Source organism: Ruegeria sp. YTSC230, from assembly GCF_059609665.1.
Window position 1 is genome coordinate 112,307 of sequence record NZ_JBXWMC010000003.1, and the last position, 112,324, is coordinate 224,630.

Annotated in this window: 109 protein-coding genes (2 of these 109 cut by a window edge); 41 read left to right on the top strand and 68 right to left on the bottom strand. The window is 57.1% G+C overall.

The window, feature by feature from the left end; genetic code table 11:
* The 3 genes in view from AC2FD9_RS07640 to AC2FD9_RS07650 are tightly spaced (at most 1 nt apart) and all read right to left on the bottom strand, a layout consistent with a single transcriptional unit that may run on beyond the window.
* Nucleotides 1-395, bottom strand: the 5' portion of a protein-coding gene (locus AC2FD9_RS07640) for an HAD family hydrolase (protein ID WP_496836188.1). 241 nt of this gene lie to the left of the window's left edge; only the first 395 of its 636 coding nucleotides appear in the window; it begins with the start codon at nucleotides 393-395; its stop codon lies beyond the left edge, outside the window.
* Nucleotide 396: 1 nt separating this feature from the next.
* Nucleotides 397-954, bottom strand: coding sequence for a 16S rRNA (guanine(966)-N(2))-methyltransferase RsmD (gene rsmD / locus AC2FD9_RS07645; RefSeq protein WP_496836189.1), 558 nt, complete (start codon nucleotides 952-954; stop codon nucleotides 397-399).
* The gene (locus AC2FD9_RS07650; protein WP_282170170.1) at nucleotides 951-2,162 is read right to left on the bottom strand and encodes an NAD(P)/FAD-dependent oxidoreductase; all 1,212 of its coding nucleotides are present in this window, start codon (nucleotides 2,160-2,162) and stop codon (nucleotides 951-953) included. The genes rsmD and AC2FD9_RS07650 overlap by 4 nt, the downstream gene beginning before the upstream one ends.
* Nucleotides 2,163-2,261: 99 nt before the next feature.
* Here AC2FD9_RS07650 and AC2FD9_RS07655 point away from each other — a divergent pair, with 99 nt between their 5' ends.
* From AC2FD9_RS07655 to AC2FD9_RS07670, 4 genes are all read left to right on the top strand, one after another.
* Nucleotides 2,262-2,747 carry a peroxiredoxin gene (locus AC2FD9_RS07655; RefSeq protein ID WP_282152277.1) on the top strand — a complete coding sequence of 162 codons (486 nt, stop codon included), beginning with the start codon at nucleotides 2,262-2,264 and terminating at the stop codon, nucleotides 2,745-2,747.
* A 104-nt stretch (nucleotides 2,748-2,851) separates the two neighbouring features.
* Nucleotides 2,852-3,097 carry a hypothetical protein gene (locus AC2FD9_RS07660; protein ID WP_282152276.1) on the top strand — a complete coding sequence of 82 codons (246 nt, stop codon included), beginning with the start codon at nucleotides 2,852-2,854 and terminating at the stop codon, nucleotides 3,095-3,097.
* A 10-nt stretch (nucleotides 3,098-3,107) separates the two neighbouring features.
* On the top strand, nucleotides 3,108-3,458 hold the full coding sequence (locus AC2FD9_RS07665; RefSeq protein ID WP_496760686.1) for an EF-hand domain-containing protein: 351 nt from the start codon (nucleotides 3,108-3,110) through the stop codon (nucleotides 3,456-3,458).
* Nucleotides 3,459-3,491: 33 nt separating this feature from the next.
* Nucleotides 3,492-3,800 (top strand): hypothetical protein, encoded by a 309-nt coding sequence (locus tag AC2FD9_RS07670; protein ID WP_058279069.1) that lies wholly within the window; start codon nucleotides 3,492-3,494, stop codon nucleotides 3,798-3,800.
* Here AC2FD9_RS07670 and AC2FD9_RS07675 read toward each other — a convergent pair.
* The 4 genes from AC2FD9_RS07675 to AC2FD9_RS07690 are packed head-to-tail and all read right to left on the bottom strand — an operon-like array spanning nucleotide 3,797 to nucleotide 6,539.
* Nucleotides 3,797-4,090, bottom strand: coding sequence for a 4a-hydroxytetrahydrobiopterin dehydratase (locus AC2FD9_RS07675; protein ID WP_058275007.1), 294 nt, complete (start codon nucleotides 4,088-4,090; stop codon nucleotides 3,797-3,799). The two genes, AC2FD9_RS07670 and AC2FD9_RS07675, sit on opposite strands and share 4 nt — an antisense overlap.
* On the bottom strand, nucleotides 4,087-5,274 hold the full coding sequence (locus AC2FD9_RS07680) for a GNAT family N-acetyltransferase (protein WP_496836193.1): 1,188 nt from the start codon (nucleotides 5,272-5,274) through the stop codon (nucleotides 4,087-4,089). The genes AC2FD9_RS07675 and AC2FD9_RS07680 overlap by 4 nt, the downstream gene beginning before the upstream one ends.
* Before the next feature lie 45 nt (nucleotides 5,275-5,319).
* Nucleotides 5,320-6,087, bottom strand: a complete 768-nt coding sequence (locus tag AC2FD9_RS07685) for a glycerophosphodiester phosphodiesterase family protein (protein WP_496697268.1) — start codon at nucleotides 6,085-6,087, stop codon at nucleotides 5,320-5,322.
* Nucleotides 6,084-6,539 carry a RidA family protein gene (locus tag AC2FD9_RS07690; protein WP_058275010.1) on the bottom strand — a complete coding sequence of 152 codons (456 nt, stop codon included), beginning with the start codon at nucleotides 6,537-6,539 and terminating at the stop codon, nucleotides 6,084-6,086. Before AC2FD9_RS07690 ends, AC2FD9_RS07685 begins: the two co-directional genes overlap by 4 nt.
* Before the next feature lie 291 nt (nucleotides 6,540-6,830).
* On the opposite strand from AC2FD9_RS07690, the gene AC2FD9_RS07695 reads away from it, so the two are divergent.
* Together AC2FD9_RS07695 and AC2FD9_RS07700 are read left to right on the top strand one after the other, a co-directional pair.
* A complete protein-coding gene (locus AC2FD9_RS07695; RefSeq protein WP_082649379.1) occupies nucleotides 6,831-7,658 on the top strand; it encodes an MlaA family lipoprotein in 828 nt (275 codons plus the stop codon).
* Complete coding sequence (locus AC2FD9_RS07700) at nucleotides 7,648-8,247, top strand: MlaC/ttg2D family ABC transporter substrate-binding protein (protein ID WP_058275011.1); 600 nt, start codon at nucleotides 7,648-7,650, stop codon at nucleotides 8,245-8,247. The genes AC2FD9_RS07695 and AC2FD9_RS07700 overlap by 11 nt, the downstream gene beginning before the upstream one ends.
* Before the next feature lie 72 nt (nucleotides 8,248-8,319).
* Here AC2FD9_RS07700 and AC2FD9_RS07705 read toward each other — a convergent pair whose 3' ends face one another.
* Genes AC2FD9_RS07705 through AC2FD9_RS07720 form a run of 4 tightly spaced genes read right to left on the bottom strand, consistent with a single transcriptional unit; the run spans nucleotide 8,320 to nucleotide 12,487 of the window.
* Nucleotides 8,320-9,417, bottom strand: coding sequence for an ABC transporter ATP-binding protein (locus tag AC2FD9_RS07705; protein ID WP_058275012.1), 1,098 nt, complete (start codon nucleotides 9,415-9,417; stop codon nucleotides 8,320-8,322).
* A 3-nt stretch (nucleotides 9,418-9,420) separates the two neighbouring features.
* Nucleotides 9,421-10,320, bottom strand: coding sequence for a carbohydrate ABC transporter permease (locus AC2FD9_RS07710; protein WP_058279072.1), 900 nt, complete (start codon nucleotides 10,318-10,320; stop codon nucleotides 9,421-9,423).
* On the bottom strand, nucleotides 10,313-11,185 hold the full coding sequence (locus tag AC2FD9_RS07715; protein WP_058275014.1) for a carbohydrate ABC transporter permease: 873 nt from the start codon (nucleotides 11,183-11,185) through the stop codon (nucleotides 10,313-10,315). Before AC2FD9_RS07715 ends, AC2FD9_RS07710 begins: the two co-directional genes overlap by 8 nt.
* Before the next feature lie 57 nt (nucleotides 11,186-11,242).
* Complete coding sequence (locus AC2FD9_RS07720; RefSeq protein ID WP_058279073.1) at nucleotides 11,243-12,487, bottom strand: ABC transporter substrate-binding protein; 1,245 nt, start codon at nucleotides 12,485-12,487, stop codon at nucleotides 11,243-11,245.
* 217 nt (nucleotides 12,488-12,704) lie between these two features.
* Here AC2FD9_RS07720 and AC2FD9_RS07725 point away from each other — a divergent pair, with 217 nt between their 5' ends.
* Together AC2FD9_RS07725 and AC2FD9_RS07730 are read left to right on the top strand one after the other, a co-directional pair.
* On the top strand, nucleotides 12,705-13,436 hold the full coding sequence (locus AC2FD9_RS07725) for a response regulator transcription factor (protein ID WP_058275016.1): 732 nt from the start codon (nucleotides 12,705-12,707) through the stop codon (nucleotides 13,434-13,436).
* Complete coding sequence (locus tag AC2FD9_RS07730; RefSeq protein ID WP_496836197.1) at nucleotides 13,433-14,875, top strand: sensor histidine kinase; 1,443 nt, start codon at nucleotides 13,433-13,435, stop codon at nucleotides 14,873-14,875. The genes AC2FD9_RS07725 and AC2FD9_RS07730 overlap by 4 nt, the downstream gene beginning before the upstream one ends.
* Nucleotides 14,876-14,878: 3 nt before the next feature.
* On the opposite strand, the gene fliP is transcribed toward AC2FD9_RS07730, so the two are convergent.
* From fliP to fliF, 4 genes are read right to left on the bottom strand one after another with little or no spacing between them, the layout of a single operon-like run.
* Complete coding sequence (gene fliP, locus AC2FD9_RS07735; RefSeq protein WP_282119612.1) at nucleotides 14,879-15,610, bottom strand: flagellar type III secretion system pore protein FliP; 732 nt, start codon at nucleotides 15,608-15,610, stop codon at nucleotides 14,879-14,881.
* Complete coding sequence (locus AC2FD9_RS07740; RefSeq protein WP_496760689.1) at nucleotides 15,610-15,897, bottom strand: FliM/FliN family flagellar motor switch protein; 288 nt, start codon at nucleotides 15,895-15,897, stop codon at nucleotides 15,610-15,612. Before AC2FD9_RS07740 ends, fliP begins: the two co-directional genes overlap by 1 nt.
* Nucleotides 15,890-16,486, bottom strand: coding sequence for a FliH/SctL family protein (locus tag AC2FD9_RS07745; protein ID WP_496760690.1), 597 nt, complete (start codon nucleotides 16,484-16,486; stop codon nucleotides 15,890-15,892). Before AC2FD9_RS07745 ends, AC2FD9_RS07740 begins: the two co-directional genes overlap by 8 nt.
* Entirely contained in the window at nucleotides 16,486-18,075 is a 1,590-nt protein-coding gene (fliF, locus tag AC2FD9_RS07750; RefSeq protein WP_496836200.1) for a flagellar basal-body MS-ring/collar protein FliF, read from the bottom strand. Before fliF ends, AC2FD9_RS07745 begins: the two co-directional genes overlap by 1 nt.
* Before the next feature lie 119 nt (nucleotides 18,076-18,194).
* Here fliF and AC2FD9_RS07755 point away from each other — a divergent pair, with 119 nt between their 5' ends.
* From AC2FD9_RS07755 to AC2FD9_RS07775, 5 genes are read left to right on the top strand one after another with little or no spacing between them, the layout of a single operon-like run.
* Nucleotides 18,195-18,692: a flagellar basal body-associated FliL family protein gene (locus AC2FD9_RS07755; protein WP_282119616.1), complete on the top strand. Its 498-nt coding sequence runs from the start codon at nucleotides 18,195-18,197 to the stop codon at nucleotides 18,690-18,692.
* A gap of 9 nt (nucleotides 18,693-18,701) precedes the next feature.
* Nucleotides 18,702-19,163, top strand: a complete 462-nt coding sequence (locus AC2FD9_RS07760) for a hypothetical protein (protein ID WP_496760693.1) — start codon at nucleotides 18,702-18,704, stop codon at nucleotides 19,161-19,163.
* Nucleotides 19,160-19,735: a MotE family protein gene (locus AC2FD9_RS07765; protein WP_496721143.1), complete on the top strand. Its 576-nt coding sequence runs from the start codon at nucleotides 19,160-19,162 to the stop codon at nucleotides 19,733-19,735. The genes AC2FD9_RS07760 and AC2FD9_RS07765 overlap by 4 nt, the downstream gene beginning before the upstream one ends.
* Nucleotides 19,736-19,781: 46 nt before the next feature.
* Entirely contained in the window at nucleotides 19,782-20,651 is an 870-nt protein-coding gene (gene motA, locus AC2FD9_RS07770; RefSeq protein WP_282119619.1) for a flagellar motor stator protein MotA, read from the top strand.
* Nucleotides 20,648-22,786, top strand: coding sequence for a hypothetical protein (locus AC2FD9_RS07775; RefSeq protein WP_496836203.1), 2,139 nt, complete (start codon nucleotides 20,648-20,650; stop codon nucleotides 22,784-22,786). Before motA ends, AC2FD9_RS07775 begins: the two co-directional genes overlap by 4 nt.
* Nucleotides 22,787-22,873: 87 nt before the next feature.
* Here AC2FD9_RS07775 and AC2FD9_RS07780 read toward each other — a convergent pair whose 3' ends face one another.
* The 3 genes from AC2FD9_RS07780 to betB all read right to left on the bottom strand — a co-directional run bounded on the left by AC2FD9_RS07780 (nucleotide 22,874) and on the right by betB (nucleotide 28,242).
* Complete coding sequence (locus AC2FD9_RS07780) at nucleotides 22,874-24,217, bottom strand: MmgE/PrpD family protein (RefSeq protein ID WP_496836205.1); 1,344 nt, start codon at nucleotides 24,215-24,217, stop codon at nucleotides 22,874-22,876.
* The gene (locus AC2FD9_RS07785) at nucleotides 24,214-26,658 is read right to left on the bottom strand and encodes a GcvT family protein (protein ID WP_496836207.1); all 2,445 of its coding nucleotides are present in this window, start codon (nucleotides 26,656-26,658) and stop codon (nucleotides 24,214-24,216) included. The genes AC2FD9_RS07780 and AC2FD9_RS07785 overlap by 4 nt, the downstream gene beginning before the upstream one ends.
* 129 nt (nucleotides 26,659-26,787) lie before the next feature.
* On the bottom strand, nucleotides 26,788-28,242 hold the full coding sequence (gene betB / locus AC2FD9_RS07790) for a betaine-aldehyde dehydrogenase (RefSeq protein WP_496836209.1): 1,455 nt from the start codon (nucleotides 28,240-28,242) through the stop codon (nucleotides 26,788-26,790).
* Between the two features lie 164 nt (nucleotides 28,243-28,406).
* On the opposite strand from betB, the gene AC2FD9_RS07795 reads away from it, so the two are divergent.
* The gene (locus AC2FD9_RS07795; RefSeq protein ID WP_496836211.1) at nucleotides 28,407-28,736 is read left to right on the top strand and encodes a hypothetical protein; all 330 of its coding nucleotides are present in this window, start codon (nucleotides 28,407-28,409) and stop codon (nucleotides 28,734-28,736) included.
* Between the two features lie 7 nt (nucleotides 28,737-28,743).
* Here AC2FD9_RS07795 and AC2FD9_RS07800 read toward each other — a convergent pair whose 3' ends face one another.
* A complete protein-coding gene (locus tag AC2FD9_RS07800; RefSeq protein ID WP_496836213.1) occupies nucleotides 28,744-29,244 on the bottom strand; it encodes a potassium channel family protein in 501 nt (166 codons plus the stop codon).
* A 76-nt stretch (nucleotides 29,245-29,320) separates the two neighbouring features.
* Nucleotides 29,321-30,226 carry an oxygen-dependent tRNA uridine(34) hydroxylase TrhO gene (trhO, locus tag AC2FD9_RS07805; protein ID WP_496836216.1) on the bottom strand — a complete coding sequence of 302 codons (906 nt, stop codon included), beginning with the start codon at nucleotides 30,224-30,226 and terminating at the stop codon, nucleotides 29,321-29,323.
* Between the two features lie 97 nt (nucleotides 30,227-30,323).
* On the opposite strand from trhO, the gene pncA reads away from it, so the two are divergent.
* Nucleotides 30,324-30,917 carry a bifunctional nicotinamidase/pyrazinamidase gene (gene pncA, locus AC2FD9_RS07810; RefSeq protein ID WP_058275024.1) on the top strand — a complete coding sequence of 198 codons (594 nt, stop codon included), beginning with the start codon at nucleotides 30,324-30,326 and terminating at the stop codon, nucleotides 30,915-30,917.
* Here pncA and AC2FD9_RS07815 read toward each other — a convergent pair.
* Entirely contained in the window at nucleotides 30,914-31,438 is a 525-nt protein-coding gene (locus AC2FD9_RS07815) for a hypothetical protein (protein WP_108860017.1), read from the bottom strand. The two genes, pncA and AC2FD9_RS07815, sit on opposite strands and share 4 nt — an antisense overlap.
* A gap of 165 nt (nucleotides 31,439-31,603) precedes the next feature.
* Between AC2FD9_RS07815 and pncB the strand changes: the two genes are divergently transcribed.
* Entirely contained in the window at nucleotides 31,604-32,896 is a 1,293-nt protein-coding gene (pncB, locus tag AC2FD9_RS07820; protein ID WP_058279083.1) for a nicotinate phosphoribosyltransferase, read from the top strand.
* Nucleotides 32,897-32,899: 3 nt separating this feature from the next.
* Here the strand turns inward: pncB and AC2FD9_RS07825 are convergent, their stop codons facing one another.
* From AC2FD9_RS07825 to AC2FD9_RS07850, 6 genes are read right to left on the bottom strand one after another with little or no spacing between them, the layout of a single operon-like run.
* The gene (locus tag AC2FD9_RS07825; protein WP_282170151.1) at nucleotides 32,900-34,351 is read right to left on the bottom strand and encodes an aldehyde dehydrogenase family protein; all 1,452 of its coding nucleotides are present in this window, start codon (nucleotides 34,349-34,351) and stop codon (nucleotides 32,900-32,902) included.
* A 33-nt stretch (nucleotides 34,352-34,384) separates the two neighbouring features.
* The gene (locus AC2FD9_RS07830) at nucleotides 34,385-35,983 is read right to left on the bottom strand and encodes an ABC transporter ATP-binding protein (protein WP_496836219.1); all 1,599 of its coding nucleotides are present in this window, start codon (nucleotides 35,981-35,983) and stop codon (nucleotides 34,385-34,387) included.
* Nucleotides 35,980-36,801, bottom strand: a complete 822-nt coding sequence (locus AC2FD9_RS07835) for an ABC transporter permease (RefSeq protein ID WP_496836221.1) — start codon at nucleotides 36,799-36,801, stop codon at nucleotides 35,980-35,982. Before AC2FD9_RS07835 ends, AC2FD9_RS07830 begins: the two co-directional genes overlap by 4 nt.
* Nucleotides 36,798-37,745: an ABC transporter permease gene (locus AC2FD9_RS07840; RefSeq protein ID WP_496836222.1), complete on the bottom strand. Its 948-nt coding sequence runs from the start codon at nucleotides 37,743-37,745 to the stop codon at nucleotides 36,798-36,800. Before AC2FD9_RS07840 ends, AC2FD9_RS07835 begins: the two co-directional genes overlap by 4 nt.
* Nucleotides 37,746-37,785: 40 nt before the next feature.
* Nucleotides 37,786-38,856 carry a ligand-gated ion channel gene (locus tag AC2FD9_RS07845; RefSeq protein ID WP_496735071.1) on the bottom strand — a complete coding sequence of 357 codons (1,071 nt, stop codon included), beginning with the start codon at nucleotides 38,854-38,856 and terminating at the stop codon, nucleotides 37,786-37,788.
* 60 nt (nucleotides 38,857-38,916) lie between these two features.
* A complete protein-coding gene (locus AC2FD9_RS07850; protein WP_496836224.1) occupies nucleotides 38,917-40,404 on the bottom strand; it encodes an ABC transporter substrate-binding protein in 1,488 nt (495 codons plus the stop codon).
* A 169-nt stretch (nucleotides 40,405-40,573) separates the two neighbouring features.
* Between AC2FD9_RS07850 and panB the strand changes: the two genes are divergently transcribed.
* The 3 genes from panB (at nucleotide 40,574) to glpK (ending at nucleotide 43,798) form a co-directional block, all read left to right on the top strand.
* A complete protein-coding gene (panB, locus tag AC2FD9_RS07855; protein ID WP_496836225.1) occupies nucleotides 40,574-41,413 on the top strand; it encodes a 3-methyl-2-oxobutanoate hydroxymethyltransferase in 840 nt (279 codons plus the stop codon).
* Nucleotides 41,410-42,252, top strand: coding sequence for a pantoate--beta-alanine ligase (panC, locus tag AC2FD9_RS07860; RefSeq protein WP_282170145.1), 843 nt, complete (start codon nucleotides 41,410-41,412; stop codon nucleotides 42,250-42,252). The genes panB and panC overlap by 4 nt, the downstream gene beginning before the upstream one ends.
* Before the next feature lie 67 nt (nucleotides 42,253-42,319).
* The gene (glpK, locus tag AC2FD9_RS07865; RefSeq protein ID WP_282170144.1) at nucleotides 42,320-43,798 is read left to right on the top strand and encodes a glycerol kinase GlpK; all 1,479 of its coding nucleotides are present in this window, start codon (nucleotides 42,320-42,322) and stop codon (nucleotides 43,796-43,798) included.
* A gap of 13 nt (nucleotides 43,799-43,811) precedes the next feature.
* On the opposite strand, the gene smpB is transcribed toward glpK, so the two are convergent.
* The 10 genes from smpB to AC2FD9_RS07915 all read right to left on the bottom strand — a co-directional run bounded on the left by smpB (nucleotide 43,812) and on the right by AC2FD9_RS07915 (nucleotide 52,019).
* The gene (smpB, locus tag AC2FD9_RS07870) at nucleotides 43,812-44,288 is read right to left on the bottom strand and encodes an SsrA-binding protein SmpB (RefSeq protein WP_058272887.1); all 477 of its coding nucleotides are present in this window, start codon (nucleotides 44,286-44,288) and stop codon (nucleotides 43,812-43,814) included.
* Nucleotides 44,289-44,335: 47 nt separating this feature from the next.
* Nucleotides 44,336-44,878: an isopentenyl-diphosphate Delta-isomerase gene (gene idi, locus AC2FD9_RS07875; RefSeq protein ID WP_058272886.1), complete on the bottom strand. Its 543-nt coding sequence runs from the start codon at nucleotides 44,876-44,878 to the stop codon at nucleotides 44,336-44,338.
* Nucleotides 44,879-45,086: 208 nt separating this feature from the next.
* Entirely contained in the window at nucleotides 45,087-45,500 is a 414-nt protein-coding gene (locus AC2FD9_RS07880) for a c-type cytochrome (protein ID WP_058272885.1), read from the bottom strand.
* A 113-nt stretch (nucleotides 45,501-45,613) separates the two neighbouring features.
* On the bottom strand, nucleotides 45,614-46,627 hold the full coding sequence (locus tag AC2FD9_RS07885; RefSeq protein ID WP_496836230.1) for a P1 family peptidase: 1,014 nt from the start codon (nucleotides 46,625-46,627) through the stop codon (nucleotides 45,614-45,616).
* An 81-nt stretch (nucleotides 46,628-46,708) separates the two neighbouring features.
* Nucleotides 46,709-47,455, bottom strand: coding sequence for an SDR family oxidoreductase (locus AC2FD9_RS07890; protein WP_109313665.1), 747 nt, complete (start codon nucleotides 47,453-47,455; stop codon nucleotides 46,709-46,711).
* Between the two features lie 60 nt (nucleotides 47,456-47,515).
* The gene (gene arfB, locus AC2FD9_RS07895) at nucleotides 47,516-47,935 is read right to left on the bottom strand and encodes an alternative ribosome rescue aminoacyl-tRNA hydrolase ArfB (protein WP_496836232.1); all 420 of its coding nucleotides are present in this window, start codon (nucleotides 47,933-47,935) and stop codon (nucleotides 47,516-47,518) included.
* Nucleotides 47,936-48,198: 263 nt separating this feature from the next.
* The gene (locus AC2FD9_RS07900; protein WP_058279096.1) at nucleotides 48,199-48,843 is read right to left on the bottom strand and encodes a queuosine precursor transporter; all 645 of its coding nucleotides are present in this window, start codon (nucleotides 48,841-48,843) and stop codon (nucleotides 48,199-48,201) included.
* 91 nt (nucleotides 48,844-48,934) lie between these two features.
* Entirely contained in the window at nucleotides 48,935-49,819 is an 885-nt protein-coding gene (locus AC2FD9_RS07905; protein WP_496836235.1) for an esterase-like activity of phytase family protein, read from the bottom strand.
* On the bottom strand, nucleotides 49,792-50,655 hold the full coding sequence (gene mepA / locus AC2FD9_RS07910) for a penicillin-insensitive murein endopeptidase (RefSeq protein WP_496836237.1): 864 nt from the start codon (nucleotides 50,653-50,655) through the stop codon (nucleotides 49,792-49,794). Before mepA ends, AC2FD9_RS07905 begins: the two co-directional genes overlap by 28 nt.
* Nucleotides 50,652-52,019 (bottom strand): MFS transporter, encoded by a 1,368-nt coding sequence (locus AC2FD9_RS07915; protein WP_282170140.1) that lies wholly within the window; start codon nucleotides 52,017-52,019, stop codon nucleotides 50,652-50,654. Before AC2FD9_RS07915 ends, mepA begins: the two co-directional genes overlap by 4 nt.
* 132 nt (nucleotides 52,020-52,151) lie before the next feature.
* Between AC2FD9_RS07915 and AC2FD9_RS07920 the strand changes: the two genes are divergently transcribed.
* The 3 genes from AC2FD9_RS07920 (at nucleotide 52,152) to yaaA (ending at nucleotide 55,374) form a co-directional block, all read left to right on the top strand.
* Nucleotides 52,152-52,442 (top strand): YggT family protein, encoded by a 291-nt coding sequence (locus tag AC2FD9_RS07920; RefSeq protein WP_496836239.1) that lies wholly within the window; start codon nucleotides 52,152-52,154, stop codon nucleotides 52,440-52,442.
* Between the two features lie 86 nt (nucleotides 52,443-52,528).
* Complete coding sequence (gene recQ, locus AC2FD9_RS07925) at nucleotides 52,529-54,568, top strand: DNA helicase RecQ (RefSeq protein WP_496836241.1); 2,040 nt, start codon at nucleotides 52,529-52,531, stop codon at nucleotides 54,566-54,568.
* Between the two features lie 35 nt (nucleotides 54,569-54,603).
* Nucleotides 54,604-55,374 (top strand): peroxide stress protein YaaA, encoded by a 771-nt coding sequence (yaaA, locus tag AC2FD9_RS07930; protein WP_496836242.1) that lies wholly within the window; start codon nucleotides 54,604-54,606, stop codon nucleotides 55,372-55,374.
* Here yaaA and AC2FD9_RS07935 read toward each other — a convergent pair.
* Nucleotides 55,365-55,826 (bottom strand): VOC family protein, encoded by a 462-nt coding sequence (locus AC2FD9_RS07935; protein WP_496836244.1) that lies wholly within the window; start codon nucleotides 55,824-55,826, stop codon nucleotides 55,365-55,367. The two genes, yaaA and AC2FD9_RS07935, sit on opposite strands and share 10 nt — an antisense overlap.
* A 9-nt stretch (nucleotides 55,827-55,835) precedes the next feature.
* Nucleotides 55,836-58,052: a response regulator gene (locus tag AC2FD9_RS07940; RefSeq protein WP_496836246.1), complete on the bottom strand. Its 2,217-nt coding sequence runs from the start codon at nucleotides 58,050-58,052 to the stop codon at nucleotides 55,836-55,838.
* 115 nt (nucleotides 58,053-58,167) lie between these two features.
* Between AC2FD9_RS07940 and AC2FD9_RS07945 the strand changes: the two genes are divergently transcribed.
* Nucleotides 58,168-59,013 (top strand): 2-keto-4-pentenoate hydratase, encoded by an 846-nt coding sequence (locus tag AC2FD9_RS07945; protein WP_496836247.1) that lies wholly within the window; start codon nucleotides 58,168-58,170, stop codon nucleotides 59,011-59,013.
* 4 nt (nucleotides 59,014-59,017) lie between these two features.
* On the opposite strand, the gene AC2FD9_RS07950 is transcribed toward AC2FD9_RS07945, so the two are convergent.
* The 4 genes from AC2FD9_RS07950 to AC2FD9_RS07965 are packed head-to-tail and all read right to left on the bottom strand — an operon-like array spanning nucleotide 59,018 to nucleotide 65,692.
* Complete coding sequence (locus AC2FD9_RS07950; protein ID WP_496836248.1) at nucleotides 59,018-61,057, bottom strand: hypothetical protein; 2,040 nt, start codon at nucleotides 61,055-61,057, stop codon at nucleotides 59,018-59,020.
* Nucleotides 61,054-63,816, bottom strand: a complete 2,763-nt coding sequence (locus AC2FD9_RS07955) for a DUF4159 domain-containing protein (RefSeq protein WP_496836250.1) — start codon at nucleotides 63,814-63,816, stop codon at nucleotides 61,054-61,056. Before AC2FD9_RS07955 ends, AC2FD9_RS07950 begins: the two co-directional genes overlap by 4 nt.
* Nucleotides 63,813-64,688 (bottom strand): DUF58 domain-containing protein, encoded by an 876-nt coding sequence (locus AC2FD9_RS07960; protein ID WP_496697334.1) that lies wholly within the window; start codon nucleotides 64,686-64,688, stop codon nucleotides 63,813-63,815. The genes AC2FD9_RS07955 and AC2FD9_RS07960 overlap by 4 nt, the downstream gene beginning before the upstream one ends.
* Complete coding sequence (locus tag AC2FD9_RS07965; protein ID WP_058272869.1) at nucleotides 64,685-65,692, bottom strand: AAA family ATPase; 1,008 nt, start codon at nucleotides 65,690-65,692, stop codon at nucleotides 64,685-64,687. Before AC2FD9_RS07965 ends, AC2FD9_RS07960 begins: the two co-directional genes overlap by 4 nt.
* Nucleotides 65,693-65,756: 64 nt before the next feature.
* Between AC2FD9_RS07965 and AC2FD9_RS07970 the strand changes: the two genes are divergently transcribed.
* Nucleotides 65,757-66,335, top strand: coding sequence for a DUF1285 domain-containing protein (locus AC2FD9_RS07970; RefSeq protein WP_496836253.1), 579 nt, complete (start codon nucleotides 65,757-65,759; stop codon nucleotides 66,333-66,335).
* On the opposite strand, the gene AC2FD9_RS07975 is transcribed toward AC2FD9_RS07970, so the two are convergent.
* On the bottom strand, nucleotides 66,332-67,276 hold the full coding sequence (locus AC2FD9_RS07975; RefSeq protein ID WP_496836255.1) for a DMT family transporter: 945 nt from the start codon (nucleotides 67,274-67,276) through the stop codon (nucleotides 66,332-66,334). The genes AC2FD9_RS07970 and AC2FD9_RS07975 overlap by 4 nt on opposite strands.
* 175 nt (nucleotides 67,277-67,451) lie before the next feature.
* Here AC2FD9_RS07975 and AC2FD9_RS07980 point away from each other — a divergent pair, with 175 nt between their 5' ends.
* Both AC2FD9_RS07980 and AC2FD9_RS07985 read left to right on the top strand, forming a co-directional pair.
* Nucleotides 67,452-68,201, top strand: a complete 750-nt coding sequence (locus AC2FD9_RS07980; RefSeq protein ID WP_496836256.1) for a hydroxypyruvate isomerase family protein — start codon at nucleotides 67,452-67,454, stop codon at nucleotides 68,199-68,201.
* Nucleotides 68,202-68,280: 79 nt separating this feature from the next.
* Nucleotides 68,281-68,511 (top strand): DUF2798 domain-containing protein, encoded by a 231-nt coding sequence (locus AC2FD9_RS07985; protein ID WP_496836258.1) that lies wholly within the window; start codon nucleotides 68,281-68,283, stop codon nucleotides 68,509-68,511.
* Nucleotides 68,512-68,552: 41 nt separating this feature from the next.
* Here AC2FD9_RS07985 and polA read toward each other — a convergent pair whose 3' ends face one another.
* The 3 genes from polA to AC2FD9_RS08000 form a co-directional block, all read right to left on the bottom strand.
* Nucleotides 68,553-71,351 (bottom strand): DNA polymerase I, encoded by a 2,799-nt coding sequence (gene polA / locus AC2FD9_RS07990; protein WP_496836260.1) that lies wholly within the window; start codon nucleotides 71,349-71,351, stop codon nucleotides 68,553-68,555.
* Between the two features lie 124 nt (nucleotides 71,352-71,475).
* Nucleotides 71,476-72,138, bottom strand: coding sequence for a YrbL family protein (locus AC2FD9_RS07995; protein ID WP_496836261.1), 663 nt, complete (start codon nucleotides 72,136-72,138; stop codon nucleotides 71,476-71,478).
* Nucleotides 72,139-72,151: 13 nt separating this feature from the next.
* Nucleotides 72,152-72,328 carry a zinc-finger domain-containing protein gene (locus AC2FD9_RS08000; RefSeq protein ID WP_082649241.1) on the bottom strand — a complete coding sequence of 59 codons (177 nt, stop codon included), beginning with the start codon at nucleotides 72,326-72,328 and terminating at the stop codon, nucleotides 72,152-72,154.
* A gap of 87 nt (nucleotides 72,329-72,415) precedes the next feature.
* On the opposite strand from AC2FD9_RS08000, the gene AC2FD9_RS08005 reads away from it, so the two are divergent.
* Nucleotides 72,416-73,408, top strand: a complete 993-nt coding sequence (locus AC2FD9_RS08005) for an ABC transporter ATP-binding protein (RefSeq protein WP_496836466.1) — start codon at nucleotides 72,416-72,418, stop codon at nucleotides 73,406-73,408.
* Here AC2FD9_RS08005 and AC2FD9_RS08010 read toward each other — a convergent pair.
* Nucleotides 73,405-73,869, bottom strand: a complete 465-nt coding sequence (locus tag AC2FD9_RS08010) for a DUF1203 domain-containing protein (RefSeq protein ID WP_496836262.1) — start codon at nucleotides 73,867-73,869, stop codon at nucleotides 73,405-73,407. The genes AC2FD9_RS08005 and AC2FD9_RS08010 overlap by 4 nt on opposite strands.
* A gap of 109 nt (nucleotides 73,870-73,978) precedes the next feature.
* Between AC2FD9_RS08010 and AC2FD9_RS08015 the strand changes: the two genes are divergently transcribed.
* The 3 genes from AC2FD9_RS08015 (at nucleotide 73,979) to AC2FD9_RS08025 (ending at nucleotide 78,448) form a co-directional block, all read left to right on the top strand.
* Complete coding sequence (locus AC2FD9_RS08015; RefSeq protein ID WP_496836264.1) at nucleotides 73,979-76,897, top strand: error-prone DNA polymerase; 2,919 nt, start codon at nucleotides 73,979-73,981, stop codon at nucleotides 76,895-76,897.
* Nucleotides 76,898-76,947: 50 nt separating this feature from the next.
* Nucleotides 76,948-77,361 (top strand): group III truncated hemoglobin, encoded by a 414-nt coding sequence (locus AC2FD9_RS08020; RefSeq protein ID WP_496836266.1) that lies wholly within the window; start codon nucleotides 76,948-76,950, stop codon nucleotides 77,359-77,361.
* 148 nt (nucleotides 77,362-77,509) lie between these two features.
* Nucleotides 77,510-78,448 (top strand): DMT family transporter, encoded by a 939-nt coding sequence (locus AC2FD9_RS08025; protein WP_496836268.1) that lies wholly within the window; start codon nucleotides 77,510-77,512, stop codon nucleotides 78,446-78,448.
* A gap of 79 nt (nucleotides 78,449-78,527) precedes the next feature.
* Here AC2FD9_RS08025 and AC2FD9_RS08030 read toward each other — a convergent pair whose 3' ends face one another.
* Nucleotides 78,528-79,640, bottom strand: a complete 1,113-nt coding sequence (locus tag AC2FD9_RS08030; RefSeq protein ID WP_058272862.1) for an S-(hydroxymethyl)glutathione dehydrogenase/class III alcohol dehydrogenase — start codon at nucleotides 79,638-79,640, stop codon at nucleotides 78,528-78,530.
* Between the two features lie 85 nt (nucleotides 79,641-79,725).
* Between AC2FD9_RS08030 and AC2FD9_RS08035 the strand changes: the two genes are divergently transcribed.
* Both AC2FD9_RS08035 and AC2FD9_RS08040 read left to right on the top strand, forming a co-directional pair.
* Nucleotides 79,726-80,055 (top strand): I78 family peptidase inhibitor, encoded by a 330-nt coding sequence (locus AC2FD9_RS08035; protein ID WP_261307832.1) that lies wholly within the window; start codon nucleotides 79,726-79,728, stop codon nucleotides 80,053-80,055.
* A 61-nt stretch (nucleotides 80,056-80,116) separates the two neighbouring features.
* Nucleotides 80,117-81,769, top strand: coding sequence for a DUF6504 family protein (locus AC2FD9_RS08040; protein WP_496836271.1), 1,653 nt, complete (start codon nucleotides 80,117-80,119; stop codon nucleotides 81,767-81,769).
* Nucleotides 81,770-81,785: 16 nt separating this feature from the next.
* On the opposite strand, the gene AC2FD9_RS08045 is transcribed toward AC2FD9_RS08040, so the two are convergent.
* Nucleotides 81,786-82,511 (bottom strand): SDR family NAD(P)-dependent oxidoreductase, encoded by a 726-nt coding sequence (locus tag AC2FD9_RS08045; RefSeq protein WP_496836272.1) that lies wholly within the window; start codon nucleotides 82,509-82,511, stop codon nucleotides 81,786-81,788.
* A 228-nt stretch (nucleotides 82,512-82,739) separates the two neighbouring features.
* On the opposite strand from AC2FD9_RS08045, the gene AC2FD9_RS08050 reads away from it, so the two are divergent.
* From AC2FD9_RS08050 to AC2FD9_RS08070, 5 genes are read left to right on the top strand one after another with little or no spacing between them, the layout of a single operon-like run.
* A complete protein-coding gene (locus AC2FD9_RS08050) occupies nucleotides 82,740-84,071 on the top strand; it encodes an NAD(P)/FAD-dependent oxidoreductase (RefSeq protein WP_496836274.1) in 1,332 nt (443 codons plus the stop codon).
* Entirely contained in the window at nucleotides 84,025-84,570 is a 546-nt protein-coding gene (locus tag AC2FD9_RS08055; protein WP_282119663.1) for a hypothetical protein, read from the top strand. The genes AC2FD9_RS08050 and AC2FD9_RS08055 overlap by 47 nt, the downstream gene beginning before the upstream one ends.
* Complete coding sequence (locus tag AC2FD9_RS08060; protein WP_496836276.1) at nucleotides 84,570-85,793, top strand: MFS transporter; 1,224 nt, start codon at nucleotides 84,570-84,572, stop codon at nucleotides 85,791-85,793. The genes AC2FD9_RS08055 and AC2FD9_RS08060 overlap by 1 nt, the downstream gene beginning before the upstream one ends.
* On the top strand, nucleotides 85,790-86,407 hold the full coding sequence (locus AC2FD9_RS08065) for a DUF3833 domain-containing protein (RefSeq protein WP_496836278.1): 618 nt from the start codon (nucleotides 85,790-85,792) through the stop codon (nucleotides 86,405-86,407). The genes AC2FD9_RS08060 and AC2FD9_RS08065 overlap by 4 nt, the downstream gene beginning before the upstream one ends.
* On the top strand, nucleotides 86,404-86,946 hold the full coding sequence (locus AC2FD9_RS08070) for a DUF3833 family protein (RefSeq protein WP_496836280.1): 543 nt from the start codon (nucleotides 86,404-86,406) through the stop codon (nucleotides 86,944-86,946). Before AC2FD9_RS08065 ends, AC2FD9_RS08070 begins: the two co-directional genes overlap by 4 nt.
* Nucleotides 86,947-87,010: 64 nt before the next feature.
* On the opposite strand, the gene AC2FD9_RS08075 is transcribed toward AC2FD9_RS08070, so the two are convergent.
* From AC2FD9_RS08075 to AC2FD9_RS08130, 12 genes are all read right to left on the bottom strand, one after another.
* Complete coding sequence (locus tag AC2FD9_RS08075) at nucleotides 87,011-88,036, bottom strand: porin (RefSeq protein ID WP_113791010.1); 1,026 nt, start codon at nucleotides 88,034-88,036, stop codon at nucleotides 87,011-87,013.
* A 379-nt stretch (nucleotides 88,037-88,415) separates the two neighbouring features.
* Nucleotides 88,416-89,552 (bottom strand): energy transducer TonB family protein, encoded by a 1,137-nt coding sequence (locus AC2FD9_RS08080; protein WP_496836282.1) that lies wholly within the window; start codon nucleotides 89,550-89,552, stop codon nucleotides 88,416-88,418.
* Entirely contained in the window at nucleotides 89,549-89,926 is a 378-nt protein-coding gene (locus AC2FD9_RS08085; RefSeq protein WP_496697369.1) for an ExbD/TolR family protein, read from the bottom strand. Before AC2FD9_RS08085 ends, AC2FD9_RS08080 begins: the two co-directional genes overlap by 4 nt.
* Nucleotides 89,923-90,288, bottom strand: a complete 366-nt coding sequence (locus AC2FD9_RS08090) for an ExbD/TolR family protein (RefSeq protein WP_496697371.1) — start codon at nucleotides 90,286-90,288, stop codon at nucleotides 89,923-89,925. Before AC2FD9_RS08090 ends, AC2FD9_RS08085 begins: the two co-directional genes overlap by 4 nt.
* Entirely contained in the window at nucleotides 90,281-90,946 is a 666-nt protein-coding gene (locus tag AC2FD9_RS08095) for a MotA/TolQ/ExbB proton channel family protein (protein ID WP_472722619.1), read from the bottom strand. The genes AC2FD9_RS08090 and AC2FD9_RS08095 overlap by 8 nt, the downstream gene beginning before the upstream one ends.
* Nucleotides 90,943-91,377: a hypothetical protein gene (locus tag AC2FD9_RS08100; RefSeq protein ID WP_496836284.1), complete on the bottom strand. Its 435-nt coding sequence runs from the start codon at nucleotides 91,375-91,377 to the stop codon at nucleotides 90,943-90,945. Before AC2FD9_RS08100 ends, AC2FD9_RS08095 begins: the two co-directional genes overlap by 4 nt.
* Before the next feature lie 160 nt (nucleotides 91,378-91,537).
* A complete protein-coding gene (locus AC2FD9_RS08105; protein WP_496836286.1) occupies nucleotides 91,538-94,066 on the bottom strand; it encodes a cellulase N-terminal Ig-like domain-containing protein in 2,529 nt (842 codons plus the stop codon).
* A gap of 45 nt (nucleotides 94,067-94,111) precedes the next feature.
* On the bottom strand, nucleotides 94,112-95,038 hold the full coding sequence (locus AC2FD9_RS08110; protein WP_496705483.1) for a glycosyltransferase family 2 protein: 927 nt from the start codon (nucleotides 95,036-95,038) through the stop codon (nucleotides 94,112-94,114).
* A gap of 1 nt (nucleotide 95,039) precedes the next feature.
* Nucleotides 95,040-96,008 (bottom strand): glycosyltransferase family 2 protein, encoded by a 969-nt coding sequence (locus AC2FD9_RS08115; protein ID WP_496836288.1) that lies wholly within the window; start codon nucleotides 96,006-96,008, stop codon nucleotides 95,040-95,042.
* A complete protein-coding gene (locus AC2FD9_RS08120) occupies nucleotides 95,998-96,969 on the bottom strand; it encodes a sulfotransferase family protein (protein WP_496697380.1) in 972 nt (323 codons plus the stop codon). Before AC2FD9_RS08120 ends, AC2FD9_RS08115 begins: the two co-directional genes overlap by 11 nt.
* 3 nt (nucleotides 96,970-96,972) lie before the next feature.
* Entirely contained in the window at nucleotides 96,973-97,854 is an 882-nt protein-coding gene (locus tag AC2FD9_RS08125) for a sulfotransferase family protein (protein ID WP_496697382.1), read from the bottom strand.
* A 70-nt stretch (nucleotides 97,855-97,924) separates the two neighbouring features.
* Nucleotides 97,925-98,698, bottom strand: coding sequence for a WecB/TagA/CpsF family glycosyltransferase (locus AC2FD9_RS08130; RefSeq protein WP_496697384.1), 774 nt, complete (start codon nucleotides 98,696-98,698; stop codon nucleotides 97,925-97,927).
* A gap of 184 nt (nucleotides 98,699-98,882) precedes the next feature.
* On the opposite strand from AC2FD9_RS08130, the gene AC2FD9_RS08135 reads away from it, so the two are divergent.
* On the top strand, nucleotides 98,883-101,216 hold the full coding sequence (locus tag AC2FD9_RS08135) for an exopolysaccharide transport family protein (RefSeq protein WP_496697386.1): 2,334 nt from the start codon (nucleotides 98,883-98,885) through the stop codon (nucleotides 101,214-101,216).
* An 87-nt stretch (nucleotides 101,217-101,303) separates the two neighbouring features.
* On the opposite strand, the gene AC2FD9_RS08140 is transcribed toward AC2FD9_RS08135, so the two are convergent.
* From AC2FD9_RS08140 to AC2FD9_RS08160, 5 genes are all read right to left on the bottom strand, one after another.
* Entirely contained in the window at nucleotides 101,304-102,215 is a 912-nt protein-coding gene (locus AC2FD9_RS08140) for a sulfotransferase (protein ID WP_282170104.1), read from the bottom strand.
* 226 nt (nucleotides 102,216-102,441) lie between these two features.
* Nucleotides 102,442-103,716 carry a polysaccharide biosynthesis/export family protein gene (locus tag AC2FD9_RS08145; protein WP_496836292.1) on the bottom strand — a complete coding sequence of 425 codons (1,275 nt, stop codon included), beginning with the start codon at nucleotides 103,714-103,716 and terminating at the stop codon, nucleotides 102,442-102,444.
* A 70-nt stretch (nucleotides 103,717-103,786) separates the two neighbouring features.
* Nucleotides 103,787-104,491, bottom strand: coding sequence for a sugar transferase (locus tag AC2FD9_RS08150; protein ID WP_282170102.1), 705 nt, complete (start codon nucleotides 104,489-104,491; stop codon nucleotides 103,787-103,789).
* A gap of 403 nt (nucleotides 104,492-104,894) precedes the next feature.
* Entirely contained in the window at nucleotides 104,895-105,107 is a 213-nt protein-coding gene (locus tag AC2FD9_RS08155) for a hypothetical protein (protein ID WP_282170101.1), read from the bottom strand.
* A gap of 283 nt (nucleotides 105,108-105,390) precedes the next feature.
* Nucleotides 105,391-106,818, bottom strand: coding sequence for an oligosaccharide flippase family protein (locus tag AC2FD9_RS08160; protein ID WP_496836294.1), 1,428 nt, complete (start codon nucleotides 106,816-106,818; stop codon nucleotides 105,391-105,393).
* 364 nt (nucleotides 106,819-107,182) lie between these two features.
* On the opposite strand from AC2FD9_RS08160, the gene AC2FD9_RS08165 reads away from it, so the two are divergent.
* The 3 genes from AC2FD9_RS08165 to AC2FD9_RS08175 all read left to right on the top strand — a co-directional run bounded on the left by AC2FD9_RS08165 (nucleotide 107,183) and on the right by AC2FD9_RS08175 (nucleotide 110,876).
* Nucleotides 107,183-108,469, top strand: a complete 1,287-nt coding sequence (locus AC2FD9_RS08165; protein WP_496836296.1) for an O-antigen ligase family protein — start codon at nucleotides 107,183-107,185, stop codon at nucleotides 108,467-108,469.
* A gap of 174 nt (nucleotides 108,470-108,643) precedes the next feature.
* Nucleotides 108,644-109,558 (top strand): sugar phosphate nucleotidyltransferase, encoded by a 915-nt coding sequence (locus AC2FD9_RS08170; RefSeq protein WP_282170098.1) that lies wholly within the window; start codon nucleotides 108,644-108,646, stop codon nucleotides 109,556-109,558.
* A gap of 169 nt (nucleotides 109,559-109,727) precedes the next feature.
* Nucleotides 109,728-110,876 carry a glycosyltransferase family protein gene (locus AC2FD9_RS08175; RefSeq protein ID WP_496836299.1) on the top strand — a complete coding sequence of 383 codons (1,149 nt, stop codon included), beginning with the start codon at nucleotides 109,728-109,730 and terminating at the stop codon, nucleotides 110,874-110,876.
* Between the two features lie 166 nt (nucleotides 110,877-111,042).
* Here AC2FD9_RS08175 and AC2FD9_RS08180 read toward each other — a convergent pair whose 3' ends face one another.
* Nucleotides 111,043-112,324, bottom strand: partial view of a UDP-glucose dehydrogenase family protein gene (locus AC2FD9_RS08180; RefSeq protein ID WP_496836301.1) — the 3' portion only. The gene runs 68 nt beyond the window's last position; 1,282 of the gene's 1,350 nt are visible here — the last part of the coding sequence; its start codon lies beyond the right edge, outside the window; it ends in the stop codon at nucleotides 111,043-111,045.

Consider the following 112,324-nt stretch of genomic DNA (forward strand, 5'->3'; position numbering starts at 1 on the left):
AACATCACATCCTTGAAGCGATCCCAAAGACCATTCTGCCCCAGCGTGACTCGCATTTTGTCAGGCCCGCCATTGGACGCCACGCAGAAAGGAACTCCGCGCGCATCCAAGAGCGTCAGCAATTCCGCTACACCCGGAACCAAAGGAACACCCTGACGCAGTCGGGCGTCGGTTTCGGCATCGAATTCCATAATCCAGTTCTCGGGCAGGTCGGCCCCCAAATCGCGCGCGATATCCTGCACTTCCGGCATGGTCCTGCCGGTGAAAACCCTGTGGCACTCCTCCGCCGTCAAGGACAGTCCATGTCGGGCAAAGTTCGCAACCATCACCTGATTGGACAGGGGCTCACTGTCGACCAAAACACCATCGCAATCGAAAATGACCAGGTCGTGCATATCAGACCTCTGTCCGCCACATCAGCGAAATATGCGTGTCGCCGTATTTACGCGTATTGTGCAGGTCAAACCCTTCTGGCGCCTCCATGGGGGCGTTTTCTTCCCAGACGATCAAGGCGTCTTTTGCCAGCCACCCCCCTTGAGTGACCGTCGCAAGCGCCTTTTGTCCCAAGCTTTTGCCGTAAGGCGGATCGAGAAAAATCAGATCACAAGGCGCGCCCGGATTGTCACCCAACCGTGTCGCGTCGCGACGGATCAGATCGGTACGATCCTTGCTGTGGGTCAGATCAATGTTCTTACGGATCAGTCCCTGCGCCACACGCCCGTCATCAACGAAAGTCACATGCGCCGCGCCGCGCGACAGCGCCTCAAGCCCCAGTGCTCCGGTGCCGGCGAAAAGGTCCAGAACACGCAGCCCATCAAAGTCGATCTGATGGCTCAGTACATTGAACAGGCTTTCACGCACGCGATCCGTGGTGGGACGCAGATGCGCCCCGGCATCGCCTTTGCCGACCGAGGCCATGGCGCGACCCCGGAACTCTCCGGCGATGATCCTCACGCTTTGAGCAACGGTTTCAAGTCCGCGTCTGGGTCGGCCACGACCGCCGGGTCGGCCGTTTTGCCTGCATCGATCAGGCGTTTGCCGACCATGTAAGCGCGCGGGTCGTTCATGGCATCTACCGCAATCAGCTGATCGCCTTTGTAGTACCAGAAGGACACCGTCTGCCCGTCGCCCTTGCGGGTCACCACGCGGTCATAGCCGGTGTTCAGACCTGCGATCTGTAGTTTGACGTCATACTGGTCCGACCAGAACCACGGCGTCGCCACATAGTCTTTGGCGGCACCCAGCATGTTCTGAGCAACGATCTCGGCCTGATCGATGGCGTTAGGTACACTTTCCAGACGGATGCGACCGCCATCATGCGGGAACGAAGCGCAATCGCCCGCCGCCCAGATAGCCGGATCAGAGGTGCGGCCATGGGCATCCGTTTTGATGCCGTTGTCCAATTCCAGCCCGGCCATCTCGGCCAATTGGGTCGAGGGTGCGATGCCCACGCCTACCACGACGAAATCAACCTCAAGCTTGGTGCCATCACTCAGAATGGCCCCGGTGACCTTGCCGTCTTCGCCGACCAGACGATCCAGCCCGACGCCTTCACGAATGTCGGCACCGTATTCGGAATGCAGATCACGGAAGTAGTCGCTGGTTTCCGGTGCTGCGACGCGTTGCAAAATCCGTTCCGCCATCTCGACCAGAGTAACCTTGACCCCGCGCTTGGCACAGACGGCAGCCGCCTCAAGCCCGATATAGCCACCACCAACGATCAGGGCGCGGGCACCTTCCGTCACGCGGGGCTCCATCTCGTCGATATGGGTCAGGTCGCGCACGACATGGACGCCTTCGAGATCACCGCCAATGGCAGCAGGCAGGTAACGCGGGTCGGAACCAGTGGTCAGGGCCAGTTCGTCATAAGAAATCACCTCATCGCCCAGGGTCACGGTCTTGGCCTTGGGGTCGATCGCAGTCACGCGCTGACCCAGACGCAGGGTGATGTTGTTTTCGGCGTAGAAACTTTCGGGGCGTAGGAACAGGCGTTCAAGCTCCATCTCTCCCAGCAGATAAGCTTTGGACAGTGGGGGGCGCTGATAGGGCAGATGCTGCTCGGCACCGATCAGCGTGATATCGCCTTCAAACCCGTCCTTGCGCAGTCTTGCAACAAGAGATGATCCCGCCTGCCCGGCTCCGATCACAACAATATGGCTCATGTTCGTCCTGCCCTGTCAAATTCCCGTGGTTTCATTCTCTGGCTCACCTATATTGCGGCTGAGGCCGACTCTGCAAATCCAATCGACAGGAGGAACAAGATGATTTCAACCGGTGATACGCTTCCCGACGCAACGTTGATTCAAATGGGCGCCGAGGGTCCAGAAGAAGTTCGTGTCTCAACAAAGACCAAGGGCCGCAAAGTCGTGATCTTTGCCGTTCCCGGCGCATTTACCGGTACGTGCACGACGGCCCATGTGCCAAGCTTTATCCGCACCAAAGATCAGTTCGACGCCAAAGGTGTGGATGAAATCATCTGCATTTCGGTCAACGATCCGTTCGTCATGGGAGCATGGGGCGACTCCACAGGTGCGACGGATGCGGGCCTGACCATGCTGGCCGACGCCGCATCCGAATTCACCAAGGCCATCGGAATGGATTTCGACGCCCCGCCCGTCGGCCTGCTTGCACGCTCAAAGCGCTATGCGATGTTGGTCGAAGATGGCAAAGTCGTTGCGCTGAACCTCGAGGAAAACCCCGGTGCGTGCGAGATTTCCGCGGGCGAAGGTCTGCTTGAGGCCATCTAGGTCACTCGGGCCCCGGTACAGCCGGGGCCACGTTAACCCTATTTCACTTGATGCGACTTCCTGATGGGTCGATACTTGCCCCATTCATTCAGGGAGTTTTTTTGATGAAGCTCAAAGTCATCACAGTCATTCTGGGTGCTGCAGGCTCGCTGGCAGCGTGTGGCCCGGCCCCGACACCTCAGCAGCAGCAAGCACGACAGCATGAGATCGCCTGCCTCGGCGGCACACTAGGCGGCGCACTGATCGGCGGGGCGATTGGCAATCAATTCGGTGGTGGCACCGGCAAGGACATCCTGACCGCAGCAGGGGCCGTCACGGGCGGTGTCTCGGGCCAGCGTTACGCGTGCTGAGGAGAGAATGATGATGAAAACAGCTATTCTAACGACAACGATCATTCTGGTGGCCAGTGCAACCTTGGCGGAAACAGTGTCTGAACTGCACGAAAAGGAACTGAACGCCATTGATTCCAACAACGATGGCTTCCTGTCCAAGGACGAGTTCAACGCCTTTTCGGACTATGCTTTTCAGGCCATGGACGAAGACAAGAACGGAACACTGGGTCTGGAAGAAGCCAAGCCGTTTCTGGACATAAAGCGGTTTCAAAACGTTGACCGCAACAACGACAGCTTTATTTCACGATCAGAGTATGACCAGCAGATGGGCGATGATTTTCTGGCCGCCGATCGGGACGGAAACGGCCAGTTGGATTGATCGCACGACCGGGTTGAACGATAGGAGCGTGGTATGAAAAAGTGGATAGCCCTCGGCATTCTGGGGTTTCTTGCCGCCTGTGATGCGCCGCAGGCCCCCGTGGTGACCGGACCGAACGGACAACCCCAGATCCAGATCAGTACTTCGGGCCTGACGTGCTATGATACGCGTTGTTTGGACATCAATCCGGCGGCGCGCAGCGTTCGTTCGGTTGGGAATCGGACAACCGGTATTCCACGAGACATCGACGTCAGCAACGGCACGGTCACACCCGCCGATTTCCGTCGTCTGGGTGAAATAGCTTCTCTGGCCGGCGGCATGGGATCCAGAGGAGACCGTTAAACGAGGCTGTCCATTTTACGCGCCAACTTGGCATCCAGCGCTGACAAACCGCCCACATCATGGGTGGATAGGACGACCTCGACCGTGCGGTACACGTTTGACCATTCGGGATGGTGGTTCCATTTCTCGGCAAAGATCGCCACCTGGGTCATCCAGCCAAAGGCATGAACAAAATCCTCGAATATGAAGGTCTTGGTAATTGCGTCCCGGTCGGTGACCATGGTCCAGCCGTTGTCGAACAGCGGATCAAGAAGAGGGCCGCGAGTTTCGGTCGACAATAGTTCCGTCATTGCTGTTCCTCCGGATTCGATTTTCTGAACGGACCGTAATCTGTCAGAATCTCGATCTCTTCTCCCACTGCGTGGGCCTCGGCGTCCAGATATTTCTTGATCGCATCGGCAAAGCCCGGGTCATTGACCCAATGCAAGCTATGCGTGCGCGTGGGCAAGTAACCGCGCGCCAGCTTATGTTCACCCTGCGCGCCTGCTTCTACCCGTGCCAGACCTTCCGCAATGGCAAAATCGATCGCCCTATAATAGCACAGTTCGAAATGCAGGCAGGCGTGGTGCTCAGTGCAACCCCAATACCGGCCAAAAAGCGTTTCGCGGCCGATGAAATTCAAAGCCCCGGCGATGGGGTATCCGTCCCTTTCAGCCAGCACCAAGGCCATGTCGTCCGCCATGGTTTCATGTGCAATATCAAAGAATTGGCGGGTCAGATAGGGCACGCCCCATTTACGGGATCCGGTGTCCTGATAGAACTGCCAGAAGGCATCCCAGTGTTCGGGGCGCAGGTCATCCCCTGTCAGAGTGCGGATTTCGCCGCCAAAATCGATGGCCTGCGCGCGTTCTTTGCGGATATTCTTGCGCTTGCGCGATGACAACGCCGCAAGAAATCCGTCGAAATCTTGATATTCGTCATTCAGCCAGTGAAATTGCTGTGACTGGCGCAGCATAAGGCCCATCTGCTCACCCGCCAGCGCCTCGGCTTCGGTGCAGAAGGTTGCGTGGACCGAAGACACCTGATTATCCGCAGCCAATTGCACCGCCCCCTGCACCAGCGCAGACACGCCAACCGAGTCATAGCCGGGGCGCACCAGAAAACGCCGACCTGTTGCAGGGGTGAACGGTACGGCGATCTGCAGCTTGGGATAATAACGACCCCCGGCACCTTCATAGGCATGCGCCCAGTTGTGGTCGAAGATGTATTCGCCCTGACTGTGGGATTTGGCATACATCGGCGCCGCCGCGATCAGCATCCCGTCCAGATAGGCCGTCAGGTATTGCGGTTGCCAGCCAGTTCCGCGCCCGACCGAGCCGCTGTGTTCAAGCGCAAGCAGGAACCGGTGGGTGGTGAACGGATCAAGCGGACGGCCGCCATCGGCAACCTCGGGGCAGGCGCAGCTGTCCCATTCCGCCGCAGATATCTGCGACAGCGAGCCCAGCACCCGAACCTCGATCTGTGCCTGATCCATTTGCCCTCCGCCTCCGATCTTTATCTGTGACGTTGCAGGGCTGGTTCAACCCGGTTGTGCAGCCAGATACCCTTCGAACGTCACATTGTTCGCAACTTCGCGGGCCTCTGCCTCTTGTTCAGGCGACCGCACAGTCCAGCACAGGATCGGTACACCGCGTGCCTTCAGTTCGGCCACGCGGGGGCGGTCAAGGTCTTCGACCTCATGGCTGATGAAACTGGCCCCGACACGGTCGAAATCCGGAATGTCGCGCAGGTGATCACAAACACTCTGAGATAAAAGCTCGACCTTGGGCTGGTACGATCCTGTCACGATGCCACGCGGCAGATGCGGTGCCAGCCGCGCCAGTTCAGCGACCGAGTTGGGATTGAACGACATCAATGCCACCGGCCCATCGTAACCTGACAATGCACGTACGGCGTCTTGTTCCAGCGGGCCCACTGATGTGCCCATCGCGCCGTCCTGATCCTTGAATTCGATCAGCAGCGGTACTTTGCCTGACACGATGTGCAGCACCTCATCCAGCGTCGGGATGCCATCGTCCGCGTGCAACAGCGTGGTGCCTGATGCCTGAACCGACGTGATCAGCTGGATCGGGCCGGGCTGTCCGGTCAGGCGGGTCATGTCATAGTCATGAAACACCATGGCCCGGTTGTCCGAGGTCCGTTGCAGATCAATCTCGATCCCATACCCGGCGTCCACGGCGGCGCGAATGGCCGCCCGGCTGTTTTCCGGGCGGTTGTCCTGTTTGTCGTGCAGCGCGCGATGCGCCAACGGGACTTGAAGGAATACGTCAGGCAGCGCGGGCGTCATTGAACTTCGAAGATACCTTCGATCTCAACCGCGACGCCCAAGGGCAGTGCCGCCGCACTGACGGCCGAACGCGAATGGCGACCTGCATCACCCAGCGCTTCGACCAGAAAGTCTGACGCACCGTTGATGACTTGCGGCTGCGCGGTAAAATCTGCCGTCGAGTTCACAAACCCGGTCAGCTTGATGACGCGCACCAACTTTTCGATATCGCCACCGCAGGCCGCTTTGACCTGGGCCAGAAGGTTGATCGCACATACCTTGGCCGCAGCAGCGCCTGCTTCGACTTCCATGTTGTCGCCCAGCTTGCCAGTGATCAGATCATCCGCCTTCGAGATCTGCCCCGAGACATAGACGATATTGCCCACGCGCACGAAGGGCACGTAGTTGGCCGCCGGCGCAGGCGCGTCCGGTAGGTTGACACCCAAGCTTTCCAGTTTCGCCGCGATGCTCATGAAGTCTCCTCCCAAATTTGAGTCGGGGCGAAGCTAACCGGGAAGGCAAGGATCGAAAAGTGCGAAAACGGCGATGTGACCTGTACCGGTTGTGGGCGTAACTTTTCTTATTCTGAACTGTTGAACCCGTGTCACTTTACGTTGACCTATTCGTCGGGTTAAACGCTATCTGTTTCATATTGGTGGCGAAACGCCTATGTGACTTTGGGTAGGCCGGGCACAACGGCCAAAAAGAGTATTGATTAAGTGTTCGGGCACGGACTGTCCGAACGTTTTGGAGTGGCAAAGACCGTGTTGAGCAGAATCAGCCTAAAACCCCTGATCGTTGTGTCCGTATTGGCAGTTCTCAGCGCCTGCACCACACGCCCTCCGGAGGGTGTTCAGCAGGGTGAAGCATTTGATCCGTATGAACGCAACAACCGGGGTATCCACAAATTCAACCTTGGCGTCGACCGGTTTTTGTTTCGTCCGGCCTCGAAAGGGTACGTAAAGATCGTGCCCGACCCGATGGTGACCAGTTTCAACCATTTTGCCGAAAACCTGACGATGCCGGGCCAAGCCGTGGACTACCTGCTGCAAGGCAACCTCAAGCAGTCGGGCAATGCACTGCTGCAATTTGTGATCAACACGACCGTTGGTGGCCTGGGGTTGTCAGCCCCCGCCGACGAGTTGAACCTTCCGCCTGTGGATACCGATTTCGGTGAAACGCTGCACGTCTGGGGTTTTGGCGAGGGCGCTTATGTCGAGCTGCCGCTCTATGGTCCGTCAACGCAGCGGGACTCGATTGGCGTTATCGTCAACCTGTTCTCGAACCCGATCAACTTCTCTCCGGTCCGTCCGGTCGACAATATCGGTGTCTATGCCGAGGTCGTGCGCCGGATGGGCGATCGGGGGCGTTTTTCGGACACGGTCGACTCGATCCTGTATGAAAGCGCTGACAGTTATGCGCAGGCGCGGACCATTTACCTACAAAATCGCCGCTTCGAACTGGCGAGAGACGACGAAGAAACCTATCTGGGTCTTTACGACGACCCTTATGCAGACAATGGGACCGACCCTGTCAGAGATCCCTACTTAGACCCATACGAGGACCCCTATGAGGACCCCTATGCCGAGTAACCATATGAACCGACGCGGTTTTGTCGCCACTGGCCTTGCCGGTCTGGCACTGACCGCCCTGCCTTTTTCCGCCTTTGCCCAGACTGAAGCCAGCGCCAAGGCTCTGGTCGTCAGTGTCGTGGATGACATCAACCGCATTATCGCCTCGGGCAAATCCGAAAAGGCGATGATCCGCGATTTCGAAAAGGTCTTTGTGCAATATGCCGATGTGCCGATCATGGCACGTTATGTGCTGGGAGCAGATGCCCGTTCGGCCAGCCCGTCGCAGTTGAAGCAGTTCACCAAAGCGTTTCAGGGCTATATCTCGAACAAATATGGTCGACGTTTCCGCGAATTCATTGGTGGGCAAGTCACCGTCCGGAAGGCCCGGAAAATCAAGGCCGGTTACGAAGTACGCACCTCGGTTAAGCTGCAGGGCTCGTCCCCGTTCGAGGTGACATTCCTAGTTTCGGACAAATCAGGCCGCGACAAGTTCTTCAACATGTTCATCGAAGGGGTGAATATGCTGCTGACCGAACGAACCGAGGTTGGCGCGATGCTGGACGCCCGTGGCGGCGACCTGAACCGCCTGATCAAGGACTTGAGCTAGAACAAGGTCAGCTGACCCAGTTCAAACGCAAAGAAACGCCGCGCGAACTCAATCGCGCGGCGTTTCTTTCTTTTAATTCAGGCGCTCGCCGGTTTCTTTGGCGAAGTACGATACTTTACTCATATCAAACGCCAAGTTCAGCATCTTGCCCGCTTGCGCGCTGGTTTCGGCATGTAACCTTGCGGTCACCTGCTTGCCGCCCAGTTCTGATACAACATAGGTGTCGGCCCCTGCAGGTTCGACCATATCGACCATGCACGCCGCTTCCTGCACGCCATCACCCGCACGGAAACCCGCCTCGGCGATATCCTCGGGGCGCAGGCCCAGGATTACATCCTCGGGCAACGCCAGATCGCGCGCATCGTTCAGAACCAGCGTTTCGCCGGCATCGCGCGAGATGACGATTTGTGTACCCGACCCGTTTTTGGTGACCTGCGCAGGGATCAGATTCATCGCCGGCGAGCCCATGAAATCAGCGACAAACAGATTGGCCGGGTTGTTATAAATTTCGGCCGGGCTGCCGATCTGCTGCACGATACCGCCCTTCAAGACCACGATCTTGGTGGCCAGCGTCATCGCCTCAATCTGATCGTGGGTCACATAGACGATGGAAGCGTCCAATGTCTGGTGCAGCTTCTTGATCTCGGTCCGCATCTCAACCCGAAGCTTGGCATCGAGGTTCGACAGCGGTTCATCAAACAGGAACAGCTTGGGATCGCGCACCAGCGCCCGGCCCATCGCCACACGCTGACGCTGACCACCGGATAGCTGGCTGGGACGACGGTTCAGCAGCGGCTCGATTTGCAAAAGCGAGGCCACATCGTTCAGCTTGGCCTCCTGCGTTGCCTGATCGACCCCGCGCACCTTCATGCCGAAGGTGATGTTCTTGGCCACGCTCATCGTCGGATACAGAGCGTAGGATTGGAACACCATCGCGATGTCGCGGTCCTTGGGGCTGACATGAGTCATGTCTTTGCCACCAATCGCCAGTGTCCCGTCGGTGATTTCCTCCAACCCCGCAATACAGTTCAGCAAGGTGGATTTACCGCAGCCCGAGGGGCCGACCAGCACCAGGAAATCGCCCGGTTCGATCGAGATGTTGATGTCCTTCAGAATTTCGGTTGCGCCGTAATTCTTGTAGAGTTTGTTGATATCAAGGATGGGAGCCATGGGTTATCCCTTCACAGAGCCAGCGGTCAGGCCGCGGATGAAATACTTACCGGCAACGACATAGACGAGCAGCGTCGGCAGCCCCGCGATGATCGCGGCGGCCATGTCGACGTTGTACTCTTTGACGCCGGTGGTGGAGTTTACGATGTTGTTGAGCGCCACAGTCACGGGCTGCGTGCCCGCCTGGCTGAACGACACACCGAACAGGAAGTCGTTCCAGATCTGCGTGAACTGCCAGATTACGGTCACAACGATGATGGGCAGCGACAGCGGCAGGAAGATCGACCAGAAAATCCGCAGGAACCCTGCCCCATCGACCCGAGCGGCTTTGGTCAGCTCGGCCGGAATGGTGACATAGTAGTTGCGGAAGAAAAGCGTGGTGAAGCCCAGCCCGTAAATCACGTGGACAAAGATCAGGCCCGGAATGGTTCCGGCGATCCCCATCATGCCCAGCAGACGCGCCATTGGCAGCAGGACAACCTGGAACGGGATAAAGCAACCGAACAGCATCAGAGAGAAGATGATGTTCGCGCCTTTGAACCGCCACTGCGCCACGACATAACCGTTCAGCGCACCTATCAAGGTGGACAAAAACACTGCAGGCACCGCGATCAGGACCGAGTTCCAGAAGTAAGGCCGCAGACCTTCACACTGGATACCGGTACAAGCCCCGGACCATGCGGTTTTCCAAGCATCAAAGCTGACTTCGCGCGGTAGTGAGATCAGGGACCCGGTGCGGATTTCCTCAAGGCTTTTCAGCGATGTCGTCAACATCACGAACAGCGGCATCAGGTAATACAGCGCGAACAGGCCCAGCAGGACGTAAAGCAGCCAACGAAGGGCAATCTTGCCAGTGGCGCTCTGCGAGCGGGTTTGGGTTTGGGGCATCGACAGATCAGTCATTTTTCGCCCTCAGCTCTGAATAAAGATATGGAACCACGATGGCAAAGACGACCAGCATCATGATCATCGCGGAAGAGGCCGCCTGACCGATATCGCCGCGCGAAAACGCCATGGCATACATGTATGTGGCTGGCAGATCAGTCGCGTATCCCGGACCGCCACCTGTCAGCGCGATGACAAGGTCAAAGCTCTTGATCGCTAGGTGGGCCAGCACGATGAAGGCAGACAAGAAGATCGGTGCCATCGACGGTATGATGATCGCCGTATAGATGCGCCATGTGGGGATACCATCGACCTGTGCGGCCTTGATGATTTCACCATCCACCGAACGAAGCCCGGCCAGAAACAGCGCCATAACAAAGCCCGAGCTCTGCCAGATCGCGGCAATCACGATCGTGTAGATGGCGTAATCGGGGTTCACCAGCCAATCGAATTCGAAATTCGGAAAGCCCCAGCCCTGCACCATGGATTCAATGCCCAGACCTGGGTTCAGGATCCACTTCCATGCGGTGCCGGTCACGATCATCGACAGTGCCATCGGGTACAGGTAGATGGTGCGAATAACCCCTTCGACGCGGATCTTCTGATCCAGCAGGATGGCCAGCAACAGCCCCAGCACCATCGCGATCACGATGAACAGCGCACCAAAGATATACAGGTTGTTGATCGCCGTATCCCAGCGAGGGGAATCGAACAGGCGTTCATACTGAATGAAGCCATGGATCTCGTATTTCGGCAGTAGTTTCGATCGGGTCAGCGACACCCATGCGGTCCATCCGATAAATCCGTAGACAAAAATCAATACGGCGATGAACGACGGTGCCAGCACCACCTTGGGCAGGTGGTTTTCCAGCCATTCGGACATTTTTTCCTCCGGGGAAAAGTGCTCTGCCCCGCGGTATAGGGGGCAGAGCGTTTTGGATCAGTAGCTGTTGGCCACTGCGTCCGCCAGTTGCTGAACCGCGTCAGCCGAGGACATATCCGAGTTGAAATGTGCGGTCACAACATCCGTGATCGCACCAGACTGCGACCCGCGCAGCGCCATGCCATGGGCGTAAGACGGCAGCAGCGAACCACCTGCCGAGGTCGTACCCATGTCTTCTGCCGAGATTTTCGCACAGATATCAAAGGCATCCAGCGCTACGTCGGTCCGTGCAGGGATCGAACCCTTGTTCAGGTTGAACACTTCCTGGAAGTTCGGTGCGACGATCAGTTTGGCCAGCAGTTCCTGACCGGCGCGGTTGTCGTCACCTTCGACTTCGAACATGGCAAAGCTGTCGACGTTGTACAGATAACCGTCACCGGGGGTCGAGGCACACAGGAAATCTTCGCCGGGCTTCTTGCCAGCGGCCAGGAACTCACCTTTGGCCCAGTCACCCATGATCTGGAAAGCTGCCTCGCCATTCATCACCATGGCGGTGGCCAGGTTCCAGTCGCGACCCGAGAAGTTCTCGTCAACATATCCACGCATGGTACGCATCTGGTCAAAGACCTGTACCATTGTGTCGGACGTCAACGCTTCGGGGTCGAGATCGACCAGGGCTTTCTGGTAGAATTCTGGTCCACCAATACCCATGACAACCGCCTCAAACACGGTCGCGTCCTGCCAGGCCTGACCACCGTGGGCCAGCGGGATCACACCAGCGGCCTGCAGTTTTTCGGCTGCTGCGTTGAACTCATCCCATGTGGTGGGCATTTCGATGTCGTTTGCCGCCAGAACATCAGCATTCGCCCAGATCCAGTCGATGCGGTGCACGTTCACGGGTGCAGCGCACCAAGTGCCTTCGCACATCATATGGCCTGCGATCGACGCAGGCAGGACATCCGCCCAGCCTTCGGCCTCGGCAACGTTCGAGATGTCGGCCAGAACGCCTTCTTCGTACCATTCCTGAATGGCAGGGCCTTTCAACTGAACGGCGGTCGGCGCATTACCGGAGAGAACGCGGGCCCGCAGCGCGGTCATTGCCGCATCACCACCGCCACCCGCGACGGGCATGTCGGTCCAGGTGCCGCCGTTCGAGGCGAATTCTTCCTGCAGAACGGCAACCGACTTGGCCTCGCCACCCGAGGTCCACCAGTGCAGTACTTCCGCCTGCGGCTCGGCCACAACGGACGATCCGGCCACAACGGCCAAAGTCGAAACGGTGGCAAATGCAAAACGCTTCATTTTTTGTCTCCTCCCTGAGAACTCAGTGACTGCCAAAGCAGCGATGGCGCTATTACTGTGGTCTGATCGCCGTCTGGCAAAGCGGAATTCATAGTAAAGTACGGAAACGGCCCAAATTTTCACCACTTCTGTTACAGGGTGTTACGTTGGCATTGAATCTGTTTCCATTCGTTACAATGGACAACGACAGAGGGAAAAGATCGGGAGGAAAGACAGAGTGAGCATTCCGCGGCTTCTGGTGGTGGATGACGACCCTGAGATGCGGTCGATGATGACGCAGCTATTGCAGCAAAACAGCTTCATCGCCCTTCCCGCCAGTTCCGAGCGGGAAATCCGGGCGCACCTGTCCAATGGCCGGATCGATCTGATTTTGTTGGACGTCATGCTGGGGGACGAGAACGGGATTGATATCTGCGCCCGGTTGCGGCGCGAACAGGACGTCCCGATCATTCTGGTCTCTGCCCTGTCCGCCGACCATCAGCGCATGGCAGGGTACGAAGTTGGGGCAGACGACTACATCGCCAAACCGTTCAACCCCCAATTGATGCTGGCCCGTGTCAGGGCAGTGATGCAGCGCGCTCGGCGGTCGTCTTCGCTGGCGTATCGCCGCAGAACCCGCACGTTCCGTTTTGACGGCTGGGTCTTTGACGGAAAGCGTGATGATTTGCATTCGCCAGAAGGCTATTTGGTCGCGTTGTCCCAACGGGAAACCGCCCTGCTCAAGGTCTTGCTGGCCAATCCACATATTCCGCTGACGCGCGATGAAATCGTCACCGCACTGGATGTAACAGGGGACAGCGACAAGTCCGAAGCGCAGGGCCGCGCCATTGACATGCTGGTCGGTCGCCTGCGATCCAAGATCGAGACCAACCCGAAAGACCCGCAAATGCTGCGCACGGAACGCGGGGTCGGGTATATCTTTGCCGCCGACATTTCGGTCGAAGAATGACACTGCGCCTGCGCAATCTGGGGTGGCTTTGGACCCTTTCAGCCTTTGCTGCCGGTTTGCTGTCTGCAGGGATATGGTTCGCTTCGGCGCGCGCCTGGAACGACTACCTGCTGCAATCTTTTGTAGCAGGGTTCACCGTCTACGAAGAGTTGCGAACAGGCATGGCCCCCTCCGAAGGGTTGTCGATTACGCCCTTGCCGCCCCAGGATACGGCCCTTGCCGATAATGGTGAATTTCAGCGGTTGCCCGGGTTTTCAAACCGCCGCTTCGTCACCAACCTTTCGATCCTGACCGACAGTTCCTCGCCGCTCAGCGGGCGTGAATTAACCGTGGCGATCCTGTCCGACCGGTTGGTTTATCCGGTGTCGGACATTGTGTCAGGCAGTGATCAAACCGGGCCTGAAAAGATGGGAAACCTGACCCGGTTGCTGGCAACATATTGCAGTGAGCCGATCCTGATTGCGAAATTTGGACGCGAGGCCTGGCATCAGGTCGACGGGACACAGATATGGGGCTGTCAGGCGGCCCCAACGGATTTACGTCTGCCCGCAATACTTATGGGGATCGTCGCAATGGCGGTCATCTTATCCGCAGTCAGTAACGTCTCAGATACCTTCACCCGGTTTGCCCGCGCGTTGCGCGAACGGCAGCGCCTTGGGGGGCCGGAAAGCTACGAGGCGGATGGCCCGGATGAACTGCGCGATATCGTCTCGGCGGTGAACGCCCATCTTGAGGCCGAGCGCGCGCAGCTTGAAAAGCGGGCAACGGTTTTGTCCGGCGTCAGCCACGATCTGGGTACCCCTGCGACACGCGTGCGCCTGCGTGCCGCTCTGATCCCCGACGATGAACTACGCGAAAAGCTCGAGGCGGATGTGGATCAGATGACGGGCATGATCGAAAGTGTCCTGACCTATACGCGATCCGAACTGGATGTTGAGGAACCGCGCCAGATTTCTCTGACCTCTTTGGTGGAGGCTCTGGTCGCCGATTATCAGGATATGGACCTGCCCGTGACACTAAAAAAGACCGACCCCGTCGCGGTCGATGGGGTTACATCGGTTTTCATGTCCCGGCGCGGACACGGACAGCTGACCGAAACACGCCGCGTTCTGGTCATGGCGCGGCCCATATCGCTTAGGCGTGCGCTGACCAATTTGATCGACAACGCGTTGAAATATGGTCGACACGCCGAAGTGCAGTTGGCGACCGATGCGACCACCGCGACGATCACGGTCGAAGATAAGGGCACCGATCTGTCGGTGGAGGACATCGAAAACCTGATGGCCCCATTTCGTCGTGGGTCCAACACCGGATCTTCTGACGGCTATGGTTTGGGCCTGACAATTGCCGCCACCGTGGCCGAACAGCATGGCGGAGAAATGCGCTTTGAGGCCGGCGATTGCGGCCTGCGCGCCTGTCTGCAAATCGCCCGGCAGTAAAAACTAGGTCGCATAACTGCGCACAAGCGCGCTGGCGATCAGGGACCACCCGTCGGCGATGACAAAAAACGCCAGTTTAAACGGCAAGGAAACTGTGGCTGGCGGCACCATCATCATCCCCATCGACATCAGCACCGCCGCAACCACAAGGTCGATGATCAGAAATGGCAGAAAGACCAGAAAACCGATCTGAAAAGCGCGCGCAATTTCAGACAGCATGAAAGACGGCATCAGGATGGACAGCGGCGCGTCGGGCGACAGCGTTGTGGCATCACCACCGGGGCGCAGGGCGGCCATGGCGTGAAACGTATCGGGGTCCAATCGCGCAGCCATGAAACCGCGAAACGGCTGTAATGCACGCTCTAATGCAGGCTCGACCTCCATAGTTTCATCGACCAACGGCTGAATTCCTGTTGTCCAGGCTTCGGAAAAGACCGGCTCCATGATGAAATAAGTCAGAAACAGCGCCAGACTGACAATCAGCATATTGGGAGGAGATTGCTGCAACCCGATACCCTGGCGCAGGATCGCCAAAACAGTGATCAAAAACGGAAAACAGGTGATCATGATCGCCAATCCCGGAGCCAGGCTGAGCACGGTGATCAACAGGATCAACTGAATCGTTCGCGCAGATATCGAACCGCCCTCGCCCAGCGAGACAGACAACTCCTGCGCCGTGGTCAAAGACGGGGTCAAAACCGCAAGCGCGACCGCCAGAATTAGAAATCGGCGCATCAGCCGATCCCGTTTTGCAGGTCCGCGATTTCGGTCAGACGCACAGCCAGCTGACCGGTCTGCTCGCCCTCCATCTCCTCTAGCAAACCGCGCGCGACAAGTTGGTCGCCGACATAAAGGTCAACCGGATCCTCGATGCGTTTGTCCAGCATCAGCACGGCGTTTTCCCCCATGTTCAGCAGATCACGGATCAAAGGGCGCGCCCGGCCAACCGATACGGTGACTTCAATCGGAACGGCCTCGAACGGGTTGGGCTTCTCGGATTTCGGGGTTTGCGGATCACTCATTGGTCACTGCCTCTTTTACCTGAAAAACATATGCCTGAAAGGCTTGATCGACCGCAGCAAGCAAGCCGCTGCAATCCACCTCGCGCTGGGAAACCCCGACCTTGAGCCGCGACTGCCCTACCTCAAGCGTCGGGTCTTCGATCACCTGCACAGGCGATGAAAGCTCGGCGGGGATCAGGTCCTCCACCTCGTTCACACGACCTGAGGGTACGAAGATTTGCATGGGCTGTCCGATCTGCCCGCGCGCCATATCGGTGAGCTGCTCGACAAGTCGAACGGCAAACCCTCGGTCCAGCATTTCAGGCAAAACCAGCTGTGTCAGGCTCTGAAACATCGGTTCCAGCGACAGGGCCATCCGGTTAACCGCTTCATGGTAGGTAAAAGACATATCTTCGAGCGATTTGGCCAATTCGGCCGAAACCTGCCCCCGGCTCTGCTCTTGCGCCTGGACCGCGTCTTCCCAGCCGGCGCTATAGCCTTGCTCGAACGAGGCCAGCCTTTGTTCCTCTAACGCGTCCTCATCCAGTACGTGCAGCTGTCCGCCGCCGACCTGTAAAGTGAAATCCTCAAGAAGATGGGCAATCGACATCACACACGCTCCTCACCTTCTTCCAGCCAGCTGCGCAGGATTTCGACCGTTTCTTCCTGCTTGTCGCCGATCATCGCCCTGAGCCGATCCACCGGGTCCGCCCCGGCATCGGTCGCAAGCGCCGGAACGTTCCCGGTGGGCCCCTGCCCCGGCAAGGTGGTGAATTGCCCGCCTTCTTCCGTCGCAATTTCGCCGGTCAGGTATGCGTCAGGTTCCTGGGCTGTACCTGCGGGCAGCAGTGCCGGAGCGGTTGCGGGTTGGGTCAGAATAGGGCGGATGACAAACACCCCAAGTACCAGGGAAACCAGTGCCAACACGGCCATCTGAATCAGCGACATCGCGTCGAAATGCACCTTCTGCCACAGCGAGGCGGTTGCCAGACTGCCCTGCGGCTCGACCGCCGGCAGATCCAGCGATTTCAGTGTTATAACGTCGCCCCGCTCGGCATCGTAGCCCACTGCCGAGGCCACAAGCTCCTGCAGTGCATCCATCTCGGCCTGCGGCATCGGCGTGAATGTTTCACTGCCGTTTGCGTCCACGGATCGCGTTCCGTTTACCAAAACAGCAACCGTCAGTCGCTTGATGGCGCCGGGGCCGTTGTGAACCTCAAGCTCGGTCTCGGAAACCTCGTAGTTGACCCGTTCTCGGGTCTGGGTTGCGTTAGAATTGGATTCGTCCCCGCCCGCGCCATCGCCATCGGGCAGGTTTGACGCAACCGTCACATCCCCGGATTGGTTGCGGGCACTGTCCGAACGCTCTTCGACATCGGTGCTGATGGCCACACGGCCATTGGGATCGAAACGCCGTTCGCGGATTGATTCTGTCTTGGTAACCGTATCGACACTCACCTCGACCACCGCATTTCCAGCTCCGACCCGGGCTTCGATCAGACGCAGAACCCGTTCGCGCAGCTGGCGCGATTTATCGTCAGCGGTATCTGCGGACACCGGGTTGTCCTGTGCTCCGATCACTGCGCCATTCGAATCGATGACGGTGACGTTCTCGGGCGCCAGTCCGCTGACTGCGGACGACACAAGAAACCGGATCGCCTTTGCCTGATCCGACGTGATGTCCGTGCCCGACGCGACCAGGTAGATCGATGCGGTTGGTGCAACACTGCGTTGGAACGGATTGGCTGAACCGTTGGCAATATGCACACGTGCCTGGCTGATATGGGGGCTGCCGACAATGGTTCTGGCCAACTCTCCTTCTTTGGCGCGCCAATAGGCGGCGTCGAACATCTGCGACGTTGTGCCAAACCCGCTGAGCGAATCCAGCAGCTCGTAGCCCCGGTTTCCGGTTGCCGGCAGACCTTCGCTGGCCAGCGTCAAGCGCAGCTCATCCCGTTGTGATCCCGGCACATAAATGGAGCCGCCGCGAATCTCATACTGCACACCGCGCTGATCCAATGAACGGACAATATCCCCTGCAGCGCCGCTTTCTAAACCGGCGTAAAGCAGGGTCATCGACGGTGTTGTCACCAGACGCGACATCGCCAGGATCCCCAGAAACATCAGCACGACTGCACCCGCGACAATGATTTGTTTACGCCTGTCCAAACTTGCCCAGACAGTTCCGATCTGCTGCACGATCACCTCCGACTCGCCGACATTCTGTGCGACGCATCCCTTGTTTGGATGATTGCCCTTAACAATCGGTTAGTCCCTGTCGGGTTATGACGATTGCAGATTGAAGAAATGAGGACGTCATGACCGACGCGACTGCAGAACAGGCAGAAGTTCCGGAAAAATCTGGGAAAAAGGGAATGATAGTAGGCGCGATTCTGGCGATAGCCGGTGCTGCGGGCGGGTATTTCCTGACCACCACCGGCCTGTTGCCGATAGGCGGAAAACCCGTCGTGCAGAACACCGAAGAAACAGAGAAAAGCAGGCCTGCCAAGGCTCTGCCAAAGGTTGGATTCGTTGACCTAACTCCGGTCGTCGTTTCGGTAAACACCAGCGACTCGCGACATCTGAAGTTTCATGCCCAGCTCGAGGTGAACGCGCCGTACATGGCGGATGTGGAAAAGATGAAACCGCGAATCATGGACGTGCTGAACGGATATCTACGCGCGATTGAGGTTTCTGATCTTGAGGATTCGCTCGCGCTCATGCGCATCCGAGGACACCTGTTGCGGCGTATCGAAATCGTCGTCGGCGAAGGCCGCGTTCGCGATGTTCTCGTCATGGAATTCGTACTGAACTAGGAGGCGAAGTTGGAGCTGATTGCAGATATTTTGCTGGTCGCAGGTGCCATGGGTGCGGGTCTTTATTGTTTCGTCCTGTCCAAGCGGTTGAAACGCTTTACCGACCTTGAAAAAGGCGTCGGTGGTGCGGTGGCCGTGCTGTCTTCGCAAGCGGAAGAGTTGAAAAAATCACTGGAGGCCGCGCGGGAAGCCTCGGATCAGTCTGGCGTCGTTCTTAAGGAACTGACCGAGCGCGCCGAAACAGTGGCGCAGCGGCTTGAGTTGATGATGGCCTCGATGCATGACGTCGTGCCGGACGATGAAGAGGCGACCGAGATCCCTACACCAGAGCCTGAGCCGGTTGTTTCTGAAGAACAGTCCCAAGCCAACTCAGTGCCCGTCATTGAAGAAGACGCGCCAGCCGAGACTCAGGTCAAACGTCCGGGTGGGTTGATGTTCCTGCGTCACAGCCGCAGCGAGGCCACGACATGAGGCGGAAGCGGGCAGAAAACCGTCCCAAAGGCGGCGTTCTTGCGGTGATCGCGATGCTTATGATCGGTTCCGCCGCGATCAGAATAGGATTCGAGGCCGGGCCCGCGCTGGCTAAAGGATCCGATCCCGCCCCATCGCTGGCGAGGAGCAGCCAAGCCGAACAGCCCGGTGCGCAAGAATTGTTGACTGAATTGCTACGCCGCGAAGACGCGCTCAAGAAACGAGAGACCGCGTTACAAGACAAAGAAAAGGCGCTGGATATCGCGGATCAGGCGATTGAAACGCGCCTGGCTGCCTTGCAGGAGGCAGAAGAATCGCTGCGACAGACACTGGCCTTCGCCGAAAAAGCCGCCGAGACCGATCTGACGCGCCTGACGGATGTGTATCAGAGCATGAAACCCAAGGACGCAGCCGCCCTGTTCGAAACCATGGACCCCGGCTTTGCGGCTGGCTTTCTGTCGCGGATGCCGCCTGATTCCGCCGCAGGTGTTCTGGCCGGTCTCAACCCCGAAGCCGCCTATACGATCAGCGTGATCATGGCCGGTCGCAATGCTGCGGCTCCGCAGGAGTAGCGCACATGTTTTTTACCCCCGCATCTGACTTTGCAGGAGACCACCCATGATCGGAATCATCGGAATCGTCGTCATTTTCGCCATGGTGTTTGGTGGATATCTTGCCGCCGGTGGCAAGATGACGATCATTTTGAAATCGCTCCCGTTCGAGATGATGATGATCGGCGGCGCCGCCGTTGGCGCATTCATGATCAGCAACGACTTGAGCGCCGTCAAACATACGATCAAGGACATGGGTAAAGTGTTCAAGGGCCCCAAATGGAAACCCGAAGATTACCGCGATCTGCTGTGCCTTTTATTTTCTCTGATCCGCATTGCCAAGGCCAACCCGGTCGAGGTGGAACAGCATATCGAAGACCCCGAGAACTCGACCCTATTCTCAGCCTATCCGAAGATTCAGAAGGACAAGGAAGCTGTCGATCTGATCTGCGACACGATGCGATCCGCGTCGATGAATTACGACGATCCACATCAAGTTGAAGAAGTGCTGGAAAAACGGATGGAGACCAATTTTCACCACGCCATGCATTCCAGCCACGCGTTACAAACCGTCGCCGATGGTTTGCCCGCACTTGGGATCGTGGCCGCCGTTTTGGGCGTAATCAAAACGATGGGGTCCATCGACCAGCCGCCCGAAGTACTGGGCAAACTGATCGGAGGCGCTTTGGTCGGGACGTTCCTGGGCGTGTTTCTCGCCTATGGCCTGGTTGGCCCGTTCGCTGGCAAGCTGAAAGCGGTAGTCGAAGAGGACAACCATTTTTACCAGTTGATCAAAGAGGTTCTGGTCGCCAACCTGCACAACCACAACGCAGCCATGTGCATTGAAGTTGGCCGCCAGAACACGCCGACGCATAATCGCCCAGCATTTTCGGAGCTGGAAGATGCGTTGAAGGAACTCAAACAGGCAGCGGCATGATCCGGACAGTTTTCCTTGCTTTGGCGCTAACCGCCGCGGCAGCGCAGGTTCAAGCACAAGATGTGCAGGTACGCTCGGGTGAACATGATGGGTATACGCGACTGGTCGCACAGGTTCCGCCAGGCACTAAATGGGTGCTGTCGCACAAGAAAAATGGTGCGCGTCTGAGTGTCAAATTGGAAAAGGTGAACTTTGACACAGCAGCCGTGTTCCGGCGTCTGACGCAAAACCGCTTGGCCGCGATCTCTCAGTCAAAGCCGGGTGCGGCGCTGGATATGCAATTTGGCTGCGACTGTGTTGCCAATGCCTTTCTGTTCAAGGGCACGATGATCGTGGTGGATATTGCACCAGGCTCGGCGCTGCCCCCAATCAGCGCTGAAATACCGTCGCCTGTTTTGCCCAAAGCGTCCAAAGAGAAAGACCCGTTGGTTGGGCAAAATTTGCAGAGTCTCGAATTGCCACTGCTAAACCTGAACGCACAGCGCTTTGAAGAACAGCTCTCTACCCTGCTGCTGCGCGGCTCTGACCGGGAAGTCGTTGATTTGAGGCTTGCTCCGGTTGGACCAAGGCTGTCGGTCCCCAAGAACGATCCCTTTAGCCCCTCAGACCTTAATGCCAATATTCATGTGACATCCGTTCTGGACGGCTTGAATGAACTTTTAGGACCATCCCTGCCGCAGCTTGAACAACGCCCACCCTGCATCTCAAGCGCTGAGCTTGGGTTTGACAGTTGGTCTGGGGCAACTCCCTTTCCAGAACAGGTGGCTTCGTTGCGCGCCGCCCTGTTCAAAGAATTCGATCATCTCGACGAAGAAAAGGCGCTGAAGCTGGCGCAGCTATACGCCTATTCCGGGTTCGGCGCAGAGGCTATTCGGACGCTTGAATTGCTTGGGCAGCATGCGCCAGACACAGATCGGGTTGCCTCGATAGCCCGGTATCTTGATGGCGCACAGCCGTCCCATCCGAACCCGTTTACCAATCTTCAGCGGTGTGAAAGCGACGCCGCGCTTTGGGCTCTTTTGATCGAAGGAGAGATGCAGGAAGAGGCCCAGTTGCAGTCGATCGAACAGTCATTTGCGCGCTTGCCCAACCATCTTCGCCGTCAAGTTGGGCCAACATTGGCGGAAATCCTGACAGATGCTGGGAAACTTGAACCAGCAAGGCGCGTGTTGCGCACGGTCGACCGCGTTGCGACTGAGGACAGCGCCGATACGTCCCAAGCCAAGGCTAAAGTCGCGGCTGCCGAAGGCGACGGCCCGAAGTCAGAAGCATTGTTGAACGAGGTCATCGCTGCGTCGGGTGCAGAGTTGGAGGCACCGCTTGCGGTCGCGCGACTGGTCGACAAGCGGTGGTCGGAACGTGGAGCAATATCCCCACAAGAGCTTGATCTTGCGGCGTCTTACGTCGTGGAGTTTCGACGGTCTGAAATCGGGCCGCGCATGCTGCAAACACAGATCGTCGCTTTGAGCCTTAGCCATGAATTCGATAAGGCGATGGATCTGCTGGGCGCCCAAAATGCGCAGGACATAGCCGTCGAGACGCTGAACCGCGTCGCCCAGATCCTGACCGAACGCGCCGACGACGCGACATTTCTAAGGCGTGTCGTGACCCTGACACCAGAGCAGAAACTGGCTCTATTCACAGACACAAGCGTGGGATTGGCCGAGCGCTTGGTCACCCTAGGTTTTGCGGACGCGGCGCTGGAACTGGCCAGTCGGTCACAGGACAAGGCCCGGCGCGCAGAAAGGGCACGGTTACGTGCGCGCGCCGCCTTACTGCAACGCCGACCACATCAAGCGATGTTGGAACTGGTCGACGATCCATCAGACGCGGCCCAGCTTTTGCGAGGGCAAGCATTGCAGATGACGGATGATTACGTGGCAGCTGGTCAGCTTTTGCGTGCTGTGGGTGAGGATGAAAAAGCCGATCGGTTCTTTTGGTTGGCCGATCATCCGGAAACAGTCGCGCACGAACGCGACACAAAGTTCTTCGCAGTTCAGCAAACAACGCGGCTCCTGTCCGTGCCGCCAATACGAATGCAGGACAAACCCTTAGCTGACGCGAAGGGCTTGTTGGATGACAGCGCAAAAACACGCCAGCACATTCTGGATTTGCTTACGAAAGTGGACCAATAGCGGATCAGGTCGGCGCCACCTGCATTCACGATTTGTCTTTCATTAGGTGCCCACTGAGCGTCGGCCCGCAGCCCGCACCGGCCGCTTTTACGGATCAAAGACCAACGACATCAGGTCCGACAATCTGGATGTAGGTTCGACCCAACCCAATATGGCCGCGCGGATCGCGTCCGCGCGGTCCGAACCGACGACTGGCGCGGCAAACTCGGTGTACTTGGCGATCACATCTCCCCGGCTGAGCGGAGCCTCCGGCCCTCCGCGCGCGTGAGTGTCGCCGGATTCGAACACACGCCCATCGGTCGATTTCAAGATGACATCGGCCCACCGCCCCTGCGGGAAGCGTGCACTGTGGCGCGCATCTTCCAGAACGTGAATACGCGACACCAACTCTGCCACCGCCGGATCAGACAAACCCGAACCCGAGATATGTTCGACCCCGATCCGACCATGGATCGCCTGAACCGCCACAGCAAAAGGCAGAGAATACTGGGCCTGAGACGTGGTGTCAGGCATCCCTGCGTACAGGCAGGCCGCTTCATGAAAACTGTTGATATGGATGGATCGGATTTGGTCGTGGGCTAGGTCATTCTCCATCATCACAGCCCGAACGCCATCAATTGCCGCATGAGCCCAGCGACATATCGGATAAGGTTTTACGTATTGGTGTTCGACCTGCCAGAACTGACCTAAATCATCCCAAAACGACGCAACATCAGCATCTTCGATTGTGATGGCCGGGGCGCCCGTGAAACCACGTTCGGCCAGAATCGCAGATGATATGCCAACCATCGCGCCCCAACCCGATCCGTCGTGCAGCATCGTCGGATTCGCAATCTCGCGCATCATCTGGCTTCGGGGGCCGTGGTATTCTGCTATTCCCAACGCTTGTCGAAATTGCTCTGGCGTGTACCCGCGCATGCGCGCGGCCATGGCGACCACGCCAAGGGCATTCCAGGCGCCGGACGTGTGGTAATCGCTGACCGATGCGTGCAGCGACAGCCCCGCACGTCCTGCGATTTCATATCCCGTGACGACGGCAGCCAGGGCTTCGGGGCCGGACAAATCAGGGCAATGCGCACCAAGTGAAACTAACGCAGGCAGGACGACGACACCGATATGCCCCTTAGTCGGGTTGTAGCCGTCATGCCCGTCCAAATTGTCGATTTGTGTGGCTGCTGCGTAGGCAGCGCCCGCCGTGCTGACGAGGCGGCCATCAAACATCATCGGAACGCTGAATGCCGCATCAGTGCTTGCATAGAGCAGCGCGGCAGTATCGCGGGCGATCACGCCGGCCTCCATCGGGCCGGAGGCGATCAGGATGCCCATTGTGTCGAGCATCATCAGGGCAGCGGCCTCTTTCGCGCTGTCAGGCATCTCGTGCGCTGAAAGGTTCAGGGCAAAATCCGTGACCCGATCCAGCGTGCCGGTCATTTGGCTGCCTCCATCACCTTGGGTTGGACATCGCGCAGCCGGAGACCCGATGGATCATAGGGCGGTTCGGCCAAAACTTTGGCTTTATGCGGTTTGCCGAGGATGAAGATTTCCACCATATCCCCCGGCTTTACGACTGCCGGATTTGAATAGCCGATGGCCAGGGATTTGCCGACTGAATAGCCATAGGCCCCTGAGGTCACACGTCCGACCGGTGCGCCATCTGGTGTAAAGATAGGTTCGCCACCGGACGCGTCGGCATCCGTCGCCTCGACCTCAAAAATCGACAGAACCTCGCGCGCGGCGTTGTCCTTGATCTGCACATAGGCGTCTTTGTGCAGGAAGTCCTTGTCCAGCTTGATCAGACCCGCCAGCCCGACTTCCTGCGGCCAGTATTCCTGAGAATACTCGCGGCCCCACGAGCCATAGCCCTTTTCAATCCGCAGTGACCCCAACGCGCGGCCGCCCACCGGACCACCGTCGCACTCCTTCGCAGCCTCAAGAAGCGCCGAATAGAGCCTGATCTGATCTTCTTCCTCGCAGTGCAACTCCCACCCCAAATCACCGGTAAAGCTGACACGGATCGCCAGGCAGGTCACCCCCGCAACCTCGATCGTGGCCGAGCGCATGAAGCGGAACGCCTCGTTCGTCAAATCCGCATTGGTCAGCCGCTGCAGCAGGTCACGCGATTTGGGCCCTGCGACGTTGAAGCCCGCAATCCGGTCCGTAGCCACCTCGAACGTGGTGCCTTCGGGCAGGTCGATCATGTTGAAGAACCGCTGATGATAGCGCTCGGCCATACCCGAGCCGATCATCATGTATTCGTTCTCGGCCACCTTGGTGATGGTAAAGTCGCCGGCCACACCCCCGCGCACCGAGATCAGCGGCGTCAGGCAGGACCGCCCGACCACGGTCGGCACCCGGTTGGCAACCAGCTTGTCCAGCCACTCATTGGCGCCCGGGCCCTTAATGACGTAGTTGGCAAAGTTCGAGATGTCGATCACGCCAACGTTTTCGCGCAGCATCTTGACCTCTTGCCCAACCGGTTCCCACCAGTTCTGGCGCGTGAACCCGTTTGTCTCGGTGGTGCCGGGCTGATCGGCAAACCACAGCGGATGCTCCCAGCCGCAGTTCAGACCAAAGACGCAGCCTATGTCCTTTTGCATTCCATAGGCCGGGCGCACGCGGGCCGGACGGCCTGCGCTGCGTTCCTCGTTGGGGAAGTGGATGGCGAACCGGTGGGTATACTGGTCCTCAACCCGGGCCTTGGTAAATTTCTTGTCCGCCCAGTCGCCAAACCGCGCCAGATCCCAGGCAAACATGTCGTATTGAGGCTCTCCCTCGATCATCCACTGCGCCGCCAGCAACCCCAGCCCGCCCGATTGCGAGAAACCGGGGATCAGGCCGCCACAGAGGAAATAGTTCTTCAATTCCGGCACCGGTCCCCAAAGGGCGGAACTGTCCGGGGACCAGATCATAGGCCCGTTGATCACCCGTTTCACGCCAGCCGTCGCCGCGGCGGGCACGCGCTCGGTTGCGCGGATCACGTTCTCCATGATCCGGTCCAGATCGTCTGGGAACAGATCATGGGCGAAGTCCAGCGGCGTGCCCTCTTCGGCCCAGAACTTCATGTCCTTTTCATAGGCCCCGATCAGCAGCCCGTTGCCTTCCTGTCGGAAGTAGTACTCACCGTCCCGATCGGCGATCGACGGTAAACGGCGACCCAGGTTGGCAACCTCATCAATGGAATCGGTCACGAAATACTGGTGTTCGGTCGGTTGCAACGGCAGAGTCAAACCCGCCAATGCCGCTACTTCGCGGCCCCAAAGGCCTGCGGCATTCACAACCCATTGCGCATGGATGTCGCCCTTTTCGGTACGCACGATCCACGACCCATCTGGCTGCTGTTCAGTGCCTAACACGGGGCAAAAGCGCTCAATCGTTGCACCCATGGCGCGCGCGCCTGCGGCATATGCGTGCGGCACGCCTGAGGGATCAACGTTGCCGCCATCGGGTTCAAACATAATGCAGCGGATATCGTCGAACCGCGCCAGCGGGTGCAGTTCCATCGCTTGTTCGCGGCTGACTTCGTAGAAATTCAGGCCATAGAACCGAGCCTTGGCTTCCTGCAGACGCAACTGGTGTTCGCGGTTTTCAGTCTGGGCCAGATAGAGGGAACCGGGCTGGAACACTCCACAGCTCTGGCCGGTTTCCTGCTCCAGCTCTTTATACAAGTTCATCGTGTAATGCTGGATGCGGGTGATATTGTTGTTGTCGTGTAGCCCGTGGATATTGGCCGCCGCGTGCCAGGTTGATCCGCTGGTCAGTTCATCCCTTTCAAGCAGGACTACGTCCCGCCAACCGAGTTTGGCCAAATGGTACAGGATTGAACAGCCAGCCAATCCTCCGCCGATGACTACGGCCTGTGCATGCGTTTTCATGAACTTGATCTCCCACCGACGGAACCGAAAACGGCACCCTTTGGAGGAAGTCAGCCACATGTCTTATGTGGCTTATGCTCTGTTCCCGACGCAAAATGTCGGGAACAGAGTTTGAATGGCCGGTTTTGATTAGTACGGCGCTTCGACGTCGTTCATCGAAACATAGACCGTCTTCATCTCGCTGAAGTGATTGATCGCCAGTTTCGAGTTTTCGCGCCCGACACCCGACATTTTGGATCCACCGAACGGGGCCTCGACCGGAGCCAGATTATAGGTGTTGATATAGCAGGTGCCCGCCTCGAACCCGGCCACAATGCGGTGCGCGCGGGTCAGATCGTTGGTGAAGACACCGGCTGCCAATCCAAACTCGGTGTCGTTGGCGCGGGCCATCACTTCTTCTTCGGTATCGAAATCCAGTACGGACATGACAGGGCCAAAGATTTCTTCGCGCGCGATGGCCATATCGTCCGTCACATCCGCAAACACTGTGGGCTGCATGTAAAAGCCGTCACTGTCGATCCGCTCACCGCCAAATACTAGGCGCGCACCTTCGGCCTTGCCCTTTTCGACATAGCTCAGCGCGATGTTCAGTTGGTTTTCGCTGACCATAGGGCCAAAGTTGACGTCCTCATCCAGCGGATCACCAATTTTCGCAGTGGCCAGACGTTCTGAGAGGCGCTTGAGGAGTGCCTCTTTGACGCCTTTCTGCACAAAGACACGGGTACCGTTCGAACAGACCTGACCCGAGGAATAGAAGTTGCCCAGGATCGCACCCGAAACAGCGTTTTCGATATCGGCGTCGTCGAACACGATCATCGGGGACTTGCCGCCCAGTTCCATCGTCACGTGCTTCATGCCGTCGGCAGCTGCGGCATAGACCTTGCGGCCGGTCGGAACGGACCCGGTCAGCGAAACCTTGGCCACGCGCGGATCGGTCACAAGCGATGCGCCAACATCGCCATAGCCCTGGATCACGTTATAGACGCCCTTTGGCGCGCCCGCCTCGATCAGGATCTCGGCCACTTGCAACGCCGAGAGGGGCGTGGTCTCGGACGGTTTGAAGACCATCGTATTGCCGCAGGCCAGTGCAGGGGCTCCTTTCCAGCATGCGATCTGGGTCGGGTAATTCCATGCGCCGATACCAACACAAACGCCCAGCGCCTCGCGGATGGTGTAGACAAAGTCTCCGCCGCCCAGCGGGATATGCTCACCCGTCAATGACGCAGCCAGCCCCCCAAAGTACTCCAACGCATCCGCACCCGATGTGGCGTCGGCCACCAGGGTTTCCTGCAAGGGTTTACCGGTGTCGTGGGTTTCGAGGATCGAAAGCGCGCGATTGCGGTCACGCATGATGTCAGATGCCCGTCTCAGGATGCGACCACGCTCGGTCCCGGACATTGCCACCCACTCTGCCTGAGCGTTTTTGGCAACTGTTAGAGCCTGATTTACAATATCCGGCGTGGCAGAGTGCAGCCGGGCGATGATTTCACCGGTGGCCGGGTAGATCACGTCGATAGGGGCGCCGTTGGTATCTTCAACATATGCGCCGTTGATGAAATGGCTCGCTTTGGGCTGAAACTTCATGCCGATTTCCTTCTCAGAGGTCCTTTCTTTCGCATTTATATTTTATTGATTGACCAGTCAATAAAAGCAATTCACGGCGGACTCCCGCTGATGTGAATCGGCTCCCTCTTGAATAAAAAGCTTAATGTTCCATTTATGTTCTACATAGTCAGAGGAACAATCCGATGTCTTACCACGCCCGCAACCCGGCCATGGATGGCCCATCGAACGACTATCACCTGTTGCCCGTCACAGACCGGCAAATGCGATACGCTCGTGCAATTGCCCAGCAGTCGGCCTTGGAAATCCCGGTCGAGGCACAACGGGATCGCAAGTCGATGTCTGCCTGGATTTCGGCGCACAAGCCAGCCGACCCTTCGCCCTTTGAGGACTATCCATCCGGCAAGCAGGTTGCCTTTGCCGAACGCATTTCCCGTAGCAGGCGCAGGCCTATCCCATCCGAGTGTTTCCGCGACAAACAGATTATGTCCCGCTGGATTGATCAGAACAAATAATGGCCGTCTAATGTTTATGGTGGCGGGTATAGAGCGCAACCGTAGCAGCAACAAACATACCCAAGAGGATGTAGCCGGTAACAGCCTCAGCGACGGCCAGTCCGCGACACAGACCTGTTGGGGTCATGTCGCCATATCCCACCGTAGTGAAGGTAACGTATGAAAAATACAGGAAATCGGCTGGGGCATCTGCACCGACAACGCAATTATCGGCATAGCCGAAAGCGCCATACGCCGCCGCGAACAAGAACGGCACGACCTGAATGAATGACACACCCATCAGAAACAAGCGTCGATGCGGCAGCTTCACCTGTGTCATGTAGTACCAAGATTGCGATGCGACCCAAACCACCAGGCAGGCCGACACAATAGTACCAATGGTTTCCCCTGCGGCCGCCTCACTCAGGCGCGACAGACCATACCACGCAAAAAAACTGGCAATAACCAGTCCGACCGCTGCGATAAGCGTCGATTTCCACTCTTCCAAGGTTGTAGGTTCGCGGTGCATAAAACCTCCGATGGCCTAGGTTTTTCCGCGATCATCAGGGTTCCGGCTTGTACCCGCAACCTTAATCATTCACCCCTCATTCAATGCCCAGATGTTCCTGCCCGCGCTGACGTGACAGCAGGATCTGTTTCTGGCGTTCGCGGAACCGCATTTTGTCCACTTCTGATGTCTCGTTGATGCACCGATGGCAGGACACGCCGTGCTCGTATTCCGGGCGCTTCATATCCTCGGGCAGAATCGGGCGGCGACAGCCATGGCACAGGTTGTGCGGCCCTTCGACCAGCCCATGTCCGACCGAGACGCGATTGTCGAACACAAAACACTCACCCTGCCAGCTGCTGTCCTCGGCGGGCATCTCTTCGAGATACCGCAGGATGCCGCCTTTCAGGTGATACACATCCTCGACCCCTTGCCCCAAAAGGTAGTTGGTGGATTTCTCACAACGGATACCGCCGGTGCAGAACATGGCGACCCGCTTGTTGTGAAAGCGGTCTTTGTTTTCTTCCCACCAGGCCGGGAAATCACGGAAACTGGCTGTTTCAGGGTCTACTGCGCCCTCAAACGTACCAATCGCCACTTCGTAATCATTGCGGGTATCGATCACGACCACATCGTCGGAGCGGATCAGATCGTTCCAATCCTCGGGTTCGACGTAATTTCCAACACGGGCACGCGGATCGACGTCCGGCTGGCCCATGGTCACGATCTCTTTTTTCAGACGCACCTTCATTTTGCCAAAGGGCGGGTGATCGGATGTGGCCTTTTTCCACTCAAGATCCGCACAACCGGGCAGAGCCTTGATGTGGGCCAACACCGCATCGATCCCACTACGCGGGCCGGCGATGGTTCCGTTGATCCCCTCGGCGGCCAGCAACAAGGTGCCCTTGACTGACTGCGCGCGGCATAGGTCCAGCAGCGGGTCGCGCAGGGCTGCATGATCCGAAAAACGAGTGAAGTGATAGAGCGCAGCGATCGTATACATGCGCGCGGTCTAAACCTGCTGGACAAGAGTCGCAAGAGACCGGATTGACGCCCCCCGCCCTGCCCCCTACCGATAGGACAATGCGAGGAGATTCCCGATGGCCCATGCCCTAATTGTAATCGACGTTCAGAACGATTTCTGCCCCGGTGGTGCGCTGGCGGTGCCCGGAGGTCACGAGATCGTGGACCCCATCAACACTATGATGGCAGAGTTCGACGCCGTGATCCTGACGCAGGATTGGCACCCGGCGGGACATTCGTCCTTTGCCAGCGAGCACGACGGCAAAGCCCCCTTGGACATGACCGAAATGCATTATGGGCCGCAGGTCTTGTGGCCGGATCACTGTGTGCAGGGCACCGACGGTGCGGAATTCCATCCGGATCTGAATACCCATGCTGACCTTGTCATTCGCAAAGGCTTTCGGAGCAGCATCGATAGCTATTCCGCATTTTTCGAGAACGACCAAAAGACTCCGACCGGTTTGGAAGGTTACTTGAAATCACGTGGCATCACCAAACTGACCCTGGTTGGGCTGGCCACAGATTTCTGTGTTCATTTTTCAGCCGTTGACGCTGCCCGGTTGGGTTTTGACGTCACGGTCCGAATGGACGCATGTCGGGCGATTGATTTGGATGGATCACTGGCAGCCGCCGTGGCCGCGATGCGTGAAGCTGGCGTTGCGTTGACCTAAGGCGTAGCGCCTTTTTCGGCAAGATACCTGAGCACCGCAAACAAGATCACCGCCAGTCCCAATGCAACGCCAATTCGTCCGGGCAATGTGCGGCGCTCGGGCGTTGCGGGTGATTTGTAGCGCGGGTTCGGCGTCCAATTCTCGACTTTTGGGCGTTGGTCGTTGCGCGGTTTGGCCGTTTTGACATTGTCCAAAAATCGATGGAAGTCGAATTCACCGCAGTATTCGCCCTCAATTCCCATTTCGCGAATATTGGCAAAAAGCGCGTGCAGAATGCGTTTGCGTTGGTCTACGTCCCGTGACGAATAGTACCCTTGCGACAACTTGCTGTCGGTTGAATCCAGATCAAAGCCGGCTTCCTGGAAAATTTGTCGAATCTTCGGTGACGTCGCCCGAAGCGCGTCAGCCGTTTTCACGTGACGGAATCGGGCACGCGCGACGGAATTGTCCAATCGCTCTGAACCGGCGTTATCTTCCAATTCCTCATTAACAACGATGTCAAAATCGTACTCGAGAACCATTCACCAAATTAACCTCGTTCAACCATCCCTCTCTTTTCACTAAACTGTGAAAAGATCACACAATATGCTCGCAATGTGACCTGACCTTGTCATTGTTATCATTCTAGCGACTCTTGCCATTCCACGCACCGATTGATCTAACAACGGAAATCGCAGGAGTTCCCCATGGTCGATATTGCGACACGCGTGTACAATCATAAATGGAAGATTGACCCGATTGTACGGTCTTTAATCGACACTGACTTCTACAAACTGCTGATGTGCCAGTCAGTGTTTCGAAATAAGCCCCAAACGGATGTGGCTTTTTCCCTGATCAACCGGTCGAATCACATTCCATTGGCCAAACTTATCGATGAAGGCGAGCTGCGCGAGCAATTGGATCATATCCGATCGCTTGGCCTGAGCCGGGGCGAAAGCACGTGGCTGCGGGGCAATACGTTCTATGGCAAGCGCCAGATGTTCCGTTCGGATTTTATGGAATGGTTCGAAAACATGCGCCTGCCGCCCTATCACCTGGAACGGAAGGGCGATCAGTACGAGCTGACATTTGAAGGTAAGTGGCACGAGGTTATGCTGTGGGAAATCCCGGCGCTTGCGGTTCTGATGGAGCTGCGCTCGCGCGCTGTGCTGAACAACATGCGGCGGTTTGAGCTGCAGGTGCTATATGCCCAGGCCATGACCCGCGTTTGGAAGAAGATCGAACAACTGCGGGATATTGACGGGCTTGGGATCGCTGACTTCGGAACCCGGCGTCGACACAGCTTTCTTTGGCAAGACTGGTGTGTGCAGGCCATGATCGAGGGTCTGGGATCGAGTTTTACCGGTACGTCGAACTGTCTAATCGCCATGCGGCGCGAAGTTGAGGCCATCGGCACCAACGCGCACGAACTGCCGATGGTCTACAGCGCCCTTGCCAAAGACGATGCTGAACTGGCGCAAGCGCCTTATGACGTGCTGAGCGACTGGCACGACGAACATGACGGCAATCTGCGCATCATTCTGCCCGACACCTATGGCACGCAGGGCTTTTTGGATCGCGCACCCGATTGGCTGGCCGGATGGACCGGCATTCGCATCGACAGCGGTGATCCCGCAACAGGCGCGGAAACCGCGATCAAGTGGTGGCAATCCCGTGGAGAAGACCCCCTGGAAAAGCGCGTGATCTTCTCGGATGGTCTGGATGTGGATAAAATTCGGGAACTGCACACTCAATTCGCCCACAGAACCAAAGTCTCGTTCGGGTGGGGCACCTTGCTAACCAACGATTTTCGCGGGCTCGTGCCAAACGACGCGTTGGCGCCGTTCTCGCTGGTCTGCAAGGCTGTGTCCGCCAATGGCCAGCCGACCGTGAAACTGTCGGACAACCCGGAAAAGGCGATGGGACCGAAGGATCAGATCGAACGCTACAAACGAGTGTTCGGCGTAGGCGCGCAAGAGGCGATCGAGGTGATTGTTTAGGCTCTAACCATGGTACGCCGCGACCGTTTTCAACTGTGAAAAGCCATATAGGGCCTCGAACCCTTTCTCGCGGCCGTGTCCGGATTTTCCGACACCGCCAAATGGTAGCTCTACGCCACCACCCGCGCCGTAGTTGTTGATGAACACCTGGCCCGAGCGCAGTTGCTTTGCCAGCCGCATCTGCCGTGCGCCGTCGCGGGTCCAGATGCTGGCGACCAACCCGTAATCGGTGCCGTTGGCAATCTTCACCGCGTCTTCTTCGGAATCGAATGGGATCAGCACCTGCACGGGACCGAAGATCTCATCCTTGGCCAGACAGTGATCCGGCGGAACGTCCGCAAAAAGGGTCGGCACAACATAGGCTCCTTCGGACGGCGCACCGTCTACGATCTGTCCTTGCCCTGCGACGGTCAGGTCTGCGCCTCTGGCCAGAAAGTCCGAAACGATGTCCTTTTGACGGGCCGATATCAGCGGGCCGACGCGCAGATCGTCCCGCGCAGGGCCAACGGTCAAATCTGCATAGGCCGCTGCCATACGATGTTTGACCTGATCATAAACCCCGCGCTGCACCAAAATGCGTGACGAGGCCGAGCAGGTTTGTCCGGCATTCTGAATGCCCGCATTCACCAGAAAGGGCAGGGCCGCATCCAGATCGGCATCGTCAAACACCAGTTGAGGTGACTTCCCCCCAAGCTCCAGCGTCACAGGAATCACGTTTTGCCCCGCTGCCTGCTGCACCAGCGCCCCAGTAGCGACTGACCCGGTAAACGAGACGTGGTGCACGCCCGTATGGCCCGCCAAAGCCGCCCCCGCCTCGGCCCCCAACCCGGGGACGACATTAAGGGCACCGGCCGGTAAACCGGCCTCTTGCGCCAGATGCGCAAAGGCCAGCGCGGTCAGGCAAGCTTCTTCCGCAGGTTTCAGAACGCAGGCATTGCCCATCGCCAACGCAGCCCCAACCGACCGCCCAATGATCTGCATCGGATAGTTCCACGGAACGATATGCCCCGTCACGCCGTGCGGTTCCCGTAAAGTATAGACGGTGTAGCCATCCAGATACGGGATGGTCTCGCCCATGACCTTGTCCGCGGCCCCACCATAGAATTCGCAATACCGTGCCAACGCAACCGCATCTGCGCGTGCCTGCGTCAGGGGCTTGCCGACATCCATGGCCTCTAGCGTGGCCAGGTCCTCGACACGCTCCAAAACCATCCTTCCCATACGCGTAAGGATACGGCCCCGCTCCAGCGCAGTCTTTCGTCCCCAACCCCCATCAATCGCAGTCTGAGCAGCCTTGACCGCAGCAACAACATCATGCGCGCCGCCCCTTGCGATCTGGCAGATCTCTGAGCCGTCAGAAGGATTGATCAAAGGCAATGTTTGTTCGGAGGTTGGCGGCACCCAATTGCCGCCGATCAGACACAGGCTTGGATCAAACCAAAGGGGGCTGGACATGAGATACTCCTATATTCGGCTCTAATATGCGGTTCACGCCACATCACGACCAATGTCTGGCAGCACTGGCGCGGCATTGATCAGGTTTTTCGTGTATTGGTGTTTCGGATCAGAGAAGACGCTTTCGGTATCGCCTTCTTCGACGATCTTTCCGGCCCGCATCACCATAACGCGGTCAGTGATGGTGCGCACGACGCTCAGATCATGGCTGATGAACAGATAAGTCAGATCATAGGCCTCACATAGTTCGGCCAACAGGTCGAGAATCTGCGCCCGGACCGACACATCAAGGGCGGAAACAGCCTCGTCAAACAAGATCAGTTCGGGCCGGATGATTAAGGCACGGGCGATGGCAATGCGCTGTCTCTGACCGCCCGAGAATTCATGAATATACTTACCAGCGTCATCCGGGCTGAGACCCACCGCTGTCAACATTTCAGCGATCCGGTCCTGCCTCTCGGACCCCATTACAGGAGCATCGAGCAGATGGAACGGTTCAGTGATCAGCCGGGCCACGCGGTGACGTGGATTGAAGCTGCCATAGGGGTCCTGAAAGACCACCTGCATCTTGCGCCGCACGGCGAGGTTGGGATTGTGACCCGAAAAGACAGCCTGGCCATCCAGACGAATGTCACCACCCTGAACTTCTTCAAGACCCAGAATTGCCTTTGTTAGGGTCGATTTTCCACACCCCGACTCGCCGACCAGGCCCAGACGTTCTCCGCTATTGAGCGTAAAGCTGACTTGGTCCACTGCCCTGTGGTGCCCCGGTGTATCAAACAGCCCCTTGCGAGGCAGACGATAGTCGCGAATGACATTTGTCGCTTCAAGCAAAGGGCGGGATTTCGCGGGTTCGGGCAGGGATACCTGATGCCCCGAAGCCTTGAACAGCATACGGGTATATGGATGCTGCATGTGGTGTAGCAGATGGGCAGTGGCCCCAGATTCGACCACTTCGCCATGGCGCATAACAACAATTTGGTCGGCCATATCCGCAACCACGGCAAGATCATGGGTGATCATCAACAGCCCCATGTCGTATTCCGACACCAGCCCTTTTAGAAGCTTGAGGATTTGCGCCTGCGTTGTCACATCTAGCGCTGTGGTCGGCTCATCCGCGATCAACAGCTTGGGACGCAACGCGATCGCCATCGCAATCACGACACGCTGACGCTGCCCCCCGGACAGTTCGTGCGGAAAGCGGGACAGCGGGAAGCGATCCGGCGGCAGGCCAACACGGGTCAGAACTTCCTCCGTCCGGTCACGCGCCTGTCTGGGCGGCATGGCCTTGTGGATCAGGATAGTCTCCATCACCTGATCGCCAATGGTTTTGACCGGGTTCAGTGCGGTCATAGGTTCTTGGAACACCATACCGATCGCGGCACCGCGCAAGGCACACAAATCGTTTTCATCGCGGTCTAACATATCTGAGCCGTTCAGCCGGATGGCTCCGGTTGTCTTTGCTCCGTCCGGCAAAAGCTGCATCACCGCGAGCGCGGTCATCGATTTGCCCGATCCGCTTTCCCCGGTCACGGCCACGATCTGACCGGGCGCAATGGACAGATTGACCTGTTTCAGGATGTTCGTGCCGAGAATGGACAGCGTCAGGTTTTCGATCTCAAGCAAACTCATGCGCGCGCCACCCTGATCCGGGGATCCAGCCAATCGCGCAACCCATCTCCCAGCAGGTTCAACCCAAGCACCGTGACAATGATCGCCAGACCCGGAATCAGAGCCAAATGTGGGGCAAAACTGACCATTGTCTGCGCATCTGCCAGCATCCGGCCCCAACTTGGCGTGGGCGGTTGCGCGCCCAGACCGACATAGGACAGACCAGCCTCAGCCAGAATTCCCAACGAGAACTGGATGGTGCCCTGAACGATCAGAAGGTTGGCGACGTTAGGCAGGATATGCTCAGCCGATATCCGTGCCGCACCTTTGCCCGAAACGCGCGCGGCCAGGATGAACTCCCGCTCCCATAGAGATAGCGCTGCGCCGCGAGTGATGCGTGCAAAAACCGGGATGTTGAAAATGCCAATGGCGATGATCGCATTTATCGCACCAGCACCAAACACAGCAGTGATCAGGATGGCGATGACCAGAGACGGGAAGGCAAAAACCAGATCGTTGCCGCGCATGATCAGCTCGTCCAGCGCCGACCCTTTGCGCGCAGCCGCTGTCAGGCCCAAGGGCACGCCCAGCGCCATGCCAATCCCCACCGCCACCAAAGCCACGGCAATCGAGGTACGGGCACCGACCATGATCATCGAGAACATGTCGCGTCCGAAATGATCCGTGCCAAACCAATGCTGCGCGTTGGGAGGCTGCAGTTTGTCGGGGATGTTCAGCGCAGTGTAGTCATAGGGCGTCCAGACAAATGAAACCGCCGCCGCCAACAGCACCAGCGAGGACAGACAAGCCCCAAGGATCAGGCTCCGGCTCCGGCTCATGTCCGGCTCCTTAACCTTGGATCAACGGCGGCATAGGCAAGATCGACCAGAAAGTTCACGGTGATGACCGCAAAGACCAGCAGCATCACCACGGATTCCACCACAATCAGATCGCGGGCCGAGATTGCCTGAAACACCAATCGTCCGAGGCCGGGCAGATAAAAAACTTGTTCGATGATGATTGATCCCGCCAGCAGGAAGGAAAACTGTAACCCGATGATGGTTAGAACCGGGATCAGTGCGTTTCGCACGCCATGCCGCCACAGGGCCTGACGCCGCGACAACCCCTTGGCACGTGCGGTGCGCATGAAGTCTTCACCCAATATATCCAACAAAGACGACCGCATGACTCGCGCCAGAATGGCCGCCTGCGGCAGGGCCAGCGCGATTGCGGGCAGCGTCAGTGAATGCATTCCGGTCCAGAACCCCATATCCCAGCCTGCGAACCCTCCGGCATTGAACCAGCGCAGGTTGATGGCAAAGATTAGGACCAGCATCATCGCGAACCAGAAATTCGGCACTGCAATGCCCAGCTGTGTTGCCCCCATTACCGTCAGATCGCCCGGTTTGCCCCGGCGCGCGGCGGCGTAGATGCCTACAGGAAACGCAATCGCGGTAGACAGGGTAAGCGCATACAGAGCCAGAGGCAGCGAGACCCACAGCCGATCCGCGATCATCTGCGATACTGGCGTGCGATAGGTGTAAGAGGTTCCGAAATCCCCCACCATCATCCCGCCAACCCAATTGAAATACCGCTGCGCCTTGGAGACATCCAAACCCAACTCGGCCCGCAGAGCGGCAAGCGTATCTTCTTGAGCATTGACGCCCAGCATGAATGACGCAGGATCGCCGGGCGCCACCTCAATCACGGCAAATATGACCACCGAGGCGACGGCGAGGCTGATCACCAGCGATATCAGGCGTTTGAGGGCATAGCGAAGCATCGAGGCCACGTTAGGGGTGCGTGCTCTGCGGGTCCAGCACCTATGGAACCAGAAGATACGCAAAAACCGCATAGCCAACGATTGCGGCGTAACCCAGCGGGTAAATCCACTTGATGGCGTAGTTATCCAGCTTGCGCGCCCCGGATTCGCGACCCGAGACTTTGAGCCTGCGCAAGGCGACATTGAACACAATCAATGCGCCGGTCATCAGGAACATGCATTGCAGAACGAAATCCAGAAATGTCAGGTATCCAAGCTTTGGCAGATCAGCAGAAATCGCCCAATTGAAAGCTACGAATACCAGCAAGTTTCCTCCGGCAATTTCGATCCTTTTGCGGTATTCATCAAGAAAGAACAGTGCCCAGCCAACCGAGATCAGCACCAGCATTGGCAGAAACACCCGAATGACATAGTAGGTCAGATGCCGGTGGCCTTCGAAGATCAGCGCAACCTGATCGCTGTCCTGACCGGAAAGGCCCGTGACCTGAGAGGTTTCAAGCCGCGCATTGTCCAGAATCCACTCTTCTTCGCCCAGCAGGTCACCAAGGCCCGAGAACTCGTTCATCGGATGATAGGACACATATTGGGATGGAAAGATCGAAACGACCTCGAAATGAAACTCCTGTGTGTCGAAAGGGTATTTCCGAAAATCGAAATGTGGGGCCTGTAATGTCAGCGAGGATTTCTCGACATACAACACCCGCCCGTCATATCGCAGAGAGGCGGCGGCTTCGTGAATCCACTTGTTGGATTGTTGGTTGTGAATGACGAATGCTGGTACCACCGTCCCGATCTCAGCGGCATGATCGGCCAGCGCCGGGGGGTTGAAAACCCGGAAATCGCGCCCCAGCTCTTGCCGGTCAAAAGCCAACGCAGGGTCGGTCCACTCAACACGCAGCACAACCACGGCACCGTAGTTTTCGGCCTTCTGGTCAACGCTGGTGATCTGATCTATTCGAATACCGATACCAACATCCAGCGGGTTCTCTGGCGTCCCGATGGGCGTGTCCAACCGACTGTCCAGAATGTTCTGCGCCACAACCGGTTCCACAGTCGTTGCCGCCAGGGCAACGGTCACAAAAACCAGAAACAGGACACGAAACAAAATCATCCTTGACTCACTCGACAACATTAAATGCAAGGGCCGTGAACCAGCGGCCCCTGCCTTGAGTCACTCGGACCAGCTGATCTGCGTCAGATCGATTGCGGCCGTGGGCGCGTTTTCCCACAGGCCCTGAACTCCGGCTTTGGCCACGCCCAGCTTGGCCAGTTGAAACAGGTACCCGTTGACGTAGTCGTCTGCGATCAGGCGCTGTGCCTCACCCAGCAGACGGGTGCGTTCTTCTGGGTCTGTCGTCGAATTCAACGTGTCCATCAGCGCCTGGAAATCCGTACTGTCATACTGGAAGTAATAGTCAGGACGCGCATAGATCCCGATATCCATAGGCTCGGTATGACTGACGATGGTCAGGCCGAAATCCTTGCCTTTGAACACCGATTCCAGCCACTGAGCCCATTCAACGTTGATGATATTGGCCGTGATCCCGACCTCGGCCAGTTGGGCGGCCACAATCTCACCCCCGCGGCGGGCATAGGATGGGGGCGGCAAATGCAGCGTCGTTTCAAACCCTTCCGCATATCCAGCATCGGCCAACATCTTAGCGGCCTTCTTGGGGTCGTAGGCCGAGTTCCCGGTCAGATCAACATAAGCCGGATTGTGCGGCGCGAAATGGGTGCCGATGGGCGTGCCGTAGCCAAACATCGCTCCGTCGATAATCGCCTGACGGTCAATCGCGTGGGCCAATGCCTGACGCACTTGGATATCATCGAAGGGTGGCATCTTGTTATTGGTGGACAGGATGGTTTCCCCTTCAGTCGAACCGACAAGCACCTGAAAGCGCGGATCAGCCTCAAATTGCGGCAGGTTTTCCGGCGCAGGGAAATTGTCGAACACGTCGATATCCTCGGCCATCATGGCCGCAAAAGCCGCCGTCGGGTTCGAGATGAACTTGAACGTAGCAGTCTCTAACGCAGGCCGATCGCCCCAATATTCTGGGTTGCGATTCAGAGTGATACTGTCGCCCTGCACCCATTCACCAAAGGTAAATGCGCCGGTTCCGACGGGATTGGTCTTGATGCCCTCGATACTATCGGGCGCGACAATAACCGCATCACCCCAGGCCAGGTTGAACAGGAAATTCCCGTTTGGCTCAGACAGGGTCACCTTGACGGTCAGCGGGTCGACCACCTCGATGTTTTCAATCCCGGCAAACAGGGCCTTTTGCGCATTTGCGCTATCCTCGGATCGGGCGCGGTCCAGGCTGAACTTGACGTCCTCAGCATCCATCGTGGTGCCGTCGTGGAAGGTAACCCCATCGTGCAGTTTGAAGGTATAGACCTTGCCATCTTCCGAGATTTCCCAACTTTCAGCCAGACCAGGAACCACCGATCCGTCACCCATAAACCGGGTCAGGCCTTCGAAGATATTGGTGTAAACCACCGAATCGATAGCCTGTGCTGCTGCACTGGTCGGGTCCAGATGCGGCGGCTCTAGTTGCAACGCTATGGTAATGTCGGATTTAGCGAAAACCTGTGTACCAAACAGGCTGGCGCTAACCGCCAGCACCGAAGCAAAGGACCGAAATGTCTGCTTTGTCATGTAAATTACTCCCCACTGAAAATGGAAACCTGCGTTTTTTTGGGCCGTACTGCACCCAACTTCCCTTTAAACCTTAGGTCATTCAAGGAAATGTTCGCGCAACCGGGGTTTCTATAGCCCGCTCCCATCTGTTATGCCGCGCTGCAACATGACAACCGGAGGAGCGACAATGAGCGCCACCGCCCGTAAAAAAGCCCCGAATGCCCAGGATATTCGCGCCCGCAAAGGCGGCGAGCCGCTGGTCAGCCTGACAGCCTACACCACACCGATGGCGCGGTTGATGGACGATCATTGTGATTTCGTTTTGGTGGGCGACAGCGTCGGCATGGTGTTGCACGGGCTGGAATCGACGCTGGGCGTGACGATGGAGATGATGGTGATGCATGGTCAGGCCGTGTCGCGCGGTCTGGAAAGTGCGATGATGGTCATCGACATGCCCTTCGCCAGTTACGAGCACTCACCTGCCGAGGCCTTCCGCAATGCCGCCCGGCTGATGTCCGAAACCAGCGCGGGCGCAGTTAAGTTGGAAGGCGGCGTCGAGATGGCCGAGACCATCCGCTTTCTGGTCAAGCGCGGGATTCCAGTGATGGCGCATATTGGCCTGACGCCGCAATCGATCAACACACTTGGCGGCTACAAGGTTCAAGGTCGCGACGAACAGGCCGAGGCTGTACTGGCCGATGCACGCGCTGTGGCCGAGGCGGGCGCGTTCTCGGTCGTTCTTGAAAAAGTACCGCAGAAGCTGGCCGATCAGATCACCGGCGAAATCGCGATCCCAACAATCGGAATCGGAGCCTCGGCGGGGTGCGACGGTCAGATTCTGGTTGTCGACGACATGGTTGGCTTTTTCACCGCCTTCAAACCGAAATTCGTCAAACGCTATGCTGAGCTTGGTCCATTGGCCGAAGCCGCCATTGCAGAATATGCTACCGAGGTGCGCGCACGAACCTTTCCAGCGGACGAACACGTCTTTTCCGATCAGGCCCCGACCAAAGGACCAAAGACATGACCGCCCCAATCTTTCGCCGTCTGGCCGACCTGCGTGCGTTGACTTCGGAATGGAAGCGGAAGGGTGAAGAGATCGGCGTGGTTCCGACCATGGGCGCGCTGCATCAGGGGCACCTGTCACTGGTTGAGGCCGCCAAGGCGGGTTGTGACCGGGTGATCGTCACGATCTTTGTGAACCCCAAACAGTTCAACAACCCCGAGGATCTGGCAAAGTACCCGCGCACCGAGAACGAGGATGCGCAGAAACTGGCCCCCTACGGCGTTGATGCGATCTACGTGCCGGAACCCGAAGAGATTTACCCGCAGGGCTTTGCCACCACCGTTTCCGTCGCGGGCCTGACCGATGTGATGGAAGGTGAATTCCGTCCCGGACATTTCGACGGCGTTGCCACAGTTGTGGCCAAACTGTTCCTGCAAACGCAGGCGGATAGAGCCTATTTTGGGGAAAAAGACTATCAGCAGCTGATGATCGTGACCCGAATGGCGCGTGATCTGGACATTCCGACCGAGGTTGTTGGCTGTCCCACGGTGCGCGAGCCCTCGGGTCTGGCCATGTCATCGCGCAACCTGCGACTGTCGTCCGAAGGGCTGGATATTGCCGCCCACAAAAACCGGATCATGCGGGAATTGGCGGCCGCCCTGAAAGACGGCGCGCCGTTTGATCCTTTGGCTGCACGGGCCGAGATTGATCTGCTGGCCGCAGGCTTCACGCAGGTGGAGTATTTTCAACTGCGGTGTGCCGAAACGCTGGACCCAATAGCCCACGCAAACCGGCCTGCCCGCCTGTTCGCAGCAGCCTGGGCGGATGGTGTGCGGCTGATCGACAATATTCCTGTCTGAACACACTGGCACGTTCGTCATTGTTTGCGCTAAAGTCCCGCAAAACCAAACGACGGGGGGCGCAGGCGTGACCTACATTCTTGCCATTGATCAGGGCACCACATCATCGCGGGCAATTCTGTTCGACGCTGAGATGCAGCGCGCAGGCACCGCGCAGCACGAATTCACTCAGCACTTCCCGCAGGAAGGCTGGGTCGAACACGACGCCGAGGAAATCTGGGACAGCGTCCTGCGGGTTTGCCGCGAAGTGATGGATAGCGTCGGGATAACCTCTGATCAAATCGCGGGTATCGGCATCACCAACCAGCGGGAAACCACCGTGGTCTGGGACCGCACAACCGGCGAACCCATCCACAACGCGATCGTCTGGCAGGACCGCCGTACCGCCGAGATCTGCGCGCGCTACAAGCAGGCCGGGTGCGAGGATGACGTGACCGCCCAGACTGGGCTGCTGCTGGACCCCTATTTCTCGGGCACCAAAGTTAAATGGTTGCTGGACACCGTGCCGGGTGCGCGGGACCGGGCCGAGGCCGGAGAGCTGATGTTCGGCACCATCGACAGTTTTCTGATCTGGCGCCTGACAGAAGGGCGCAGCCACGCGACGGATGCCACCAACGCGGCGCGCACGCTTCTGTTCGACATCCACAAGGGCGAATGGAGCGCCGAAATCTGTGATCTGCTGGACGTGCCGATGAACATATTACCCGAGGTTCGAGATTGTGCCTCGGATTTTGGAAATACGACCCTATTTGGGGGAAATATCCCGATTCTAGGTGTTGCCGGTGATCAACAGGCCGCCACAATCGGGCAGGCCTGTTTCCAGCCGGGCATGATGAAATCCACCTATGGCACTGGTTGTTTTGCTCTTCTGAACACAGGGGATAAGCCGGTCGAGTCGAAGAACCGCCTGTTGACCACCATCGCCTATCAATTGGACGGCAAACGGACCTATGCGCTGGAAGGGTCAATCTTTGTGGCCGGTGCAGCGGTGCAATGGCTGCGCGACGCGTTGCAGATCATCGAGAACGCCCCGGAAAGTGGCGAGCTGGCCCAAAATGCAGACCCGAACCAGCATGTCGTGCTGGTGCCCGCCTTTACCGGCCTCGGCGCACCGTATTGGAAACCAGACTGCCGGGGTGCGGTGTTCGGCCTGACCCGCAACTCGGGTCGCGCCGAATTTGCACGGGCCACCTTGGAAAGCATTGCCTACCAAACACGCGACCTGTGGCACGCCATGCAGGGCGATTGGGGCGCCGCGACCGAGGTCACTCTGCGCGTGGACGGCGGTGCGAGCGCCTCGGACTGGGCGATGCAGGGGTTGTCGGATTACCTCGGTGCGGAGGTCGACCGACCAGTCATGCAGGAAACCACAGCGTTGGGCGCGGCCTGGCTGGCTGGAATGCGCGCTGGGGTTTACCCGGACCAACAGGGATTTTCGGAAACCTGGGCGCTGGATCGTCGGTTTGAACCCGAACTGTCCGCCGAAGAGCGTGATGCCGCCTATGACCGCTGGAAACGTGCGGTATCAGCTGCGATGGCGTTCTGAGAGGTATGAAGGGTCAGCTATGATCCTTCATCAACCGCTGCTTTTGTCGTGACCAGTCACGCTTGGCCTGGGTTTCGCGCTTGTCGTGGTTTTTCTTACCCTTGGCGATACCGATTTTGATCTTGGCCTTGCCCTTGTGGTTAAAATACAGAACCAGCGGCACCAGTGTCATGCCTTTGCGCTGGGTCGCGTTCCACAGGTTCGACAATTCCTTACGTGACACCAGCAGTTTGCGCCGGCGGCGTTCCTCGTGCTTGAACGATTTAGCCTGCTCGTAAGGGGCGATATAGCTGTTGACCAGCCACAGCTCGCCATCATCGACTGAGGCATAGCTTTCGGCGATGTTCGTCCCACCTACACGCAGGGATTTGACCTCGGACCCTTCCAGCATGATGCCGCACTCAAGATCGTCCTCGATTGCGTAATCGAAGCGTGCGCGCCGATTTTCGGCGATGACTTTGTAATTCGGGTCTGTCTTTTGCTTAGCCATGACGCGTTGATCTATGCGGCTTGGGCGGCCCTTGCAAGGCGTAGCCGTCAGGAGGTGGCCGAGATAATCAGATCAGGTCCGAAAATCGTATCGGCGTGATTGTGCAAATAGATCTTGAGCCACGGTGTAAATCGCTCGGGATAGCGCTGCACTTCGGCCAGAAGATCGTGGTAATCGACCCAGCGAATTTCCATGACCTCTTCCGGGTTGGGCTCAATCTTCAGCGGGCCGCGCACATGGGCCAGAAAGATGTCGACCACTTCGTGCTCGATCATGTTGTTGCCGACATCGGCGTGATACTCCAGCCGGTGACGGTATTCCGGGTAAAGCCCGGTAATTCCCAATTCCTCGCGCAGCCGGCGCACCGCGCAGACAGACGGTGTCTCACCCCAGTCGGGGTGGGTGCAGCAGGTATTCGCCCAAAGGCCAGGGGTATGATATTTGCCCAAAGCCCGACGCTGCATCAAAATTTCGGTCCCACGCACGACAAAGACAGACACCGCCTTGTGCCGCAGGCCTTTTTCATGCGCCTCAAGCTTGTCCACTGGGGTCAACTCGCCATCAACCCAGGCCGGGATCATGATTCCCATCTGTCGTCTCCTGCTGCCGATCCACCCGAAGGGCCGGAAATTCGAAATTGGCTGCCACCGGGTCGGCTTGGCTCTGCGAATTTATGCGTGCAATGCATGAAATACCGCGCGCTTTCAAATTGGCGCTGTTCAACGCGGTTATCAAGCGCACGAAAGGCCGCAGGGGCTGCGGCCTTTTGTAACCTCAAACGGTGTTTGGTCTGCGGTTTTATTCGCCAGAAACACTTACGATATAGGCGTAAACATCCTCGGCACCCTTCTTCAGCTTGAAGGTCATCTTGGATTTGGCCGAAGTTTCACCCAGATAGTCTTTCAGAAACGCCTTAGGGTCCTTTGCGTATTCAACGAATGTCGTTTCGTCCCAGACCAAACCGTTTTCACCAGCGGCAACGATGCTGTCACCATATTTGAACTCTTCAACGGTGCCTGCGGTCCGGCCTGCAATCCCATACAGGTTTGGACCGGTTTTACCTCCCTTTACGATGACTTCACCCTCAGGATCGGCAATCTGGTGACAGGATTTGCACTTGTTAAAAGTCTTCTTTCCGGCTTCGGCGTCACCTTCGGCATATGCGGGAAGGGCCAGAAGGCCGACGATTGCGGTCGCGAGAATGCGATTCATAGCTTTTGCTCCGATACGAATTGGCTGCACCGAATGGACCGTCGGCGCAAAAAAGAGTCAACGCGCAGATTGCCGCGCGAGGGCACTGTGCCACTGCGGCATATAGGCCGTCCTTAACTTAAGTCATGTAAGCCAGACCAACAGGGTAAAAGATCCCCCGCCGCTGGCGAGGCAAGAAATACGGCCCGCGCGATGGCCCGCGACAGACAGATCGAAGCCACATGGCCAAGAAGCCCCAGTTCAGCCTCTGGAAGGTCGTGATTGCCTGTGCTGACGCCAAACACCAGATCGCCATCGCCTGGTGTGTGCGCGGGAACAATCGCCCGCGCGATCCCGTCATGGGCAGCCACCGCCAACCTATGGCATTGCGGCTTGGACAGCGCCGCGTCAGTGGCAACAATTGCGATGGTGGTGTTGGCCTTGTCCGGCTGGGCGGGTCGCATTGCTTTGGCCTTGCGACTGGTCAAGACACGACCAAGACCCGTGTTGGAATCAGGTCCTAATCCTCCGAATTCGTCGCCGATTTCAAACGGAGCGGCCCAGAAATGGCGGTCACCCGGCGTGGTGACACTGCCGAGCGGATTGGCAGCAACCAATGCGCCAACCGTGACCCCGTTTTCCATCACAAACGAGGCGGATCCGAGCCCACCCTTTTGCATGGCAGCCAAGGCACCAGTCCCTGCGCCAGCAGTACCCAGATCGAACTGATCGGACGCGCCCTCGAATGCGTGACGCCCAAGCGCACGATAGGGGTTCTCGGCCCAGGCTTTGTCGCCACCATTAAGCAGGTCAAACAGGATTGCACCCGGAACGATGGGGACGACGACATTGCCAACCTCAAACCCGCGGTGTTGCGCCCTAAGCGCGTCAGCTACCCCGGAACAGGCGTCCAGGCCAAAGGCCGAGCCACCGGACAGAACGATGGCATCTACGCGCGACACGGTTTTGTCAGGCGCAAGCAGGTCGGTTTCCCGCGTGCCCGGCGCACCGCCCATCACGTGAACGGAGGCCGTAAAGGGATTGGGTGCCGTCAGAACGGTTGCGCCGGATTTGAGCGCGTCATCCTGAGCGTTTCCAACCAAAAGGCCGGGAACATCAGTGATCAGGTTTCTGGGTCCGGAGGTCATTGCATTTTTAGATGCTGGAGCAGAAGAGCGCGCAGGCGCGCTGCCTCCGGCGGGGATATTTCTTGCCAGATAAAGAGCGGATCAGATGCAACGGCCACCGTCGACCTCCAAAGCTGTGCCGGTGATCATGCTGGCCTCGTCGGAACATAAGAAACAGGCGGCGTTGGCCATATCCTCGGGTGTCGAGAAACGACCCAATGGGATGGTCGATAGGAACTTGGCGCGAACCTCGGGCGTATCCTCGCCCATGAAAGACTTGAGCAAGGGCGTTTCCCCTGCAACCGGGCAGATGGCGTTTACCCGGACACCCGATGGGGCCAGTTCGACCGCCATAGTCTTGGTCGCGGTGATCATCCAACCTTTGGAGGCGTTGTACCAGTTGAGGTTCGGTCGTGGCGACAGCCCCGCCGTTGAGGCCACGTTCAGGATCGCGCCAGTACCACGCGATTTCATATGCGGAACCAATGCACGGGCCGTTAAATAGACAGATTTCATGTTCACGTTGAAAACGCGGTCGAAATCCTCTTCGCTCACATCCTCCAGCGGGGTGGGAAGGTGGGTGACGCCGGCGTTGTTGACTAGGATATCGAGATGCCCCAGTCGATCAAAGGCTGCGTCTGCCATCGCCTCAACCGATGCGCCGTTGGCCAGATCGACCTGATGTGCAAAGGCGTTCGGGCCCAATTGATTGGCCTGAACTTCGGCCGCATCACCGTTGATATCCGCGATCATGACGCGGGCACCTTCGGACAGGAATTTCCGCGCGATCCCGGCACCAAAGCCTGATGCGCTACCGGTCACGATTGCGGTTTTTCCCTCTAACCTCATGATCTTGTCCTTTTGCAGCTGCGCAAAATCAGAGTAGCGATGCGCCGCAAAGATACCAGATCAATCTTCGGGTATCTTACCGCGCAAGGCTTTGACGTCTGAGCGTGCCTTTTTGGAAGCCAGACGTCGCTTGACCGAACCGTAGGTGGGTTTGGTGGCGATACGGCGCTTGGGTTTAACCATAGCGCGGGTGATCAACTCGGCCAGCCGATTGCGCGCGATTTCGCGGTTGCGCGCCTGGCTGCGGGTTTCGTCGCATTGAATGATGATCGCGCCCTCTTTGGTCCAGCGTCGCCCCGCCAGACGCTTGAGCCGCGATTTGACGGGATCAGGCAAAGAAGGTGAGCGCGCCGCCTCGAACCGCAATTCGACGGCGGTGGACACCTTGTTCACGTTCTGCCCGCCGGGACCGGATGAACGAACAAAGCTCTCGGTCATTTCCCAGTCATGCAGGGTGATATCGTCGGTGATGCGCAACATGAGGCTGACCTTACAGGCCTGATCCGAAAACAAAAAGGTCCGCCCCGCATGGGACGGCCCTTCGAAAGCTCAGGAGGTTGGGTCGGTTAGATCAATCGACCAGCCGGAGCGAGCGCTCCGCCAAGGGCTGCCTTAACAGGCGATCCCCCCGGTTGTTCCAACACCTCTCTCCAATCCCTTTCTCGACATTGGATCACCTCCTTTCAAACTGTTTCGGTTACTGGAATCGTGCCACGAGTTGCACGAAACTCAAAACGTTTTTTTTACGCCGGCTGAGCGGTCAGTCGCGCCACGATCACCTTGAACGGGATCAGCGCGATCATCGCCAGCGACAATTTCACCAGCCAATCCGCAAAGGCCAGCGTTACCCACAGGGGCGCCATCGGACCGGTCAGCATGAAGGGTACAGGTTCCCACGCCCAGCTGATTGCGGCGTCGGCGTCGGCACCAAAGAGAGTAATCGAAGCCGAGAATGCGATGGTGAAGAACAAAGTGGTGTCCAACGCCGATCCGATCAGGGTCGAGACCAGCGGCGCGCGCCACCAACGGCCGCCACGCAATGAGTTGAACACGGTGACGTCCGTAAGCTGCGCGAGCAGGAAAGCGGTCCCGGACGCAACGGCGATTCGCAGCGGCACAGCGGCATAAGTGAAACCGTCACCTTGCAGCATGATCTGGCTGCCGATCAGCGAGCAGATGATACCGGTGATAAACCCGGCAAACACGACTTTGCGGGCGGTCGCCACGCCATAGACGCGGTTCATGATGTCGGTGACCAGAAAGGCCAGCGGATAGGTGAAAGCACCCCAGGTAAGCAGCCCGTCAAAGATCAGGAACTGAACCAGAAAATTCGAGGCCACAACAATGGCAGCCATGGCAATAATGCCGGGTATATAAGCGCGTTGCATTTTCAGATGCCCGTTTTGACAAGGTAGCGGCGACTTGGCCAAGGGACCGTCCCAAGGCAAGCCGCGCTTCTAGACCTTTGCTTTGGACGTGTCAATCGGGCAGAGCATACTCGACCAGTTCAGTACGCTGAAGCGCCAGAAAATTATCATCTGACACCATAGTGGCCCGCAAACGGCCCTCGTCGTCGCGCCAGACAGACAAACCCTCGAGGTTGTCATGTGCACCGGTCCCAGTTTGGAAAAGAACCTCTTCGGCGCTTGGGGTGTCACCGTCCAACTCCCATCGCCGCAGACGCGAACGGAACCCGATCCAACCGACATCCCGTTCCAAAACGTAAAGCCTGCCATCCGGTCCGAAATCTGCTGCAACTGGCAGAAAGTCCCCCCGTTGCGGCAAAACGAAAGGCGTCGACCACGCCTGACCGTCCCACCGATAGACAGGGATATCACCCGTCGCTGTTCGGTTTTCCTCGGGCATTGTGAAAAGGTGACCGCGTTGATCAATGGCCAACGCCTCGAGCGAGCCGTTGAGCTCAAAGCCATCAAACGCCTTGGGCCGCGGCAAAACCTGGGCTTTGGTCCCTGGCGCTGGGTAATAGGCCACCCGGTGCGTGTTTTCGAACGAGACGTACAAGCCGCCATCGGGGGCAATGGCTATGCCTTCAGAATCCCCGGCCCCACCTGTCAGAGGGCGTCCTCTGCTGGAAATGAGAGGCCAATTTTCAGTGATCTGAATGTCAGAAATTTCGTCATCATTACGCTCGACCCGTGCAGTAATCAGTGTCGAACGATCGGTCATTCCAATCAAATGGCGGCCATCATCCGAGATGTGGATGGCAGAAATCCCGCCAAACCACTCGGCCGTGTGACGCCATGTAAAACTACCTAGGTGGTTGGGTGTCTTGAGATCAACTGCCCAAGCCGCTCCGGCCAGTAATACCGCGACGATCAGTTGGATTGCAGAACTTGTGTGCATTGCTGAGGAAGATCGGCCAATCGAAATTCACGCCGTTTCTTGGGCGCTGGGGCATTTGGGTCGGGTGGGGGTGGGTTAAGGATATTATTCACCCATTGCTGCGCCTCGGCACAGCCATCCCCTTTTGGCGGAGGATCCTGATTAACGCAACCTTTAGAGCCGCGCGGGCATTTCAGACGGACATGGAAATGATAATGATGTCCCCACCAGGGCCTGATCTTGCGCAAATAGGCACGATTACCCTTCTCGTTTTTGCACATTTCCGCCTTTGCACCGGGAAAGACGAAAATTCGCGCAACTCGCTTGTCCTTTGCGGCCTGGCGCAGCACAGCATGGTGTTGTTTTGTCCAGTTACCGTTGACAAACGCGCCATTCGATCTGCGCAGAGAAATCGACGAGATATTCTCACGCGCCTTGCGGCTTAAGCGCATGTTGTCGCCGGGCAGCATCCAGATATCGATGTCCAGACCGAGCTGATGGCTGCGGTGCCCGGATGTCATCGGCCCACCGCGCGGCTGGCTGATATCGCCGACATATAGCCCGTTCCACCCGGGCTGCTTTGCCGCAAACCTGCTGAGGTCCTGCACATAATCAATCGCCTCAGGGTGCCCCCAATTTCGATTGCGTGACAGCCGCATCGCCTGCCATGTCGGTCCCGTTTCGGGCAATTGCACCGACCCTGCAGCGCATCCACGCGAATAACTGCCGAAGGCTGCGGATTTTTGCTGCGAACTTGCTTTCTGCGCCCCAAACAACTGCTTTGCCAGAGGCTGCGCCGTAGCAGTGTTCGTCAGAAATATCGCGGCCAGTATCGTCAAAAAACGTAATAAAATCATCTGCTCTGATCCCCTTCCGGTTTCACCCAGCGCATCAGTATTAACCCCAGAATAAACAACAGAACGATGGGTGACACCCCCAGTCTTGCACTGCCGGTTACAGTTGTGGCTATTCCGATCAGCAAGGGGGCGGCAAAGGCTGTGGCACGCCCCGACAAACCATAAAGCCCAAAGCTTTCGACCGGGGCCTTGGGGTCGGTGTGACGCACCATCATCGAACGGCTGGCGGATTGCAGAATACCGCCCATGCCGCCGATCAGAACCCCGCAGCCAAAGAACACCAGATCAGGCAGGCCGGATCCTTCGGGTAAAGACATGCCAAAGATCTGTGTGCGGTCCATCGACACGATGGTGATGCAAACAAAGATCAGCACCCAGATAGCCACCAAAATCACTGGTTTAGGGCCGTATTTCTTGTCCAGCTTACCGCCGACCCACGAAAACGCAGCCGCAGCCAGAACGCTGACGATACCAAAGACACCGATCTTGATCAGGTCCCATTCCAGCACCAGTCGCGCATAAACACCGCCAAAGGTGTAAAGCCCGTTCAACGCGTCACGATAGAACATGGATGATCCAAGGTAGGTGGCCAGGCTGACCCGGTGGCGCAGATTGGAAATCGACTTGACCAGAAGGCGCAGGGCGTCGCCCACATTGCCTTTTTTGTCGGTCGGCGCATCATCCCGGACCCAAAGGAAGTAGGGGATCATGAACAGAACGAACCAAACCGCCGTGAATGGCCCCACGAAACGTGTGCCCTGCTGCATTGAGGCATCCAGCCCAAACAGCGGATCCATCCCGATCAGGGTCTTGCCGTTGGCCTGCTCGACGAACAGCGCCAGCATGATCGCAAGTGAGATCAGCCCACCAAAATAGCCAAAGGCAAATCCTGACCCCGAAATCTCACCAACCTCATTTTCGTCCCCCAAATCGGGCAGCTGCGAATTGATGAAGATCAGAGCGTATTCCGCGCCAACAAAGCCCAGACCAAAGGCCGACAACATCAGCCACATATTCGACCCGTCGGGCATCGTGTACCAAAGCGCGGCGGACCCCACCGCATACATCACCGAAAACGCGAAAATCCATGGCATTCGGCGACCCGAAACATCCGCCATGGCCCCCATCAACGGTGCGCCAAAGGCGATGATCAACCCAATGATGGTCATGCAATTCGCCCACACCGTCTGCGCCCGCGCATCGGCCGCATCCGCATCCAGACCGGACGTCAGATAATACTCTGCCGCAACTCCGGCGAAGTAGGGACCAAAGACAAAGGTAACCAGCAATGTATGATACGGTTGACTGGCCCAGTCGAAAAACCACCAACCCCAAATGCGCTTGCGCTTGGAAATTTCTGCCATGACTGCCCCTGTTTATCGTTGTTTTCATAAGACGGGTCTTTGGCCTATTTCGCAAGGGTTCTGTTAGCGCACACTTGCTCTTTGCCGCGCTAGCTACTACCTCTCGCGAAACGTGACTTGGAGAATACGAATATGATGGCAATTTTCGGCCCGATCGACTTGGTATTGAGCATCGCCTATTGGTTCGTCTTGATTCAGGTCATAATGAGCTGGCTGATCAACTTTCAGGTTCTGAACCTTCACCAGCAATTCGTTGCCCAGATTTGGTACGGGTTGAATCGGATCCTGGAGCCGATTTATCGCCCTATTCGCAGAGTGCTGCCCGATCTTGGCGGCATCGATCTGACGCCTCTGGTCGTGTTGATCATCATCATTTCACTGCGAAGCTACGTCCTGCCGGAACTCTTTCTGGCCCTGAGCTGAGGCTGATCCCTCTTGTTCACCGAATCTTAGTATGTGATTGTCCTGTCTTAAGAGCAGATAAACCTTAAAACAGGGCAACCCCGCACATGTTCGACGCCGCACCGATGCTGCGAGATGTCTTTGGATTCGACGACTTCCGCCCCGGGCAGGAAGAGATCGTCGATGCCGTGACCGCAGGTGAAAACGTGCTGGCGATCATGCCGACGGGTGGCGGTAAATCCCTTTGTTTCCAACTGCCTGCGTTGATGCGGGATGGCGTGACGGTGGTGATTTCCCCGCTGATCGCCCTGATGCGCGATCAGGTTCGCGGGCTGCAAGAGGCCGGCGTTGAAGCAGGTGCTCTGACCTCGGGCAACACGCCCGAAGAAACAGATGCCGTGTGGGAAGCGCTGGAGGCCGGGCGGCTCAAGCTGCTTTACATGGCCCCCGAACGTCTGGCGGCAGGGTCGGCGCTGGGGATGCTGCGCCGGATCAACGTCAGTCTGATTGCCGTGGATGAAGCCCATTGCGTCAGCCAGTGGGGCCATGATTTCCGGCCAGACTATCTGCGGATCGGTGAGCTGCGGCGCGCGCTGGGCGTCCCCCTCGCCGCCTTCACCGCCACCGCGGATGCCGAAACGCAGGACGAGATCGTCGAAAAACTGTTCGACGGCACGCCCCCCAACAAGTTTCTGCGCGGGTTCGACCGGCCCAATATCCACCTTGCCTTTGGGGCCAAGGATGGCCCCCGCAAACAGATCCTCGACTTTGCCAGTGCCCGAAAAGGGCAATCTGGCATCGTCTATTGCGGCACGCGCAACAAAACCGAAGTGCTCGCGCAAGCCTTACGCGCGGAAGGTCACTCTGCCTGCCACTATCATGGCGGAATGGAGGCCGAGGATCGCCGTATCGTCGAAACCCGCTTTGCCCGCGAAGACGGGTTGATCGTGGTTGCCACCGTGGCTTTTGGCATGGGCATCGACAAGCCCGACATTCGATGGGTGGCCCATGCCGACCTGCCCAAATCCATCGAGGCCTATTATCAGGAAATCGGCCGTGCCGGCCGTGACGGTGGCCCTGCCGAAACGCTGACTCTGTTCGGCCCCGACGATATTCGCCTGCGCCGCTCGCAAATCGACGAAGGGTTGGCCCCGCCAGAACGTCGCATGGCCGACCATGCACGCCTGAATTCTCTATTGGGTCTGGCCGAAGCATTGGTATGCCGCCGTCAGACTCTGTTGGGCTACTTCGGAGAACAGGCAGAACCTTGCGGCAAGTGCGATCTGTGTGACACCCCGCCCGAAGTGTTCGATGGGACCACGCCCGTCCGCATGGCCTTGTCTGCAATCCTGCGCACCGAGGAATGGTTCGGCGCCGGCCACCTGATCGACATCCTGCTGGGCAATGAAACCGACAAGATCCGCGCCCGGCGCCATGACCAACTGTCGACCTATGGGATCGGCAAAGAGTGGTCGCGGCCCCAATGGCAGGCCATCTTTCGGCAGATGATGGGGTATGATCTGGTCCGCCCGGACCCCGAACGCCACGGCGCACTGCAAATGACCGAGGCTGCCAAGCCCATCCTGAAGGGTGAGGCCCGGATCAACCTGCGCAAGGACACATTGCGCAAGGCCGGACGCCGCCCGGCGGTCAAAATGATGGTGTCCGAGGAAGACGCGCCGCTGCTGTCGGCCCTGAAAGCCAAACGGCGCGCCTTGGCCGAATCCGCGCGGGTTCCGGCCTATGTCATCTTCCCCGACCGCACGCTGATCGAAATGGCTGAGAAACGCCCCATGTCCCTGGACGATATGGCCCGAATTGGCGGGGTCGGCGCGAAAAAGCTGGAACGTTACGGTGACACGTTTCTTGAAGTCGTCGCCGGTGAGGTTGAAGCCGTTCATCCCGCGCGCCGCAAATTGGCTGGCCGGGATCAGGGCGATATCTATGACCAGTTGCTTGAAGTGCAGTCGCAGCTGTCACGCGGTCCGGAGGGGATCGACAAGCCGCTGACGTGTTCCGCCTCACAACTGGCCAAGGTCGCACAATTGCGGTCAGACGACCCGCGCGCGATCGAGCATGTTCTGGGCGATCGCCGTCACGAAAGGTTTGGAGCCGCCTTTCTGGACGTGCTGCGACAGACGGACTAGATACGGCCCAGAACAGGCAAGGAAAGAGAGCGGATATGCTGGTAGTTATTTCCCCGGCCAAGCGGCTGGACTGGGCGGAACGGGATGTCGAAGTCACGCAGCCAGACTTTCAGGACGATGCCATCCGTCTGTCAAAAACCGCCCGCAATCTGACACTGGGTGATCTGAAAAAACTGATGGACCTAAGCGATGATCTCGCGCGCCTGAACCGCGACCGGTATCGCGCATTCTCAGACGCGCCCAAGGCAGATGTGACGCGCCCCGCCGCGCTGGCCTTTGCGGGCGACACCTACCAGGGGCTTGAAGCTGCGTCGCTGGATGCCGAGGAGATGGCCTGGGCGCAGGATCATCTTCGCATTCTGTCCGGTCTTTACGGTGTGCTGCGCCCGCTGGATTCCATTCAGGCTTATCGGCTTGAGATGGGCAGCAAGCTTAAAACCCGCCGCGGAAAGAACCTGTATGAATATTGGCGCGATCAACTGAGCAAAGCGCTTAATGCGCAAGGTGCTGAGGTTGGATCGGACGTTCTGGTCAACTGCGCCAGCCAGGAATATTTCGGCGCAGTAGACCCTAAAGCACTGAAGCTGCGCGTTATCACCCCTGTTTTCATGGAAGACAAAGCAGGCACGCCTAAGATCGTGAGCTTTTTTGCCAAAAAAGCGCGCGGTGCGATGGCACGGTATGTCATTCAGCACAGGCTGGACGACCCCAAAGGACTGCTGGACTTTGACTCAGGTGGCTATAAATACCGCCCCGATTTGTCTGAAGAAAACAAACCCGTCTTTGTGCGGCCCTATCAGGCTTGATCTAACATCGACGGGTCATAGGCGACGAGTTCAACCGTATTGCCTTCGGGGTCTTCGGTGAAGATACCGCGCCAACCGATCCATCCGAACTGCTCGACCCGGTAGGGCTGGCCAAGGTGGTCATACCATCGCATCACAGCGTCTTGTTCGTCGAATGGCAGCGACAAAGCGATGTGATGCAGGGATGACGCGCCACCCGTCACCGGTTTTTGCGATCCGTTAGGATGCAGCCCTGGTCGCGGGGCTGCGGTGTGGTGAAACAGGGCCAGGACCTGCGTATGGCCACCATATCCGGGCGCAATCTGGAAAAAGGTGATCGCGCTGTTGTGGTCACCGCTGAGACGCTTTAACCCGATCACGTTTTCATAAAACGCGACCATGGCGGTCATATCCGCGCAGCGGATGGCAATCTCACCCAGTGCGCGGGGCTGAAATCCACGATCTTCAGACATGGGTTCAATCTAGTCAGCCCGGATTTCCTCTGCAACAACCGGGCAACAATCATCCGGCCTATGGGTCAGAACCATCTGGTGAATCGTCTGCTTTTGCAGCGGTTTGGTCAGGTAGTGATTCAGCCCGGCAGATAAGATTCCCTGATCGTCACCAGCCATCGCATGAGCCGTCAGAGCGACAATAGGAACATGACGGCCAGTCTCAATCTCGCGGCGCCGGATTTCGGCTGTGGCCTGTTTGCCGTCCATTTTAGGCATCGAGATATCCATAAAGATAAGGTCTGGGTTAAACTCCTGATACGCCTGCACCGCTTCGATCCCGTTGTCGGCAAAGCGCAGGTCGATGTTCAGATCTTTGACCATCTTCTTAAGGATCAGTTGATTGGTCCGGTTATCTTCGGCCGCCAGAACACGCATGATACGCTGCGTTCCTTCACATGCGGGTTGGTTAGGTGCCTGATTGATCGGTGCGGTCTCCGAAAGCGACTCAACGCCCTGTGGGTGGCCAAGCGCTTTCAGGCGCGCGTATAGCTCGGCCCTGGGGATCGGCTTTTGTAAAACGCCTTCGATCAGGTGGCGCGCGGGGTGGGCGTGAATGACACCGGGATTGGCCGACATCACGACAATCGGCAGAGCGCCCCACCCCCTGTCTTTCAGCAGGACGGCCAGCTCAAGCCCGTCCATGTCGGGCAGGTCATGATCGCACAGCAGAAGGTCCACACTGTCGTCCAGCGCCGTCAGCGCCTCTCGCCCCGACGTGCAAACGGTGCCCTGAACCCCCAGCCGCCCTAGCTGTTTGGACAGGATCGCGCAGTTGGCGGCCAAATCCTCGACGATCATCACATGGCGCAGGCGCCCGTCAAGATCGGGCGGGGCAGGTTGCGGGCCTTCAGCGGTCGGCAGTGAGACACGAAAGCCAAAGCAGGACCCCTGCCCCGGCTCGCTATCCACCCAGATAGCACCGTCCATTAATGTGATCAGTCGCTTGGTAATGGCAAGGCCCAGACCGGTCCCCTCAAAGGCCCTGTTCCGTTCGTCTTCGACCTGATTGAATTCACCAAAAATGTGCCCGATCTTGTCTTCGTCGATGCCGATGCCGGTATCTTCGATTGCAACATGCACGTCGCAGGATTGGGTATCCGGGTTCGGCACACCGGTGACACGGATCATGACATGGCCCTCGGACGTGAACTTGACCGCATTGCCGACGAGATTGGTCAAAACCTGCCGGACCCGCCCCGGATCGCCGACAAACAATGTGGGCAGGAACAGATCGTAATCCACCAGCAACGAAAGCCCCTTGTCCCGAACGCTGGGTTGCAGCAGCATCGCGACTTCAAGAATGCAGCGTTCAAAGTCGAACTGTTCCGGGTGCAGGGTCAGCTTGTCCGCCTCGATCTTGGAATAGTCCAGGACGTCGTTGATAATCACCAAAAGCGCTTCGCCGGAATTGCGGATGGTGTTCAAATACAGCCGTTGTTCTTCATCCAAAGGTGTTTCGGTCAGCAATTCGGTCATGCCCACGATGCCGTTCATCGGGGTTCGAATTTCATGGCTCATATTGGCCAGAAAGGCCGATTTGGCGCGGTTTGCCGACTCGGCCCGTTCACGAGCAGCGGTCAATTCGGCCTCATGGCGCACGGATGCCGAGATGTTCAGGGCCAGGCTCACCACATCGCCACCATGACCGCGCTGGTCGATCAGCTTAATGTAATGGCCGTTCCACAGCCGGATTACCTCGGGCTGCGGGTGTGGCATGGCCCATCTCTGCAGCATTCTATCGCGCCAGCCGGGCGTCGGCTCGGACCCAAGATCAATCAGCCCCTCGGTCGTCAGGATCTCCAGAATCCTCGGATAGGTCACACCCGGCGCAACCTCTTCCAGCCCGTCAAAGACGCTTAAGTAAGCCGCGTTGGCCCCAATCAGGCGACTTTCCTCGTCAAAGAACGCGAATCCATCCTGAATGGTTTGGATTGAATGCCACAAGCGGCGCTCGGCCACCTCGATCTTGGCGTTGGCGACCGTCAGATCGGACTTGACCTTTTCATTTTCACCCCGGACCGTTTCAACCTCGGCCTGGGTTTCACCGATCCGCTTGGTCAATGCCATCGCATGCAAGCCCAGTTTGCGGTTCGCGGCCGACAGCTCTGCCTGTTTCATTTCCAACAACCGCTCGGCCGCCAGACGTGCGCGCCGTTCCTGTGACAGTTTTCCTGCAAGACTCATCTTTGGTGTTTCCGGGACAATCTGTGTCCAGCATCCGGGCAGAGAGTGAAGAACTGTTTAAGCCGTTGCCCAATGATCGAACCTCGTGCCACTCTTGCCAAAACGGAGGTGTGATATGCGGTGTTTCTTCGGCGCGTTGTTGGCCTGTGGCGTATTTGCTCATCCTGTGGCGGCGGGCTGCGCAACGGATGGCCAGATCGATCGGTTCGTCGCGGATTACCTCTCAGCTGCACCCACACCTGCCCTTTCATCTGATGGCACAATGAATGACGCGCTGTGCACGCAAGCGCTCATAGTGTCTGCATTAGAGCCACATTTAGGGCCGGTCATCGGCTACAAGGCCGGTTTGACCAGCGCATCGGCACAAGAAAGATTTGGCGCATCCGAACCGGTTCAGGGCGTATTGTTCCGCGACATGATGCTGGATGACGGCGCGACCGTTCCATCAGACTGGGGTGCGCGACCCGTGTTTGAGGCCGATCTGGTGCTGGTTGTTGGCACAGCGGATATCAATCAGGCCACGTCGCCTGAGGAGGTGCTGCAAGGCATCTCAGCCATTCGCCCGTTTATCGAGCTACCGGACCTGACCTTTGCCAAGGGTGAACCGATCACTCCGGTCACGCTGACAGCAATTGGCGTTGCTCCGAAGCTGGGTGTTTTGGGAGCAGAAATCCCTGTGTCCGATCCGGCAGCTATGGTGCAGGCCTTGGCTGATATGACTGTCACCCTCCGCGCCGCAGATGACGAGATTCTGGCGCAAGTACCGGGCACAGCGGTCCTGGGGCATCCGGCCAATGCCGCCCTTTGGTTAATGTCCAAAGGGATCGAATTTCAACCGGGGGACCTGATTTCCGTCGGATCATTCGGGCCGTTATTCCCGCCTGCAAAGGGTAAAGGCGGGGCATCAGTGTCTTACGACGGCTTGCCAGGCAATCCCACGGTCAGCGTGGTGTTTGACTGACCTGTCACCGTCCCTCGCGCAGCCAGCCCGCCAGAAGGAACCCGCCCGCCAGCAGCAATACAAGCCAAGGTGGCAATAGCCCGGCCTGCGTCACGTCACGTGTTTCATAGGCGTCGCGCGGGGTCAGACCGATCCATCCGCGCCCTGATGCGGGACGCCCGGCACGTACGTTGCGGATCGACGGCAAACCCTCCTCCAAACGCACTGTACCGCCGCGCAATTCTGCCGTCACAGGTTCCAGAACCTCGGCCGTTGCGATCGTGCGTTCGAATTCCTTGGGTGCCGCGGGGCCAAGCCCGATGACGGTGGATTGCTCCCCTTCCTGAAGGCGATAGAGGCCGATTTCCGGCCCGAAATACTGTGCTTCGAACCGCCCCGGCGAGACCTCATCCAAAGTAATCTCGACCGTTTCGCCGTTCGGGCGGGTTACGGTTACCGGCCCGACCTCATCCCCCAGCGTCTGACGGATGATGCGCATCACCTGACCATTGGCCTCAGCCCACAGAGCCTCTTCCTCAAGCTCGGGCTCTTTCATCATCCAATGCGCCAACCGGCGCAGCAATTCCAGCTGCGGTCCGCCGCCCTCGAATCCCCGGCTCCACAACCAGGCATGGTCCGAGGCCAGCAGCGCCACGCGCCCTTCGCCAACACGGTTGAGCACCAACAGGGGCCGGTCATCCACGCCCGTCATCAACACCTCACCCGTGCGGTGATTGACGTCGATCTGGCGCAGCCAAGCACCCCAGTTATCCGAGTCACCAAGGTCAGTCGTAACCGGATGGCGATGCCCCAGGTCGGTGACCATCGGCACATAGCGTTCCTCGATCACCCGCGCGGTGGGTTGCGCAGGCAGGATCGGTGCCAAAGGCGAGCGGAAGATACTGTCGGCGCTGGCAAAATCCGGTCCGGCAGCAACAAGAACGGCACCGCCTTCGTTGATATAGTTGGTGACATTGTCCAGATATATCGCCGGCAAGATGCCGCGCCGCTTGTAGCGGTCAAAAATGATCAGGTCGAAATCGTTGATCTTTTCCAGAAACAGCTCGCGCGTCGGGAAAGCGATCAGCGAAAGCTCGTCCACTGGCACCCCGTCCTGCTTTTCAGGGGGACGCAGAATGGTGAAATGCACCAGATCCACAGAACTGTCAGATTTTAGCAGGTTGCGCCATGTTCGCCCGCCCGGATGCGGCTCTCCGGACACCAGCAACACGCGCAGCCGGTCGCGGACGCCGTTCATCTGGATCAGGGCGGTGTTGTTACGGTCGGTCAGTTCGCCCTCGGCCTCTGGCACAGTGAACTGAATCACATTGCGCCCGCCATGGGGCAGCGTGATCGGCAGCTCAACATCAACACCAATGGGAATCGTGAATTGTTCGGCTTCGGCCCCATCGACCGAAATTTCGAGCGGCGCGGTCGAGGCCCCAGTGGGTGCTGCACCGCTATCCTCAACCCTTAAGGTCAAGGTAACGGGTTCATCAATAATGGCAAAGGCAGGCGCATTGCGGACGATCAGACGGCGATCCCAATCCGTTTTGCGCCCTGTCTGCAAAAGATGCATGGGCGCGGGCAGGTCGGGGGCCTGATCGGCATCATGCACGATGCCGTCCGACACCACCAAAATGCCCGCGATCCGCGCGCGTGGTTCTTCGGCCAACGCTTCGTTCAGGGCCGCCATAACTTGGGTGCCTTCGTCCCCGTCTCCGTCGCCTACGCGAATGCGGCGCAGTTCCGTATTGTCACGGGATTCAATCGCGGCCGCCAATTCCTTTGTGGCCTGTGCAGTCTGATCCGCCCGGTCCGAAAGGGTCTGACTGGCGCTTTCATCCTCGATCATCAGAACGATATCGGTCAGCGGCGCGCGATCCTCGACCTGATAGACCGGACCTGACAGCGCAGCGATCACAACCAGCGCCGCCAAACCGCGCAAAGCCCAGCCAGACAGACCGCGCCACAGGGCCAGAACAACCCCAGCGACAGCAATCGCCACTACGATGGCCAGAACGGACCAGGGGATCAGCGGATCGAAGATGACGGTTCCTGTCATTGTCCCAACCTGTCCAGCAAGGCAGGCACATGCACCTGATCTGATTTGTAGTTCCCGGTCAGCACATGCATCACCAGGTTGACACCAAAGCGGTTTGCCAGTTCGCGCTGCCGCTCACCCGCATACCCGCGGCCGACCGGCAGCAGTGCCTGACCGTTGCGATCAATGGCCCAGGCCGCACCCCAGTCATTGCCGCCAATCACCACCGGTGTCACGTTGTCATTGAGGTTGCGAAACGGCATGCCTTCGATCTGCTCGGCATCCATGGGTGCCGCCTCGACCCAAACTTCGGTACCCGCATAGCGACCTGGGAAATCCTGCAAAAGGTAGAAGGCACGGGTCAGGACATGGTCACGCGGAACAGGCTCTAACGAAGGGATATTTAGCGGGGCCGCGATCTGTTGCAGCTTGCGCCCATTCGGGCTGGCGGCCCCGAAGCGGGCTACATCCGCGTCTCGCGTGTCGAATAGGATCATTCCACCCGAACGCAGGTAAGCGTTGAGCTTGGCATAAGCCTCAGCCGACGGTTGCGGCTGGTCGGGTGAGATCGGCCAATAAAGCAACGGGAAAAACGCCAACTCGTCCCGTTCCAGATCCACGCCAATGGGTTCAGCAGGTTCTACCGAGGTTCGAAAAAACAACGTCTGAGCCAATCCCCGCATTCCTGCCGCCGCTATATCGTCAACCTGCTGATTACCCGTCAGAACATGCGCCAGAACCAATTCCTGTGTGGCGCTCAACGCGAAATCTGTACTTTCGGGCGTTTGGGCCTGTACTTCGGGCACTAGCAAAATCGCCCCCAGTGCGACAGCCGCTGCCCTGGCAAGACCCAGGCGACCGGACAACGCCAGCGAGGCGATGACGTCGATCGTCAGTAACAACAATGCAAGGCTCAGCAGGATGCCCCCAATGGGTGTTTCGGTGCTGACCTCCTGGCCCTTGATCGGAACATCCGACGGCCAGACAGCTGGGCTGAGAACCGTTTCATCGGTCAGAACATTGCGTGCCAATTTCTGTTTGCCGCTTTCGTAAAGGCCGGGTCGCAGATCGGGACCGATCTGACCGGTCACAAGCTCAACACCATCGACGCCCGGTAGATTTCCGGCATCAGACAGAACACCAAAACCATCCATAACCTGAATCGGTTCCCACGTGGTGCCTTGCAACTGTGACTCCTGCCGTGATTTCGCCGCTGACGACACCGCCAGCCGGTCCAGCATTTCAACAAAAAGCCCAGACAAGGGAAGGCTGGACCATTCCGCATCTGCTGTGACATGGAACAGTACCACCTGCCCCAAACCCAACGCTTTGCGGGTCACCAAGGGCGTGCCATCCGAGAGTGAGGCAATAACCCGATCTGCCAAATTAGGGTCTGGTTGCGCCATGACTTGCGTGGTCACTGTGACATCTTCTGGTACCTGAAGTCCGTAGAAGGGCGAGTTCTCCGAGAAAGGTGCCAGCCCTTTGGCTTCGCCCCAGCTCATCGCGCCACCGACCGAGCGCCCGCCGCTGCGCAGGCGCACCGGCAACAGGGTGTCCTCGGCATCCCGGCCAAGATCGCTGGCCGCCATCCGCGGACCGGCAAAGCGCAGCAGCAAACCGCCCTGTTCCACCCATTCGACCAGCGCCGCTTGTTCGGACCCTGCCAGTTTCGCCACATCGGCCAGCACGATCACATCGGGATTGGCGGGCAGGACTTCCAGCAATCCGCCATCGACAAAGTCCGCCGTAGGGGTCAGAACTTGAGTCAGGTAATGCAACGGCGACAACAGCTCTAACCCTTCGCGGTTCAGCGATCCGGCAATCAGGGCGACTTCGCGCCGCCGCAAGCTGTCATCGGTCAGCGTGACGGCCCCTGCCGAACGCTCACCCTGAATCTCGAACCGGGTGATGCGCGCGCGCAGTTCGGAAGGCAGCGACAGTTCTACCTGCGTCTGTGTCTCACCGCTGGCAAACTCCATCTCGGCCGATTGCAGAACACGCATTGCACCGGCGGGGTCACGCCCCTGAGCCAGAATCGTGATGCGATCTGCAGGACCGGGTTCCGCCCGTTGCGCGGACAATTGAATAACCCCGTCCTGATATGTAGCAGGCAGAATCGCAAGCGCAGGCGTCGGGGCCTGATAGACTGTCACATCACCGCGCGCGCGCAGGGCAGCCAAAATCGCCTCGTGCCCCTCGTAGGTCAGGCGGTCGCTGAACCAATGGGTATCAAACCCTCCGTCCACCTGATCCATGGCAGCCAGCGCCATTTCGACTTGCGCCCGGGTCGGCTGCCACGGTGTCGGGGTCAGCCCCGGCAAACGGCCGCGCCATGCTTCGGCGGCTTGGAAAACGGGGGCTTCAGGTTCGGTCAGGCGCAGGATGGCCACGGTACGACCCGCGCGCCCGGCCTCGGTCAGCTGCACATCGATCTGATCCAGCGTCGTTGACCAGCGGGTCGCCCCGGCCCAGCTGGCATCCAGCACCAGCAGCAACGGACCCGAGCCTGCCTGATCGCGCGAGGGGTTCAGGACCGGTCCGGCCAATCCAATGATAATCGCCGCGGCCGCCAGCATGCGCAGCAACAGCAGCCACCATGGGGTGCGGTCAGAAACGCTTTCGTCATCCCTCAACCCCAGCAGAAGTGTCACGGCCGGGAACAACCGACGGATCGGCGCGGGTGGCACGGCACGCAAGATCAGCCACAGGATCGGCAGGGTCAAAAGACCCATCAACACCCACGGTGCGGTAAAGCCAATGCCCGCCAGAATCGTCATCCCGTACCCCCATCGAGCGCACGATAGAGCCACAACAAAGCTGCTTGCGCACTGTCATTGGTGTGATGCAGCCCCAGTTGCCACCCCGTCGCACGGCACAGCCGTGTCAGCGCATCCTTACGCTTGGCAAGCCGTTCCAGATACCGCTCACGCAGATCTCCGGCCTTTAGGGTTTCATGGCGAACGGAACCGCCGACGCTTTCAAAGATCGTACGACCGCGATAGGGAAAGGTCTCTTCTCCGGGATCAAGAACCTGCAGCACCAAGCCTCGCACCCCACGGTCGGCGGCTTTGGTGAGGGCCAGTTCAACCTCATCCAGCGGACCAAGGAAATCGGAAATGAAAACGGCGCGGGCATGCGGGATCATGGCGCGGTGTTCGGGTGGCGCATAGTCGGACTCAGCATCCTCGGACCATGCTTCTGCCAGTCGGATGACCTGCGCGTTGCCGCGCCGTGGCGGCAGGGTCGTGCCGGTCAAGCCGACGCGCTCACCCCCGCGCACCAGCAGGATCGCGGTTGCCAACCCCAGCAGACGAGCGCGGTCGGCCTTGGTGGGCAGGTTCTTGTCGGACGCAAACCGCATCGACGCGCCCTGATCGACCCACAGCATTACCGATTGCGCAATTTGCCACTCACGTTCGCGCACAAATTGCTGATCCCCCCTGGCAGAGCGCCGATGGTCGATCATCCGGCGGCTGTCGCCGATCTGAGCAGGGCGATATTGCCAGAAGTCATCACCAAGCCCCGCGCGGCGGCGGCCGTGGTCGCCCAGCAGAACGGTTCCGGCCAATTGCTCAGCCCGTGCCAACAACGGCGGCAGCCGGGACGCCTCGGCTTCAGATCTTTCTCGAAGGGTTAGCGCCGCATTCACGCCGCAGCCTCGGTGCGGACAAGACCAGCGGCAGTAGAGTCGATCAGGTCAGCCAAACTGTCACCGCGGGCCCGCGCCGCAAAGTTCAACGCCATCCGGTGGCTGAGCACCGGACGCGCCATGTCCAGCACATCCTCGGAATTTGGGGCCAAACGCCCCTGCAGCATCGCCCGGGCGCGCACCGTCATCATGAGTGCCTGCGCCGCACGGGGACCGGGGCCCCAGGCGACGGTTTCAGCCACCCGTTCGGAAACACCCGCCTCTTCGGGGCGGAAGGCGCGGACAAGATCGAGGATCAGTTCCACAACAGAGTCCCCGACCGGCATACGGCGCAACAGGGTCTGAGCGGCCAACAGCTCTTCCTTGCTGAAAATCTCGTGCGCTTCGTCCTCTTCCACGCCAGTCGTGGCCAGAAGAATATCGCGCTCGGTCTGGCGATCGGGATAATCCACGTCAATTCGAACCAAGAAACGGTCCAGCTGCGCCTCGGGCAGTGGATAAGTACCCTCTTGCTCGATCGGGTTTTGCGTCGCCAATACATGGAATGGTTCACCCAGATCGCGGTCTTCGCCAGCCACAGTCACAGTGCGTTCCTGCATCGCCTGCAACAGCGCTGACTGAGTCCGGGGGCTGGCCCGGTTGATTTCGTCCGCCATCAGCAGCTGACAGAAGATCGGACCGGAAATAAAGCGAAAGTGGCGGCTGCCATCCTCGGCTGTGTCCAGAACCTCGGACCCCAGAATATCGGCGGGCATCAGGTCGGGTGTGAACTGGATGCGGTTACCGTGCAGACCCATCACGGTCGACAGCGTTTCAACCAGCCGCGTCTTGCCAAGCCCAGGCAGGCCGATCAGCAGGGCGTGCCCACCGCACAACAGCGCGGTCAGCGTCAGGTCCACGACCCTTTCCTGTCCGATAAAGCGACGGGTGATCGAGGCCTTGGCCTCTTGCAGTTTAATTTCCAGCGCTTCGATCTCGGACACGAGGTCGGCAGGTTCGGTCATGACTTTCCCTTCCGTGGACTATTATGGTTGAAGTGTATCGCGCGAAAAGGAAATGGCAAAAGCAATGAGCGGACAAAAACCTGTGACCCCCTCTCCGGATGGGCTGGCGGCCTCGGTCAAAGCGGCCAAAACCAGGGGTTTACCCCCTGTTCACCTGTGGAATCCTCCGTTTTGCGGCGATCTGGACATCCATATCGCAAAAGATGGGTCTTGGACTTATTTAGGGTCGCCGATCAACCGGTTCGAGCTTGTGAAGCTTTTTTCCTCAATTCTTAAGAAAGAAGACGAGAAATATTACCTTGTGACCCCGGTGGAAAAGGTGGGAATCACTGTCGAGGATGCGCCATTTGTGGCCGTGGATTTTGACGCGACAGGCGAGGGTCAGGCCCAAGTACTGACATTTACGACCCGTGTTGGTGATACCGCGATAGCTGGTCCTGATCACCCGATCCGGATTGTCATCGATCCCGAAACAGATGAGCCATCACCTTACGTATTGGTTCGCGCAAATCTTGAGGCGCGCATAGATCGCAAAAGCTTTTATCGCCTTGTGGACATCGCAACGCACAAAGATGGCTGGTTTGGCGTCTGGTCCGGTGGGCAGTTTTTCCCGCTTGTCCGGTCGGACAGCCTGACCGACTAGGCCGGTTTTGCGATCCGACGGTCCTGTGCCAGAACAACAGCCATTGCCACGACCCCTGCGCCCAGCGCACGGGTCCAGTTCCACTCTTCGCCCAACACCAGCATGATCAGCATCACGTAGAAAGGGGCGACATTGATGTGAAAGGACGAAAGCGCGACACCCAGTTTGCCAATCGATGCAACAAACAGGATCTGGCTGAGCGCCATGGAAATCAGCGAATAGATTGCCAGCATTCCAATTTGGCGCGAGTCTATAGAAATGGACGGCACGATATCCATACCCAGATGATGTGCGCCGGCCGTCAGGATTGCTGCCATGAAGAACCCACCAACAAATGTGACCGCTGCGCGCCCGGTCTGGCTTAATTCGGGGAAATCTCGCGAGGTTGCCTGGCTACCCCAGCAAAACAGGGCTGTCGCCGCAACGGCACAGGCAGCGCCCAAACCCAACTGCGCCGGGGCTACGGCGCTGGTGGCGATCAATCCGCCCACTACCGAGATCAGAACCCCAACAGCAAAATTCCACTTTAGTCGCCGAGTACCAGACGCAAGTTCCAGCAATGTCGCAATCAATGGCGCGCATGAGGCAATGATGGCCGTTGTGACCGGGTCCGTCAGTTTTTGCGCCACGATCAACAGAAACATCCCCAGACCGATGCCAAACCCGCCGACAACAAACGCATGTCCCCAACGGGCGCGCAGAACCCGTTCCGGGCCATCTATCATGACCCAAATCGGGAGTAGAAACGCAACAGCCATGGCCATGCGCGCAACCAACAGCGCAACTGGCGGCCATGTCTGCAACAGCACCTCGGCCGCCGGAAACCCAGCCGCCCACGTCAGCATGGATGCCACTGCCAAGCCGTTGCCGGACAAGGCCGAATTTTGCCCGGCAGACGCAGAAAGGGCGTTCCCGCGCGCGGGGTCTGGGCTCATCGCCATTATGTTCGAACCTTTTGTTGGCACGGCGTTCTGAAATGATTCGCCGCGTTGCCCCGACCCTCGCTGATTCAGTCAGGCCGATCTGGTCGAATTTCGACAAACTGTCGTTTTCAGTCTCTTTCGTTAAAATCGCCTCGCGGATAAGGTCAGCGCACCAGCTAAACAAAGGCCTCCGATGCCAAAATTCGCCGCCAATATCTCTCTGCTCTTTGCCGAGCTTCCCTACCTGGACCGGTTTCAGGCCGCAGCAGAGGCCGGGTTCAAGGCGGTCGAGATTCTGTTTCCCTACGAACTGGCCGCCAAAGAGACACACCGCGCGTTGCTGGCCAACGGTTTGGATCTGGTGCTGATCAATGCACCCCCACCCAATTACACCGGCGGTGATCCCGGTTATGCCGCTGTTCCCGGTGGTGAAGGCCGGTTCCAGTCGGATATCCGCCGCGTTTTGCGCTATGCTCAGGTTCTGCGCCCGGGGCTGATCCACATCATGTCAGGCTATTCCTCGGGACCGGACGCGTTAGAATGCATGGTGCACAACCTGCAATGGGCGGCCGACCTTGCACCACAACAACAATTCACGATTGAACCGCTCAACCCCGTGTCTCAGCCCTATTACTTCCTCAACGATTACAACCTGGCTGCTGATATCCTGGATCGTGTGGATCGCCCGAATGTCGGCCTGCAATATGACAGCTTTCACGCCCATATGATCCACGGAGATGCGCTGCAGGTTTGGGAACAGTTTCATCCAAGGGTCGTACATGCCCAGGTCGGGGCCGCCCCGGACCGCTCTGAACCGGGACGCGGCCCGACGGATTTCTCTCAGCTTTTTAACGCTATGACGGCATCGGGATATTCCGGTTGGGTTAGCGCCGAATACACACCGTCAACATCCAGAACCGTGCATTCACTGGGCTGGATGTGACGCCAGATACCCTATTCCGTCTGGCAATCAGGGCGAAAATATCTAAAACCGGGGCATCGCGACTTTAAGGATGCCCGAAATGATCCCTGCCCGCTTGGCCCACGCTGTATTCGGACTGATCATGTCCGGCCTCATGTCCTGTATCGTCACTGGCATCGCCACGGTCAAAGCTGTCGGTTTCGGACCGTCCACATTTGGTGACTGGATGAGTTCCTGGGCTTTTTGCTGGCCCATCGCCTTCGCCGTCATCCTGACCCTTGGACCAACAGTAAAACGTATGGTCGAGGGCTGGGTCAGACCGCAGGACTGACCCGCTGCAATGAGGGCCCGCCGGGCCTGATGAGCAGCGCCCTAATGCGCCTCGGCCCAGTTCGCACCCTGTCCGGCATCCACGCTCAGCTTTACGTCCAGCTTCACAGCTGGATCAGATGCGCCTTCCATCACGTCGCGTGCGACATCGATCAAAGGGTCCACCGCATCCTCGGCGACTTCGAACAGCAATTCGTCATGCACCTGCAGCAGCATCTTGGCGGGCAGACCATTGATCGCGTCCGGCATCCGCACCATCGCGCGCCGGATCACATCCGCCGCCGTTCCTTGAATCGGCGCATTGATCGCCGCCCGGCGCGAGAAGCCCGCATGAGGCCCTTTGGCGTTAATCTCAGGCGTATGGATTTTACGTCCGAACAAAGTCTGCACATAGCCATGCTCTTTGGCGAAGGCGACAGTGTCGTCCATATACTTTCGAATACCCGGGAAGCGTTCGAAATAACGGTCGATGAACCCCTGTGCCTCGGCCCGCGGGATGCGCAGATTGCGCGCCAGGCCAAAGCCCGAAATGCCATAGATCACACCAAAGTTGATCGCCTTAGCCTGACGCCGGATATCCGGCGTCATCTCATCCAGCGGCACATCGAACATCTCGGACGCGGTCATGGCGTGAATGTCCAGCCCATCGGAAAATGCCTGTTTCAGAGCCGAAATATCAGCGATATGCGCCAGAATGCGCAGCTCGATCTGGCTGTAGTCGAGGCTGACCAGCACATTGCCCGGCTCAGCGATGAACGCCTCGCGAATGCGCCGACCCTCCTCGGTGCGCACGGGGATGTTCTGCAGGTTCGGATCGGTCGAGGCCAGACGCCCGGTGTTGGCTCCGGTGATCGAATAAGACGTATGCACCCGGCCCGTATCTGGATTGATATGGGTCTGCAGCGCGTCGGTGTAGGTCGATTTCAGCTTGGACAATTGCCGCCAATCCAGCACCCGCCGAGGCAATTCATGCTCGGTCGCGAGGTCTTCGAGAATGTCAGCCCCGGTCGAATATTTCCCGGTCTTCCCCTTTTTGCCGCCTTCCAGACCCATCTTGTCAAACAGGATCTCGCCCAGTTGAGCGGGGGAACCGACGTTGAAATTCTCGCCCGCCAACTCGTGAATTTCAGCCTCTAATCCGGCCATTTTCTGAGCAAAAGCATTGGACATCCGGCTCAGCACATCGCGGTCAACCTTGATACCGTGCATCTCCATCTCGGCCAGAACCGGCACCAGCGGGCGTTCGAGCGTTTCATAGACGGTTGTCACCTGCACCTGATGCAGTTGCGGTTTGAACAGCTTCCATAGGCGCAGAGTAATATCGGCATCTTCGGCCGCATAGGCGGTCGCCTCATCAATCGGCACCTTGTCGAAAGTGATCGCCGATTTACCCGAACCCAGCAGCGGTTTGATCGGGATCGGAGTGTGATTCAGATAGCGTTCGGACAAGGTATCCATACCATGCCCATGCTCACCCCCATGCATCGCGTAGGACATCAGCATCGTGTCATCGATTGGCGCCACATTCACACCATAGCGGACGAAAATCTTGGCGTCGTATTTCATGTTCTGCCCGATCTTCAGGATCGACGGATCCTCGAGCATCGGCTTCAGCAGCTTCAGAACCTCATTTATGGGCATTTGCCCCTCGGCCAGCGCGTCTGAACCGAACAGATCGTCGCTGGCGCTTTCGCGGTGGATCAGCGGGATGTAACACGCCTCGCCCGGTTCAACTGACAGAGAGATGCCGACAAGATCAGCTATCATTTCATTCAGCCCGGTGGTTTCCGTATCCACGGCGATCCAGCCGCGCTCATACGCCTGGTCGATCCATTTTTGCAGCGCACTCGCATCCCTTACGCATTCATATTTTGACGCATCAAAGGGGATAGCTTCAGCTTCGACCACCTCAGCAGCCGGCGCCGGCGCATCGGCAATCGCTGGCGCTTCGGCACCCAACTTGTCCGCGATCCGTTTGGTGAGCGTGCGAAACTCCATATCTGCCAGAAAACCCAGCAAGGTGTCAGGTTCGGGATCTTTCACCTCAAGATCGTCCAGCGTGAAATCCAGCGGTGTGTTCTCGTACAGTTGCACCAGTTTCTTCGACAGCTCGATCTGGTCACGCTTTTCGATCAGGGTCTGGCGGCGCTTTGGCTGCTTAATTTCTTCGGCCCGGTCCAGCAGCGTTTCCAGATCACCGTATTCGTTGATCAACAAGGCGGCCGTTTTGACCCCAATGCCTGGAGCCCCGGGAACGTTATCGACGCTGTCGCCCGCCAGTGCCTGCACATCAACCACGCGTTCAGGGCCAACACCGAATTTCTCAATCACGCCATCGCGGTCGATGCGCTTGTTCTTCATCGCATCCAGCATTTCGACACCGCCGCCAACCAGCTGCATCAGGTCCTTGTCCGAGCTTACGATTGTCACACGCCCGCCCGCCTCACGCGCCTGCACAGCAAGGGTCGCGATGATGTCGTCGGCCTCGTACCCCTCCAACTCTTTGCAAGCGATGTTGAAGGCTTTCGTTGCTTCGCGTGTCAGGGGCATCTGCGGGCGCAGGTCCTCGGGCATCGCTTCACGGTTGGCCTTGTAGAGGTCATACATATCGTTGCGGAACGTGTGCGAGCCTTTGTCGAAGATCACCGCCACATGGGTCGGTGCGTCCGGGCCAGCGTTCCCTTCAACATATTTCTGCAACATGTTGCAAAAGCCAGAAACTGCGCCAATCGGCAGCCCGTCCGACTTTCGCGTGAGTGGCGGCAGCGCGTGATAGGCCCTGAAAATAAAGGCCGATCCGTCAATCAGATGCAGGTGACACCCTTTTCCGAAATTGCTCATGCGCGCGCTCCGTTCTGGTTGGAAACGGTTCTGCCACAGGCCCGCGCGGGTGGCCAGCAAAGAAGGTAGTCAATCCACACAAGAGGCCGGAAAACTGTGCCGGAACGTTAACGCAGGCCGTCAATCACGCGACGCGGAATTCCTGCCCGGTTTTGTCCCAGATCAGCCCTACACGCTCGGCGATGCCGTTCATCTGCTTGTGCAGCGACCGGTCGTTCAATCTGCGGCTCAACGTGCGCAAGGGAATTAGATTGCGCTCTCCGTAACCATCGATCAGCAAAAACATCCGGCTTTGATTGCGCAGCCCGTAGACAATGTTGGTCTCGTGAATATCGCGGGCAACAATTTGAAGCTTAAACAGTTTTTTGGCAAAGCCGTTCAGTTCATTCAGAACATCATCGCTCAGCGCTCCATCCTCGCACAGCTTCGCAAGGGGATGTGCGAGCTGTCCGTCATCGGATTCGATCCGTTCTACAATGATCGCCGGGCCGATGTCGGTTTGCGCTATGCCAAAACATCGCGCCAAAGGCAGTTGCTCGATGTCGGTGCCGCTTTTCAGCGCCGCCTTCATCTCGCCCTCGATTTCTTTTAGCGCATTGCGGAACACAGAATCGGGCAGAAGCCGCCGGATCAACCGTTTCGCAAAGGATCGGTTGGGCCGTTTACGCGGGCGCGTCACCTTTACCAATAAGTGGGACTGCCCTGGGCAGGCATACACGTCTCGATGTCCGCCACTGGCAATCGGGTCCAGATCGGACACCCGCAAAAGCTGCACTGCAAAAAGCATCCGGCCCCCGAATTTATTGCGCGTTGTGCTCCGACAGTACGTATTTACAATCGCAATACGGGCACTCGACCCAGCCCGTATCTTCGGGGATCTGCAACCAAACGCGCGGATGGCCCAATGCGCCTTCGCCGCCGTCACAGGCAACACGTGCGGTTTCGACGATCTTGGTTTCCGGTGCATCAAGTGTCACGGCTGGCGATCCTTCATTGGTTGTCGGCCTCGCGGGCATGCATTAGGTGCGTTTATGAGCGATGAGCAAACCGGGGGCAAGGGTCTCATGACCGATGCGGCAATCAGGATCAATGGGCTGCGCAAGACCTATCGGGGTGGCAAGGGCCAGCCCGAGAAACAGGCACTGAAGGGCATAGACCTGAGCATTCCACGGGGGTCGGTGTTTGGCCTGCTGGGTCCGAACGGGGCAGGTAAATCGACCCTGATCAACATTCTGGCCGGTCTGGTGGTGAAAACGGCGGGTTCTGTGTCGATCTGGGGGTACGATCAGGACCGCAACCCGCGCCAGTCCCGCGCCGCGATTGGCGTGATGCCTCAAGAGCTGAACCTTGACCCGTTTTTCACCCCCCGCGGCGCGTTGGAGGTGCAGGCCGGTTTGTACGGCGTACCCAAGGCCCAACGCCGCAGCGATGAGATCCTTGAACTGGTCGGTCTCAGCGACAAGGCCGAAGCCTATGCCCGTACCCTGTCGGGTGGCATGCGGCGGCGGTTGCTGCTGGCCAAGGCGCTGGTGCATCACCCCAAGATCCTGGTGCTGGATGAACCGACGGCAGGTGTGGATATCGAACTGCGCCAGATGCTCTGGACAAATGTGCGCAAGCTGAACGAACAGGGCATGACCATCATCCTGACCACCCATTACCTGGAAGAAGCGCAGGAAATGTGTGACGAGATTGCCATCATCAACCACGGTGAAAAAATCGCTCAGGACAGCACCACCAACCTGCTGGGCCGAATGGATAGCCGCACCATGGTCATCGTTCCTGACAGCCCGATCGTCGATCTGCCCGCAACCGAAGGGGTCGAGGCCGCCTTGCGCGACGATGGTAACCTTGTTCTGCAATATCGCAGCGCCCAAACCAACGCCGAGCAAGTTCTGGAATCCGTCCGCGCAGCCAATATCCGCATTCGCGACGTCCGCACTGAAGAGGCTGATCTAGAGGATGTGTTCCTCGCCCTGACGTCCAGCCGCACAGGGGATGCCCCGGCGGCTGATCCGGATCAGCCACGCCGGGGGATGCATAGGGTCAAGCTTTAGTCTCGGTCGATTCGGGCCTGATAGCAGTTGTTTCGCGCGGATCGGACGTGGATGTAGGCCACATCTGGTCGGGCAAAGATATCCCTGACTTTTGCACCGATCTGATCCGTGGGCGTGATCGCCCCGGTGCCATAGACGATGCGGTCATCTGTGCCATAGCCCTTAATAAGGTAGTCGGGCGACGAGGTCAGGATCTCGGGCAGGTCTTGCCCCTCGTATCGCTCACAGAGTGCAGCACACAGAAAGATCGGCCCGGTTTCCGCATATGGATGTGTCTCTAAAAAGGGCCTGTGGGCCAAGATCAGCATTTCTTCGCCCTCGGGAATGTTCTGCAAACAATGGCGACACGGGTTACCGGCACCCGTGGAAACGACCCGTTCTGGCGTTGCGCCATAGGAATCGGGGTGACCGGCCTGAAGGGCGCGTACATCGTCGGTGGGCAATGCGGTGATTTTGAACATTTTGGGTCTCCTTTTTCCCGACACTGCCCATCGGAGCAAACCCAATCGACCCGTTTCCTGCGCAAAGGACTCGAAAAAGAACAAAACGTGAATATAATATGGAATCGTCATGTATGCCGAACTGTCGATCACGTCGAATTTCACCTTCCTCACCGGGGCGTCCCACCCCGAGGAGTATATGGAGCGTGCCGTCACCCTGGGCCTGCCCGCCATCGCCATCGCTGATGACAACTCGGTCGCCGGAATCGTGCGCGCCCATACGCAGGCGCGCGAGATCACCCGCAAGGTGCGCGAACGGCTGGAGTGGGAGGCGCAGAACACCTCCATAGGCCCGCCTTGCCCCGATCACATCCCCAAACCGCCCTCGTACCCGATCCACGCGGTGCCCCGTCTGATACCGGCGGCACGACTGATCTTTACCGACGCACCCACGGTTACCGCCCTGCCCCTGAACCGGCAGGGCTGGGCCAACCTATGCCGTATCCTGTCCAAAGGCCGCCTGCGCGCCGAAAAAGGCGACTGCATCCTGCACTTGTCCGACCTGCTGGAGTTTTCCGACGGCCTCCACTTGCTGCTGTGGCCGCAAACGGCCCGGTCTCCGGGCGGCGCGGACGCATGGCGGACACAAGCGCAACAGCTGACGCGCCGCTTTGCCGGGCGGATGCATCTGTTGATGCACCCCCGGTATGATGGCGCAGATAGCGCGTTTTTCTTTTTATTAGAGACTGAATCAAAACAACTCGACATCCCCACCCTCGCCAGTGCCACGCCGATGATGCATCACGGGGGCCGCCGCAAGCTGGGGGATGTGCTGACCGCCATCCGCCTGCGCCGCAAGGTCGATGAGTTGGGCCGCGAGGCGCTGGCCAATGGCGAACAACGCCTGCGGTCCGAGGCCGAGATGCTGCGCATCTTCAAAGGTTATGAGGGGGCCGTTGCCCGCGCGCATGAACTCAGCGAACAGCTCACATTCTCGCTGGACGAGCTGCGTTATGAGTACCCCAGTGAGGGCAGCGAGCAGGAAACCCCGACCCAACGCCTGCATCGTCTGGCGCATGAAGGGTTGCAATGGCGCTATCCGGCAGGCGCGTCCGAGAAGGCGAAAAAGATGCTGGCGCATGAGCTCGCCCTGATCGGCAAGCTGAAATACGAACCCTACTTTCTGACAGTCCGCGATATCGTTCATTTCGCCCGCTCGCGCGACATCCTCTGCCAGGGACGCGGCTCGGCGGCCAATTCGGTGGTCTGCTTCTGCCTCGGCATCACCGAGGTCAGCCCTGAGATGGGCACGATGGTCTTCGAACGCTTTGTCTCCGAGGCGCGGGATGAGCCCCCCGATATCGACGTCGATTTCGAACATGAGCGCCGCGAAGAGGTGATCCAGCACATCTATGACCGCTATGGCCGCCATCGCGCCGGCCTTTGCGCAACGGTCGTGCATTATCGCGGCAAACGCGCCATCCGCGAGGTTGGCCGCGCGATGGGCCTGACCGAAGATACGATCTCAGCGCTCTCATCTCAGCTTTGGGGCTTCTTCTCCGCCGCGGGGCTTGAGGCGGAACGGATGCGCGAGATTGGCCTCGACCCCGAAGATCGCCGTCTAAAACAGACTCTAATGCTGGTATATGAGATCGACGGGTTCCCCCGTCACCTGTCTCAGCATGTCGGCGGCTTCATCATCACCGAGGGGCGTCTGGACGAGCTTGTTCCTATCGAGAACGCCACGATGGAGGACCGCACGGTCATCTGCTGGGACAAGGACGATATCGACACGCTGGGCATCCTCAAGGTCGATGTCCTCAGCCTCGGGATGCTGACCTGCATTCGCAAGGCCTTTGACCTGATCGGTCAGCACCATCAGACCAGCTATACACTCGCCACCCTGCCGCCCGAGGACCCTGTCGTCTACGACATGCTGTGCAAGGCGGACTCGATTGGCGTGTTTCAGGTGGAATCACGAGCACAGATGAACTTTCTGCCCCGGATGCGGCCCCGCAATTTCTATGATCTGGTGATTGAGGTCGCCATCATCCGCCCCGGCCCCATTCAGGGCGACATGGTCCACCCCTATATCCGCCGCCGGAACGGAGAGGAGGAGGTCAGCTTCCCCTCGGACGAGTTGGGCGAGGTGCTGGGCAAAACGCTGGGCGTGCCGCTGTTTCAGGAACAGGCCATGCAGATCGCCATTGTCGGCGCAGGCTTTACCCCGGAACAGGCCGACCGGCTACGCCGGTCTCTGGCAACCTTCAAGAAGCACGGCAATGTCAGCGAATTCCGCGCGCTGTTCCTGCGCGGGATGAAACGCAACGGGTATGAACAGGACTTCGCCGAACGCTGTTTTTCGCAGATCGAAGGCTTCGGCTCTTACGGCTTCCCCGAAAGCCACGCGGCCAGCTTTGCGCTGCTGGTCTATGCCTCGGCCTGGATCAAATGCCACCATCCGGGGATATTTGCCTGCGCCCTGCTGAATTCGCAGCCAATGGGGTTCTATGCCCCCGCCCAGATCGTCCGTGATGCGCGCGAGCATGAGGTTCAAGTGCGCCCGGTCTGCATCAATGCCAGCTTTTGGGACAATGTGATGGAACCTGACGGTCAGGGCGGGCTGGCGCTGCGACTGGGCTTCCGCCAAATCAAGGGCCTCAGCGAGGAAGATGCCAGCTGGCTGACAGCCGCGCGCGGCAATGGCTATCATCAGGTCGACGATGTCTGGCGCCGTGCCGGTTTGGGACCATCGGTGATCGAACGGCTGGCCGAGGCGGATGCCTTCGCCGCCTGCGACCTGACACGGCGCGAGGCATTGTGGCAGGCCAAAGCGATTGCCACAGCCAAACCCCTGCCGCTGTTCTCGCAGGATCTGGAGGGGGAGGCGCTGGATGAACCCGAGGCCTACCTGCCGAAAATGACCTTGGGCGAGCAGGTGGTCGAGGACTACGTCGCCACCCGCCTCAGCCTACGGGCGCATCCCGTCGCCCTGCTGCGGCATATTCTGACACCGGACCCGCGCGACAAAACCACCCCTGTCACATGACCCCAGAACGGGATATCGCCCCTGAACAGAGTCGAAATCGGACCACTCCAATGACCAGACCCACCCTGCCCCCACGCTTTCCTGCAACGCCGAACCAGATCAGCGCACAGGTCCACGCATTTTACGCCCGAGTGCGCGAGGACGCGGTTCTGGGGCCCGTCTTCAACAAACATGTCCACGATTGGCCCGCACATGAGGAGAAGATCGCCGCGTTCTGGCGCAACGCGATTTTGTTCGAGCGCAGTTATGACGGCAACCCGCAACGAGTCCATATCGAACGTCCCGACGTAAAGCCCGAGTTCTTCGCCCATTGGCTGGATCTGTTCGAAGAGGTAGCGACGCAGACGCTGCCCCCTGAAACCGCAACACCGTGGGTCGCGCTGGCGCGCCGCATTGGTGTGGGAATGAAGGCCGGTGTTCAATCCGCACGTCAACCCAAGGATGCACCCCCGATCCTGCGGTGATCCCGCGTCATAGCGGCCATGCAATGTTAGCGGTAAATTAAGGGCTATGCGCGCCACCAAAATGGGTTTACTCAAAGGCAAGCCACCCGCAACATACGCGGTGTGATGGCACAGTCACAACACCGAAACATCACCCGAGGCCACAAAGATGAGCACTCAGAACTCCACCCTTCGGGGACTTGGCTATGCGTTTTTGGGCTTTGCGGTCTTTGCCAGCCATGACGCGCTGATCAAGGCGCTCGGCGGCGTCTACTCGGTGATGCAGATCATCTTTTTTGCCACGCTGTTTTCCTTTGTGCCCATGGCCGTCACGATTCTGACCGACCGGACAACCGGGAACTTCCTGCCCCGCCACCCATGGCTGGTGCTGCTGCGGTCGGGCTTGATGGTCACCGCAATGTCCTGCGCGTTTTACTCCTTTTCCGTATTGCCGCTGGCCGAGGTCTATTCGCTGCTGTTCTCCTTTCCACTGATCGTGACGGTCCTGTCGATCCCCATCCTTGGCGAGGTGGTCCGCGTCCAGCGTTGGGCCGCCGTGGGCGTGGGCTTGATCGGCGTGCTGATTGTCTTACGCCCCGGCGCAACAGATATCACGCTGGGCCATCTGGCCGCCCTGATGGCTGCCTTTTGCAGCGCCTTTGCATCCGTGCTGGTGCGCAAGATCGGGAATGAGGAACGATCGGCCGTGCTGATCTTGTACCCCATGTTGTTGGCCATCGCGGTGATGAGCCTTGCACAGCCTGCCGTCTATCAACCACCATCCCTGCTGCATCTTGCGATGATGGCATTGGTAGGCGTTTTCTCGGTCATCGCCCAGCACCTGATCATTCTGGCCTATCGGGCCGCGCCCGCCGGGGTTATTGCCCCCAGTCAATATAGCCAGATCATCTGGGCCACGATTTTCGGCATGGCTTTCTTTGGTGAACGCCCGGACGTCTGGGTTGCAGTCGGTGCAAGCGTCATTATCGCATCCGGCGTCTACGTGGTGTGGCGCGAAAGCAGAACCAACACGACCTCGGCCAACACGCCCGTCCTGCGGGTGCGGTCACCTCGGTCGGATACCGGGGCGTCACGGCCAGGGGAGTAAACGTCAAATCAAAAAAAACGGCGCACTATTCCGCGCGCCGTTTTCAACCGCATTACGCGGATGTTCTCGTTTTAGAGTCTTAGTAAACAACCACCGACCGAATGCTTTCGCCTTTATGCATCAGGTCGAAGCCGTGATTGATATCGTCCAGACCCATGGTGTGGGTGATCATCGGGTCGATCTCGATCTTGCCGTCCATGTACCAGTCGACGATCTTGGGCACATCGGTTCGTCCCCGCGCGCCGCCAAAGGCGGTGCCGCGCCACGAGCGGCCAGTGACCAGCTGGAATGGGCGGGTCGAGATTTCGGCCCCCGCAGGTGCCACGCCGATGATGATCGATTCACCCCAACCTTTGTGCGCCGCTTCCAGAGCCGTGCGCATCACGCCGACATTACCGGTGGCGTCAAATGTGTAATCCGCGCCGCCTTTGGTCAGGTTCACCAGATAGGGCACCAGATCACCTTCAACTTCGGATGGGTTGACGAAATCGGTCATGCCGAACCTAGTCGCCATCTCGACTTTTGACGGGTTCAGGTCGACGCCGACGATCTGGTCCGCTCCGGCCAGACGTAGGCCCTGAATGACATTTAGGCCAATGCCGCCCAGACCGAACACGATGGCGCGACTGCCGATCTCAACCTTGGCAGTGTTGATGACCGCACCGATGCCGGTGGTGACCCCACAGCCGATGTAGCAAATCTTGTCGAAAGGCGCGTCCTCACGCACTTTGGCTAGCGCGATCTCGGGCAGAACCGTGTGGTTGGCAAAGGTCGAGCAGCCCATGTAGTGCAGGATCGGGTCACCATCCAAAGTCGTAAACCGCGAGGTTCCGTCGGGCATCAGGCCCCGGCCTTGGGTTTCGCGGATCGCCTGACACAGGTTGGTCTTGGGGTGCAGACAGTATTCGCACTCACGACATTCAGGGGTGTAGAGCGGGATCACGTGATCGCCCGGTTTCAGACTGGTGACGCCTGGACCGACGTCGACAACCACACCCGCGCCCTCGTGGCCCAGAATGGCCGGGAACAGGCCTTCGGGGTCAGCACCCGACCGGGTGAATTCGTCGGTGTGGCAAAGGCCGGTGGCCTTGATTTCGACCAGAACCTCGCCCGCCTTGGGGCCTTCGAGGTTCACATCCATCACTTCCAAAGGTTTGCCCGCCTGAATGGCGACGGCGGCACGGGTGCGCATGATCGTTGTCTCCCTGTCTTATTTGCCCCGACCCTGCGTCAATTGCAGGGTGTTTTCAACTGCGCTTTGGTGGCAGGTTGGCTAAATGTTTGATATTGCAGTAACGACATTGTCAGATGGAGAAACGCCAATGCACCGATTTATTCCCGCGCTGGTCCTGCTGGCAGGCTGTGCAGAGACGACTGCACCCGTGGAAACACCCGCCTCAACGGACGCGCCGGTTGATCTGGCCTTTTGCCTGGGCGACGATTTTGCCGATTCCATCGGCCAACCGGTTTCGACCATCCAAGCCCAGTTGCCCGAACGGTCGCGTGTTCTGGGTCCTGATGACATTGCCACACAGGATTATCGCATCGACCGGCTGAATGTTTTCGTGAACGGAGCCGGAATCATTCAACGCCTGACCTGCGGGTAAGTGTGGACTCGAGGCATGATTCTACGATAAGAACAAAATGGGAACATTTTGATGTCTGCCAATGCCAAAACGCCGAATACTCTCACTGTGGTTCCCCCGTCTGGGGGCTGAACGGCTGATCCGTGCTGCGCGGGGGCTGCATGTTGGCCCTTTGGCGGTGGTTGCGGAACAGTCGAACATGCAGGTGATCACCTCATTGAACGCAGAAGCGCAGGCCGCAGGTCTGCGTGCGGGGCAGCCCGTGCGTGATGCCCATGCCATGTGCGCGACCCTGATCACACGACACCGCAACGCCCCCGCCGAGGCCGCGTTTCTGACCGCGCTGCGCCGCTGGGCCGGCAAGTTCAGCCCATGGGTGGCTGAAGAGATCCCCGATGGTCTGATCGTCGACCTGTCGGGCTGCACGCATCTGTTCGGCGGGGAGGAGGCGCTGCTGAGCGTCATTGAAACCGATTGCGCCGATATGGGGCTAAGCGTTCAGATGGGTATCGCCGACACGTTGGGCGCAGCCTGGGCGCTGGCGCGTTATGCGGGGCAAGAGGCCACGTCTGACCGCAACGGCGACGCCATCAGCCAAGAGGCACGCGCCACCCGTGCCCGGGCAGGTAAGCGGCGGCACTGGACCAAGGGCGGGGCTGCACCGCAGGTGATGGCTCTGGGCGGTGGCGCGCGGATCGCGGCACCAGGGCAGTCTTATGGCGCGCTCAGCCCTCTGCCGATTGCGGCGCTGCGGCTGGAAGATCAGGTTGTGGCACAACTAAACCGGCTGGGCCTGCGCCGGATCGGCGATCTTTTGGGCCAACCCCGGGCTTCTCTCGCCCGACGGTTCGGGCGCGGGCTGGTGATGAGACTGGACCAAGCGATGGGCAGCGCCCCCGAGCCGGTCTCGCCCGCACGTCCGCCCCATCACTTTGCGGTGCGGATGACCCTGCCCAACCCGATCGGGTTGATCGAGGATGTGATGGCCGCCATCGACCGGGTGTTGCCCACGCTGTGCACGAAGCTGGAAGAGAAGGCGCGCGGCGTGCGTACCCTGCGGCTCGAGGCGCATCGCGCCGATCAGGCGGCTGAGATCATCGAGGTTGGTTTGGCTCGGCCCACTTACGACAAACACCGCATTCGTCCTTTGTTAGAGATGAAAATCGATAAGATCGACGCAGGCTATGGCATCGACATGCTGCGGCTTGAGGCGATCCAGACCGAACCCATCCACGCCCGCACAGTGGCCGGTCACGCCGAGGCGCGCCGTGTGGCCCGCGCGCGGCTGGAGGGCAATACAGCCGTAGATGATCTGATCGGCAAACTGGGCGCGCGGGTCGGGCTGGAGGTGATCACACGCCGCCATCCGGCCGCGTCGCATATCCCCGAAAAAACGGCACAGACTTTGGCGGCAGCATGGTCTGAACCCGCGCGCGACTGGCCTGCCCCACCGCGCCCGCGCCCCTTGCAGATGTGGCAGCCCGAGCCGGTGATGGCCGCTGAAGCCCCGGATGTTCCAGCCGCCTTTCGGTGGCGCGGGCGCGACTGGCAGTTGGCACAGGCCACCGGTCCGGAACGGATCGCACCCGAATGGTGGCTGGATGACCCCAACTGGCGCAGCGGCGTGCGTGACTACTGGGTGGTGGTCACCGAACAGGGTGAGCGACTGTGGCTGTTTTACGGCCATGGCGGCACGATGTCGGCAGGCTGGTTCTGTCAGGGGCAGTTTGGTTAAAACGCCTGATCAGACTCTATTTTCCGCGGTAGATCAGCCAATCCGGCAGGTAATCCAGCAAACGGATCACCCAAGAGAACGGTGCCGGGAAATCGGTGCGGAACCGGCCGCGCGACATCGCCCTGACCACCCGGTCCGCCGCGTCCTCGGGTGTCATCAGCATCGGCATCTTGAAAGTGTTCTTTTCAGTCAGCCGGGTCTTAATGAAGCCTGGATTGACGATCCGCACGGTTACCCCCGTGCCGGCCAGATCAAATCGCATCGTTTCAGCCAATGAGACAAGCGCCGCCTTGCTGGCCGCGTATCCGACAGCAGCCGGAAGCCCGCGATAGCCAGACAAAGACCCGATCAGGGTAATGTCGCCCTGTCCGGCCCGTAGAAACCCTGGCACCGTCTCACCCAACACACGCAGCGCGCCAAGGTAGTTCACGTCTGTCATGGACAGAACAGCTTCAGTATCCCAATCGGCCGATTTCATAGGCTCGTAGGCACCGGCATTGTAGACCAGCCCATCCACCACGCCGACATCTGCAACGGCCCGGCGCACAGCCGCCAGATCGGTCACATCAAACGGCACCGCCCGCGCGTTCGGAAGGGTTTTGCAAATCTCGGCCAATCGCGCCGCATTGCGCGCCGAGAGGATCAGTTTTGCCCCATGTCGGCTTAGCGCCTGGGCCAAAGATCGGCCCAGCCCCTCACTGGCGCCAACGATCCAATAGGTTTTTCCGTCAAAACTGCTCATGCTTGGGCCATCCGGACTGTCGGGTACATATGGCCCGGACATTGGTTTCGTGTTGTTTCAGACAATTTAAGGATTTTACGGATCGGCAACAAAGCTGGATCACGTTAACGCTCAAAAAACCAGGCAAGACATCACGATGTAACGCACGTTCAAAAAAAGTCCAACGTGATTGATCCGTACCCGCATCTGATGCGTAATCCTTTTAAATTGCCGAACTAAGGGGATCACATGTTCGACGAACCAAGGGGCGCACGCAAGAAAATCGCAATTGTAGGTGCAGGAATATCAGGCCTATCCGCAGCTTACTATCTATCCGAAGACAATGATGTAACGGTCTATGAGGCCGAGCCAAGACTGGGCGGCCATGCCCGAACGGTCATGGCTGGTAAAAACGGTGATCAACCGGTCGACACCGGTTTTATCGTGTTCAACTATTCCACCTACCCCAACCTGACCAAACTGTTCGATGAATTGAACGTTCCCGTGATCAAAAGCGAGATGAGCTTTGGCGCCACGATCGACAATGGTCGCCTCGAATACGGATTGAACAATCTGCGCACCCTGACAGCGCAAAAACGCAACCTGATGCGTCCGGCCTATTACAAGATGATTTCGGACATCCTGCGCTTTGGCAAAGAAGCCCCGGAAGCTGCCAAGAACAATGACACTACGATTGGCGAACTGATCGACGAACTACGTTTGGGCCACTGGTTCCGCCACAACTATCTGATGCCCATGTGCGGGGCGATCTGGTCTACCCCCGTCGAATTCATTGACCGCTTTCCCGCACGTTCGCTGGTGCAGTTCTTCCAAAACCATGCCTTGCTGGCCGGTGATCGGTCAAAGCAGCATCAGTGGTGGACGGTCAAAGGTGGCAGCATTGAATATGTTCGCCGGATCGAGGCTGCATTGCGCGCCCGCGGTTGCGAAATCCGCGTCGCCTCCCCCGTGCAGCATGTTCAGAGGGATGAACTAGGCGTGACCGTACTCAGCGAAGGCCAGGCTGACCTTTATGATGAGATCATCCTTGCCACCCATTCCGACCAGTCGCTGGCCATTCTGGGCGGCAACGCCACAGCCGAGGAAACAGCAGCCCTTAGCGCGATCAAGTACCAGCCCAACAAGGCCGTCTTGCATTGCGATCCCGGTCAGATGCCCAAAAGGCGGGCCTGCTGGTCCAGCTGGACCTATCGTTCACAGGCCGGAAATGTCGGCGTCACCTACTGGATGAACCGGTTGCAGAACATTCCGGACAATGATCCGATGTTTGTAACGCTCAATATTGCGGCGGATATTCCCGCAGACAAAATCTATGACGAAGTCGAATTCGCCCATCCGGTTTTCGATCAAGCCGCACTGAAGGCCCAGGGGCAAATTTGCGACATGCAGGGACAGAACAAAACGTGGTTTGCCGGTGCATATAACCGGCATGGTTTTCACGAAGACGGGATTGCCAGCGCGATGCATGTTGTCGCGCAGTTGAATGGCACCCCGCAAACCATCGGAGCTGACAATGGCGTTGCCAAAAATGACCCGGTCATCCCTGTCGCGGCCGAATAGCTCGGTCTGGTGCGTCGCTCTGCTGTCGCTGACCTTGCTGGCCCCAGTCGGGCTGGAAGCGTCAACCGTGTCGAACGAATTGCCGAACGCCGAACTGCGCGGGTCCGCCACGTTCCGTTACCTTGGCCTGCCGATCTATGACGCAAAGCTGTTCACGCCAGGCGGTGCCCCGTTCAGTTGGAGCGATGATTTCGGATTGCAGCTGACCTACCGCAAAAACCTCAAGCAGAAGGCTCTTGTCGAATCCACGCTGGACGAGATGACACGGCAAGGAAACAGCGGGCTGACACAAGCCCAGCTTGAACAGTGCTTTCAGGCTGTCAGCAAAGGCGACAGCTATCTGGCCATCTCGGAAGGGCCGAACAAGGTTGGTTTCTGGCGGAACGGGCGCAAAACCTGCACTCTGTCCGGGCCAGGCGTCAAAAATACATTCATGTCGATCTTTCTTGGCGACAACACCAGATCTGCAAGTTTTACACGCCAGTTGAAGGGACAGTGATGCTGTATCCCCGGGTCAGCCTCTATGCGCTGATGCTCGCAGCGGCGGGTATTCCCCTCTACATCCACCTGCCGCGTTTTGCTGCGGTTAACCTTGGGATTAGCCTTGGGGTGATTGGAACGGTACTGCTGTTGATCCGGCTTGTGGATCTTGTGCAAGACCCGCTGATAGGCTGGGCGATTGACCGATGGCCGGGCGGTCAATTGCTGTTCGCCGCCATGGCCGCTGTTGGGCTGGCGGTCGGCTTTCCGCTGCTCTTTGCCTTGCCACAGGGCGCAAGCGTGACATCGCTGATCCTGATCCTGATCCTGCTGTTCTCGGCCTACAGCCTCGGGACCATCCTGCTTTACGGGCGCAGCGCAACCTTGGCCAAAACACCAGACGCAAAAGAGTTAATGACACTGGCAGCCTTCCGTGAAGGTGGACAATTGGCGGGTGTTGTAATTGCCGCGAGCGCGCCTGCACTGTTCGTCGCTTTAGGGGTCGGCGCGCAGGGATATCCCGCCTTTGGGCTGTTTCTGGGCGTCCTGTCGATCGTAACCATCGCGCTGACATTCCCAATGTGGCGGCGCACGCCGATTACTGGCGAGGGCCTGTCTTTCGCAGGGCTGGGCCAGGCCGGGGCATTGCGACTATTGGCGCTGGCGTTGGTAAACAGTTTGCCGGTAGCCATCACCTCAACCCTGTTTCTCTTCTTCGTCGAAGACAGGCTGCAATTGCCGGGCAAGGCGGGTCCCCTGTTGATCCTGTTTTTCCTCAGCGCCGGCGCCAGTGTGCCGCTTTGGGCCAAGCTCAGCAATCGCATTGGTCCAAAACAGACCCTAATCATTGCTATGCCGCTGTCTATTGCCAGCTTCATAGGTGCTGCGATGTTGCCGGCGGGTGAGCTTTTGGGCTTTGCTCTGATCTGCCTTGCCTCGGGTGCGGCACTTGGTGCCGATATGGTGGTCCTGCCGGCCATGTTCTCGGTCGTTTTGACCCGCGCCGGCCTGAACGCCTCAGCCGCGTTCGGCATCTGGTCCTTTGCGGGCAAGCTGGGCCTCGCGCTTGCCGCTTTCTTTACATTGCCCCTGCTGGAACGCAGCGGCTTTTCACCTGGCCAATCAAATTCCGCCCAAGCCCTGGAAACACTCAATCTGGCTTATGCGGTACTACCCTGCATCCTGAAACTTGGCGCGTTTGGCATGGTCCTGACGTTGCCCACGGAGGTCTCAGCCAAATGAAAACGCTTGTTGTTTTACTGTTCGCCGCTCTCGCTTTGTTTATTGCCAAGAACCGGTTCCTAAGCTTCCGGTCGCAAACACCGGCCGACTACACCGGCACTGGGCCTGCATTCAAAATGAAAGAGGTACTGAACGGAGAAATCCTGTCCGAGGGGCTGATCTATGGGCCGAACGGCAAGATGTCGAACAGCTTTGTCGCCCGTATGGTTGGGAACTGGGATGGCAACACCGGCACGTTGTCCGAGCATTTCACCTATTCCAACGGCAAACAGATGACACGTAAATGGTATCTGACGCTGGGCACCGGCAATACGTTCATCGCCACGGCGGATGACATCGTCGGTGAAGGTCATGGAACAATTTCAGGATCAACTGTCAAACTTACCTACCGCATTATTCTTCCCGAGGATGCCGGCGGGCACACTTTGGACGTCACCGACTGGATGTACCTGACCGAAAACGGTGTAATCATGAACCGATCCGAGATGTGCAAGTTCGGCATCAAGGTCGCAGAGTTGATTGCCACGATGCGCCCCGCGCCCGAGGTTAAATCCGCACATGTCCCCAGTTCAAACGGCTATGATGCGGACGCAGAACAAAGGCCGCTGCAATGATCTCGCGTCGGGTCCTTGTTGCGGGCCTGGCAGTCGCCGGACTGGCCGTTCTGACTGCCTGTTCAGCCAAACCGCGCGTTCCCAAGACCTTTCTGTCTGATCGGCAGTTGAACCTTGAAGAGTTTTTTGAGGGCAAGACCGTCGCCTATGGCCAATTTCAAGATGTTCTGGGCAATATCCCGCGCCGCTTTACGGTGGATATCGACGGAACGTGGGATGGTGAAACCCTGACTCTGGTTGAGGATTTCGTCTATGATGACGGCGCCACCGAGCAGCGTGTCTGGACGCTGACCAAAACGGGCGCGGACACCTGGACTGGCACCGCCCCCGGCGTTCTGGGCACCGCCACAGGGGTCGAACGCGGCGACACGTTCAACTGGACATACAAGATCGACCTGCCGGTCAAAGAGGGCACCATACGGGTCAACTTTGACGACTGGATGTGGCTGCTGGACGATGACCGTCTGCTGAACCGAGCCTATGTGTCGCGCTATGGCGTCCGGTTGGGCGAGGTCATTCTGTTTTTTGAGAAGAAATAGACCAGCAGCAAAAGATAAGGGCAGCTCCGAAGACCTGCCCTTACGCTTTGTGATTTAGCTCAACTTAGAAGTTGAACTGAGCACCGAAGTCAGCGCGGATGCGCCCGTCTTCGTCACCCGTTTTGATTTCGCCGATACCACCACGCAGCGATGCACCGCCGCCCAGGTCGTAGATGGCGCCAATACCGATATTGCGGGTATCGTTGTCAGCCGAACCGTCACCGTAAGCAAACTGCAGGGTGGTTGCGGCGCCGAGATTGTATGCCAGCGACAGACCGTATGCGGTACCGTTCTCGGCATCATCAACAACGTCATCGTCCGCAACAAACAGAGTACCCGAGAAGTCACCGAATTCTGCACCCAGGGTCAGAACGGTCAGCGACTGCTTTTCGCTCGCGCTGTTCACGTTCGCCTTGGTCTGACCATAGGCCAGTGCAGCGGTGATGTTGTTGAAGGTGTAAGTTGCACTGACGTCCCAGCGGTCTGCGTCCTGCGCAACACCGTCAAAAGCAATCGTTGCCTGGTCATATGACGCGCCGAATGCGAAATCGCCAACTGCGTACTGGAAGAACACAGCATTCGCGCCTGAACCGGTCGAGGTGTACTCCAGGAAGCTGTAGTTCACACCCGAATACTGACCCAGAAACTCTTCCAGGCCCGGTTCGTTACCGAAGTAGTTTGCCAGGTTGTCAAAGGAACCTGCAACGTTGCCAGCGTCAACACGCAGACCACCGTAGATGACCGAGAAGCGTGCGCCGTTCAGTCCCGCGCTGTTCTGTTCGCCGTTGCCGGAATCGTCATCAGCCTGCAGACGCACACGTGCCTGGAACTCAACGCCGCCATCGGTTTCTGCGGTGCCGTCGATGTTCAGGCGGAAACGCGAGACCAGGATGGTGTTGTCGGTGTCGACGTTCGCGGTGCCATCAGCGACGATGTCGCCGTTTGCATCCGTGGTAAAGTTGTTAACAGTGCCGGTGCGATCTTCTTGGTAGCCAATACCAAAACGACCGTAGCCGCTGAATTTAACGTCGGCCGCTGCAACGCTTGCAGTTGCAATCAGAGCCGTCGATGCAATGAGAAGATTTTTCATGGTAAACCCACAAGTTTTGAGAGGAGTGCAGCCGCTAGGGCGACTGCTGGCCTACTCGGACAAATTCCGAGCGTGCGCAATGGTTTCGCTGCATTTCATTCTGGGCAAGGTTGGTATTTGTTGCATCTTTGCAAATGCAGAATACCGCACGAAACCCAATTTCCTGAGTATTTACGTATGTTTCGCGATCAGCAGTGTTTCGTTACAAAAAGTTGATCAAAGAAATGCGACGATGCCCCTTTAAATGCCAAAAAACGTACATGTTTGCAATTGAGACTTCCCGGGGGCTGACCCCACCTTCCGAAAATGGGCAGATTCGGGCAAAATCCCGCTCAAAACAGGTTCTGTGATGGGTAAATCGGATGATGAAACCCACCAATCAATTGCTGGTGTAGAAGAAAGACAGCTTGCGGCTGACCCCACCTGGCGGCAGCGGAAAGGGCGAAGCCGCCTGCACTTGCGCCCTTGCGGCCCGGTCAACATCGGACGACCCTGAACTGTCGATGACATCGACCCAGGCCAGCGTGCCATCGGGATTGATTTCGAAAAACACCTTGGCGAATCCCCGGGCAGCAACAAATACCGGGGGTGCGCGGTTCAGGTGGACCAAGACCTCACCCGCATAATTGGTAGTGTCCGAATTGCCGGGGCCACGCCCGCCCGAACGGCTGCCACTACTGCCAGACGTGAAGGCATCCAACCCTTCCCGCCGATAGGCGTAAAGGGGCGATTCAACCACCTCTGACGGAAACTGCAACTCGCTGAAGTCCCGCGCACCATTCAGCACGCCCCGCCGTTCCGGCGTCGGTTGGCGTTCAGGGCGCTGCGGCCGGATCGAAGACGTCACGGCCAGTTCTGTCACGTCTTCATTTGCATCCTGTTCGGTTGGATCAACCGGATCATCCGGCTCAATCGCCTCGGACTCCAACGGTACAACAGGGATCGCGGCCTCGGGCGACGGGTTGACCGGCAGCGCCGCCAGCTCTTGCGGTTGGGGCGATACGGGCTGGACCTCGGTCGCGACCTCTGGCTCGACCGCGACTGCCTCGGGGATTCCTTCGGGCACATCGGTCGCTGTTTCCGCCTCGACCGGCGGGGTTTCGTCGACATCTTCGCTGGCGGCGGCATCGCCTTCGGATGTGTTTTCGGTCTCTGCCACATCAGGCTCAACCGGTTCCGTGGCAGTCGGCTGGACCACTTCGGATTCGCCGATATCAGGCGCGTAAACCTCCTGCGGGTTTTCAGACGCCACAAGCGCCTCACTGACCGGGATTTCCGGTTCCTCAGGCAGCCTTTCAACCGGTGGCTCTGGTGCCTCGGCCGGTTCAGGTTCAATCGGTTCGGCGACAACCTCGGCAAGATCCTCGAATGTCGTGCTTAGCTCAATTGATTCAGGCGCTTGGCCGCCTGGCGCGTCTTCTGCAAGCCGCTGCCCGGTCACGCTTAACCCCATCAGGTGCAAAAACAGCGACACCAGAATGGCCACCACCGCAATCATAACCGACCGGCGGATCATTCCAGCGCCTTCTCGGTCACAACAAAGACGGATGACGCGCCCAGACGGCGTAAAGCACCGGTCACCTCGATCAGACGCGGGCCCGGTGCGTTTCGGTCGGGCACGATGCGCACGGCTTCGTCCCCTTGGCCACGCATATGCGCTTCGGGATCTGTTGGCGTTCCACGATAGCTCAGCGTGCCGTCGGCGTGCAGGATCAGCGCATCAGGTGGCTCGCGCCCTTCAAGGTCTGCGGTGTTCACGAGCTCAAGATCCGGATCCAACGGCGGGGCCAGCGTGCCGGTGAGCAGGAAAAAGATTAGCATCAGGAAAACGACGTTGATTAGGGCAATCGTCGAGTCGCGTCTGCGTTTGGGGCGCCTGTACTTGATCATTCCAGCACCAGAACGCTTAACCCGTCACGCCCGCGCAGCCGGACCAATACGTCGATGACACGCTGCGCCGTTGTATCCGGGTCCAAACTGACCAGAACCTGCCCGGCCTCCAATTGCGTTTCCAGATCATTGAGAGAGACCGTTTGCCCGTTCAGCACCAGCCGTTCCGCCCCCAACTGCAGGAACAACCGCTCGGTCGGTGTCGCCGAAGTCGTACTGCCGCCCACTGCATTGCTCAGCTCGATCTCGCCATATTTGGCAAAGGTCGAGGTCAACATGAAGAACAGCAACAGCAGGAAAATCACGTCGATGAGCGGAGTCATCGACATGGGACGCCGTACGAAGGGTGCGGTGTTACGCATGTCCGGGGGCGGTCGCCACAGCCCGCACATCGTCGGCCTGTGGAACGGCCTGCCCCGGCACCAGAATTGTGCGCAGCGCCTTGTCCGCAAAGACCCGTTCGCGCGCCGTGCGACTTTCGAACCAGGACAACAGCATCGAGGTCGGCATCGCCACGGCAAGCCCCACAGCCGTTGTCAGCAGGGCAACCCAGATACCTCCGGCAAGCAGGGATGGGTCGACAGACGACCCAGCGGATTGCAGGCTGCGAAACGCCTCAATCATCCCCAGGACCGTGCCGAACAGACCCAGAAGCGGCGCAAGCTGCGCCACGGTGTCCAGCAGTCGGAAGCCGCGTTCAAGCCCGGCAAGCGCCAGACCGGCCTCGGCATCCAGCCGTTGGTCCAGACCCGGCGTATCTGAGGCATTCATCGCAACCCGTACCAGGGGGGCAAGGTAACTGCGGCTTTTGTCCAGACGGGCGTGGGCGGTTTTCGGATCGCCCGCATCCCAGGCAGCCAACGCCTCGGACAACACCCGGTGACGCCCGACCCCGGATGCTGCGAATTGCCAGAGTTTGTAAAGCGTGACCGCAACGGTCACCACCGACATCGCGATCAGGATCGCAACAACAGGCCCGCCCAGATCAAGGATTTCGCGCAATGCATCAAAGGGGCTCATCCAATCAACTCCACATCTGTTCGGCTTTGCAGTTTCAAGGCCTCGTGACAGACCTGACTGTCCGATCCGGCAACAACGCAGGTATTTGCACCGTTGATCAAGGCTCTACCAACAGCGCCGCATGTCATGCCGGGAAGATCGAACTGGCGTACGCGTGGTCGATCGACAGGCAGATCACGAAAATTGAATAATGATAGGCTGACCACACTACCAGAGGCATCGAAAATTACGGTTTCATAGCTAACAGCATCAATTGCTGCGCCTGTTTTGTTTTCGATCACAAAGGTCAACCTACATGCCTGGCCAACATCCTGAACCGTATTGAGTTCCATGATCAAACCGGTCGGTTTGTTTTCCTCTGACTGGGCCAATGCTGCTATTGGCAAAGAGCAAAAGCTAAGAAAAACAAGTGCCGAACGGAGAAACAACATTGACACGCTCCTAGTTAATCAATGCGGAAATCTATAGACGGCAAGGCTCCGCTGCTGCTGGAGTACACATAGTCAAGACAGCAAGAGTGTCAAAGAGTTTCAACAGCTTTTCAAAGGCCCACGATCCGGTGCTCCGAGAACTTAGGTTTTATTGCGTGGGTCAGTCAGGCAGAGTTGCAAACGCGCAGGCCACCAGCCATTCCATCGCATTCGACTTGATCCCATGTTCGGCCGCGATTGCAATACTGCGGCTTTCAAAAATCTGTGTGTAGATAGGCCAGGCTTCCTGATTGGGTGGGTAGAACGCTCCGGCGGTCTTACGCTGTTCCCATTCATACAACTTCCCCCCCGCTACGCCGAAACTGATCTGTCCGGGGATTTTTTTGCCACTGAGTTCGTCCGTAAAGAGCGGGTCAGAAAATTCCCGATGCCCCAGCCCTTGCACGAAACTCACGTTGGCGGGGTTACATCCCAGTCCGAACCACATTCCCTCAACTGCAGCGTTATGCACCTCCGTGGTCGCCTCACCTTCTGACGCGAAGTACATTGCCATTTGCCCCGCCCGCCAGTTCGAACCGGGGCCAAAGCGTAGCCATCCCAGGCCCCAGGGATAAGCGGCAGTGTTGTGCAGCCCGAAGTCGCGCCCCATGCGCTTACCGTTCAGGGCGCGCTGCTTGATCCACCCTTCGATGGTTCCAACGATCGCGGCATTAACCTCTCGACCCTCGCGCGCGGCTCGCACATATTCAAGATAAGCGGCCGGAAACACTTCTTTTTTTAATGAAGAGTCTGGCTTCTCGGCTTGCGGCACGAAAGGGTTTTGGTCTTCAAATACCTTGCGCGCTTGAAGATCTCCGCTAGCTCGGTAGACAGTTGCGGCCGCGGCGATACGGATCTGGTTAACTCTACTAAGTGCAGAGTCAGAAAACCCGTCGGTTGGCTGTTGTTCAGCCCAAAGCCAAGCGCGTGTTGCCTCAGCGACGATGGCACTTCCTAGAACGGTATCGCCGCAGACATGATGGATCACATGGCCCAGCTTTGCAGCCCCATAAGCAAAACGATAAGCAGCCCAATCCTCTGGGCCATATGCATATGCTTTCTGAACAGGGTTCCATGATACTGAGCCCAGAATTCCGCTGATGGAATACTCGACCCCTCCGATAATCGCACCATTTTCGTGCTGAGTTCGACGCCACAGCGATGCCCCCCAAAGTGCCTCGTGGATCAGATCAGGCAGAACGGTTTCGCCGTCACCCCTATCGTCATCGTCTTTGCGCGATGCGACATCTGCGTGCGAGAAGGTTTTTTTGCTTTCCGGAAGGTTCAGGTTCAGACTGCGACAATGGGGGAAGGTCTCGACGATATCGGCCATGTGGAAGACGACATCCATATGTTGAATGCGCCGATCCCAATCCCCGGCATCATGCCAACCGCCCCAAGCTTTGGGGTTGGCCTTCATAGATGAGCGCTCGGGTGCCGTGTCTGACCCGCCCAGAGTATTTACATTTTCTGACAGCGCTTTTGGGGCCCGCACCTTGCCGTAGCCATCCCTCATATTCCCAAGCTTCAAATCCGTCTGCCAGACCGTCAGCCCATCTGCCGGATGCCCGTTGCGGGGACGGGTTCGGCCCTCACCATAAGGTGCGGCGATCTCACAGCCAGACCTTTGATGGAAATACCATCGGGCAGCCAGGCGGAGCGCTTCATCATAGGCCGCTAGGGATACGTTGAACGGGAATGACCGCCCTAATCCAGATACCTGAATCTGGTATTCACCATCAAGTTCAAGGTCGGAGAAGTCGGCCTCATAAATACTGCAACCATTGAAGTTAAGGCCATTCCGATGTGGTTCTTCGGAGGGTTTGGCCAAGGTCAAACGACCCGATCGAACAACGGCGCCATTTTGCGTAGATACCAAGCTCCATTCAGTTGCGGGTGACAACAATGCATCAGTGCTGCCATTTTTGCCGACCTGATCCTGTCCCAGCCAACTGCCGACATAAGCCTTTTTGGGCCCGGTCAAAGGATAGCCCGCCTGACACACATGGATGGATTCACTGAATACGTCTGGGTCTTTTACATATTCAGTCTCGGCAAAGGATGGACCCGTGATGCTCAGAACAGCACCTTGAGGAATGGCGCGGTCAAGTTCAAATGTCACCAAATGCCGCTTGGTGCTTTCCCACCGACGATCAGCAACGGCTAGCGTGCGAATGGGCGAAGACTTGCGCCAGAGACCGACAATGCCCGCTGGCTGTCCGTCAATCAGAACACGCCAGTTGTCGGTTCGATCCGCCGCTGCCTGCGGCTGAATCGCAGAGTTACCGATGCGAAAACCGTCCTTCCGACTTTGCTCCTGAACCTTAGGCCAGGCAGTAAATATTTGCGGCGCTGTGGTATGCGCATCGCCCGAGAAATAGCCCGGCAATCCGTTCAGCTTGCCGGACGCACCAAACCCGTTTGTCGGGTCCGGTGACCAGCGAACCCGGTCGGAACGCAACACTTCGACCGGGGTCGACATGTCCAACATCGTGTCTATCACCGTCAATTGGAACCCATTCTCTCCGACATATCCAATATCGGCCTTGTCGGCGGCGGCCGCTGTAAAACTGGGCGCTAGCGTAACCACAATTGGCGCGGCGGCCACCGCCGTGCCCCGCAACAAAAATGCCCGCCGTGAAAGTTGCATTTGCCCCATCCTCTCCATAGGCGCGAGAAAGCCCCTAGCCTAAGCTTACACCCTTCGATCCAAACTGCGCATGAACCTATAGATCAGTTTTGGGCGAAACAGGCTGTCAGGATACATAAACATCCCACAGACGCCCTCCAACAGCGCTAGTGGTTTGCGCCCATACTGATATTGGTTCCGAACCCCGGACCAGAAGATATCAATCTTCCGCGCACGCAGCAGGAATCGCAACCGCGACCCGAAGGCTTGCCGCATTGCCGGGTTGGCTGAAACCTTTTCGATGCACGGCACTCGCCGGGCAAAAGCGGGATCACGGGCTCTGAAGTTCGCTCCGCTGGCCACCTGCCGATAATACAAAAGTGGCGGTCCTTCGACTACGGCGAACCCTCCGATCAAAGCGACACGGCACCAGAACTCCCAATCCTCGCCATACACGAGGTCTTCTTCATAACCGCCGGACTGCCGCGCTGCATCGGCTTTCATCGCAAGCGCACCGCCATTCACCACGTAGTTTTTACGCAACAACACAGCCAATTGGTCCTTGCTAGGAACAAGTAAGCGGTTGTCCGCGCCATTCATCTCCTGACCCACGGTGTTGATCCGTTGAACACCGGCGATGGCTGCAACGGCGTCGGACGTTGCCAGCACATCCGAGTATCTTTGCAACGCTTCAGGGTGCAGCAAATCGTCCGCATCCAAAAACAGCACGAACTTTCCGAGCGCTAAACTCAAACCTAGGTTGCGGGCCGCACCGACACCTTTGGCCCGGCCAGTCACTGGGGTAAAACGCACGTCGCGCATAGCGAAACGCTCCAAGATCTCACGGGTGTCGTCTGTCGAGCCATCGTCAATACACAAAACTTCGAATTCCGTCATTGTTTGCCGGCATACGCTTTGTAGCGTTTCCTCGACATAGCGCTCCATATTCCGAGCGGGAATGATGATCGAAAACTCAGGTTTTGAGTTGTCCATTTCAGCCCCCTCCTGCTCGGTCCAAGCGGACGGCAGCTGTATTGTATTCGTCGAAACGGATCTGCAAAAAGGCCGCCAACATCCCGGTCCCACGATAAATTTCGAGCGCTCCTTTACAGCATCTTGCCTTTGACCCGAAACCAAGGAAAACGCACATCACAAGCCCCCAACCTATAGCCGCAAAACCTTTTACAACACGTATCGGTATTCCCTTGCGACGGATTTGAGCTATCCGCGCCAGTGTATGCCCCATGCGAAACCAACGACGCCTGAGCCAATGCATCGTCGCCCGGTGAGCTGGGATATGATCCCAGACCAGAGCCTGCGCAGCAGCGCGGATAGTTCCGCCCGATTCGATCCGAAGTCGCGAAAAAAACTCCTCATCCTCTCCGCCAGTGGTGTTAAAGCGGGCGTCGAACCTCATGGTCTGTTTTCTAATGATGGCAGCATCCGCCATTGAATTGTTGGTGGCAGCTGATGGAAGTTCAGCCCCCTGCTCATAGGGACCCATTCGGAACAGGTTCAGTTGTTCGACCCAAGCGGGTGGGGCTTCGTCGTAACGCGGTTCGACAGCTCCCTGAACCGCAACAGTGTTTGGTAAAATCATGGTTCCTAATAACTCTGCCAACCAGTTTTCAGAGGCGGTTTCATCATCATCAAGAAATGCAAAATAGTCCGCATCCGGAGGGGCCTCGGCCAATGTCCGGTTGCGCGCCGATACAATCCCGCGTTCGTGTTCCAGAACGTAAATCACTGGCCAACATGACAAATCCTGAATTTCGCCCAGAACCGAACGGGCCGTCGTAGCTGGAGCGTTGTCTGCAATCACGAGCGTTACGCGCACATCGCGGGCGCCAAGCTGCTGATCGTTCAGGCTGTCAATCAATGCCCGCAATCCCTGTGGACGTTTATAGGTCGCTATACAGATCGCAACGTGGGTTCCCGCCTGAGATCGTGCGTCAACGCTCATAACCGACCATCTCTAGCGCATGCCCTGCTATTCTGTCGAACCTCGCCTTTTTTCCGTCTGACCATGATGCCCAGCGCTTGATCGGGTTGAAATCCACTGACTTGGTCTCTGGTTGCCAGCGCTCTTGATCCGAAGCCTTCGAGCGGGACGATCCACGAACGGGCATCTTGTCGATTTCATCCCAAGGGAACACGGCTTCATCCAACCCAATATGATACAAGGTTTTTCTTACGTATTCATGCGTATCGGCAAGGATATCTTCGTAGCGGACGACCATTGTATCGTCGTTACGGTTCAGGCCACCTTCGGCAAATGTCATGATGGCCTCGGCACCCAAACGCCATTCATCCGCCAGTTGGCGGAAATTTTTGCTCGTAAGTGAAAACCGAGAAAATGTCTTGAGCGAAGAGTCAACGACATCACGCCCGTCCCGAATGCACAGGATGATCTTTGCATCGGGAAAGATGTACCGCGCCAGTGACAGGTCATGAACGTGGGGGCATTTCAGCAATATGTTCTTACCATCAACCTGCGCTTGCAGTTCTCTGAACCAGCTGCCAGCAAGCATGGCCAGCACGTCATACTGGCCCAAGACTTCTTCGTTTCTTGGGAAGTATCGCAAGAAATCCCGAGTAAAAGCCGCAGCATCCCCAGCCGCGTGCAATAGAGGGAACTCATATAGACGACCCGGATCAGCCCCAACATCAGGGTGCATTGCGATGAGGTCGCGCAAGAAATTGGTGCCTGATCGCGGCATCACACCAAGCACTAAAACCGGAGTCTCGATGCTGCCACGCGCTTTTCGAGCTAATGTGGCAAGCTTCTCCCCTTTCTCCGGAGAGATAACCGGCAGAAAATCCTCGCTATCCAGAAAGCGCGCGCCCAGCAAACGCCGGGTCATCCGCACCACTTGGTTCAAGCGCATATCTCCAGCCATGTTCAAAGTGTTTGATACGCTCATAATTCACTCATTCGCTGCAGAATTGACAAAACTCATATCGCGCCAGGTCGGCCAGGGTAGAACCGCACGCCCAGTAAGTTGCGCCACATACTTAACATCTGATCGGAAATGCTCGACCAGCATCTCCCGCATTTCTGGCGTCGGAGGTGCTACCTTCGTCTTCAAGTGTTGCTTGTTCATCGAAATAGCCTGCTTGAGCCCAGGCGCTTTTTTGAGGTTTTTCACCAGATCCTGCATCCCCAGCGAGCGCATCGCATCCCCTCCGTAGCGCAGCGTTTTTTGAACTACTGGGTAAAGGTAAGTTACGTTTTCGTGATGCCGTTCTGTGAGTGACGCTGGGTGCCGTTTGGGTTCAACACCAAGATGACCACACACTTGCTCATAAATTACATTTGGATTCGACGCGATGTCCTCGGAAAACAAAACGAGCAGAGCATCGCGATCGAAATTCGCCAGCCAGGTCTCTAGAACAGCCTTGTATTGGCTTTGTAGTGAATATGCAGGATTTCGTTTCCAAGCGGCTTCGAATGTTGTTTCTGGTGGGATATGGCCTTTGCGGATCTCGTGCATATGGTTCGAAAATGCCCGTTCGATTGGGTCTCGCAATATGCATATAAGCTTCAGATCCGGGCTATACTGGGCTGCGCGTTCAGCGGCGTCACGACTAAAGAAGTAAGTCGGCGAGCACTCACCCTTGATCGCATTTTCAGAACTGCCATGGAAATAGCTCTCGTACCATGTGTATCCACGGTCATAATTCGCCGTAAAAAAATTAAGCTCCTTGGGCTCGCTGGTCGCAATCAATGGATGCTCTGAGAGAACATGATGCAACCAAGTGGTTGCAGCTTTCTGCGCGCCAATTCCTATGAAATCCACTTTCGACACATGAATTCCCTTCTGAACAACTCAACCCACTAACAAGACAAGGGAAAAAGCCCCGAGCCTTTTTAACAATTCACTTTAACTTCAAAATATCTTTCTTAAGAACCACGCTGATCGTATGGGGGTACCTGCGAAAATGCCTCTTTCGAATGTGACCGGGGCCAGTCGCGGTACGGTGAAGCCATTCCAATCCGATTTTTTGCATCCAAACAGGCGCGCGCGCATAGTCTCCGACCACATAATGAAAGCAACCGCCGCATGTCACGATCCAAGCGCAATGCTCCAGACGAGGCGTAATTTCGAGTGAAAAGAGTTGCTCCTTTGGCTTACCCAACCCAACCCAAAGAACATCGGCCTTACTGTCATTGATGTCAGCGACAACCGCGTCAACTTCAGACTCGTCAAAATAGCCGTTCCTCCGACCTGCTATGGTCAAGCCAGGATGAAGCTCAATCAGCTTTTCAGCGCAGGAACGGTTGATCTCTTCCGTGCCACCCAACAGATAGTAACTGATATCATGCTTAACGGCAGGTCCGGCTGCTGTGTGGATGAAATCTGTTGTCGCCGTGCGCTCTGGTATTGGCTTCGAACCTCGCGCAAATTTGGAAGCCCAGACAACGATCTGACCATCCGCATGCACTATGTCCGCAGAATTAATTGCCTTGGCAAATTGCGGGTCCTTTTCGTACAGCGAGATACCGTATGCATTAGCATCGAAAACAGTCAATGCGCGTTGAGCCTCACCGCTTCGCCGGCGTTTGACATCTTCGACCATCGCTGAGCTAAGTTCGGTATCGCTGACAAGCGCAACTGGCATCCCACTTACAATCACATGTGGCAAGCGCATCTTCAGAACTCGCTCCATCGTTACTCACTCTCAAAACAAATAGTACAAATACTTCTAACTTGAGCAACACTATCAAAGACCGCATTTTTTTTGAAACTAAAATTGCTCTCTGATCCGGTATTGATCTTGGATGCGCTGACAAGGTCAGCAATCAAAGCCGGCACTTTTCGATTTTGGCTTCAATATGAGCGATTCCGATACATTGTTTTTGGTAAATACAGTTTTTTCTGTTGCCGTCGCCCGTAAACCCTTATTGTCCAGTTATCGTTGTTTGAGATTGTTTATTGTTATGACTGATCAGTACCGAAAAGTTTTGGACGCAGAGCTTTCCGGTTTAGGCGTTGCTCCGGCAGGAGACCCTGAACTGCGAGTGATTTCGAGTATTGCTTGGGCGATCAGACGCTCGATCGGTTGGATTTTCCTGGCAGCCTTTGCAGTCGCGTTTGCCGCCTATGTTCTGACCTACACTTCCGATACCAAATACACCTCGAGTGCGAAGGTGATGATCGACACCCGCGTCCAAACCGAGACGCAGTTCACGACACAAGTGTCCGGACTTCCATTGTCATTGACCTCTTTGGAGAGTGAGCTTGAACTGCTGCGCTCCACCGACATCATCGAAAGCGTTGTTGATCGTCTGCAATTGCAAGACGACCCCGAGTTTTCGGGCGCGGAAGCTGGGTTTTCCCTAAACCCAATCTCGTGGGCCCGCAGCTTGAAAGATGTGATTGTGAACGCGATCGGCGGAGACAATGGTGCGGCAGGCGATCTAGAACCCGAGGAACTGCGTGAAATTCAGCGCGCGGCAACTGTTGAAAAACTTCTTGAATCCAGGCAGGTAGAGCAGATCGGGGAGATATCAGCGGTTTACAGGATTAGCGTCACTTCAAAGTCCCCGCAAAAAGCAGCAAGTATCGCAAACTACTTGGCCTCTGAATACTTGACTGTTCTTACGCGAATGAAGCGCGATGACCTTGACCAGGCACAGCAATGGTTGTCGACACGGATTAACCAGATTCGCGAGGATCTTAATGTTCTAAGCTCCGAACTGGAGTCGCATTCGATCGAGACACCGTTCTCGCCTGAGGAATATGCAACGATCAAAGCGCAACGCATCAAATCAGAGAAACGGGCGCAGCTGGTTGACGCAGAGATCGTCGCGCAGGACGGGCACCTCAGTACCATTCAAAACCTGATCAACGAGGGAAAAACACAGGAAGCCATTTATTTTGCTTCCGAAGTCGGTTTGATATTCCCTTCTGAAGCAATGGACACACCGGAGGAACAGGCCGAAGTGCTGGACACCGGAGTCAAGGCTCTGGAAACCAAACTAGAGGTCCTCAACGGCCAGAAGGTAACCCTCGAAAAGAGCATTGAAACCTTCAAGGAACAGCAGGTGCGTCAGGTCCAGCACGCTTCGATCACGAAGAGGATAGAAAATGAGATCCTTGTCGTTGAGACAATCTACAGGGACTTTGTTGCCCAACTTGGTCGCAGAGCCGAGCAAAGGAATTACCTTGATGCGGGAGCCCATATTATTGAACGGGCTCGCGTGTCCGTTGACCCATCTGCCCCCAAGAGGTCGTCCGTCGCTCTAACGACCATGTTTGCGGTTATCTTCTTGGGCCTCGGTTTTACCGTGGTTCGCGAACTGCTGCAAAAGCGCCTGAGAACCACGTTTGAATTGGAGAACACAACGGGAGTAAAGCTTTCGGCGATCATTCCGGAGGTCAAAAACGAACCGCCGTTCGAAACTTTCTTTATGAACAACGGAAAGCTTGATCCGACGTTGATGCACTACGGCCGAAAACTTTTGGCCAGCAGCGCCATCGGCCTGCGAACAATGCGACCCGATGACGAAACTGCGACACCGCAGTCGGCCGATTTATTTGCCAAAAACTCGGACAACAAGCATAGAAAGCGGGTCGCCGAAGAAGGATGTACTATCTTATCTGGTGCAGCGGCTTTGCCAGATGAGGGAAATACCTCAACTCTTCTTCTGATCGGATCGGTGTGTGCGCAAGCAGGATATCGAACGCTAATCATCGATTGTGATACATTAACGTCCACTTATCGCGACCTGTCTCAGATGACAGCAGAGTCGCTGAAACTTGCGACAACTCATCCTCTTTCACTGGAAAACTATATCGTTGGAACTCCTCAGGATGGTCTGGACATCCTTCCCTTGATCGGTGCCCAAGAGAACGAAGGTCAAATAAAGTCCGTGGAGGACTTTCTGTGTTCTACAGCTTTTGTTAGCCTACTCCGTTCACTTTCCGGAACCTACAATACCATCCTTCTGGATACGCCGCCGCTGTTGAGCGCAGTGGAATCAGGCTATCTATCGCAGCTCTCTGATCGAGTGATCCTGTTTGTTCGATGGAACGACACGCGGCGAAAGTCCATCCTTCAAGCCATGCGTGAACTTGAGAACGCCGGTGTACGACCCTCAGCCTTAGTCGCTACACGCGTAGACATGAAACGCGTCAAGCTCTACGGGGATCCAATTCTTGGGTAATCGCATTTAATGGTATTGCTGGGCACGCAGTTCACTAAAGTTTTTTGATATGGTTAGCGAAAGATCTGGCGCTCGCCAATCAGCACACTAATTTGCGAACTGTTGTCTGATCTCGGAATGCCACCGTCGACGCCATTCCTCATTGATGCGCTCGAAGCCTTCCAGCCGTTGCAGGGCAGCATCCCGCAGCATTTCACGAGTTTCATCGGGCATAAACATCTTCTTACCCTTAAAAACCCTAGGCGGTGCGTCGACTGCCGCGATCCGCTTCACAGCACCCTTCGCCGGGTCAACGAAGCTGACAATGCGGCTAAGTACTTCCGCCGGGTCCGCGCTCAGGCTTTCCAAGTAATCTATAATCACATTATCGGGGCCATAGGCGTTCTGCCACCTTTCAACCAGATCGACATAGCGCCGGCAAATATTCATCTGATACTCGACTTTTTCCCTGTAAAATGCGACCTCATCATCGATTCTGACAGCACGAGTGGACATTCGACAATGCGACCACAATTGCTCAAAAGGGTTTCGCAGAAGGATCACTATTTTCAAGTTCGGTAAATGTTTTTTGAGGTTTTGAACCTCGTCGTCGTCAAGCATATGGTAACAAGGCGAGATGTCACCGCTTATTCGGTTCTTTGGAAAAAGGTTAAGATACCAGTCCAGGTCCCGCTGAGCGGTAGCAAAACTGACAGCCCAGTTTAAGCGCTTTAGATCCTCTTTCCCTGTTGCAACTTGTTTGGCTATCTGAGCAACTGCGCGGCGCTCTTGACGGGCCGCCCAGTGTTTCGAGAACAGAAAGTTCCTGAGACCCCCATCGTAGCCGATTTTATTGTGCGCAAAAAATTTGATTTCTTTTACAGGTGACACGTAAATCTCGGTACGTTCCTTAAATAGAACCTGCAGGGTCGATGTACCGCATTTTGGCATCCCGATGCACAGAAAATCGGGTCCGCGCCGAGACCTGATCGTCGCACTCATGTTTGTTTCATAACCCATTTCAGACGCCTACTGCCGTATGACGTCGCATACCCGTCAGGTTTTTTCGAACGTCAGTCCAACAAATTGGGGCACCGGGTTGCTGAACTCTCGGGCCTAAATACGCTGGAGGAATTGTACACAAATGCATAAACTTAACTCGTCAACTTTGAACTCATAAAATTTGGATTTGATGATCTACTAACTCACGTTCTATGGGCATTACGTAGCCAGAATCTCGCTACGCTCACTCGGTAAGTGGTGCATCTTCGGTGATTTCCTGAACAGAAATCTCCAGACTGTCACCCGGTCGCAATTGCGCCAGTTTGTCTGCGACAAGTTGCTGAAGCTGGCCGTCTTCGGTTCGAAAAATTGTGACCGTATAGTCGATATCGGTTATGAGGCTTTCCGTTCCAATCTCATTGGATGCACCTGCCAAGTATTTCGAAATTGTGTCCAATTGATGCTTGGCGTCGCGTACGGATAGGCTTGCAACCCGGCGCTCTTGCAGCAATCTCAACGTCCGTTCTTGTTCGAATTGTTCCTCATCGCGGATTAGCCGGGTCAAAATGAGACTGGTTCCCGCCAGATCTTCTTCAACTTCCAGCAGGCGCGTCGCGGACAACACCGTTGTACGACGCGTATCCGCGAGCCGCGATCCGGGTGCTAATCCTTTGTCGACCAAACTGACCACGCGAGCCTCTTCTTCTTCATCAGCTTCCAACGCCTTCGCCAGTTCAGTTATTTGCTCTTCCAGAATTCTGACTCTCTCGGCCGCCTGCTGTCTCGCATCTTCAAAGAACTCGCGTTCACCGGCCTCGTTTTCCTGGTTGATACTGCGGATCCTGATTTGCTCGGCGATCAATTCGGCCAGAACACTAGGCGATACTGTGACGGACTCGGGAACTGGCGGCTCAAGATCCATGTCCTGTGCGAGTTCACTCGAGCTGCGCCAAGATTGGACAAGCGCTTGCGCATGCTGCAGGGCAGCCTGACCATACGCAGTCTGCCAGCGCAGCAACTGGATTGGGTCGATTGTCACATCATCGGCCAGCAACATGCTGCGGACCCCACCCGCCAAGGCGACAGCCTCGCGCACGGTTATTGCTGGTCTGTAGTCTATTTCGCCGGTTCGAGCGACGTCGCCGCCGATTATGATGGGCCGGTATCCATTTCGAGCAATCTCAATCTCATCACCAGCGAGCTGGATTATGTAGATGTCGCCGTTAAGGTCGTACTGTTTGACGATTTTACCTGCGGCATCTTGCCGGACGAGCAGTTCCAGTCTCTCCAGAGATAGCCCTTGCGCACGAAATTGCCCCAGCCATTTCAGGTTTACATCGCCATGAGCGTCTATTGTGGCGTCAAAGGACAGGTCATCCAGCCCCGTTAGCGAAACGCTGACTTGATCTCCTGGTTCAAGGTCAAAGTCCGCCATCGCCGCTGTGGCTAGCATAAGGCAGGACAAACCAAGTGCGCATGCTGTGAATAGCTTCGACAAGTACCGGATCGGTTCAAGCATCCCAAACCACCTTTGCTACTTAATCTTCTCACCCATTAAGCCAAAATAAGCTCAGTCAAGGGCTCCGAATTCACTGTCCTGTTCCGTTGCACACCACACCAATGGTTCGAAACAAAATCTTAAGGTCGAACCAGAAGCCGACTTTTCGCACATACTCACTGTCGAAGATTGCGCGATGAGCAAACTCGACATCGTTGCGTTCGGACACCTGCCATGGACCGGTAATTCCTGGCTTCATCAGGGTGTAATCCCCGCCCGGATACAGCTTCCGCTGCTCCGGCATCATCGGCCGCGGGCCAACAAGGCTCATGTCGCCGATCAAGACATTCCAAAGTTGAGGCAGCTCATCCAAAGACGTCGCTCTAATAAAACGGCCAAATTTTGTAATGCGGGGATCGTTGTCCAGCTTCTGCTTTGTTTCCCATTCGACAACAGCAGATTCATTTTCAGCCAAATGTTGCCGCATAATTTCATCCGCGTCTTCGACCATCGAGCGGAATTTCAGGAAATCAAATTCGTCACCACCGATACCAATTCGTTTCTGGCGGTAGATCGCAGGACCGCCATCAAGCCTAACCAAAAATCCAATGGCAAGCATGAGCGGCAAAACAAAAGGAGCGCCGATCAATACCAGCGCAAGATCAAGCAGGCGCTTACCTTTCAACGCGTAGAAGCCCTTTAGCCTTTGGCTGACATCACTCTTTACGCTAGATGTCTGATTTTTATTATAAATTCTAGGTTCTTCAAATCTAAACGAACCGGGAATATCACTCATATTAACCCCCTAACACGCAGGACAGCGACGTCCCCACACTAATAACTCGCGAATGGCCAAATAACGCTGTGACCTAAAATGAGGCCAGAACGCTGCTGCCTAACTATTTTCTACTCAATAGACTTGGACCTGTAACCGCCTTAAACAGCCACCCACCCATAGTTATTAATCCGATTCGCACAAAAAACCGTACCGGAATTGCCCTGGCGACGAGCATCGCACTAAAGGCAACGTGAAACAACTTTTTTGTTGCTGAGGCTGAGCCCGCGAATACGCAATCGCACAAAAATTGTTCACAGGTCCACCATGCCCTTCCCTGCGTTGCTATCTCCTAAAGCAGCAGGGACGAGGCGGCAAATAAATGTGAATTCACCACCAAGTCGGCACGTTCCGGCAATTTTGACTAGCTACCGGATTTCAAAGGGAGCTTACCTGCAAGTTTCAAGCGTAGCTTGCTTCCCCACAAGACCTTGAGTCCCATGATCAGAAGAGGCGTGCACATCCCGATCAAAAAACCAAAAAGCAAAGCTGAGCTGACCCCCATGCCGTTGAGGATGAACGCCACAAAACACAATGCGGCGACCAAAGGTCCGGACAGTAAGTAAACAATGACCATGTTCAGTGTTTGCTCTCAGTGTTTGTCATTTAGCCGGTACTTATCGATGCTCAGTCCAATTTGTGGTCTTTTTAAGGCAACCCCAGTGTTGTTGCTGTCGCGACGTCTTTTTGGTCGAACACAGCAAGGCGACACGCACTCGATTGCCATCGATCGCCTACATAGTATTGACGCGCCCTGACTACGACAGGTCTGACGAAGAAACCAAATCCACTCGGCAAAAATATGCCAGAATTGCAACACCCAGTCTGCTTTAGGGTGTCCACCTGTCGCTGGGATTGAGCTACTTGGACGAAGGAAATCCACCGATCAGCAAGCGCCGCTTTAGCTTTCGCACGACAGCCAATGCGGCGGTCTGGCCGACATACAGTAATGCAACGAACATTATCGTCAGGCCAAGGGCCAAGATCGCAAATTGCTGCATCAAGCCCGTCGATGCGTTCGCCCACAACCCTAAGGGCGCAAATGCAACTAAGCCCACAAGAGCTTTGCCAAATTCTGCCAACGGGATGCTGATACGGTCAATCCGACGCCCATATTGAAAATAGACCAGAAAGCTCAGAATTGCACTCACAAGAAATGCATATGCCGCTCCTTTCGCGCCCAGCCAATATATGAACAGATACGATATCGCCGCATGACCAAGCAGCGTAGTCACTGAGATAATCAGCTGCAGGACCGTCTTCTTTGATCGTGTAAACGCGAAACTAAGGTAGGCACCCTGTAATCCAAACACAAATGATGAGAGCGTCAGGATACGAATGTATCCGGCGGTCTGGTCTGCAAAGGCAGGCTCGAACAGAAGATTGGCAAAAACGTCCGCCGAAAATATCAACACGGCAAGGATCGGCATTGAGATCAGCATCAAAAACGAGAAGTACCGGTAAAGAACCGCATCTGACGCGGCTTTCCCCTGAACTTCTTGGGCCTCGAAGACCGATGGGCCAATCACACGTGACAGCGTTCCCATTGGCAGGCGAAGTGTCCGTGCCGCAAGGGATTGTGCAGCGGCGAAGTATCCAACCGCCTCCATCCCCGCCAAAATCGCCAATATCGACTGAGAAAACATCGCGAAGAATGTGGCGCTGGAGGACACAATGGCCAAAGGGAAGCCGAATGAGAGGTATGTTTTCAATTCGGCTAATTTGGGAACAACGATGCCTGAACGCCGAAACGCGATGAGCAATGCGTAACCTCCGGTCACAGCAGCCCCAATCGACATTCCAATCACGGCACTTTCGTAGCCCCCTCCGTTCAGGATAAAGCCAACCGCCAGCGCGACCCCTAGTGCGTGTCGCAACAAAGTCACCGCAGCATATTTTGGACCTTCGTGATACTGGCGCAGGCAAGCTGCCCCAAGCTCATGCATCCCGTGGCTGATACAAAAAATCGCCGCAAATTTAAGGTTTTCGACCCATTCTCCGGGCAAGACCAGCGTTACGAGGCTGGACAAAACCACAAGAATAAATGCCAGCACAACCGATGCCCCCATAACGGTGGCAATTGTCCTACCCTCAAACTCCTTGGCGTGATGAAACCGGGCGATCGCAATAACCAGCCACAAAAACGAAAATGAAAACAGGATCGTTCCGACCAAAAGTGTTAAGTTGTATCGTCCAAACTCTGCCGGGCCCAAAACTTTCGTCATAACCATCAAAATGGCTATCGCAAAAACCGCAGACAGAACTCGAGGGACAAAAAACCAGGTCATTTCAGAACGCCTTACAAGAAAAAAACTTTAAACATAGCTAGATACAATCGCCCATTTCGGAGCAACCAGGAGAATTGAATCGGCACAAATCGTTGGACCGGTAATCGTGAACGACAAACGCGGACCGTTCGTCGCAATGCCCTATGCGTGATCTGAGTGTATAACATCCGAATTTTTAATCTTACATTTGGGATTAACTGGTCACTATTGTCTATGGGAACGATATCTGAGCCTACGACCGTGCAGCGAAGCGGTGCTTGTAGACAAGCGTCCGCCATCTTTGTACGGTTTTGTGGCTTCAGCAGCCCTCTTCTGCTGAGTGATCCTTTTTTGTGAACGTCTCTTTCATCGACCAGTTTTTGCCATGAAACCTGTTACCCGCAGCTTACCGTATCAATATCACGCAGGAACATCGTTTAACCACCTTGTGCTTGCTTTTTGCCTGTGTGTTCTGGTGGTGATTGGCACTCACTTTCTGGCCATCGTGTTCTGGCAGAAAGGCATCGCAAACAAGATCGGAGTTCTACTGCTAGTTCCTGTACTTACGATCACCCTATTGTATTTTCGGCACCTTATCCGCGGTGCGGTTTCATCCCCCGAAATCACACTGCTAGTTATTTTTGCATTTTTTTCAGTGCTTTGGAGCGACTTTCCCAGACATTCTTTCGAGCGCGCGGTTCCATTGGTCGTAACAACCGCGCTTGGACTTGTGCTGGCCAGTGTTATGTCCTTACGGGGATTGCTTTTGTTTTTGGCGACATTCTATGGCATCGTGATTTTGCTGGCTATGGTGGCCATCATAGCCTTGCCCCAAGCACGAGGCATTCCACCGTGGGGGAATACATGGAACGGGATTTTCCTGCATAAGAACGGCCTGGGAACTGCGGGGATGTTCGCGTTGCTAACGTGTTCCTATGCATCTGGACAATTCACTGGCAAACTAAAGACTGTCTTTGTTGCGACGGCAATTTTGGGACTATTCCTATTGATTGCCTCAGAATCACGGTCATCTCAGATCATCGCCCTGTTCTCTGTGACAGCGCTGTATGTTAGCAAAATTATGCCTCGAATGGAGACAATTTGGGGCATAGGATACATACTGTTCTCAATGATCTTTGTAGGCATGGTCGCATTTGTACTTGCCTCGACACTTGCAGAGCCTCTGTTTTCACTGATCGGACGAAAGCCCACGTTGTCGGCCCGGATTCCAATTTGGGAATTGGTCTGGCCCAATATTATGGATCGGTTCTGGGTCGGCTACGGATATGCCGCCCACTGGTATGAAAATGCTTCGCACCTGAGTGTGTATTCGAGCAAGGCCAATTTGGGCTTCCTGCCCCACTATTCCCACAATGGGTTGCTTGAAACATTTCTTAATGTGGGTTTTGTGGGAATTTCTCTTTTGCTTCTAGGGTTGTTTCGCTTTTTCTTCTCGATGTTTTATGGGCTACGCTTCATCCCGGACCGTGAACCCATAGTCTTCGTTTTCATTTTGGGGATGGTGTTCATCTTCTCAAACATCACTGAGAGCATGGTGATGGAAAGGATGAGCGCCAGCTGGATTTTCTTCGTTGCATACACCACAAAGATGAACCTTGTCGCGAAAGCGCTAAGGGCCTCGGCGCGGGCGAACTATGCCGCCGCCCATTAGTTTCGGTTTATGTGGGCGGACCAAAACCTGCGATTTCCTGCGACCGTTTCTTTAACGACAACCATTTCAGCAATATTTGGATCCAAGCGAGATTGACAGCTACGGCTGAGTGGTATGGAATTTAGGCATTATCTTTTTAAGCCTTAACGAGTTCCTATTCGGTGGGAGACCCACATGAAAACAGCTATTTTTGCAGGCGGCAAGGGCTCGCGCCTAATCGAAGAAACACGCGTTCGTCCCAAGCCTTTGGTTGAGATCGCGAACCGCCCTATCTTGTGGCACATCATGCAGCACTACTCGACCTATGGTCATCACGATTTCGTACTGGCCCTGGGGTACATGGGCGATCTGATCAAACAGTACATATCGGATCTTTGTCAGCATGACGGAAATCTGCGCGTCGATTTCGCCAAGCGCGAACTGTTTGGCGAGCCAGAGTATCGGAATTCGGCCATAGACACCCAGATGCCGCCCTGGACTGTCGATCTTATTGACACGGGCACCGAAACGATGACCGGGGGTCGGCTGGCCCGTTTGCAACCTTATCTTGGCAATGACACGTTCATGCTGACTTACGGCGACGGGGTTTCGAATGTTGATCTGGACGCGTTATTGGCTTTCCACAAATCTCATGGCAAACTGGCAACCATAACCATGGTCCGGCCGCTAACGACCTTCGGTCACCTTCAGGTGCGCGAAGATGGGCTTGTGGAAGGTTTCATGGAAAAACCAGAAGTAGCGACTGACTGGATCAATGGCGGCTTCTTCGTGCTCGAACCCGAAGTTTTCGACGCGGTTGCAAGCGTCAATGGCGACGACATCATGTGGGAAGAGGGGCCTCTTCCTAAATTGATGGAGCTGGGCGAATTGATGGCCTATCGCCATTCCGGTTTCTGGTACTGCATGGACCACCTAGCAGACAAAAGACGGTTAGAAGAAATGTGGAAAAGCGGGAACCGTCCGTGGGCGACTTGGGAAGAAAAAAATGGCGCTCGGGACGATGTGTCGGGGCAGAATGGAGACAGACACCGGCTGGGTATTGGTCGTGGCGCGCATCCCGGTGATTGGGTGCGATATAAATCACTTTAGTGCCACCTGCCCTCGGGCTGCACAATGCTTCAAGTGGTTTCACTTATGCCAGACACCCATTGCTCCCTGCGGTACAGTCTGGACGATCACTCGTCATTGAGCGTCGTTTCGGACGGGTGAGAGATTTGTTAATTTTGTGTTTAGTAGGAGTATTAGGTTGACGAGTTCTATGAATTTCAAACAAGCCCGACGAGATGTCTTGATTTTCTCTCAACGCAAGTTGAACACAGGTATTTCACGCTGCTCTGGGTACGAATTCGAAGATGTGGTCGCTCAGGTTGAGGGCGCGGATATCTTGATGCCAGCCCGCGCCCAACAAACGCGCGTTCAGGTTAATCCCAAAAGATGGCTGTCTAAACATACGGGTCTTTTCAAATATTGGACATCTGGCGTGCCGAAGACACGGCTTGAAAAAGACTATGATGTCTTTGTTTGCAATGTTCAAAAACCAATTGAGCTGCTTGCCTTGGATGCCATCCCGAATTGGCGCGAAAGAACGGGTGTAGCAATCTGCGTTCTCGAAGAGGTCTGGGCTGCTGACGTAGCTCTTTATTCCCCTTTGATTAAATCCTTGTCCGAATTTGATCTGATAACCTGCGCGTTTGCCGAAACCTGCGAACTATTACACCGCTTGACGGGTAAGCCCGTTATCCAAATGCCTGCAGCTGTAGACATGGTGCGATTTGCACCGGCTGCGTCACGTGTTGAAAGGCCTGTTGACGTCTATTCAATGGGTAGAAGGCGTCCAGAGCTGCATGAGAAGCTGGTAAAAGCAATGAAAGCCCGTGGCGGCTTCTACCTGTACGACACGGCGACTAAACCTCCGGTCACCGAGCAGCAATCCGCGCACCGCGAACTACTGGCCAGTATCATCCAACACAGTAAACTTTTCGTAGTAGACATCGCAAAATTTGGCCACAAGGACCAATGCTCAGGACATCTCGCATGGGGGCCCCGACAAATCGAAGGAATGGCGGGCGGTGCAGTTCAGGTTGGATACGCCCCAGAAACACCTGACTACTATCAGTACTTTGATTGGCCTGAAGCAGTGTTCCGTTTGCCTGAAGACTCGGACGAGGCCTTGGAAAGCCTTCTGGCGTTGCTGGACAACCCAGCTGAACAACACCGTAGGCGGAAAATAAACTTCGCCAATTCGCTGCAAAGGCACGACTGGGTGCACCGCTGGGCCAGTGTATTGGAGTATTTGGATCTGCCGGAAACCGTAGCCATGATAGATCGCCTCAGTCGCCTGAATGACATGTCCCGACAGCTAGGTATAAGCCAGTCAGAACAGCCCGACCTCGAAACGATTTCCTAAAACGACTTCAAGCCAAGCAGTTTCGGGCGTTTATTCACGATCCAAACTGTGGACCACTTTGCGTTCTAGGCAATAATTACGGCCATATTCCCTTGGGAACCCTCTTGCGCTCTCCACTCTCTCTGGATCGTTTGTCCGGCCAAGTCGCCTTCGGACGTTTGGGCGATCAGCGCACCAAACCCTGCAGCCCAATTCCTTCGTAATTCGCGACACTGTCTTTCGGGATCATCCGACGTCCGTCGATGACCAGCGGTTGTGGGACAAACGTTTTGACCAATTCGGGCAATTTTGAAAACTCGGGCCATCGGGTCACTATCATCACCGCGTCCGCACCTTCGATCGCCCGGCTCAGTTCGTCCTCATAAGCAATTGAGTCGCTAAAATGAGCTTCAGCTTCGTGGCGCGCAACCGGATCATAGGCGACGACCTCAGCCTGTTCGGTCAGTAACTTGTGGACAATGGTCAAAGCTGGGCTTTCTCGGATATCATCAGTTCCCGGTTTAAAAGCCAGGCCCAAGACAGCAATCCGCTTGCCGCGAAGGTCAGGGAAATGAGATTTCAATCGGTCCAGCATCTGGCCGGGTTGTTTATTATTGGTCTGCATTACTGCATTCAGCAAAGGCATCGGAGATCCGGCGTTTTCTCCATACGCAATCAGCGCCTTTACATCTTTGGGGAAACAGCTGCCACCAAAACCGCAACCGGCCGCCAGATAAGTTATGAAACCGGGCCAGATGCGCTCCGCGTTCTCCGGTAGGATAGGAGTAAACCGTTTGTCCAGATGCATACCCTCCATCGCCTCGACTACATCAACTCCCACTTTGGCGCAGAGATTTCCGATCTCATTCGAGAATGAGATCAAAGTCGCCAACAAAGAGTTCGCGGTGTATTTTATCATTTCCGCGGTAGCAGGGTTTGTCCTTACGATATCAACATTAGGAAAAACGGAGTAAAGCTCGTCCATCGCGGCTATCGCACGGTCATCACCTCCGCCGATAACGATGCGGTCAGGATGCATGAAGTCCGTGATGGCTTCGCCCTCTTTGAGAAACTCGGGGTTCATGCCAATACCGAAATCTTGGCCCGCTCTTTTGCCCGAAGCCTCCTCCAGAATTGGCGTGACAACCGTGTCGGTTGTTCCCGGAACGACTGTGCTTTTTACCACTACGACGTGATAGGCATCCTTGTCCTTGATTACCTCACCAATCTGGCGCGACACGTCGCGGATATACCTCAGGTCGATTTCGTTGCCATCGAACGGCGTGCCAACAGCAATCAGCGAAATGTCCGAATTCAAAACCGCATCGCGCAGATCTGTCGTTCCGTGCAGCGTTTGGCCTACAGTCTGGCACAAGAGATCTGCCAACCCGTCTTCGTGAATAGGTGGCGTGCAGGCGTTGATCTGACCTATTTTCTGCTGAACCGTATCGACACAGACCACGTCGTGA

What these genes read in the sequence shown, in the direction of transcription:
- arfB (WP_496836232.1), bottom strand. Translation starts at nt 47,935, where the DNA reads ATGTTGCGCATCACCGACGATATCACCCTGCATGACTGGGAAATGACC.
- AC2FD9_RS07655 (WP_282152277.1), top strand. Translation starts at nt 2,262, where the DNA reads ATGATTTCAACCGGTGATACGCTTCCCGACGCAACGTTGATTCAAATG.
- AC2FD9_RS08145 (WP_496836292.1), bottom strand. Translation starts at nt 103,716, where the DNA reads ATGCTTGAACCGATCCGGTACTTGTCGAAGCTATTCACAGCATGCGCA.
- AC2FD9_RS08130 (WP_496697384.1), bottom strand. Translation starts at nt 98,698, where the DNA reads ATGCGCTTGCCACATGTGATTGTAAGTGGGATGCCAGTTGCGCTTGTC.
- AC2FD9_RS07775 (WP_496836203.1), top strand. Translation starts at nt 20,648, where the DNA reads ATGATCCGGACAGTTTTCCTTGCTTTGGCGCTAACCGCCGCGGCAGCG.
- polA (WP_496836260.1), bottom strand. Translation starts at nt 71,351, where the DNA reads ATGAGCAATTTCGGAAAAGGGTGTCACCTGCATCTGATTGACGGATCG.
- AC2FD9_RS07785 (WP_496836207.1), bottom strand. Translation starts at nt 26,658, where the DNA reads ATGAAAACGCATGCACAGGCCGTAGTCATCGGCGGAGGATTGGCTGGC.
- AC2FD9_RS07650 (WP_282170170.1), bottom strand. Translation starts at nt 2,162, where the DNA reads ATGAGCCATATTGTTGTGATCGGAGCCGGGCAGGCGGGATCATCTCTT.
- AC2FD9_RS07800 (WP_496836213.1), bottom strand. Translation starts at nt 29,244, where the DNA reads ATGCACCGCGAACCTACAACCTTGGAAGAGTGGAAATCGACGCTTATC.
- AC2FD9_RS08095 (WP_472722619.1), bottom strand. Translation starts at nt 90,946, where the DNA reads ATGAGCCCCTTTGATGCATTGCGCGAAATCCTTGATCTGGGCGGGCCT.
- AC2FD9_RS07660 (WP_282152276.1), top strand. Translation starts at nt 2,852, where the DNA reads ATGAAGCTCAAAGTCATCACAGTCATTCTGGGTGCTGCAGGCTCGCTG.
- AC2FD9_RS08030 (WP_058272862.1), bottom strand. Translation starts at nt 79,640, where the DNA reads ATGCGCACCCGTGCCGCCGTCGCCATTCAGGCGGGCAAACCTTTGGAA.
- AC2FD9_RS08150 (WP_282170102.1), bottom strand. Translation starts at nt 104,491, where the DNA reads ATGAGTGATATTCCCGGTTCGTTTAGATTTGAAGAACCTAGAATTTAT.
- AC2FD9_RS07905 (WP_496836235.1), bottom strand. Translation starts at nt 49,819, where the DNA reads ATGCACACAAGTTCTGCAATCCAACTGATCGTCGCGGTATTACTGGCC.
- AC2FD9_RS07980 (WP_496836256.1), top strand. Translation starts at nt 67,452, where the DNA reads ATGCCAAAATTCGCCGCCAATATCTCTCTGCTCTTTGCCGAGCTTCCC.
- AC2FD9_RS07765 (WP_496721143.1), top strand. Translation starts at nt 19,160, where the DNA reads ATGAGGCGGAAGCGGGCAGAAAACCGTCCCAAAGGCGGCGTTCTTGCG.
- AC2FD9_RS07995 (WP_496836261.1), bottom strand. Translation starts at nt 72,138, where the DNA reads ATGCTTTTTGCAGTGCAGCTTTTGCGGGTGTCCGATCTGGACCCGATT.
- mepA (WP_496836237.1), bottom strand. Translation starts at nt 50,655, where the DNA reads ATGATTTTATTACGTTTTTTGACGATACTGGCCGCGATATTTCTGACG.
- AC2FD9_RS07670 (WP_058279069.1), top strand. Translation starts at nt 3,492, where the DNA reads ATGAAAAAGTGGATAGCCCTCGGCATTCTGGGGTTTCTTGCCGCCTGT.
- AC2FD9_RS07665 (WP_496760686.1), top strand. Translation starts at nt 3,108, where the DNA reads ATGATGAAAACAGCTATTCTAACGACAACGATCATTCTGGTGGCCAGT.
- AC2FD9_RS07740 (WP_496760689.1), bottom strand. Translation starts at nt 15,897, where the DNA reads ATGAGTGATCCGCAAACCCCGAAATCCGAGAAGCCCAACCCGTTCGAG.
- AC2FD9_RS08055 (WP_282119663.1), top strand. Translation starts at nt 84,025, where the DNA reads ATGGCGTTGCCAAAAATGACCCGGTCATCCCTGTCGCGGCCGAATAGC.
- AC2FD9_RS07940 (WP_496836246.1), bottom strand. Translation starts at nt 58,052, where the DNA reads ATGAGTCTTGCAGGAAAACTGTCACAGGAACGGCGCGCACGTCTGGCG.
- AC2FD9_RS07830 (WP_496836219.1), bottom strand. Translation starts at nt 35,983, where the DNA reads ATGAGTTTGCTTGAGATCGAAAACCTGACGCTGTCCATTCTCGGCACG.
- betB (WP_496836209.1), bottom strand. Translation starts at nt 28,242, where the DNA reads ATGAAGTTTCAGCCCAAAGCGAGCCATTTCATCAACGGCGCATATGTT.
- AC2FD9_RS08035 (WP_261307832.1), top strand. Translation starts at nt 79,726, where the DNA reads ATGTTTGATATTGCAGTAACGACATTGTCAGATGGAGAAACGCCAATG.
- AC2FD9_RS07975 (WP_496836255.1), bottom strand. Translation starts at nt 67,276, where the DNA reads ATGGCGATGAGCCCAGACCCCGCGCGCGGGAACGCCCTTTCTGCGTCT.
- AC2FD9_RS08020 (WP_496836266.1), top strand. Translation starts at nt 76,948, where the DNA reads ATGACCAGACCCACCCTGCCCCCACGCTTTCCTGCAACGCCGAACCAG.
- AC2FD9_RS07780 (WP_496836205.1), bottom strand. Translation starts at nt 24,217, where the DNA reads ATGACCGGCACGCTGGATCGGGTCACGGATTTTGCCCTGAACCTTTCA.
- AC2FD9_RS07945 (WP_496836247.1), top strand. Translation starts at nt 58,168, where the DNA reads ATGCGGTGTTTCTTCGGCGCGTTGTTGGCCTGTGGCGTATTTGCTCAT.
- fliP (WP_282119612.1), bottom strand. Translation starts at nt 15,610, where the DNA reads ATGCGCCGATTTCTAATTCTGGCGGTCGCGCTTGCGGTTTTGACCCCG.
- AC2FD9_RS07700 (WP_058275011.1), top strand. Translation starts at nt 7,648, where the DNA reads ATGCCGAGTAACCATATGAACCGACGCGGTTTTGTCGCCACTGGCCTT.
- AC2FD9_RS07915 (WP_282170140.1), bottom strand. Translation starts at nt 52,019, where the DNA reads ATGGCAGAAATTTCCAAGCGCAAGCGCATTTGGGGTTGGTGGTTTTTC.
- recQ (WP_496836241.1), top strand. Translation starts at nt 52,529, where the DNA reads ATGTTCGACGCCGCACCGATGCTGCGAGATGTCTTTGGATTCGACGAC.
- AC2FD9_RS08170 (WP_282170098.1), top strand. Translation starts at nt 108,644, where the DNA reads ATGAAAACAGCTATTTTTGCAGGCGGCAAGGGCTCGCGCCTAATCGAA.
- AC2FD9_RS07825 (WP_282170151.1), bottom strand. Translation starts at nt 34,351, where the DNA reads ATGTCCAGCCCCCTTTGGTTTGATCCAAGCCTGTGTCTGATCGGCGGC.
- AC2FD9_RS07965 (WP_058272869.1), bottom strand. Translation starts at nt 65,692, where the DNA reads ATGACCGAACCTGCCGACCTCGTGTCCGAGATCGAAGCGCTGGAAATT.
- panB (WP_496836225.1), top strand. Translation starts at nt 40,574, where the DNA reads ATGAGCGCCACCGCCCGTAAAAAAGCCCCGAATGCCCAGGATATTCGC.
- AC2FD9_RS08115 (WP_496836288.1), bottom strand. Translation starts at nt 96,008, where the DNA reads ATGAGCGTTGACGCACGATCTCAGGCGGGAACCCACGTTGCGATCTGT.
- AC2FD9_RS08160 (WP_496836294.1), bottom strand. Translation starts at nt 106,818, where the DNA reads ATGACCTGGTTTTTTGTCCCTCGAGTTCTGTCTGCGGTTTTTGCGATA.
- AC2FD9_RS08050 (WP_496836274.1), top strand. Translation starts at nt 82,740, where the DNA reads ATGTTCGACGAACCAAGGGGCGCACGCAAGAAAATCGCAATTGTAGGT.
- AC2FD9_RS08015 (WP_496836264.1), top strand. Translation starts at nt 73,979, where the DNA reads ATGTATGCCGAACTGTCGATCACGTCGAATTTCACCTTCCTCACCGGG.
- AC2FD9_RS08155 (WP_282170101.1), bottom strand. Translation starts at nt 105,107, where the DNA reads ATGGTCATTGTTTACTTACTGTCCGGACCTTTGGTCGCCGCATTGTGT.
- AC2FD9_RS08080 (WP_496836282.1), bottom strand. Translation starts at nt 89,552, where the DNA reads ATGATCCGCCGGTCGGTTATGATTGCGGTGGTGGCCATTCTGGTGTCG.
- AC2FD9_RS08010 (WP_496836262.1), bottom strand. Translation starts at nt 73,869, where the DNA reads ATGTTCAAAATCACCGCATTGCCCACCGACGATGTACGCGCCCTTCAG.
- AC2FD9_RS07920 (WP_496836239.1), top strand. Translation starts at nt 52,152, where the DNA reads ATGATGGCAATTTTCGGCCCGATCGACTTGGTATTGAGCATCGCCTAT.
- AC2FD9_RS08060 (WP_496836276.1), top strand. Translation starts at nt 84,570, where the DNA reads ATGCTGTATCCCCGGGTCAGCCTCTATGCGCTGATGCTCGCAGCGGCG.
- AC2FD9_RS07710 (WP_058279072.1), bottom strand. Translation starts at nt 10,320, where the DNA reads ATGACTGATCTGTCGATGCCCCAAACCCAAACCCGCTCGCAGAGCGCC.
- AC2FD9_RS07985 (WP_496836258.1), top strand. Translation starts at nt 68,281, where the DNA reads ATGATCCCTGCCCGCTTGGCCCACGCTGTATTCGGACTGATCATGTCC.
- AC2FD9_RS07705 (WP_058275012.1), bottom strand. Translation starts at nt 9,417, where the DNA reads ATGGCTCCCATCCTTGATATCAACAAACTCTACAAGAATTACGGCGCA.
- AC2FD9_RS08110 (WP_496705483.1), bottom strand. Translation starts at nt 95,038, where the DNA reads ATGGACAACTCAAAACCTGAGTTTTCGATCATCATTCCCGCTCGGAAT.
- trhO (WP_496836216.1), bottom strand. Translation starts at nt 30,226, where the DNA reads ATGTATACGATCGCTGCGCTCTATCACTTCACTCGTTTTTCGGATCAT.
- AC2FD9_RS08175 (WP_496836299.1), top strand. Translation starts at nt 109,728, where the DNA reads ATGAATTTCAAACAAGCCCGACGAGATGTCTTGATTTTCTCTCAACGC.
- yaaA (WP_496836242.1), top strand. Translation starts at nt 54,604, where the DNA reads ATGCTGGTAGTTATTTCCCCGGCCAAGCGGCTGGACTGGGCGGAACGG.
- AC2FD9_RS07900 (WP_058279096.1), bottom strand. Translation starts at nt 48,843, where the DNA reads ATGCAACGCGCTTATATACCCGGCATTATTGCCATGGCTGCCATTGTT.
- AC2FD9_RS07745 (WP_496760690.1), bottom strand. Translation starts at nt 16,486, where the DNA reads ATGTCGATTGCCCATCTTCTTGAGGATTTCACTTTACAGGTCGGCGGC.
- AC2FD9_RS08075 (WP_113791010.1), bottom strand. Translation starts at nt 88,036, where the DNA reads ATGAAAAATCTTCTCATTGCATCGACGGCTCTGATTGCAACTGCAAGC.
- AC2FD9_RS07890 (WP_109313665.1), bottom strand. Translation starts at nt 47,455, where the DNA reads ATGAGGTTAGAGGGAAAAACCGCAATCGTGACCGGTAGCGCATCAGGC.
- AC2FD9_RS07850 (WP_496836224.1), bottom strand. Translation starts at nt 40,404, where the DNA reads ATGACAAAGCAGACATTTCGGTCCTTTGCTTCGGTGCTGGCGGTTAGC.
- AC2FD9_RS08100 (WP_496836284.1), bottom strand. Translation starts at nt 91,377, where the DNA reads ATGTTGTTTCTCCGTTCGGCACTTGTTTTTCTTAGCTTTTGCTCTTTG.
- AC2FD9_RS08040 (WP_496836271.1), top strand. Translation starts at nt 80,117, where the DNA reads ATGCCAAAACGCCGAATACTCTCACTGTGGTTCCCCCGTCTGGGGGCT.
- AC2FD9_RS08140 (WP_282170104.1), bottom strand. Translation starts at nt 102,215, where the DNA reads ATGGGTTATGAAACAAACATGAGTGCGACGATCAGGTCTCGGCGCGGA.
- AC2FD9_RS07755 (WP_282119616.1), top strand. Translation starts at nt 18,195, where the DNA reads ATGACCGACGCGACTGCAGAACAGGCAGAAGTTCCGGAAAAATCTGGG.
- AC2FD9_RS07685 (WP_496697268.1), bottom strand. Translation starts at nt 6,087, where the DNA reads ATGACGCCCGCGCTGCCTGACGTATTCCTTCAAGTCCCGTTGGCGCAT.
- AC2FD9_RS08045 (WP_496836272.1), bottom strand. Translation starts at nt 82,511, where the DNA reads ATGAGCAGTTTTGACGGAAAAACCTATTGGATCGTTGGCGCCAGTGAG.
- AC2FD9_RS07680 (WP_496836193.1), bottom strand. Translation starts at nt 5,274, where the DNA reads ATGGATCAGGCACAGATCGAGGTTCGGGTGCTGGGCTCGCTGTCGCAG.
- AC2FD9_RS07730 (WP_496836197.1), top strand. Translation starts at nt 13,433, where the DNA reads ATGACACTGCGCCTGCGCAATCTGGGGTGGCTTTGGACCCTTTCAGCC.
- AC2FD9_RS07845 (WP_496735071.1), bottom strand. Translation starts at nt 38,856, where the DNA reads ATGATTTTGTTTCGTGTCCTGTTTCTGGTTTTTGTGACCGTTGCCCTG.
- AC2FD9_RS07720 (WP_058279073.1), bottom strand. Translation starts at nt 12,487, where the DNA reads ATGAAGCGTTTTGCATTTGCCACCGTTTCGACTTTGGCCGTTGTGGCC.
- AC2FD9_RS08105 (WP_496836286.1), bottom strand. Translation starts at nt 94,066, where the DNA reads ATGCAACTTTCACGGCGGGCATTTTTGTTGCGGGGCACGGCGGTGGCC.
- AC2FD9_RS08065 (WP_496836278.1), top strand. Translation starts at nt 85,790, where the DNA reads ATGAAAACGCTTGTTGTTTTACTGTTCGCCGCTCTCGCTTTGTTTATT.
- AC2FD9_RS08165 (WP_496836296.1), top strand. Translation starts at nt 107,183, where the DNA reads ATGAAACCTGTTACCCGCAGCTTACCGTATCAATATCACGCAGGAACA.
- AC2FD9_RS08005 (WP_496836466.1), top strand. Translation starts at nt 72,416, where the DNA reads ATGACCGATGCGGCAATCAGGATCAATGGGCTGCGCAAGACCTATCGG.
- AC2FD9_RS07715 (WP_058275014.1), bottom strand. Translation starts at nt 11,185, where the DNA reads ATGTCCGAATGGCTGGAAAACCACCTGCCCAAGGTGGTGCTGGCACCG.
- AC2FD9_RS07840 (WP_496836222.1), bottom strand. Translation starts at nt 37,745, where the DNA reads ATGCTTCGCTATGCCCTCAAACGCCTGATATCGCTGGTGATCAGCCTC.
- panC (WP_282170145.1), top strand. Translation starts at nt 41,410, where the DNA reads ATGACCGCCCCAATCTTTCGCCGTCTGGCCGACCTGCGTGCGTTGACT.
- smpB (WP_058272887.1), bottom strand. Translation starts at nt 44,288, where the DNA reads ATGGCTAAGCAAAAGACAGACCCGAATTACAAAGTCATCGCCGAAAAT.
- idi (WP_058272886.1), bottom strand. Translation starts at nt 44,878, where the DNA reads ATGGGAATCATGATCCCGGCCTGGGTTGATGGCGAGTTGACCCCAGTG.
- AC2FD9_RS07815 (WP_108860017.1), bottom strand. Translation starts at nt 31,438, where the DNA reads ATGGTTCTCGAGTACGATTTTGACATCGTTGTTAATGAGGAATTGGAA.
- motA (WP_282119619.1), top strand. Translation starts at nt 19,782, where the DNA reads ATGATCGGAATCATCGGAATCGTCGTCATTTTCGCCATGGTGTTTGGT.
- AC2FD9_RS07935 (WP_496836244.1), bottom strand. Translation starts at nt 55,826, where the DNA reads ATGTCTGAAGATCGTGGATTTCAGCCCCGCGCACTGGGTGAGATTGCC.
- pncB (WP_058279083.1), top strand. Translation starts at nt 31,604, where the DNA reads ATGGTCGATATTGCGACACGCGTGTACAATCATAAATGGAAGATTGAC.
- AC2FD9_RS08090 (WP_496697371.1), bottom strand. Translation starts at nt 90,288, where the DNA reads ATGCGTAACACCGCACCCTTCGTACGGCGTCCCATGTCGATGACTCCG.
- AC2FD9_RS08120 (WP_496697380.1), bottom strand. Translation starts at nt 96,969, where the DNA reads ATGAGCGTATCAAACACTTTGAACATGGCTGGAGATATGCGCTTGAAC.
- AC2FD9_RS08070 (WP_496836280.1), top strand. Translation starts at nt 86,404, where the DNA reads ATGATCTCGCGTCGGGTCCTTGTTGCGGGCCTGGCAGTCGCCGGACTG.
- AC2FD9_RS07835 (WP_496836221.1), bottom strand. Translation starts at nt 36,801, where the DNA reads ATGAGCCGGAGCCGGAGCCTGATCCTTGGGGCTTGTCTGTCCTCGCTG.
- AC2FD9_RS08025 (WP_496836268.1), top strand. Translation starts at nt 77,510, where the DNA reads ATGAGCACTCAGAACTCCACCCTTCGGGGACTTGGCTATGCGTTTTTG.
- AC2FD9_RS07955 (WP_496836250.1), bottom strand. Translation starts at nt 63,816, where the DNA reads ATGACGATTCTGGCGGGCATTGGCTTTACCGCACCGTGGGTGTTGATG.
- AC2FD9_RS07880 (WP_058272885.1), bottom strand. Translation starts at nt 45,500, where the DNA reads ATGAATCGCATTCTCGCGACCGCAATCGTCGGCCTTCTGGCCCTTCCC.
- AC2FD9_RS08135 (WP_496697386.1), top strand. Translation starts at nt 98,883, where the DNA reads ATGAGCGATTCCGATACATTGTTTTTGGTAAATACAGTTTTTTCTGTT.
- AC2FD9_RS08085 (WP_496697369.1), bottom strand. Translation starts at nt 89,926, where the DNA reads ATGATCAAGTACAGGCGCCCCAAACGCAGACGCGACTCGACGATTGCC.
- AC2FD9_RS07675 (WP_058275007.1), bottom strand. Translation starts at nt 4,090, where the DNA reads ATGACGGAACTATTGTCGACCGAAACTCGCGGCCCTCTTCTTGATCCG.
- AC2FD9_RS07885 (WP_496836230.1), bottom strand. Translation starts at nt 46,627, where the DNA reads ATGACCTCCGGACCCAGAAACCTGATCACTGATGTTCCCGGCCTTTTG.
- AC2FD9_RS07795 (WP_496836211.1), top strand. Translation starts at nt 28,407, where the DNA reads ATGTCTTACCACGCCCGCAACCCGGCCATGGATGGCCCATCGAACGAC.
- pncA (WP_058275024.1), top strand. Translation starts at nt 30,324, where the DNA reads ATGGCCCATGCCCTAATTGTAATCGACGTTCAGAACGATTTCTGCCCC.
- AC2FD9_RS07690 (WP_058275010.1), bottom strand. Translation starts at nt 6,539, where the DNA reads ATGAGCATCGCGGCGAAACTGGAAAGCTTGGGTGTCAACCTACCGGAC.
- AC2FD9_RS07970 (WP_496836253.1), top strand. Translation starts at nt 65,757, where the DNA reads ATGAGCGGACAAAAACCTGTGACCCCCTCTCCGGATGGGCTGGCGGCC.
- AC2FD9_RS07950 (WP_496836248.1), bottom strand. Translation starts at nt 61,057, where the DNA reads ATGACAGGAACCGTCATCTTCGATCCGCTGATCCCCTGGTCCGTTCTG.